Annotated in this window: 125 protein-coding genes, 3 tRNA genes, 1 other RNA gene and 1 pseudogene (2 of these 130 running past the window's edge); 63 read left to right on the top strand and 67 right to left on the bottom strand. The window is 67.2% G+C overall.

The features are described 5' to 3' along the window. The 10 genes from ACOZ4O_RS12645 to hpt form a co-directional block, all read right to left on the bottom strand. Window positions 1-1,031, bottom strand: partial view of a DUF2298 domain-containing protein gene (locus ACOZ4O_RS12645; RefSeq protein WP_424525770.1) — the start only. The gene continues 1,201 nt to the left of window position 1, outside the view; only the first 1,031 of its 2,232 coding nucleotides appear in the window; it begins with the start codon at window positions 1,029-1,031; the stop codon falls past the left edge of the window. 53 nt (window positions 1,032-1,084) lie between these two features. Then, on the bottom strand, window positions 1,085-1,285 hold the full coding sequence (locus ACOZ4O_RS12640; protein WP_424525768.1) for a hypothetical protein: 201 nt from the start codon (window positions 1,283-1,285) through the stop codon (window positions 1,085-1,087). A gap of 106 nt (window positions 1,286-1,391) precedes the next feature. Next, window positions 1,392-1,466, bottom strand: a tRNA-Met gene (locus ACOZ4O_RS12635). 65 nt (window positions 1,467-1,531) lie between these two features. Continuing rightward, entirely contained in the window at window positions 1,532-2,209 is a 678-nt protein-coding gene (locus ACOZ4O_RS12630) for a DJ-1/PfpI family protein (RefSeq protein WP_424525766.1), read from the bottom strand. A 57-nt stretch (window positions 2,210-2,266) separates the two neighbouring features. Beyond that, entirely contained in the window at window positions 2,267-3,598 is a 1,332-nt protein-coding gene (locus ACOZ4O_RS12625; RefSeq protein ID WP_424525764.1) for an ABC transporter ATP-binding protein, read from the bottom strand. Beyond that, window positions 3,595-4,644, bottom strand: coding sequence for an ABC transporter ATP-binding protein (locus ACOZ4O_RS12620; protein WP_424525762.1), 1,050 nt, complete (start codon window positions 4,642-4,644; stop codon window positions 3,595-3,597). The genes ACOZ4O_RS12625 and ACOZ4O_RS12620 overlap by 4 nt, the downstream gene beginning before the upstream one ends. After that, window positions 4,641-5,804 (bottom strand): ABC transporter permease, encoded by a 1,164-nt coding sequence (locus tag ACOZ4O_RS12615; protein WP_424525760.1) that lies wholly within the window; start codon window positions 5,802-5,804, stop codon window positions 4,641-4,643. The genes ACOZ4O_RS12620 and ACOZ4O_RS12615 overlap by 4 nt, the downstream gene beginning before the upstream one ends. 2 nt (window positions 5,805-5,806) lie before the next feature. Continuing rightward, window positions 5,807-6,787: an ABC transporter permease gene (locus ACOZ4O_RS12610; RefSeq protein WP_424525758.1), complete on the bottom strand. Its 981-nt coding sequence runs from the start codon at window positions 6,785-6,787 to the stop codon at window positions 5,807-5,809. A gap of 32 nt (window positions 6,788-6,819) precedes the next feature. Further along, entirely contained in the window at window positions 6,820-8,772 is a 1,953-nt protein-coding gene (locus tag ACOZ4O_RS12605) for an ABC transporter substrate-binding protein (protein ID WP_424525756.1), read from the bottom strand. Between the two features lie 155 nt (window positions 8,773-8,927). Beyond that, the gene (hpt, locus tag ACOZ4O_RS12600; RefSeq protein ID WP_424525753.1) at window positions 8,928-9,494 is read right to left on the bottom strand and encodes a hypoxanthine/guanine phosphoribosyltransferase; all 567 of its coding nucleotides are present in this window, start codon (window positions 9,492-9,494) and stop codon (window positions 8,928-8,930) included. 83 nt (window positions 9,495-9,577) lie between these two features. Between hpt and mbhE the strand changes: the two genes are divergently transcribed. The 7 genes from mbhE to mnhG are packed head-to-tail and all read left to right on the top strand — an operon-like array spanning window position 9,578 to window position 15,498. Next, window positions 9,578-11,968 (top strand): hydrogen gas-evolving membrane-bound hydrogenase subunit E, encoded by a 2,391-nt coding sequence (mbhE, locus tag ACOZ4O_RS12595; protein WP_424525751.1) that lies wholly within the window; start codon window positions 9,578-9,580, stop codon window positions 11,966-11,968. After that, window positions 11,965-12,426: an MnhB domain-containing protein gene (locus ACOZ4O_RS12590; protein WP_424525749.1), complete on the top strand. Its 462-nt coding sequence runs from the start codon at window positions 11,965-11,967 to the stop codon at window positions 12,424-12,426. Before mbhE ends, ACOZ4O_RS12590 begins: the two co-directional genes overlap by 4 nt. Beyond that, window positions 12,423-12,752, top strand: coding sequence for a sodium:proton antiporter (locus ACOZ4O_RS12585; RefSeq protein WP_424525747.1), 330 nt, complete (start codon window positions 12,423-12,425; stop codon window positions 12,750-12,752). The genes ACOZ4O_RS12590 and ACOZ4O_RS12585 overlap by 4 nt, the downstream gene beginning before the upstream one ends. After that, window positions 12,749-14,311: a complex I subunit 5 family protein gene (locus ACOZ4O_RS12580; protein ID WP_424525745.1), complete on the top strand. Its 1,563-nt coding sequence runs from the start codon at window positions 12,749-12,751 to the stop codon at window positions 14,309-14,311. Before ACOZ4O_RS12585 ends, ACOZ4O_RS12580 begins: the two co-directional genes overlap by 4 nt. 8 nt (window positions 14,312-14,319) lie before the next feature. Then, the gene (locus tag ACOZ4O_RS12575; protein WP_424525743.1) at window positions 14,320-14,889 is read left to right on the top strand and encodes a Na+/H+ antiporter subunit E; all 570 of its coding nucleotides are present in this window, start codon (window positions 14,320-14,322) and stop codon (window positions 14,887-14,889) included. Further along, a complete protein-coding gene (locus ACOZ4O_RS12570; RefSeq protein ID WP_330989573.1) occupies window positions 14,879-15,175 on the top strand; it encodes a monovalent cation/H+ antiporter complex subunit F in 297 nt (98 codons plus the stop codon). Before ACOZ4O_RS12575 ends, ACOZ4O_RS12570 begins: the two co-directional genes overlap by 11 nt. Continuing rightward, window positions 15,172-15,498 carry a monovalent cation/H(+) antiporter subunit G gene (mnhG, locus tag ACOZ4O_RS12565; protein ID WP_424525741.1) on the top strand — a complete coding sequence of 109 codons (327 nt, stop codon included), beginning with the start codon at window positions 15,172-15,174 and terminating at the stop codon, window positions 15,496-15,498. The genes ACOZ4O_RS12570 and mnhG overlap by 4 nt, the downstream gene beginning before the upstream one ends. On the opposite strand, the gene ACOZ4O_RS12560 is transcribed toward mnhG, so the two are convergent. Both ACOZ4O_RS12560 and coaBC read right to left on the bottom strand, forming a co-directional pair. Further along, a complete protein-coding gene (locus tag ACOZ4O_RS12560; RefSeq protein WP_424525739.1) occupies window positions 15,495-15,752 on the bottom strand; it encodes a hypothetical protein in 258 nt (85 codons plus the stop codon). The two genes, mnhG and ACOZ4O_RS12560, sit on opposite strands and share 4 nt — an antisense overlap. Before the next feature lie 24 nt (window positions 15,753-15,776). Continuing rightward, entirely contained in the window at window positions 15,777-16,943 is a 1,167-nt protein-coding gene (gene coaBC, locus ACOZ4O_RS12555; RefSeq protein ID WP_424525737.1) for a bifunctional phosphopantothenoylcysteine decarboxylase/phosphopantothenate--cysteine ligase CoaBC, read from the bottom strand. Window positions 16,944-17,029: 86 nt separating this feature from the next. On the opposite strand from coaBC, the gene ACOZ4O_RS12550 reads away from it, so the two are divergent. Continuing rightward, window positions 17,030-17,527: a hypothetical protein gene (locus ACOZ4O_RS12550; protein ID WP_424525735.1), complete on the top strand. Its 498-nt coding sequence runs from the start codon at window positions 17,030-17,032 to the stop codon at window positions 17,525-17,527. A 224-nt stretch (window positions 17,528-17,751) separates the two neighbouring features. Here ACOZ4O_RS12550 and ACOZ4O_RS12545 read toward each other — a convergent pair whose 3' ends face one another. After that, window positions 17,752-18,474, bottom strand: a complete 723-nt coding sequence (locus tag ACOZ4O_RS12545; protein WP_424525733.1) for an NAD(P)-binding protein — start codon at window positions 18,472-18,474, stop codon at window positions 17,752-17,754. Window positions 18,475-18,555: 81 nt separating this feature from the next. On the opposite strand from ACOZ4O_RS12545, the gene ACOZ4O_RS12540 reads away from it, so the two are divergent. Further along, window positions 18,556-19,059, top strand: coding sequence for an SRPBCC family protein (locus ACOZ4O_RS12540; RefSeq protein WP_424525731.1), 504 nt, complete (start codon window positions 18,556-18,558; stop codon window positions 19,057-19,059). A 24-nt stretch (window positions 19,060-19,083) separates the two neighbouring features. Here the strand turns inward: ACOZ4O_RS12540 and ACOZ4O_RS12535 are convergent, their stop codons facing one another. The 4 genes from ACOZ4O_RS12535 to ACOZ4O_RS12520 all read right to left on the bottom strand — a co-directional run bounded on the left by ACOZ4O_RS12535 (window position 19,084) and on the right by ACOZ4O_RS12520 (window position 21,663). Continuing rightward, window positions 19,084-19,824, bottom strand: coding sequence for an ATP-NAD kinase (locus tag ACOZ4O_RS12535; protein ID WP_424525729.1), 741 nt, complete (start codon window positions 19,822-19,824; stop codon window positions 19,084-19,086). 4 nt (window positions 19,825-19,828) lie between these two features. Next, entirely contained in the window at window positions 19,829-21,136 is a 1,308-nt protein-coding gene (locus ACOZ4O_RS12530) for a M28 family peptidase (RefSeq protein WP_424525727.1), read from the bottom strand. A gap of 61 nt (window positions 21,137-21,197) precedes the next feature. Further along, complete coding sequence (locus tag ACOZ4O_RS12525) at window positions 21,198-21,338, bottom strand: hypothetical protein (protein ID WP_424525725.1); 141 nt, start codon at window positions 21,336-21,338, stop codon at window positions 21,198-21,200. Between the two features lie 58 nt (window positions 21,339-21,396). Beyond that, complete coding sequence (locus tag ACOZ4O_RS12520) at window positions 21,397-21,663, bottom strand: MTH865 family protein (protein WP_424525723.1); 267 nt, start codon at window positions 21,661-21,663, stop codon at window positions 21,397-21,399. A gap of 92 nt (window positions 21,664-21,755) precedes the next feature. Here ACOZ4O_RS12520 and ACOZ4O_RS12515 point away from each other — a divergent pair, with 92 nt between their 5' ends. Next, entirely contained in the window at window positions 21,756-22,820 is a 1,065-nt protein-coding gene (locus tag ACOZ4O_RS12515) for a polyprenyl synthetase family protein (protein WP_424525721.1), read from the top strand. A gap of 45 nt (window positions 22,821-22,865) precedes the next feature. Then, on the top strand, window positions 22,866-23,918 hold the full coding sequence (locus tag ACOZ4O_RS12510; protein WP_424525719.1) for a M42 family metallopeptidase: 1,053 nt from the start codon (window positions 22,866-22,868) through the stop codon (window positions 23,916-23,918). 112 nt (window positions 23,919-24,030) lie between these two features. On the opposite strand, the gene nth is transcribed toward ACOZ4O_RS12510, so the two are convergent. Together nth and ACOZ4O_RS12500 are read right to left on the bottom strand one after the other, a co-directional pair. After that, a complete protein-coding gene (nth, locus tag ACOZ4O_RS12505; RefSeq protein WP_424525717.1) occupies window positions 24,031-24,714 on the bottom strand; it encodes an endonuclease III in 684 nt (227 codons plus the stop codon). A 30-nt stretch (window positions 24,715-24,744) separates the two neighbouring features. Next, window positions 24,745-26,106: an NAD-dependent succinate-semialdehyde dehydrogenase gene (locus ACOZ4O_RS12500; protein ID WP_424525715.1), complete on the bottom strand. Its 1,362-nt coding sequence runs from the start codon at window positions 26,104-26,106 to the stop codon at window positions 24,745-24,747. An 89-nt stretch (window positions 26,107-26,195) separates the two neighbouring features. Here ACOZ4O_RS12500 and mvaD point away from each other — a divergent pair, with 89 nt between their 5' ends. Beyond that, entirely contained in the window at window positions 26,196-27,173 is a 978-nt protein-coding gene (gene mvaD, locus ACOZ4O_RS12495) for a phosphomevalonate decarboxylase MvaD (protein ID WP_424525713.1), read from the top strand. A gap of 38 nt (window positions 27,174-27,211) precedes the next feature. Next, window positions 27,212-28,366: an NAD(P)/FAD-dependent oxidoreductase gene (locus ACOZ4O_RS12490; RefSeq protein WP_424525711.1), complete on the top strand. Its 1,155-nt coding sequence runs from the start codon at window positions 27,212-27,214 to the stop codon at window positions 28,364-28,366. 38 nt (window positions 28,367-28,404) lie between these two features. Here ACOZ4O_RS12490 and ACOZ4O_RS12485 read toward each other — a convergent pair whose 3' ends face one another. Continuing rightward, the gene (locus tag ACOZ4O_RS12485) at window positions 28,405-28,572 is read right to left on the bottom strand and encodes a hypothetical protein (RefSeq protein ID WP_424525709.1); all 168 of its coding nucleotides are present in this window, start codon (window positions 28,570-28,572) and stop codon (window positions 28,405-28,407) included. A gap of 102 nt (window positions 28,573-28,674) precedes the next feature. Here ACOZ4O_RS12485 and ACOZ4O_RS12480 point away from each other — a divergent pair, with 102 nt between their 5' ends. Further along, window positions 28,675-29,079 carry a hypothetical protein gene (locus tag ACOZ4O_RS12480; protein ID WP_424525707.1) on the top strand — a complete coding sequence of 135 codons (405 nt, stop codon included), beginning with the start codon at window positions 28,675-28,677 and terminating at the stop codon, window positions 29,077-29,079. Here ACOZ4O_RS12480 and ACOZ4O_RS12475 read toward each other — a convergent pair. Both ACOZ4O_RS12475 and ACOZ4O_RS12470 read right to left on the bottom strand, forming a co-directional pair. Next, window positions 29,076-30,173, bottom strand: coding sequence for a glycosyltransferase (locus tag ACOZ4O_RS12475; RefSeq protein WP_424525705.1), 1,098 nt, complete (start codon window positions 30,171-30,173; stop codon window positions 29,076-29,078). The genes ACOZ4O_RS12480 and ACOZ4O_RS12475 overlap by 4 nt on opposite strands. Window positions 30,174-30,197: 24 nt before the next feature. After that, complete coding sequence (locus ACOZ4O_RS12470; RefSeq protein ID WP_424525703.1) at window positions 30,198-31,259, bottom strand: glycosyltransferase family 4 protein; 1,062 nt, start codon at window positions 31,257-31,259, stop codon at window positions 30,198-30,200. Window positions 31,260-31,332: 73 nt separating this feature from the next. Here ACOZ4O_RS12470 and ACOZ4O_RS12465 point away from each other — a divergent pair, with 73 nt between their 5' ends. Next, a complete protein-coding gene (locus tag ACOZ4O_RS12465; RefSeq protein WP_424525701.1) occupies window positions 31,333-31,608 on the top strand; it encodes a ribonuclease P protein component 4 in 276 nt (91 codons plus the stop codon). A 96-nt stretch (window positions 31,609-31,704) separates the two neighbouring features. Here the strand turns inward: ACOZ4O_RS12465 and ACOZ4O_RS12460 are convergent, their stop codons facing one another. After that, window positions 31,705-31,869 carry a hypothetical protein gene (locus ACOZ4O_RS12460; RefSeq protein ID WP_424525699.1) on the bottom strand — a complete coding sequence of 55 codons (165 nt, stop codon included), beginning with the start codon at window positions 31,867-31,869 and terminating at the stop codon, window positions 31,705-31,707. A gap of 96 nt (window positions 31,870-31,965) precedes the next feature. On the opposite strand from ACOZ4O_RS12460, the gene ACOZ4O_RS12455 reads away from it, so the two are divergent. The 3 genes from ACOZ4O_RS12455 to ACOZ4O_RS12445 are packed head-to-tail and all read left to right on the top strand — an operon-like array spanning window position 31,966 to window position 33,303. Continuing rightward, window positions 31,966-32,211, top strand: a complete 246-nt coding sequence (locus ACOZ4O_RS12455) for a YhbY family RNA-binding protein (protein WP_424525697.1) — start codon at window positions 31,966-31,968, stop codon at window positions 32,209-32,211. Further along, window positions 32,211-33,086, top strand: coding sequence for a mechanosensitive ion channel family protein (locus ACOZ4O_RS12450; RefSeq protein ID WP_424525695.1), 876 nt, complete (start codon window positions 32,211-32,213; stop codon window positions 33,084-33,086). Before ACOZ4O_RS12455 ends, ACOZ4O_RS12450 begins: the two co-directional genes overlap by 1 nt. 31 nt (window positions 33,087-33,117) lie before the next feature. After that, complete coding sequence (locus ACOZ4O_RS12445; protein WP_424525693.1) at window positions 33,118-33,303, top strand: hypothetical protein; 186 nt, start codon at window positions 33,118-33,120, stop codon at window positions 33,301-33,303. 32 nt (window positions 33,304-33,335) lie between these two features. On the opposite strand, the gene ffs is transcribed toward ACOZ4O_RS12445, so the two are convergent. Continuing rightward, window positions 33,336-33,652, bottom strand: an RNA gene (gene ffs / locus ACOZ4O_RS12440) — signal recognition particle sRNA. Between the two features lie 91 nt (window positions 33,653-33,743). Between ffs and ACOZ4O_RS12435 the strand changes: the two genes are divergently transcribed. Both ACOZ4O_RS12435 and ACOZ4O_RS12430 read left to right on the top strand, forming a co-directional pair. Further along, window positions 33,744-33,983, top strand: coding sequence for a DUF5798 family protein (locus tag ACOZ4O_RS12435; RefSeq protein WP_424525691.1), 240 nt, complete (start codon window positions 33,744-33,746; stop codon window positions 33,981-33,983). Between the two features lie 27 nt (window positions 33,984-34,010). After that, window positions 34,011-34,991 (top strand): PLP-dependent cysteine synthase family protein, encoded by a 981-nt coding sequence (locus tag ACOZ4O_RS12430; protein ID WP_424525689.1) that lies wholly within the window; start codon window positions 34,011-34,013, stop codon window positions 34,989-34,991. 22 nt (window positions 34,992-35,013) lie between these two features. Here ACOZ4O_RS12430 and ACOZ4O_RS12425 read toward each other — a convergent pair whose 3' ends face one another. The 3 genes from ACOZ4O_RS12425 to ACOZ4O_RS12415 form a co-directional block, all read right to left on the bottom strand. Further along, window positions 35,014-35,424: a CoA-binding protein gene (locus ACOZ4O_RS12425; RefSeq protein ID WP_424525687.1), complete on the bottom strand. Its 411-nt coding sequence runs from the start codon at window positions 35,422-35,424 to the stop codon at window positions 35,014-35,016. Between the two features lie 31 nt (window positions 35,425-35,455). Continuing rightward, on the bottom strand, window positions 35,456-36,286 hold the full coding sequence (locus tag ACOZ4O_RS12420; RefSeq protein ID WP_424525685.1) for a geranylgeranylglycerol-phosphate geranylgeranyltransferase: 831 nt from the start codon (window positions 36,284-36,286) through the stop codon (window positions 35,456-35,458). 117 nt (window positions 36,287-36,403) lie between these two features. Further along, the gene (locus ACOZ4O_RS12415) at window positions 36,404-36,598 is read right to left on the bottom strand and encodes a cold-shock protein (RefSeq protein ID WP_145848151.1); all 195 of its coding nucleotides are present in this window, start codon (window positions 36,596-36,598) and stop codon (window positions 36,404-36,406) included. A 129-nt stretch (window positions 36,599-36,727) separates the two neighbouring features. On the opposite strand from ACOZ4O_RS12415, the gene ACOZ4O_RS12410 reads away from it, so the two are divergent. From ACOZ4O_RS12410 to ACOZ4O_RS12395, 4 genes are all read left to right on the top strand, one after another. Further along, window positions 36,728-37,408, top strand: a complete 681-nt coding sequence (locus tag ACOZ4O_RS12410; RefSeq protein ID WP_424525682.1) for a carbonic anhydrase — start codon at window positions 36,728-36,730, stop codon at window positions 37,406-37,408. A 77-nt stretch (window positions 37,409-37,485) separates the two neighbouring features. Then, window positions 37,486-37,968: an Lrp/AsnC family transcriptional regulator gene (locus tag ACOZ4O_RS12405; protein ID WP_424525680.1), complete on the top strand. Its 483-nt coding sequence runs from the start codon at window positions 37,486-37,488 to the stop codon at window positions 37,966-37,968. Window positions 37,969-38,154: 186 nt separating this feature from the next. Further along, window positions 38,155-39,639, top strand: coding sequence for a proton-conducting transporter membrane subunit (locus ACOZ4O_RS12400; RefSeq protein WP_424525678.1), 1,485 nt, complete (start codon window positions 38,155-38,157; stop codon window positions 39,637-39,639). Further along, the gene (locus ACOZ4O_RS12395; protein ID WP_424525676.1) at window positions 39,629-42,040 is read left to right on the top strand and encodes a DUF2309 domain-containing protein; all 2,412 of its coding nucleotides are present in this window, start codon (window positions 39,629-39,631) and stop codon (window positions 42,038-42,040) included. The genes ACOZ4O_RS12400 and ACOZ4O_RS12395 overlap by 11 nt, the downstream gene beginning before the upstream one ends. Window positions 42,041-42,078: 38 nt before the next feature. On the opposite strand, the gene ACOZ4O_RS12390 is transcribed toward ACOZ4O_RS12395, so the two are convergent. Further along, a complete protein-coding gene (locus tag ACOZ4O_RS12390) occupies window positions 42,079-42,414 on the bottom strand; it encodes a chorismate mutase (RefSeq protein ID WP_424525674.1) in 336 nt (111 codons plus the stop codon). Further along, window positions 42,342-43,211 (bottom strand): shikimate kinase, encoded by an 870-nt coding sequence (locus ACOZ4O_RS12385; RefSeq protein ID WP_424525672.1) that lies wholly within the window; start codon window positions 43,209-43,211, stop codon window positions 42,342-42,344. Before ACOZ4O_RS12385 ends, ACOZ4O_RS12390 begins: the two co-directional genes overlap by 73 nt. Before the next feature lie 92 nt (window positions 43,212-43,303). Here ACOZ4O_RS12385 and ACOZ4O_RS12380 point away from each other — a divergent pair, with 92 nt between their 5' ends. Then, window positions 43,304-43,723 (top strand): DUF5796 family protein, encoded by a 420-nt coding sequence (locus tag ACOZ4O_RS12380; protein WP_424525670.1) that lies wholly within the window; start codon window positions 43,304-43,306, stop codon window positions 43,721-43,723. On the opposite strand, the gene ACOZ4O_RS12375 is transcribed toward ACOZ4O_RS12380, so the two are convergent. From ACOZ4O_RS12375 to ACOZ4O_RS12360, 4 genes are read right to left on the bottom strand one after another with little or no spacing between them, the layout of a single operon-like run. Continuing rightward, complete coding sequence (locus ACOZ4O_RS12375) at window positions 43,724-43,858, bottom strand: DUF7128 family protein (protein WP_424525668.1); 135 nt, start codon at window positions 43,856-43,858, stop codon at window positions 43,724-43,726. It lies immediately after the preceding gene. 32 nt (window positions 43,859-43,890) lie between these two features. After that, window positions 43,891-44,547, bottom strand: a complete 657-nt coding sequence (locus ACOZ4O_RS12370; RefSeq protein WP_424525666.1) for an ATP-binding cassette domain-containing protein — start codon at window positions 44,545-44,547, stop codon at window positions 43,891-43,893. A gap of 1 nt (window position 44,548) precedes the next feature. Further along, window positions 44,549-45,616 carry an ABC transporter gene (locus ACOZ4O_RS12365; protein ID WP_424525664.1) on the bottom strand — a complete coding sequence of 356 codons (1,068 nt, stop codon included), beginning with the start codon at window positions 45,614-45,616 and terminating at the stop codon, window positions 44,549-44,551. After that, complete coding sequence (locus ACOZ4O_RS12360) at window positions 45,617-46,744, bottom strand: hypothetical protein (RefSeq protein WP_424525662.1); 1,128 nt, start codon at window positions 46,742-46,744, stop codon at window positions 45,617-45,619. It abuts the gene before it with no gap. 102 nt (window positions 46,745-46,846) lie between these two features. On the opposite strand from ACOZ4O_RS12360, the gene ACOZ4O_RS12355 reads away from it, so the two are divergent. Genes ACOZ4O_RS12355 through ACOZ4O_RS12345 form a run of 3 tightly spaced genes read left to right on the top strand, consistent with a single transcriptional unit; the run spans window position 46,847 to window position 49,230 of the window. Beyond that, on the top strand, window positions 46,847-47,530 hold the full coding sequence (locus ACOZ4O_RS12355) for an HAD family hydrolase (protein WP_424525660.1): 684 nt from the start codon (window positions 46,847-46,849) through the stop codon (window positions 47,528-47,530). A gap of 39 nt (window positions 47,531-47,569) precedes the next feature. Beyond that, a complete protein-coding gene (locus ACOZ4O_RS12350) occupies window positions 47,570-48,667 on the top strand; it encodes a PAS domain-containing sensor histidine kinase (RefSeq protein WP_424525658.1) in 1,098 nt (365 codons plus the stop codon). Further along, on the top strand, window positions 48,664-49,230 hold the full coding sequence (locus ACOZ4O_RS12345; protein WP_424525656.1) for a response regulator: 567 nt from the start codon (window positions 48,664-48,666) through the stop codon (window positions 49,228-49,230). Before ACOZ4O_RS12350 ends, ACOZ4O_RS12345 begins: the two co-directional genes overlap by 4 nt. Here the strand turns inward: ACOZ4O_RS12345 and ACOZ4O_RS12340 are convergent. Further along, a complete protein-coding gene (locus tag ACOZ4O_RS12340) occupies window positions 49,227-52,058 on the bottom strand; it encodes a DEAD/DEAH box helicase (protein WP_424525654.1) in 2,832 nt (943 codons plus the stop codon). The genes ACOZ4O_RS12345 and ACOZ4O_RS12340 overlap by 4 nt on opposite strands. 95 nt (window positions 52,059-52,153) lie before the next feature. On the opposite strand from ACOZ4O_RS12340, the gene ACOZ4O_RS12335 reads away from it, so the two are divergent. Next, entirely contained in the window at window positions 52,154-52,921 is a 768-nt protein-coding gene (locus ACOZ4O_RS12335; protein ID WP_424525652.1) for a creatininase family protein, read from the top strand. A 139-nt stretch (window positions 52,922-53,060) separates the two neighbouring features. On the opposite strand, the gene ACOZ4O_RS12330 is transcribed toward ACOZ4O_RS12335, so the two are convergent. Genes ACOZ4O_RS12330 through ACOZ4O_RS12320 form a run of 3 tightly spaced genes read right to left on the bottom strand, consistent with a single transcriptional unit; the run spans window position 53,061 to window position 56,655 of the window. After that, window positions 53,061-53,798 (bottom strand): metallophosphoesterase, encoded by a 738-nt coding sequence (locus tag ACOZ4O_RS12330; protein ID WP_424525650.1) that lies wholly within the window; start codon window positions 53,796-53,798, stop codon window positions 53,061-53,063. Continuing rightward, window positions 53,798-55,387: an RPA family protein gene (locus ACOZ4O_RS12325; protein ID WP_424525648.1), complete on the bottom strand. Its 1,590-nt coding sequence runs from the start codon at window positions 55,385-55,387 to the stop codon at window positions 53,798-53,800. The genes ACOZ4O_RS12330 and ACOZ4O_RS12325 overlap by 1 nt, the downstream gene beginning before the upstream one ends. Further along, on the bottom strand, window positions 55,384-56,655 hold the full coding sequence (locus tag ACOZ4O_RS12320) for a Single-stranded DNA binding protein (RefSeq protein WP_424525646.1): 1,272 nt from the start codon (window positions 56,653-56,655) through the stop codon (window positions 55,384-55,386). The genes ACOZ4O_RS12325 and ACOZ4O_RS12320 overlap by 4 nt, the downstream gene beginning before the upstream one ends. An 80-nt stretch (window positions 56,656-56,735) precedes the next feature. On the opposite strand from ACOZ4O_RS12320, the gene ACOZ4O_RS12315 reads away from it, so the two are divergent. Together ACOZ4O_RS12315 and ACOZ4O_RS12310 are read left to right on the top strand one after the other, a co-directional pair. Further along, window positions 56,736-57,416, top strand: coding sequence for a 2,5-diamino-6-(ribosylamino)-4(3H)-pyrimidinone 5'-phosphate reductase (locus ACOZ4O_RS12315; RefSeq protein ID WP_424525644.1), 681 nt, complete (start codon window positions 56,736-56,738; stop codon window positions 57,414-57,416). Window positions 57,417-57,509: 93 nt separating this feature from the next. After that, window positions 57,510-58,259: a CehA/McbA family metallohydrolase gene (locus ACOZ4O_RS12310; protein WP_424525642.1), complete on the top strand. Its 750-nt coding sequence runs from the start codon at window positions 57,510-57,512 to the stop codon at window positions 58,257-58,259. Here the strand turns inward: ACOZ4O_RS12310 and ACOZ4O_RS12305 are convergent. Genes ACOZ4O_RS12305 through ACOZ4O_RS12295 form a run of 3 tightly spaced genes read right to left on the bottom strand, consistent with a single transcriptional unit; the run spans window position 58,256 to window position 60,149 of the window. Continuing rightward, window positions 58,256-58,537 (bottom strand): DUF7545 family protein, encoded by a 282-nt coding sequence (locus ACOZ4O_RS12305; protein WP_424525640.1) that lies wholly within the window; start codon window positions 58,535-58,537, stop codon window positions 58,256-58,258. The two genes, ACOZ4O_RS12310 and ACOZ4O_RS12305, sit on opposite strands and share 4 nt — an antisense overlap. A 22-nt stretch (window positions 58,538-58,559) precedes the next feature. Continuing rightward, window positions 58,560-58,778: a hypothetical protein gene (locus ACOZ4O_RS12300; RefSeq protein WP_424525638.1), complete on the bottom strand. Its 219-nt coding sequence runs from the start codon at window positions 58,776-58,778 to the stop codon at window positions 58,560-58,562. A gap of 45 nt (window positions 58,779-58,823) precedes the next feature. Further along, complete coding sequence (locus ACOZ4O_RS12295) at window positions 58,824-60,149, bottom strand: FAD-dependent oxidoreductase (protein WP_424525636.1); 1,326 nt, start codon at window positions 60,147-60,149, stop codon at window positions 58,824-58,826. A gap of 98 nt (window positions 60,150-60,247) precedes the next feature. Here ACOZ4O_RS12295 and ACOZ4O_RS12290 point away from each other — a divergent pair, with 98 nt between their 5' ends. The 3 genes from ACOZ4O_RS12290 to ACOZ4O_RS12280 are packed head-to-tail and all read left to right on the top strand — an operon-like array spanning window position 60,248 to window position 61,201. After that, window positions 60,248-60,532: a DUF357 domain-containing protein gene (locus ACOZ4O_RS12290; RefSeq protein WP_424525634.1), complete on the top strand. Its 285-nt coding sequence runs from the start codon at window positions 60,248-60,250 to the stop codon at window positions 60,530-60,532. Between the two features lie 46 nt (window positions 60,533-60,578). Beyond that, window positions 60,579-60,971 (top strand): DUF2267 domain-containing protein, encoded by a 393-nt coding sequence (locus tag ACOZ4O_RS12285; protein ID WP_424525632.1) that lies wholly within the window; start codon window positions 60,579-60,581, stop codon window positions 60,969-60,971. A gap of 44 nt (window positions 60,972-61,015) precedes the next feature. After that, complete coding sequence (locus ACOZ4O_RS12280; RefSeq protein ID WP_424525630.1) at window positions 61,016-61,201, top strand: hypothetical protein; 186 nt, start codon at window positions 61,016-61,018, stop codon at window positions 61,199-61,201. On the opposite strand, the gene ACOZ4O_RS12275 is transcribed toward ACOZ4O_RS12280, so the two are convergent. Then, complete coding sequence (locus tag ACOZ4O_RS12275; RefSeq protein WP_424525628.1) at window positions 61,198-61,596, bottom strand: translation initiation factor IF-2 subunit beta; 399 nt, start codon at window positions 61,594-61,596, stop codon at window positions 61,198-61,200. The two genes, ACOZ4O_RS12280 and ACOZ4O_RS12275, sit on opposite strands and share 4 nt — an antisense overlap. A gap of 126 nt (window positions 61,597-61,722) precedes the next feature. Between ACOZ4O_RS12275 and ACOZ4O_RS12270 the strand changes: the two genes are divergently transcribed. Further along, entirely contained in the window at window positions 61,723-61,956 is a 234-nt protein-coding gene (locus tag ACOZ4O_RS12270) for a UPF0058 family protein (RefSeq protein WP_424525626.1), read from the top strand. Between the two features lie 38 nt (window positions 61,957-61,994). On the opposite strand, the gene ACOZ4O_RS12265 is transcribed toward ACOZ4O_RS12270, so the two are convergent. Further along, the gene (locus ACOZ4O_RS12265; RefSeq protein WP_424525624.1) at window positions 61,995-62,330 is read right to left on the bottom strand and encodes a DUF555 domain-containing protein; all 336 of its coding nucleotides are present in this window, start codon (window positions 62,328-62,330) and stop codon (window positions 61,995-61,997) included. Window positions 62,331-62,424: 94 nt separating this feature from the next. On the opposite strand from ACOZ4O_RS12265, the gene ACOZ4O_RS12260 reads away from it, so the two are divergent. The 6 genes and pseudogenes from ACOZ4O_RS12260 to ACOZ4O_RS12235 all read left to right on the top strand — a co-directional run bounded on the left by ACOZ4O_RS12260 (window position 62,425) and on the right by ACOZ4O_RS12235 (window position 67,131). Then, a complete protein-coding gene (locus ACOZ4O_RS12260) occupies window positions 62,425-63,315 on the top strand; it encodes a DNA-3-methyladenine glycosylase family protein (RefSeq protein WP_424525622.1) in 891 nt (296 codons plus the stop codon). Between the two features lie 25 nt (window positions 63,316-63,340). Further along, window positions 63,341-63,619, top strand: coding sequence for an acylphosphatase (locus tag ACOZ4O_RS12255; RefSeq protein ID WP_424525620.1), 279 nt, complete (start codon window positions 63,341-63,343; stop codon window positions 63,617-63,619). A 39-nt stretch (window positions 63,620-63,658) separates the two neighbouring features. Beyond that, the gene (locus ACOZ4O_RS12250) at window positions 63,659-65,086 is read left to right on the top strand and encodes an NAD(P)H-hydrate dehydratase (protein WP_424525618.1); all 1,428 of its coding nucleotides are present in this window, start codon (window positions 63,659-63,661) and stop codon (window positions 65,084-65,086) included. Further along, a complete protein-coding gene (moaC, locus tag ACOZ4O_RS12245) occupies window positions 65,079-65,561 on the top strand; it encodes a cyclic pyranopterin monophosphate synthase MoaC (protein ID WP_424525616.1) in 483 nt (160 codons plus the stop codon). The genes ACOZ4O_RS12250 and moaC overlap by 8 nt, the downstream gene beginning before the upstream one ends. A 52-nt stretch (window positions 65,562-65,613) precedes the next feature. Next, window positions 65,614-66,621, top strand: a pseudogene (locus ACOZ4O_RS12240) (NAD(P)H-dependent flavin oxidoreductase). A 66-nt stretch (window positions 66,622-66,687) separates the two neighbouring features. Next, a complete protein-coding gene (locus tag ACOZ4O_RS12235) occupies window positions 66,688-67,131 on the top strand; it encodes an acyl-CoA thioesterase (RefSeq protein ID WP_424525614.1) in 444 nt (147 codons plus the stop codon). On the opposite strand, the gene hflX is transcribed toward ACOZ4O_RS12235, so the two are convergent. Next, the gene (gene hflX / locus ACOZ4O_RS12230; RefSeq protein ID WP_424525612.1) at window positions 67,128-68,444 is read right to left on the bottom strand and encodes a GTPase HflX; all 1,317 of its coding nucleotides are present in this window, start codon (window positions 68,442-68,444) and stop codon (window positions 67,128-67,130) included. The two genes, ACOZ4O_RS12235 and hflX, sit on opposite strands and share 4 nt — an antisense overlap. 81 nt (window positions 68,445-68,525) lie before the next feature. Here hflX and ACOZ4O_RS12225 point away from each other — a divergent pair, with 81 nt between their 5' ends. The 4 genes from ACOZ4O_RS12225 to ACOZ4O_RS12210 all read left to right on the top strand — a co-directional run bounded on the left by ACOZ4O_RS12225 (window position 68,526) and on the right by ACOZ4O_RS12210 (window position 70,914). After that, a complete protein-coding gene (locus ACOZ4O_RS12225; protein WP_424525610.1) occupies window positions 68,526-68,846 on the top strand; it encodes an FUN14 domain-containing protein in 321 nt (106 codons plus the stop codon). A gap of 138 nt (window positions 68,847-68,984) precedes the next feature. Then, window positions 68,985-69,737 (top strand): hypothetical protein, encoded by a 753-nt coding sequence (locus ACOZ4O_RS12220; RefSeq protein ID WP_424525608.1) that lies wholly within the window; start codon window positions 68,985-68,987, stop codon window positions 69,735-69,737. Between the two features lie 121 nt (window positions 69,738-69,858). Beyond that, window positions 69,859-70,245: a group I truncated hemoglobin gene (locus ACOZ4O_RS12215; RefSeq protein WP_424525606.1), complete on the top strand. Its 387-nt coding sequence runs from the start codon at window positions 69,859-69,861 to the stop codon at window positions 70,243-70,245. A gap of 45 nt (window positions 70,246-70,290) precedes the next feature. After that, entirely contained in the window at window positions 70,291-70,914 is a 624-nt protein-coding gene (locus ACOZ4O_RS12210; protein WP_424525604.1) for a helix-turn-helix domain-containing protein, read from the top strand. 50 nt (window positions 70,915-70,964) lie between these two features. On the opposite strand, the gene ACOZ4O_RS12205 is transcribed toward ACOZ4O_RS12210, so the two are convergent. The 7 genes from ACOZ4O_RS12205 to ACOZ4O_RS12175 form a co-directional block, all read right to left on the bottom strand. After that, the gene (locus tag ACOZ4O_RS12205) at window positions 70,965-71,690 is read right to left on the bottom strand and encodes a ribosome assembly factor SBDS (protein WP_424525602.1); all 726 of its coding nucleotides are present in this window, start codon (window positions 71,688-71,690) and stop codon (window positions 70,965-70,967) included. Window positions 71,691-71,768: 78 nt separating this feature from the next. Further along, the gene (gene psmA, locus ACOZ4O_RS12200; RefSeq protein WP_424525600.1) at window positions 71,769-72,548 is read right to left on the bottom strand and encodes an archaeal proteasome endopeptidase complex subunit alpha; all 780 of its coding nucleotides are present in this window, start codon (window positions 72,546-72,548) and stop codon (window positions 71,769-71,771) included. 3 nt (window positions 72,549-72,551) lie between these two features. Further along, window positions 72,552-73,031 (bottom strand): Rpp14/Pop5 family protein, encoded by a 480-nt coding sequence (locus ACOZ4O_RS12195; protein WP_424525598.1) that lies wholly within the window; start codon window positions 73,029-73,031, stop codon window positions 72,552-72,554. Further along, window positions 73,028-73,636 carry a class I SAM-dependent methyltransferase gene (locus ACOZ4O_RS12190; protein WP_424525596.1) on the bottom strand — a complete coding sequence of 203 codons (609 nt, stop codon included), beginning with the start codon at window positions 73,634-73,636 and terminating at the stop codon, window positions 73,028-73,030. Before ACOZ4O_RS12190 ends, ACOZ4O_RS12195 begins: the two co-directional genes overlap by 4 nt. Next, window positions 73,620-74,315, bottom strand: coding sequence for an RNase P subunit p30 family protein (locus ACOZ4O_RS12185; RefSeq protein ID WP_424525594.1), 696 nt, complete (start codon window positions 74,313-74,315; stop codon window positions 73,620-73,622). Before ACOZ4O_RS12185 ends, ACOZ4O_RS12190 begins: the two co-directional genes overlap by 17 nt. Next, the gene (locus ACOZ4O_RS12180) at window positions 74,315-74,731 is read right to left on the bottom strand and encodes an RNA-binding protein (protein WP_424525592.1); all 417 of its coding nucleotides are present in this window, start codon (window positions 74,729-74,731) and stop codon (window positions 74,315-74,317) included. The genes ACOZ4O_RS12185 and ACOZ4O_RS12180 overlap by 1 nt, the downstream gene beginning before the upstream one ends. Before the next feature lie 60 nt (window positions 74,732-74,791). Then, window positions 74,792-74,983 (bottom strand): DUF1918 domain-containing protein, encoded by a 192-nt coding sequence (locus tag ACOZ4O_RS12175; RefSeq protein ID WP_424525590.1) that lies wholly within the window; start codon window positions 74,981-74,983, stop codon window positions 74,792-74,794. Window positions 74,984-75,138: 155 nt separating this feature from the next. Between ACOZ4O_RS12175 and ACOZ4O_RS12170 the strand changes: the two genes are divergently transcribed. Continuing rightward, on the top strand, window positions 75,139-75,699 hold the full coding sequence (locus tag ACOZ4O_RS12170) for an NUDIX hydrolase (RefSeq protein WP_424525588.1): 561 nt from the start codon (window positions 75,139-75,141) through the stop codon (window positions 75,697-75,699). Here ACOZ4O_RS12170 and ACOZ4O_RS12165 read toward each other — a convergent pair whose 3' ends face one another. The 3 genes from ACOZ4O_RS12165 to pyrB form a co-directional block, all read right to left on the bottom strand. Continuing rightward, window positions 75,700-76,584: a hypothetical protein gene (locus tag ACOZ4O_RS12165; protein WP_424525586.1), complete on the bottom strand. Its 885-nt coding sequence runs from the start codon at window positions 76,582-76,584 to the stop codon at window positions 75,700-75,702. Between the two features lie 186 nt (window positions 76,585-76,770). Further along, a complete protein-coding gene (pyrI, locus tag ACOZ4O_RS12160; protein WP_424525584.1) occupies window positions 76,771-77,229 on the bottom strand; it encodes an aspartate carbamoyltransferase regulatory subunit in 459 nt (152 codons plus the stop codon). Further along, window positions 77,226-78,128 (bottom strand): aspartate carbamoyltransferase, encoded by a 903-nt coding sequence (gene pyrB / locus ACOZ4O_RS12155; RefSeq protein ID WP_424525582.1) that lies wholly within the window; start codon window positions 78,126-78,128, stop codon window positions 77,226-77,228. Before pyrB ends, pyrI begins: the two co-directional genes overlap by 4 nt. A 46-nt stretch (window positions 78,129-78,174) precedes the next feature. Between pyrB and ACOZ4O_RS12150 the strand changes: the two genes are divergently transcribed. Then, window positions 78,175-78,765, top strand: coding sequence for a MinD/ParA family ATP-binding protein (locus ACOZ4O_RS12150; protein WP_424525580.1), 591 nt, complete (start codon window positions 78,175-78,177; stop codon window positions 78,763-78,765). 51 nt (window positions 78,766-78,816) lie between these two features. Here ACOZ4O_RS12150 and ACOZ4O_RS12145 read toward each other — a convergent pair whose 3' ends face one another. Both ACOZ4O_RS12145 and ACOZ4O_RS12140 read right to left on the bottom strand, forming a co-directional pair. Continuing rightward, window positions 78,817-79,716 (bottom strand): FKBP-type peptidyl-prolyl cis-trans isomerase, encoded by a 900-nt coding sequence (locus tag ACOZ4O_RS12145; protein ID WP_424525578.1) that lies wholly within the window; start codon window positions 79,714-79,716, stop codon window positions 78,817-78,819. 48 nt (window positions 79,717-79,764) lie between these two features. After that, a complete protein-coding gene (locus tag ACOZ4O_RS12140) occupies window positions 79,765-79,953 on the bottom strand; it encodes a DUF7511 domain-containing protein (RefSeq protein WP_424525576.1) in 189 nt (62 codons plus the stop codon). A 112-nt stretch (window positions 79,954-80,065) separates the two neighbouring features. Here ACOZ4O_RS12140 and cyaB point away from each other — a divergent pair, with 112 nt between their 5' ends. Beyond that, window positions 80,066-80,632 (top strand): class IV adenylate cyclase, encoded by a 567-nt coding sequence (gene cyaB / locus ACOZ4O_RS12135; protein WP_424525574.1) that lies wholly within the window; start codon window positions 80,066-80,068, stop codon window positions 80,630-80,632. A 69-nt stretch (window positions 80,633-80,701) separates the two neighbouring features. Then, window positions 80,702-81,907, top strand: coding sequence for a methionine adenosyltransferase (locus ACOZ4O_RS12130; RefSeq protein ID WP_424525572.1), 1,206 nt, complete (start codon window positions 80,702-80,704; stop codon window positions 81,905-81,907). Here ACOZ4O_RS12130 and ACOZ4O_RS12125 read toward each other — a convergent pair. Genes ACOZ4O_RS12125 through ACOZ4O_RS12115 form a run of 3 tightly spaced genes read right to left on the bottom strand, consistent with a single transcriptional unit; the run spans window position 81,904 to window position 84,403 of the window. Next, window positions 81,904-82,710, bottom strand: a complete 807-nt coding sequence (locus tag ACOZ4O_RS12125) for a hypothetical protein (protein ID WP_424525570.1) — start codon at window positions 82,708-82,710, stop codon at window positions 81,904-81,906. The two genes, ACOZ4O_RS12130 and ACOZ4O_RS12125, sit on opposite strands and share 4 nt — an antisense overlap. Then, the gene (gene priS / locus ACOZ4O_RS12120; RefSeq protein WP_424525568.1) at window positions 82,707-83,882 is read right to left on the bottom strand and encodes a DNA primase small subunit PriS; all 1,176 of its coding nucleotides are present in this window, start codon (window positions 83,880-83,882) and stop codon (window positions 82,707-82,709) included. The genes ACOZ4O_RS12125 and priS overlap by 4 nt, the downstream gene beginning before the upstream one ends. A 41-nt stretch (window positions 83,883-83,923) precedes the next feature. Continuing rightward, the gene (locus ACOZ4O_RS12115) at window positions 83,924-84,403 is read right to left on the bottom strand and encodes a GNAT family N-acetyltransferase (protein ID WP_424525566.1); all 480 of its coding nucleotides are present in this window, start codon (window positions 84,401-84,403) and stop codon (window positions 83,924-83,926) included. 102 nt (window positions 84,404-84,505) lie between these two features. Between ACOZ4O_RS12115 and ACOZ4O_RS12110 the strand changes: the two genes are divergently transcribed. The 3 genes from ACOZ4O_RS12110 to ACOZ4O_RS12100 are packed head-to-tail and all read left to right on the top strand — an operon-like array spanning window position 84,506 to window position 87,165. Continuing rightward, entirely contained in the window at window positions 84,506-85,258 is a 753-nt protein-coding gene (locus tag ACOZ4O_RS12110; protein ID WP_424525564.1) for a DUF502 domain-containing protein, read from the top strand. Then, on the top strand, window positions 85,259-85,666 hold the full coding sequence (locus tag ACOZ4O_RS12105; RefSeq protein ID WP_424525563.1) for an archease: 408 nt from the start codon (window positions 85,259-85,261) through the stop codon (window positions 85,664-85,666). It abuts the gene before it with no gap. A 38-nt stretch (window positions 85,667-85,704) separates the two neighbouring features. Continuing rightward, window positions 85,705-87,165: an RtcB family protein gene (locus ACOZ4O_RS12100; protein WP_424525562.1), complete on the top strand. Its 1,461-nt coding sequence runs from the start codon at window positions 85,705-85,707 to the stop codon at window positions 87,163-87,165. Here ACOZ4O_RS12100 and ACOZ4O_RS12095 read toward each other — a convergent pair. Further along, window positions 87,155-87,502 (bottom strand): hypothetical protein, encoded by a 348-nt coding sequence (locus ACOZ4O_RS12095; RefSeq protein ID WP_424525561.1) that lies wholly within the window; start codon window positions 87,500-87,502, stop codon window positions 87,155-87,157. The two genes, ACOZ4O_RS12100 and ACOZ4O_RS12095, sit on opposite strands and share 11 nt — an antisense overlap. Window positions 87,503-87,561: 59 nt before the next feature. Here ACOZ4O_RS12095 and ACOZ4O_RS12090 point away from each other — a divergent pair, with 59 nt between their 5' ends. Beyond that, entirely contained in the window at window positions 87,562-88,416 is an 855-nt protein-coding gene (locus ACOZ4O_RS12090; protein WP_424525560.1) for a translation initiation factor eIF-2B, read from the top strand. 254 nt (window positions 88,417-88,670) lie between these two features. Here ACOZ4O_RS12090 and ACOZ4O_RS12085 read toward each other — a convergent pair whose 3' ends face one another. Genes ACOZ4O_RS12085 through ACOZ4O_RS12065 form a run of 5 tightly spaced genes read right to left on the bottom strand, consistent with a single transcriptional unit; the run spans window position 88,671 to window position 93,215 of the window. Beyond that, window positions 88,671-90,500 carry an FAD-binding protein gene (locus tag ACOZ4O_RS12085; RefSeq protein ID WP_424525559.1) on the bottom strand — a complete coding sequence of 610 codons (1,830 nt, stop codon included), beginning with the start codon at window positions 90,498-90,500 and terminating at the stop codon, window positions 88,671-88,673. A 3-nt stretch (window positions 90,501-90,503) separates the two neighbouring features. Then, window positions 90,504-91,346, bottom strand: a complete 843-nt coding sequence (locus ACOZ4O_RS12080; protein WP_424525558.1) for a succinate dehydrogenase/fumarate reductase iron-sulfur subunit — start codon at window positions 91,344-91,346, stop codon at window positions 90,504-90,506. Further along, entirely contained in the window at window positions 91,343-91,714 is a 372-nt protein-coding gene (locus ACOZ4O_RS12075) for a succinate dehydrogenase hydrophobic membrane anchor subunit (RefSeq protein WP_424525557.1), read from the bottom strand. Before ACOZ4O_RS12075 ends, ACOZ4O_RS12080 begins: the two co-directional genes overlap by 4 nt. 1 nt (window position 91,715) lies before the next feature. After that, window positions 91,716-92,141 (bottom strand): succinate dehydrogenase, cytochrome b556 subunit, encoded by a 426-nt coding sequence (sdhC, locus tag ACOZ4O_RS12070; RefSeq protein ID WP_424525556.1) that lies wholly within the window; start codon window positions 92,139-92,141, stop codon window positions 91,716-91,718. Window positions 92,142-92,192: 51 nt separating this feature from the next. After that, window positions 92,193-93,215, bottom strand: coding sequence for a succinylglutamate desuccinylase/aspartoacylase family protein (locus ACOZ4O_RS12065; RefSeq protein ID WP_424525555.1), 1,023 nt, complete (start codon window positions 93,213-93,215; stop codon window positions 92,193-92,195). A gap of 92 nt (window positions 93,216-93,307) precedes the next feature. On the opposite strand from ACOZ4O_RS12065, the gene ACOZ4O_RS12060 reads away from it, so the two are divergent. Beyond that, window positions 93,308-94,642, top strand: coding sequence for a RimK/LysX family protein (locus ACOZ4O_RS12060; protein ID WP_424525554.1), 1,335 nt, complete (start codon window positions 93,308-93,310; stop codon window positions 94,640-94,642). Between the two features lie 21 nt (window positions 94,643-94,663). On the opposite strand, the gene ACOZ4O_RS12055 is transcribed toward ACOZ4O_RS12060, so the two are convergent. Further along, window positions 94,664-95,239, bottom strand: a complete 576-nt coding sequence (locus ACOZ4O_RS12055; protein ID WP_424525553.1) for a DNA-3-methyladenine glycosylase family protein — start codon at window positions 95,237-95,239, stop codon at window positions 94,664-94,666. A 124-nt stretch (window positions 95,240-95,363) separates the two neighbouring features. Between ACOZ4O_RS12055 and ACOZ4O_RS12050 the strand changes: the two genes are divergently transcribed. The 4 genes from ACOZ4O_RS12050 (at window position 95,364) to ACOZ4O_RS12035 (ending at window position 98,641) form a co-directional block, all read left to right on the top strand. Then, entirely contained in the window at window positions 95,364-97,334 is a 1,971-nt protein-coding gene (locus ACOZ4O_RS12050) for a 3-hydroxyacyl-CoA dehydrogenase NAD-binding domain-containing protein (RefSeq protein ID WP_424525552.1), read from the top strand. A 61-nt stretch (window positions 97,335-97,395) separates the two neighbouring features. Then, window positions 97,396-97,857 carry a hypothetical protein gene (locus ACOZ4O_RS12045; RefSeq protein WP_424525551.1) on the top strand — a complete coding sequence of 154 codons (462 nt, stop codon included), beginning with the start codon at window positions 97,396-97,398 and terminating at the stop codon, window positions 97,855-97,857. Window positions 97,858-97,969: 112 nt separating this feature from the next. Next, a tRNA-Glu gene (locus tag ACOZ4O_RS12040) sits at window positions 97,970-98,044 on the top strand. Between the two features lie 213 nt (window positions 98,045-98,257). Next, a complete protein-coding gene (locus tag ACOZ4O_RS12035; RefSeq protein ID WP_424525550.1) occupies window positions 98,258-98,641 on the top strand; it encodes a DUF5820 family protein in 384 nt (127 codons plus the stop codon). Here the strand turns inward: ACOZ4O_RS12035 and ACOZ4O_RS12030 are convergent. Then, window positions 98,631-99,083, bottom strand: coding sequence for an AAA family ATPase (locus ACOZ4O_RS12030; RefSeq protein WP_424525549.1), 453 nt, complete (start codon window positions 99,081-99,083; stop codon window positions 98,631-98,633). The genes ACOZ4O_RS12035 and ACOZ4O_RS12030 overlap by 11 nt on opposite strands. Before the next feature lie 44 nt (window positions 99,084-99,127). On the opposite strand from ACOZ4O_RS12030, the gene ACOZ4O_RS12025 reads away from it, so the two are divergent. Next, the gene (locus ACOZ4O_RS12025) at window positions 99,128-99,568 is read left to right on the top strand and encodes a UPF0179 family protein (RefSeq protein ID WP_424525548.1); all 441 of its coding nucleotides are present in this window, start codon (window positions 99,128-99,130) and stop codon (window positions 99,566-99,568) included. Here ACOZ4O_RS12025 and ACOZ4O_RS12020 read toward each other — a convergent pair. Then, window positions 99,514-100,347, bottom strand: a complete 834-nt coding sequence (locus ACOZ4O_RS12020) for a succinylglutamate desuccinylase (RefSeq protein WP_424525547.1) — start codon at window positions 100,345-100,347, stop codon at window positions 99,514-99,516. The genes ACOZ4O_RS12025 and ACOZ4O_RS12020 overlap by 55 nt on opposite strands. Before the next feature lie 158 nt (window positions 100,348-100,505). Here ACOZ4O_RS12020 and ACOZ4O_RS12015 point away from each other — a divergent pair. From ACOZ4O_RS12015 to ACOZ4O_RS12000, 4 genes are all read left to right on the top strand, one after another. Beyond that, window positions 100,506-100,590 (top strand) — tRNA-Leu (locus tag ACOZ4O_RS12015). 124 nt (window positions 100,591-100,714) lie between these two features. Further along, window positions 100,715-101,506, top strand: a complete 792-nt coding sequence (locus tag ACOZ4O_RS12010) for an inositol monophosphatase family protein (RefSeq protein ID WP_424525546.1) — start codon at window positions 100,715-100,717, stop codon at window positions 101,504-101,506. A 34-nt stretch (window positions 101,507-101,540) separates the two neighbouring features. After that, window positions 101,541-101,990 carry an Lrp/AsnC family transcriptional regulator gene (locus ACOZ4O_RS12005; RefSeq protein ID WP_424525545.1) on the top strand — a complete coding sequence of 150 codons (450 nt, stop codon included), beginning with the start codon at window positions 101,541-101,543 and terminating at the stop codon, window positions 101,988-101,990. 41 nt (window positions 101,991-102,031) lie between these two features. After that, window positions 102,032-102,436, top strand: partial view of a DUF63 family protein gene (locus ACOZ4O_RS12000; RefSeq protein WP_424525544.1) — the 5' end (the start) only. The gene runs 717 nt beyond the window's last position; 405 of the gene's 1,122 nt are visible here — the first part of the coding sequence; it begins with the start codon at window positions 102,032-102,034; the stop codon falls past the right edge of the window.

Genomic DNA, 102,436 nt, shown 5'->3' with positions numbered 1-102,436 from the left:
CACGCCAGCCCAACACCTGTCGGGAAGCTCCAGGTGTTCGTCGCGAGGAGCAATCCGAGGACGGGCGGGAACGCGCCGTAGACGAGGAGGCGGCGACGCCACGCGCGCTCGGCGCGCCAGTACGCGTAGAGCACGGCGAGCGCGGCGACGAGCACCGTGACGCTCATCATGTGCGCGTGCAGGTCGCCGTTCAGGTACGCGAACAGCGGGAACTCGTTGATAGTGCCCGGAATGACGCGGCTCGCCGGCCAGTACGAGAACGTCCCCGGGTCGATGACCGCCTTCGAGTACGGGACGCCGACGAGGTCGGCGAGCCAGTGACCAACGCCGTCCGGGAGGAGCGTGACGACGACACGGACCGGCGGGCGGAGGTTACTCGCGAGGCCGAACAGGAGCGCGGCGAGCACGCCGCCCGCGAGCGGTCGGTAGCCACGATGGCGCGCGAGTTCGCGTCCGAACCCGAAGACCGCGGTGACGGCCATCGCGTAGAACGACGCGAGCGCTGGCCCGTACGCGAACCGGGGGTCGGTTCCGGCGAGCGTCGTGAATATCGCGGCGACGAGGTGGCCGCCGTAGTAGTAGACGACGTGCTCGCCCGCGAACCAGAAGTCCTCGGGCGGCAGCGCGTCACCGCGGAGGAGCGACCGCAGGAGACCGTAGTCGAGGAACTTCTCGCCGCCGCCCGCGTACACGCCGGGGTCCGCCGCGCGAACCGCTATCAGGAACAGGAACGCGACCGAGAAGACGCCCAGCGTCGCCGCGAGCGCGCGCCGCTCGACGTCGAGGCCGTTCCGCGCGAGCCACAGCGACACGCCCGCGAACACGACGAGCACGCCGAGAACCATCGGCAGACCGAACGAGACGCGTCCGAGCCAGAGAACGGGCACCGTCACGCACACGACAACGAGCGGGAGCGCGACGAACGCCCCGCCGTCGCGCGCGTCCGGCAGCAACCGCGACGCCACCGGCACGCCCAAGCCGAGCAGCGCCACCAGCAACACCCACCACACAAGCACGACCGCGTACTCCATCACCACGAACACCCGCGGCCGACGGCATACGCTTTGGGATATTCCCCACCGGCCTACGTACGCCGCTTGCGAAGCCCCGCGAGCGCCCACGCCACCAACACCACGCCTTCGAGCCGCGCCGCGACGTACACCCACGACTCCAGCTCGACCGTCCGCCCGTCCTTCGCCGCCAGTTCCATCCAGAAATCCACGAACTGCCGCGGAACCACCAACTCAAGCACGCCTACCGCCAGCGCGAGCACGCGAACCAACATACTCCCGACTACGCACACGACGCCCATAGCCATTGAGGAGTCCGACAACAACCCGAAAACTACGCGACCACGAAATAGACAACACGACGAAAATTCGTTCGGAGAATAGCGGGAGGTAGATTTGAACTACCGATCTCCGGGTTATGAGCCCGGCGGAATCTCCTGGCTATCCCATCCCGCTACCAGTTTGTAGTCGAGTCCGACGAATAAGGGTTGTGATTCGGTCGCCGTGTGGGAGTTACACCCTCAGTCGAGTTCGTCGAGCAGGGCGTCAGCGGCGGCCGCGGATGACTCGGGGCCACGGGCAGTGACGAGGTCGCCGTCGACGGTCACGGAGGTGTCGGCGTCGAGTTCGGCGTCCCAGTCGCCGCCCGCTGCTTCGACTTCCTCCTCGACCCAGTAGGGGAGTTTCCGGCCGTCGGGCATCCGGCCGTGGTCGTCGACGATACCCTCCTCCCAAGCGTTCGGGAAGCCGGTGACCGCGCGACCGTCGACGAGGAACCCGCCGTCGTCGTCGCGGGTGAACGCGAGGATGCCGACCGCGTGACAGACGACGAGCGCCTTTCCGTCGTCGCCCGCGACCGCGTTCCGGAGGAGGCGGCGGGCGTCCCGGTCCTGATTCACGTCCCACGCGGTGCCGTGGCCGCCCGGGAACACGACCGCGTCGTACCCCTCGGCGTCGACCGCCGCGAGCGGTTCGGGGTCGTTCAATCGGTCGTCGTTCTCGTGCACGTCGCGCACGAACGTCGCCGTCTCCTTGCCGACCTCGTCGGGGTCGGCGGAGCGCTCGTCCAGCACGGGCGGCGACCCGGACGGCGTCGCGACCGTGATATCGAACCCCTCGCTATCGAGCGTCGTCAGTGGTTCCGCGCACTCTTCGCCCCAGTAGCCTTCCTCACTCACAACAAACAACGCGCGAGACATACATAGAGGAACAAACGGCGCGAGGAAAAGACGTGTGGCGGCGGTGGCGAGTGCCGGTTAGTCGTCGGCCGGTTCGACCGTCTGCGACACGTCGTCCGAGTGGAGGTAACAGGCCGCCGGATGGCCGGTTTCCGTGTCCAGAAGTTCGGGCTCGGCGGTCTCACACACCGTCTCGAACTCCTCGGAGAGCAGCGAGCGAGCGGCGTCGAGGTTCCGTTGCACGATGTCGTCGAGCGCCTCGTCGAGCACGGATTCGGCCGCGCTACTCGTGAGTTGCTTCGGGATGTCGTGCTCGCGGCGCAGTTCGTCCTTCATGCGCTCGCGCTCGGACTCGGTCGCGGACTCGTCGTCGTCGACGCCGACGAACTCGCGCAGTCCGTCGACGTCGACGCCGTGTTCGTCCATCGCGACGCGGAGATTCATCACGCCACGCCAGTTCTCCTGTTCGAACTCGTAGCCCTCGGGCTGAATGACTTCCGGACACCGCGAGTGGAAGTTACAGCCGGACGGCGGGTCGGAGGGGTTCGGCACCTCTCCGTGGAGCCCCGCGTCGATACCGCGCGAGTCAAGGTCGACGGTCGGAATGGACCGGAGGAGCGCGCGCGTGTACGGATGCTGGGGGTTCTCGAAGAGGTCTTCCGTCGAACCGATCTCCACAATCTTCCCGAGGTACATCACCGCGACGCGGTCGCAGACTTCGCGCACGACGCTCATGTCGTGACTGATGAAGAGGATGGAGAGGTCGAACTCGTCCTGGATATCCTGCAGCAGCGAGAGAACTTCCGCCTGCACGGACACGTCGAGCGCGCTCACCGGCTCGTCGGCGACGATGAGCCGAGGATTCACGACGAGCGCGCGGGCGAGCGCGACTCGCTGCTTCTGGCCGCCCGAGAGTTCGTGCGGGTACCGGTCGGCGTCGTCGGCGTTCAGGCCGACGCGCTCCAGGAGGTTTCGCGCGATTTCGAGACGGCGCTGGCGCGGCCCGACGTTGTGAATCCGGAGCGGCTCCGAGATGGATTCCCCCATCGTCATCCGGGGGTCGAAGCTCGAATCCGGGTTCTGGAAGATCATCTGCGCCTCGCGGCGGAACCGCTTCAGTTCGGTGTCGTCGTACGTCGTGATGTCCTCGCCGTCGAAGTTCACGCTCCCCTCTGTCGGGTCCTCCAGGCGGAGGATGCTCTCCGCCGCCGTGGACTTCCCACAGCCGGATTCGCCGACGAGCCCGACGGTTTCGCCGGGCGCGATGTCGAACGAGATGCCGTCGACCGCGCGCACGCGGCCGACCTCCGTGTTCAACAACCCCTGCGTTATCGGGTAGTGCTTCTTGAGGTTCCGGACTTCGAGGAGCGGTTCGCCGCGGTCCGTGGATCTGGATAGCTGCTGGCTCATCGTTCACCTCCGTCGGTGGTTACGTCCTGCTGGTTCGCGCTCTGCGCGTTGTCGAACGAGAGGTCGGACGCGTCGTACCCCGGCCCGTAGTAGACACACGAGGCGTCGTGCGACCCCTCGATAGTGTGTAGGGGCGGCTGGTCGCCCGTCCGACAGTCCTCGGTCGCGAACTCACACCGGGGGTGGAACCGACAGCCGTCCGGTGGGTTCGTGACGCTGGGAAGCGATCCCGGGATGCGGTTCATCGACCGGCCGCGGCCCGGGAGGCACTCGATGAGCGCGTTCGTGTACGGATGCGAGGGGTTCTGGAACACGTCCTCGACCGTTCCGGTCTCCATGACCTTCCCGGAGTACATCACCACGACGCGGTCCGCGATCTCGGAGACGACGCCGAGGTCGTGCGTGACGAAGATGATGCTCATCCCCATCTCCTCCTGGATGTCCTCGAGGAGGCGGAGGATTTGCGCCTGAATCGTCACGTCGAGCGCGGTCGTCGGCTCGTCCGCGATGAGGAGGTCGGGGTCGCAGGCGAGCGCCATCGCGATGAGCACGCGCTGTTTCATCCCGCCCGAGAACTCGTGCGGGTAGTCGTCGACGCGCGCGCTCGCTTCCGGAATCCCGGTCTCGTCGAGCAGTTCGATGACGCGCCGCCGCACCTCCTTCTTCGAGAGGTCGTCGCGGTGGATGCGGAGCGTCTCCCCGATCTGTCGGCCGACCTTGTACACGGGGTTCAGTCCGTTCTGCGGGTTCTGGAAGATGTGACTGATGCGGTTTCCGCGGATTTCCTGGAGTTCCTTGTCGGTCATCGACGTGAGGTCCATCCCGTCGAACGTGACGGACCCCTGCACGATTTCGCCGGGCGGCATGTCCAGGATCTTCGTGATTGACTCGCTCGTCACCGTCTTCCCGCTGCCGGACTCGCCGACGATGGCGACGGTCTCGCCCGGTTCGACGTCGAACGAGACGCCGTCGACGGCGTACGCGGTGCCGTCCTCGGTGTGGAAGTGCGTCTTCAGGTCTTCGACCGAGAGGAGCGGCTCACTCATAGGCCGCCACCTCCGCCGACCTCCTGACGCGGGTCCATCGCGTCACGCATCGCCTCACCGACGTAGTAGAACGCGAGCACGGTGAGGAACAGGAAGATACCCGGAATCGTGGATATCCACCAGGCCTGCTCGATGTTCGCCTGACCGGCCGCGATGGTCCGACCCCACGAGAACGTGTTCGGGTCGCTGAACCCGAGGAACGCGAGCGACGCCTCGCCGAGAATGAACCCGGGGACGGCGACGGTCGCGCTGATGATGATGCTGTTCGCGGAGTTCGGAATCAAGTGTTGGCGGACGACGTACAGCATGTTCGCGCCGGACGCCTGTGCGGCCATGATGTACTCCTCCGCGGAGCGCTGGAGCGCCTCGCCACGCACCGTCCGGGCGACGCCCTCCCAGCTGAAGAACCCGAAGAGGAGTATGATCATCCAGAGCTTACTGCCGAAGAGGTACGTCAGCAGGAGCAGGAGCATGAACGTCGGGAAGACGGACTGGATGTCCGTGTACCGCATGAGGACTTCGTCCATCCAGCCGATGTCCATCGCGGTCGCGAGCGCGGCGACCGCGCCGACGAGGGAGCCGATGAGGACCGTGAACACGGTCGCGATGAAACCGACTTCCATGCTGACGCGCATCCCGTACACGACGAGCGCGAGGACGCCGCGTCCCTCAGCGGACGTCCCGAACGGGTACTGCATCGTTCCCGTCTTTTCGACGCCGTTGATGGTTGCGGTGACGCCGGCGGGCGGGAGGATTCGGTTGTCGAACCGGATCTGTGGCGGGTCGACGAAGACCGGCCCGAGGATGCCGACGACGAAGATGAAGCCGAGCCAGGCGAGCGCGATGACGGCCATCTTGTTCTTCTTGAACCGCTTCCAGTAGAACTGCCGCATCCGTGTGTTCTTGTAGAGCGGGTAGAACCCGTGGAAGAACATCGCCACGATCGTCACGAGGAACATCCACTCGACACTGAGAACGTCCCAGCCGAAGATGAGCGGATGTGCGTTCTCAATGACGTAGTGGTCGTACACGAAGAGCGCGGCGATTGTGAGGTACGACAGCAGCTCCACGAGTCCGGCTCGAGTGAGGGCGAACGTCGAGACATCTTGGGAGTCCCACTCGATGTCCTCGAACGAGATGTCGTTGTAATCTGATGACATAGTTATCTGTTACCGTAGTCGATTCGCGGGTCAAGCACGACGTACGCGATGTCCTCGAGGAGGTTCCCGAGGATCGCGAGGAACACCGTGAGCAGGGTGGTCGCCAGGATGAGCGCCGTGTCCTGCTCGACGATTGCGGTGTACGTCATGTACCCGAGTCCGGGAATCGCGAATATCTGTTCGATGATCACGGAGCCCGACCAGAAGATCGCGAGGAGGCTCCCGACGAAACTCGTCGAGAGCGGCACCGCCGCCATCCGGAGGACGTGGTGAATCATGAGGCGGTACTGGCTCGCGCCCTTCGCTTTCGCGACCTTGACGAACTCTTGGTTCATCTGCTCAAGCGCCTGCGCTCGCGAGTACCGCATCTGCCACGCGAGCGACGCCGTGAGCAGCACCGTGATGGGGAGTACGAGTTGGAGGAAGTTCTTCACCGATATCCACCCGTACTCCAGTGGTATGCCGCTCTGGTAGTACACCGGAAGGGCGTTTATATTCACCCCGAATAACATTATCAGGACGATGGCGAACCAGAAGTTCGGGATGCTGATGCCGAAGAACGCCACGAACGACCCGGCGTAGTCAGTGACCGTGTACGGTTTGTACGCCGAGTACAGGCCGATACCGTAGCCTATCAGGGTCGATAGTATGAGGACCGGTATGGCGTACTGCGCGGTGAACTTCCATGCGTCAAGTATCGCTGGAATCACCGCCTGTGACCGTGAGTCGGACCACCCCCAGTTCAGGGTCGCCATGTTCACCATGTAGTTCACGTACCGCTCCGTGACGGGCGTGTCGAGGCCTTGCCGTTCACGGTACTGCTCTCTACACTCAGCGGGGTCGTCACCGGATGTGGCGCAGCTCATCATCGCCTGCATCTCGCCCTGGTTCGGGGACGCAGTGACGAGCGCGAACGTGAACGTGAGCGCGATCCATACCGCGACGAACGTCCACAGAACGCGCTTTGCTATATACCATTTCATAAATACGAGGTGTCGATAGGGTGGTGGAGGTTCTAGCGGCCGCTCGAACCGTTCGAGAAGAACATCCGCGTGGATGAACGATCCTGGAGCATCTTCCAGTAACTGTCCGGCGGGCTCTCGCCGATGTTCTGCACCTGGTTGCGGTACGCGTAGTAGTTGTACGGGTTGTACTCGAAGATGACCGGACGCTCTTCGGAGAGGTAGAGCAGCATCTCCTGAATCGTGCTCTGTGCGGCTTCACGGCTCTCCGCGGTCTGTGCCTCGTCGCGCATCGCGGCGAGGTTCTCGTCCGGCGTGTACCCGTACGCGTTGAAGTTACCCTTCTCGCTGAACAGGCTCGCGATGGTACCCGCGGGCGTGAGCGGACCGTACCCGAACCCGAGCGTCAGCATGAAGTCCCAAGAGTTCCCGGAGACGACCTCGTCCCACGGACCGGGGTTGTAGGGACCGCCGGAGGTGTTGTCCTCGCCGTACCCGATGGTACCGGAGAATCCGGACGCCTTCTGCCCCGGCGCGAAGTAGTTGCTGAGGAGGCTCGTCCAGGAGGTGGTTTCCTGGTTGAGCGCGATACCGACCTGGCTCAGCCGCTGCTTGAGGTAGGCGGCGCGCAGGTCGTCCGTTTCGCCGGACTGGTAGACGACCGTAAGTTCGACCTGGTTGCCGTCCGGGCCGACGAACGTGTCGCCGCTGTAGCCGTAGTCGCTCGACGTCCCCTCCTTGAGGAGCTCCTTCGCCTTGTCGATCGACCCGTCGAACGTCACGGGGTCGTCGGGCGCGTACGGACCCCAGGACGGGTGGAGCGTGTTCTGGGTCGCAGCGCGACCCTCGGAGATGTTCTCGACGACGAAGTCGTTGTTGTAGATGTGCGCCATCGCGTGCCGGACTTTCTTGTTCCGGAGCTGACTCCAGCCGTTCGCGCGGTGGTTGATGCCGAGGTAGCCCGACCAGGACCGGTACGGGTTCTGGTAGAGCTGGAGGTTGTCGGAGTCGTTCCCCTCGTACGACCCGACCTGCGTGGACGGGATGAACGTCGCGTCGATCTCGCCGGCCTGTAGCGCCTGCCGTGCGGTCTGGGCCTTGTCGAAGTACTGGAAGTGGTACTCGTCGAAGTACGGCGCTTCGGTGAAGATTTCGGGGACGCGGTCGTCGTTCGCGGCCGCCTCACGGAGGTAGTAGTCCTCCCCGCGTTCGAACTCCATGACGGACTGCTGGGACCACCGCTTGAGGTCCCACGGCCCGAGGTTTCCGTTGAAGGTTGCGCGCATGATGGCGTTGTCCTGCGCGAGCCCCTCCGCGTTCTGGTCCTCGACGTAGGACTGCGCGATCGCCTTCGGAATCGGGAACATGTACGAGAGCGGCTCGTTGTACGGGAAGAACGGCCGCGAGTTCGGGATGGTCTCCCGAATCGTGTACTTGTCCACTTTCTCGAACTGGATCGGTTCTTCGTTGCTACCGACGGTGAACTCGGAGGCGTACGTGAAGTTCGCCCAGTCGGCCGTCCAGATGTTGTCGATACACCAGAGGTAGTCGTCCGCGGTGAGTTCTCCGTGCCCTTCGCCGAACTGGAGGTTCTCGCGGAGTTTGATGTCGATCTGGTTGACCGGCTGCTCGACGGTCATGTCTTCGAACCAAAGCGGGAGGAAGTCCGAGTATGCGGGGCTCTCGCGGACGTACCCCAGGTCCATGACCATCTCTGCTCGCGCGGAGGTCTCACCGTCACCGACGCGGAAGACGTTCAGACCGTTCGTGTTTCCGGTAGTCCCGTAGATGAACGTCCCGCCGGACGGGATCTCGTCCTGCGACACCGTGGTACCCGAGGTCGTGGTACCCGAGGTCGTCGTGTCGCCCCCGCCGCTGTTACAGCCCGCGAGGCTCGCGGCCACACCGGTCGCGGCCATGTACTGCATGACGCGACGACGGTCGAGACCACCCTCACCGCCGTCTTCGTCGCTCTGTTGCTTCCGTCTCTTGTTGCCGGATGGCATGCTATGGAAAAACAAACATGTGCATAAATATCCTTCGATACCAGCGGGTGTGTTCGAGACGAGCGTGGTTCGCTACGATTCCTAAGACGCTGAAAGAAGTTGGCTAAAATCCTAAACCATCACGAAAGTACGTTACCGGCCGCGTGTTCGCCCCGTCAGTAGTCGCCGTCCGCGTCCGTAATGACGACTTCGCCGTCGACCACGTCGACGTTGATGAGCGTCTTCACGTTGATGTCGGACTCGTCGAGTTCGTTCGGCCCTTCCTTCTTGATGACCGCGACCACGTCACTGACGTCCGCGCCGATGTGGTCGAGCGCGTCGGTGATGGCGCGCAGCGTCCCGCCCGTGCTGAGCACGTCGTCGAGCACGAGCACGCGGTCGCCCTCGTGTACGTCGTTGATGTACATCTCGGACTCCGAGTATCCCGTCTGCTGAGTGAGCGAGACCTCGTCCTCGAGGCCGTAGGAGCGCTTGCGAATGACGACCAGCGGGATGTCCGTCATCAGGCTGACTGCGGTGGAGATGTGGATACCCATCGCCGCGGGCGTGACGATTTTGTCCACACCCTCGATTTCGGCCTTGCGAATGATCTTGATCACGATTTCGCGAAGGAGTCCGGGTTCGAGGACGGGGACGCCGTCGCTGATCGGGTGCACGAAGTACTGGTAGCCGTCTTTCTCGATAATCGGCGCGTCGAGGAGAGACCGCTTGAGCCTATCCATGTTGACGCTACGTGCCCCTGGAGTAAAAACTGACGAATCGCCAAGAGCGAACGATTAAGTTACGAGTGCCCCATCGTTCTGCCGTGCAACCAACCCCCGACCTACCGGTAGTGCTCGCGCTCCTCGCACTGCCGTTCGTCGCCGCCGCGGTTACGCCGCTCGTCCATCGGCTCTTGGGCGAACGCACGGCGTACTTCGCGGCGGTCGTGGCGCTCGCCTGTTTCGGGCTCGCCGCGTCCCAGTACGGAACGGAGGGTGTCGTCGCCGTGCAGTGGATTCCCGCACTCGACGTTTCGCTCAGCCTCTACGTGGACGGGCTCTCGCTGCTCGTCGCGTTCCTCGCGTCCGGCGTGGGCGTGCTCGTGTTCACGTACTCCGCGGGCTACATGCACGGCGAACCCGGCCTCGCGAAGTACTACGCGACCCTGCTCGCGTTCATGGGGTCGATGCTCGGCGTCGCGCTCGCCGCGGACCTCGTCGCGCTCTTCGTGTTCTGGGAGCTCACCAGCATCGCGTCGTTCGTCCTCATCGGTCACTACTCCAGTCAGGACTCGGCGCTGTACGCCGCCCGGAAGTCAATGTTCGTCACCGTCGGCGGCGGCCTCTTCATGCTCGTCGGGTTCGTTCTGCTCGCGAACGCCACCGGGACGTTCAGCATCGCGACGATGCTCGACCAACCCGAACTCGTCCGGGAGGCGCTGCGCTCGCAGGGCGTTCTCCTCCCCGTCGTCGTTCTCGTCGGTATCGGTGCGGCCGCGAAGTCCGCGCAGGTCCCGCTCCACATCTGGCTGCCGGACGCGATGGAAGCACCGACGCCGGTGTCGGCGTTCCTCCACTCCGCGACGATGGTGAAAGCCGGCGTCTACCTCGTCGGCCGCCTCCGCCCCGTCCTCGTCACCGACGAGTGGACGCTGCTGTTCGCGACGCTCGGACTCGTCACGATGACCGTCGCCGCCGTACTCGCCATCGCCGCGACCGACATCAAGCAACTGCTCGCGTACTCCACCGCCAGCCACCTCGGCCTCATCGTCGCCGGATTCGGGTTCGCCTCCGTGCTGGGCGCGGAGACGGGCGCGTTCCACATCCTGAACCACGCGATGTTCAAAGCGCCGCTGTTCCTCGTCGCCGGCATCGTCGCGCACGAGGCCGGAACTAGGAAGCTCAGCGAACTCGGCGGCCTCAGACGCGACCTCCCGATAACGGCCGCCGTCACGGTCGTCGCGGCGCTCGGGATGGCGGGCGTCCCGCCGTTCAACGGATTCTACTCGAAGGAGTTCCTCTTCGAGACCACGTACGAATTTGCCGCGCACGCGGGCGGCCTCGCGTGGGTCGTCCCCGCGGTCGCCGTGCTCGGGAGCGTGTTCACGTTCCTCTACTCGGTTCGCTTCCTCATGCTGTTCTTCGGGAAGAAACCGAGCGCGCTCGGGCACGTCCACCGCCCGCCGCTCACGATGCTCGCACCGCCCGTCCTGCTCGCTTTCGTCGCGGGCGCCATCGGACTCAACGGACTGCTCGCGTCCTTCCACGTCGGCTTCGCGCCCATCACGGAGTTCGTCGCCCGCATCGTCGAGAGCACGGCCGCGGGCGGGCACGGCGGCCACGAGTTCGCCTACTACGTCCCGACCTACGTCAGCCCTGCGCTCGCGATGAGCGCCACGACCATCGCGCTCGGTCTCGCTGCCTACCCGGCCTACGGCCGCATCCATCGTGCGCTCCACACGCTCTTCCGCGCCGTCCCGCCGATTCGCGCCGACTGGTGGTACGACACGGCCGTCGGCGGTCTCGGCGGCGTCTCCCGCGGCACCGCGCGCGTCGTCCAGACGGGCCGGCTTCGGACGTACGCCGCGTGGACGCTCGCCGCCACGGCGTCCCTCGCGCTCGCCGGGTACGCGGCCGTCGGCGCGACCCTCCCGCCGCTCACGTACTCGCTCTCGATTCCACTCTTGCTCGTCCTCCTCACCGCCGTCGTCGCCGCGGCCGCGGTGACGGTCGCGCCCTCGCACACGACGGGTGTGCTCACGCTCTCCATCCTCGGATTCATGCTCGCCATCTTCTACATCCTGGCGAGCGCGCCCGACCTCGCGCTCACCCAGCTCGTCGTCGAGACGCTCGTGCTCGTCATCTTCCTGCTCGTGCTCGACCGCCTGCCGTCCTACTACGGCGAAACCCGGCTCTCCCGGAAGCTCCGGGACGCCGGCCTCTCACTCCTCGTCGGCGCGACGGTCACCGTGACCGTCCTGTTCGCTACCGCGGGCAGCGACCCCGCCACGAGCCTGAACCCCGTTTCCGGCATCGACACCGAACGCATCGTCGAACTCGCGGTGAAGGAGGGCGGCGGGACGAACGTCGTGAACGTCATCCTCGTCGACCTGCGCGCGTTCGACACGCTCGGCGAAATCGGCGTCGTCGCAATCGCCGCGCTCTCCGTCGTGACGCTCATCGCGATGCGGGAACGCGGAGGTGAAGCGGAATGAGCACGATAATTCTCCGGACGGTCACTCGACTCGCCGTCCCCATCGTGTTCATCACGTCGTTCGCGCTGTTCCTCCAGGGCCACAACCTCCCCGGCGGCGGGTTCATTGCTGGCGTCCTCACCGCCACCGGCCTCGCGCTCGTCTACATCGCGTACGGGCTCGACTTCCTCGAGGAAACCGTCTTCCGGCGGTCCATCGGCGGGAGCGTCGAACACATCCAGCACGGACTGGTCTCCGACTACCGCCGACTGTTCGCGGTCGGCCTCGCCGTCGCCGCCGCGAGCGGTCTCGTGTTCATCGCGCTCGGCATGCCGTTCATGTCGTACGGTTACACGTACGGGTCGTTCCCGCTCTACGACCACATCGAACTCGCGTCCGCGGTGGTGTTCGACTTCGGCGTCTACTGCGTCGTCGTCGGCAGCCTCCTCACGATACTCTCGGTGGTGGGACAAGAATGACAGAAACAACGCTCGCCGTCGTGCTCGGCGCACTGTTTGCGTTCGGAACCTACCTCGTCCTCCGCCGGGACGTGGTGCGCGTCGTCTGGGGTGTCACCATCATCAGTCAGGCCGCAAACGCCTACCTCATCACGATGGGCGACATCGCCGGGTCGGTGCCCGTCCTCAGCCACCACGGCCCGCCGTTCTCCGGGACGACCGACCCGCTCGTGCAGGCGCTCGTCCTCACCGCCATCGTCATCGGATTCGGGACGACCGCGTTCGCGCTCGTCCTGACGTACCGCGTCTACGAAGAACACGGCACCATCGACCTGGAGGAACTATGAATCAGTTCGTCATCGCGCCGTTACTCGTCGCTCTCTGCACAGCAATCGTCACGCTCCTCACCCGCCGATTCGGCCGCGCTCAGCGCGCGCTCAGCGTGCTCGGCGCCGTCGGGTACGTCGCCGCAGTCGCGTGGCTCATCACCGCCGTCTATCCCGCGGGCGACCCCGCCGTCTACCACCTCGGTGACTGGGTCGCGCCGTACGGCATCGTGCTCGTCGCGGACTCGCTGTCCGCGTTCATGCTCGCTATCTCGGCCGTCGTCACGCTCCCCGCGCTCGTGTACGCGACCCGGCACGTCTCCGCGTTCGGCCAGAAGGTGTCCTTCCACCCGCTCTTCCACCTGATGGTGGTCGGCGTCACCGGCTCCTTCCTCACCGGCGACATCTTCAACCTCTTCGTGTGGTTCGAGGTGATGTTGCTCTCCAGTTACGTCCTCGTCGTCTTCTACGCGGGGCCGGAGCAGACGACGGCGACCCTGCGGTACGTCGTCCTCAACCTCGTTGGGAGCGCCGTCATGCTGCTCGCCATCGGCGGCCTGTACGCCGCGACGGGCACGCTCAACATGGCGGACATGGCGCACCGCCTCGCGAACGCCCAGCAGTACGGCGTCCACGTCACGCCCGTGCTCGGCCTCACCGCCCTCCTGTTCGCGGTGTTCATGGTGAAAGCCGGCGCGGTTCCGTTCCACTGGTGGGTGCCGGACGCGTACGCCGCCGCACCCGCACCCGTCTCCGCCGTGCTCGCGGGCGTCGTGAAGAAGGTCGGCGTCTACGCGGTCATCCGCCTCTACTTCACCGTGTTCGCCGCCGCGCCGCTCACCGACCTCGCCGTGCCCGGCGACACCGTTCTCGGGTTCTTCGGCATCGTCCTGCTCGCGATGGCCGTGCTGAGCATGCTGTTCGGCGGGCTGGCGGCCGTCGGCCAGCGCGACCTCGACCGCCTGCTCGCGTATTCGAGCATCGGCCAGGTCGGCTTCATCCTCGTCGCGCTCGCCGCGGCCGCGCTCCGCCCCGAATTCGCCGCCGTCGGCATCACTGCCGCGCTCGTCTACTCGCTCACGCACGGCCTCGCGAAGGGCCTGCTCTTCCTCCTCGCCGGCGTCGTCGAGGACGCCACCGGTACCATTCGACTCGACGAACTCGGCGGCCTCGCCCGAACGTCACCGGTCGTCGCCGGCGCGTTCCTCCTCGGCGGCCTCGGCCTCGTCGGCATCCCACCATTGGTCGGATTCTTCGGGAAGTTCCTCGTGTTCGACGCGCTCGCCCGGGCCGACGTGGTCGTCGGCCTCGCGGCGGCGCTCGTCGGCGCGATACTCACCGTCGCCTACGTCTCCAGCGCGTGGAACCGCGGGTTCTGGGGTGAACCCTCGGCCGCGGTCGAGGGCTGGGACGCCGACTCCGTGCAGGTCGCGTGCGTCGTCGTCCTCGCGCTCGGCGTCGTCGCCGCGGGCGTCGGCTTCAGCCCGATTCTGGAGTTCGCTCGCGCGGGCGCTGACGCCGCAATCGACCGCAGCGCGTACATCAACGCCGTCCTCGAACGCGGGGGTGGTGCGGCGTGAAACTCCCGATGAAACGCTGGCAAGCAACTGGCGTCGCGCTCGCCGTCCTCTGGCTGTTCGTCCGCGGCGTCCGGTTCACGCTCCGGAACCTCGCGCAGGAGGCAGTCATCGGACTCGCGCTCGGCCTCCCGACCGCGTACGTGTTCCGCGAGTTCTTCACCGGTCGCGTCGACCTCGTGCGTCTCGCGCGCACCATCCCGTACTCCGTCCTATACATCGCGGTGTTCCTCTGGGAGCTCCTCACCGCGAACGTCGACGTGGCGCGCCGCGTCGTCGACCCCCGCCTCCCCATCGAACCGCGCGTCGTGACGGTGCCGCTGCGGGTCGAACGCGACATCGCCATCACGACCATCGCGAACAGCATCACGCTCACACCCGGCACGCTCACCATGGACTACGACGACGACCAGAACGCGCTCTACGTGCACGCAATGGCCGCCACGACGGACGAAGAGGTCATCGACCCCATCCGAACGTGGGAGGACTACGCGCTCGTCATCTTCGACGAGGAACTGAAACCCGGCGACCCCGTGTCCGCCCGAGCCGAGGAGAACGGGGGTGAGTCCGATGGCGAGTGAGGCCGCCGTTCCCGCGTTCCTCGACTACGCGGTGCACGCGGCGCTCGTCGTCGCCGCGCTCCTCACGCTCGCCTGCAGTTATCGCGTGATTCAGGGGCCGACGGTCCCGGACCGCGTGGTCGCGCTGGACACCATCGGCACGAACGTCGTCGCCATCGGCGTCCTGTTCGCGCTCGCGACCGGCCGCGGCCTGTTCGTCCTCATCGGACTCGTTCTGGCTATCGTCGGGTTCGTCAGCACCGTCACCGTCGCGAAGTACGTCATCGAGGGGGACATCATCCAATGAACACGCTCACCGCCGTCATCGTCACCGCGCTGCTCGTCGTCGGGAGCGCGTTCCTCACCATCGGCACGCTCGGCCTCCTCCGGCTCCCCGACGTGTACAACCGCATGCACGCCACCTCGAAGGCGACCACGCTCGGCGCGGCGTCCATCTTCCTCGCCGGGTTCGTCTACTTCGGACCGTCGGGTGAGGGGCTCACGTCGCTCGTCGGCATCGTCTTCCTCTTCCTCACCACGCCGACCGGCGCGCACATGATTTCGCGCTCCGCGCAGAAGATGGGTGTCGAGTTCTTCGGCGACACGGAGTGGCCCGAGGACGAGAGCTAGCGGGCGTACGCGTTTTCGAGGACGCGAGTCGTGCCGTAGCAGACGACCGCGTAACAGCACACGAAGACGGATAGCGTCGTGGCAACACCGATGAGGGACGAGTAGGGAACGGCGCGTTCGACGATGGAGAGTGCGCCGAACGAGAGCAGGAACGTGAGCGCACCCGTGAGAACGGCGACGACGATTCCGACGCGTGTCGACTCGAACGATGTCAGGTCGCGCCAGCGCGCTCGTACGTCGTCAAGCGAGGGCATACCGGAACTGGCGAACCCGAGATGTTAGTCGTTTTGACGGCCGAGGGCGCGCGCGAGTTCGTCCGCGATTCGCAGCCCGAGTCCGCTTTTGGTGCCCGTGAACTCGGTGTGTTCGTCCGCGTCCACGAGCAACGCGCGGGTCTCCGTCTCGCCCATCACGCTCGCGTCGTTCGCCACGACGAAGGAGAGGCGGGCGCGCTCTAGGGTCTTGCGGGCGTGTTCGAGCATTTCGTCGTCGTCGCCCGAGGTCTCAGCCTTGAACCCGACGATGGCGATGTCGGGATACGTTTCCCGGACTTCGTCGATGAGTTTCGGCGTGGGTTCGAGCGAGAGCGTGAGGTCCTGGCCGCTCCGAATCTTCTCGGGACTGGGGTCGACGGTGTAGTCGCTGATGGCGGCCGCGGACACGAGCGCGTCGGCGTCGTGGCAGGCGTCGAGCGCGGCGTCCAGCATCTCCGCGGCGCTCTCCACGCGCTCGACGGTCGCGTACGGCACGTCCGCACCGTCGTGGAGCAATGTCACGTCGGCGCCGCGGACGTAGCACGCGCGGGCGACGGCGCGACCGGTCCTGCCGGACGCGCGGTTCGTGAGCACGCGCACGGGGTCGATGCGCTCGCTCGTCGCGCCGGACGTGACGACCACGTGGCGGTCTTCGAGGGTGCGGTCGCCGGCGGCGCGCGCAACGTCGAGGCAGATGGCGTCCTCGGTCGCTATCTTCGCCTTTCCCTCCTCGACGCGCGGGTCGACGAAGGAGACGCCCCACGAGCGAACGCGGTCGATGGCGTCGAGGACGCCAGGGTGGTCGTACATCGGTTCGTGCATCGCGGGCGCGACGACCACGGGCACGTCCGCGCCGAGCGCGGTGGTCGCGCACGTCGTGACGGGCGTATCGTCCACGGCGCTCGCGATCTTCCCGACGGTGTTCGCGGTGGCGGGCGCGAGCAGGAGGACGTCCGCCCAGCCGTCGCGGCCGCAGAGTTCGACGTGCTCCACGCCGCCCGTGATTTCGGTGACGACCTCGTTGTCGGTCGCGAACTCGACCGCCCACGGGTGGACGATGGACTGCGCGCTCTCGGTCATCACCGCGCGGACGGTCGCGCCGCGACGGCGGAGTTCGTGCGCTAACTCGACTACCTTCACCGCCGCGATGCTCCCGGAGACGCCGAGCGCGACGTTCACTCCCTCCAGCATTCGTTCGTGGGGAGGGCGAGCACCGCTAAAGTAGTTTGGAGACCACCGTCCCCAATCTATACTTTATCCTGTGACAAGTCCCGGATGTGAGACGGAGGGGGTTCGTGTCGGCGGTGGCGCTCGCGGCGCTCGGCGGGTGTAGCGCACGCTCGGCGACGCCGACGCTCCGCTCGCGGACGAGTCAGTCGTTCCCCGAGGCGTGCGCGAACGCGTCGGTGGGCGGCGAGGTCAGGGAGGTGACGTTCGAGAACGCGAGCGCGGTCGTCGGGGACGGAGGGGCGCGCGGCATGGGCGTCTATCGGTCGCTCCCGGCGTGGCACGACGACCTCCCGGAGTACGCGGCGAGCTTCGTCGAGGGGACGGCGTACGCGGAGCGCGCGCTCGTCGTGGTGTTCGTGCGGAACGAGGCGCGGCCGCGCGGGGCCTGTCTCACCGGTCTCGACCGCTACGACGGCACGCTTCGCGCGCGAGTCGCGGTGGACACGAGTATTCGGGGCGCGGAGACGACGAAGGTCTGGCTCGTTCGGCGACCCGAACCCGGATTCGACGGACAGTACGCGGTGCACGTCGTCGACCACGCGTGACGCCGCGGTTATACCAGCCGGTGGACAATTTTTATGTATCGGTGTTTCAATGGGGCGAATGGTGGTCGGTCGCTGACAGCGTCTGTCATCCAACCACTTCCAACGCCGTCGTGCCGACCACCGCTCCACCGAGGAGCACGCGAGGATACCGGTTCTGTCCTTTTGAATTTTATTATCCAAAGAGTCCCGTACAAAATACTGTGTCGTGGTACCGCGCGACGGGGTTACTCCTCGACGGACGGATGCATCGTCGGCTCGGCCGGGTGCCGCTCGCTGAAGGCCTCCCGCATCCGCTGCATCGACGCGCGCTCGCGCCGCTCGCGCTCCGCTTCGTCGATCTCCTCGCAGCCAGGCGGCACCTCGCGGCCGCGGCCCGTGAAGTAGCCCTCGGGCGCGACCCAGTCGTGGTAGAACGGCACGTCCGAGTCCTCAAGGAGGGTGAGCGCGGCTTCCGCGCCGCTCCCCGCGGAGACGACCGCCTGGTGGTAGCGCCCCGCGACCCGGCCCGCCGCGTACAGGCCGGGGACGCCGGTTCGGCCCTGGCCGTCCGTGTCGAGGTACGTCTTCGTGCCCTGTTCGATGAAGTCGAGGCCGAGGTCGTCGAGGAAGGACGCGTCCGACCACGAGGAGACGACGACGAAGTCGAACTCGTACGCGTCGTCCGCGGTGACCTCGAAGCCCGCCGCGGCCGCGTCCACATCCACGACTTCGGCGTCCACGACGGTCGCGCCCGCGTCGGTCGCCTGTTCGCGCGTGAGGTCGAGGAACAGTCGGGGGTTGACGCCCGCGGGGAACCCGGGGAGGTTCTCGACGTGTGCGTTCCGCGCGAAGATGGATTCGCCCGCGTCGAACACGGTCGTGTCGAGGTCGGCGCGTGCGGTGAACGTCGCCGCGGTGAGGCCGGCGACGCCGCCGCCGACGATACCAACAGTCGGTGTCTCGGACATACGGAAGAAAACGCGGCGGGGGGTGAGAAGCGTCCCGGTTCCGGCGAGCGAACTAAGCCCCGGGCGGACGCAGGTCGGGGTGTGAACCGGCTCTCGGTCAGCACTGTCGTTCGCGTCCCGCCGAGCGAGGCCTACGAGTTCCTCCTGGACTTCCCCGGGTACGCGGACTACTCGAAGCACCTCACGGGCGTCGACCAGTTCGGGGACGGCGGCCCGGAAACCCGGTATCGCCTCCACTTCTCGTGGTGGAAGCTCACCTACACCGTTCACTCGGAAGTGACGGCGGTGGAGCCACCGCACCGCATCGAGTGGACCGTGACGAAAGACCTCGACGCGAGCGGCCGCTGGCGTGTCGAACCCACGGAGACCGAGGACGGCGCGGGGTCGCGCGTCACGCTCGACGTCGAGTACGACCCGTCGTCGGCGGACAACGCGGTGTCGCTCCCGCCGCTCGTCAGCCTCGACTGGGTCGTGGAGAAGGCGGCGGCGCGCGTCGTGGAGGAGGGCGAGCGCGTCGTCGAACGCATCGTCGCCGACCTCGAAGGCGAGCGCCGCCCGGTCGACCTCCGCGTGTCGACCGACTGAGTTCGAACAGTCGAACGCGACCGCTCAGTCGAAGAATCCGGTGGTTTCGGGCGTGGTGACCACGGGGAGCGTGCCGCCGTGGTCGACGCGCACCGTCGTGTCGTGGTCGAGCGTTGCGACCTCGCGGTCGTCCACGAGCAGGACCACGTCGGCGGTCTCGCGTTCGACGGTGAGGTCGGTGGGGAGCGGGAGCACCCAGTTCGACTGGTCGACGCGGAACGGCGCGACGGGGACGACGGAGACGGCGTCCACGCCGGGCGCGACGACGGGGCCGTCAGCGGCGCTCCCGTACCCTCTGCTGCCGGTGGACGTGGCGGCGACGATGCCGTCCGCGCGAACGGTGTCCACGGTCTCGTTCGCGGCGTGCACGCCGTACTCGGAGATACGCGCTGGTTCGTCGGTGACGAGCATCGTGTCCGCGAGCGCGCGGTACGACTCACCGTCCGCGCGCACGGACAGCAGCGGCGCGGAGTGGACGCCGGCGCTCCCGTCGAGCGCGTGCGTCATCGCGTTCGCGCGGCGGCCCCAGTCGACTGACGGCACGCCGGGCACGTCCCCGAGCACGAGCGCGGGCGCGTTCGCGTCGGCGCGCACGAGGTCGTAGAGCGCGGACTCCCCGTCCACAACCACGAGGTCCGTGTCCGACGCCACGGTGGTCGGGTCGCCCGTCACGGCGTCGCGGTCGTGCTCCTTGACGAACGCGGCGAGCGTGTCCGCGCGCTCACCGAGCACGCCCACCGATTCCACGTCGGAGAGTCCCGTCATCGGCTCACTCGTCGTACGGCCAGTCGCCCGTTATCTTCATTCCCTTCGCCTTGTCCTCGTCCTCGAGCTGGCTCGCGATGTCGGCCGGCGCGGCGTGCGCGACCGCGAACTCGTCGCTTGCGAGGTCCACTGCGAGGTCGGTGAGGAGAATCGCCTGCTCGCGGAAGTCCCGGACTTCGAGTTTGTCGAGCGTGTCCGCGAACGTGTGCCCCCAGCCGCGGCCCTCGTCGCCCGTCTCGCTCATCACGTGGTAGCCGGGGACGCCCCACTGCGTGTACGGCCAGTGGTCCGAGTGCGGGCCGAGTTCGGGCGTCGTCGTCACCGGATGGTCGAAGCGGTCACCGACGGCCTCCGCGGCGTCCGCGAGAGCGTCGAAGCCGTGCGTCGTGAAGGTGAGCGTGCGGCCGCGGACGACGCCGTCGAAGTTCAACACGGCCTCGATGGCGTCGTGGTCGCGCTTCTCCGCGTCGTACTCCGACCCCACCAATCCGACTTCCTCCGCGCCGAACGCGACGAAGTGTATCTTCGTGCTGAGTTCGTCCTCGCGCTCGGCGAGCGTGCGCGCGAGTTCGACGACCATCGCCGTGCCCGCGCCGTTGTCCATCGCGCCCTCCGCGATGTCGTGCGCGTCGACGTGGCTCGTGACGAGCAGTTCCTCCTCGGTGTCCGGGCCGAGCGTCGCGTGCACGTTCTGACTCGTCGCGTCCGGCGTCGCCGCGTCCACCGAGACGGACACGTCGCTCCCGGTGAAGCGCCGGGAGAGCCGGGAGCCGACCTCCTTCGACACGCCGACCGCGGGGATGTCGCCGATGGGGGCGTCCGCGTTTCCGACGCTTCCCGTCGGCGGAAGACAGCCCTCGACGTGGTTCCTGAACACGAACGCGGCCGCGCCGCCCTCGACCGCGTAGTAGTACTTCTCGCGGCGGTGGATGAAGCGATCGAAGTAGTCGGGGACGTTCGACGCGACCATCACGACCTTCCCCTCGATATCGTGTTCCTCGAAGTCCGCCGGGAGGCCGTACCCGAGGTCGACGAACTCGCCCGACACGTCGCCCGCGGGCGAGCGCGGGAGCGCGATGCAGTCCTGTTCGGTGTCGCCGGCGTCGATGCGCGAACTTCCGCGCTCCCAGCCCTGGATGTCGAACTCGTCCAGCCAGGCGTCGTCGGTGTGCTCGGCGAGCGCGTCGCGGGTCGCCTCCGCGGCCGCGCGCTCCCCGTCGCTGCCCGCCATTCGGTTCCCGATGTCCACGAGTCGTTCGAGGTGGGTCCAGCCAGCGTCAGAAGTGAAGGTGTCGCCGATCCACTCGGTCATACCCGAAGTCCACGCAGGACGCACCTAACGGTTACGGGAGGCCGAGCGGGTTGCCGCTACACTACTCGCCGACCGTTATCGTGCTGTCACTCCCGAACAGCGCGAACAGTGCGAACAGGCCGAACAACGCCGGCTCGTTCGTCAGCACGCCCAGTACGCCCAGCACGCCGAGGACGCCGAGTCGCTCGACTCGTACTTCCATGTGTGACTGTTCGATTCGAACACACGAAAAACGCCGCGGTGGTTCTCAGCTACTCGAATTACAGCGTGCCGTCGTCCTTGAGGCCCTCGATGATGTCGTCGACGAGGCTGTCGACGTCGGCGTAGGGGAAGTCGGCGTTCCCGCTGAGTTTCGACGCGAGCTCCATCGCGGTGAAGGAGACCTCGCCGTCGCCGGCCTCGAACTTCGTCGCGGGGCCGTTCGGGAGCGCGGGCACGAGCCCCATCTGGTTCTTCACGGGGTAGTCGGCGTTCTCGAACGCGTCCTTGAGCTCCGCACGGAGTTCGGCTTCGAGTTCGTCACTCATGGACACACCTGTGTGTGGTTCGACGTTAAGGATTGTGGAACGGTGCGCGGGAGAACTGAAGTTTTTTGCGCGATGACATCCTCCGCTCGGGTATGCGCGAGACGTTGGCCGAGTGGCGGCCCGCTGTCGACGACGCCATCGCGCGCGTCCTCCCCCGCGACCCGGACGAGGAGTACGTCGCGGAGTTCTTCGGTGACGCGCGGTACGAGTACGACGCGGACGCCATCGCGGCGGGTCTGCACGACCCCGTCTGGGACCTCCTCGACCGCGGCGGGAAGCGCTGGCGCGCGGTCGCCTTCCTCCGTATCGTCGAAGGATTGGGTAGCGACCCGGAGCGGTTCCTGCCGTACGCGACCGTGCCCGAAATCCTCCACAACGGCACCATCATCGTGGACGACGTGGAGGACGGCGCGACCCTCCGCCGGGGCGAGGACGCCCTCCACCACCGCTACGGCGAGGACGTGGCGCTGAACGCGGGGAACGCGCTCTACTTCATCCCGCTCAAGGTTGTGTCGCGGAACCCCGCGGGGTTGGACGACGCGACCAAGCTCGCGGTCTACGAGATGCTGACGGAGGAACTCAACCGCACCCACCTCGGGCAGGGGATGGACATCCACTGGCACAACGAGGACGGAATCGACATCACCGAAACCGAGTACATGGAGATGTGCGCGTGCAAGACGGGCTGTCTCGGCCGCATCGTCGGACGGCTCGCCGCCATCGTCACCCACCAGCCGCCCGCGATAGAGAACGCGCTCGCGGACTACATGGAAACGCTCTGTATCGCGTTCCAGATCGGTGACGACATCCTCGACATTGAGCACTCGCTCGACCGCGCGGGCGACTTCGGGAAGGCGTTCGGGAACGACATCCACGAGGGGAAGAAGACGCTGATGACCGTGCACGCCGTCGAGAACGCCGACCCCGCCGCGGCCGAACGCCTCGAAACGATTCTCGCGAGCGACGACACCACCGACGAGATGGTGCTCGAAGCCATCGATATACTCCAGGAGACGGGCAGCCTCTCGTACGCCCGGGAGCGCGCGCTCGACCTCGCGGCGGACGCCCGCGACCACCTCGCGGATGTGCCGCTGACGCCGGACGCACAGGCCGACCTAGAGGAGTTCACACGGTTCGTCGTGGAACGGGACGTATAGTCCGGAACGCGTCGTTTTATACGGCCAGTCGGCCGATATCTCGGTATGTCGTTCGACTTCGACCTGCTGAAGGAACTCACGGAAGCCAGAGGCGTCCCCGGCTACGAGGACCGCATTCGAACCATCGTCCGCCGCGAACTCGACGACCACGCGGACGAGATTCGAACTGACTCGATGGGGAACGTCGTCGCGACCGTCGAGGGCTCCGAGAACCCCGACTACGAGGTCGCGGTGGCGGCGCACATGGACGAAATCGGGTTCATGGTTCGCCACGTCACCGACAACGGCTTCCTCCAGTTGGACGCGCTCGGCGGCTGGGACGCCCGCATCCTCCGCGCGCAACGCGTCACCGTCCACACCGACGACGAGGACATCCCGGGAATCATCGGGTCGCTCGCGCCGCACACCCAAGACGAGGAGGACCAGAAGAAGAAAGACGAGGTACACGACGTGTACGTCGACCTCGGAATCGACGGCGACGACGCCGACGACCTCGTCTCCGTCGGCGACCAGGTGACCATCGACCAGCGCACCGAGTACGTCGGTGAGAACGTCACCGGGAAGAGCCTCGACGACCGCGTCTGCCTGTTCGCGATGATCGAGGCCGCGAAGCGCATCGACCCCGACGTGACGGTGCACTTCGCCGCGACCGTGCAGGAGGAGGTCGGTCTGCGGGGCGCGCGAGCGCTCGGCGTCGACCTCGACCCGGACCTCGCGCTCGCGCTCGACGTGACGGTCGCGAACGACGTGCCGCAGGTGAGTAACGAGGCGGACTACGTCACCACGCTCGGCGAGGGCGCGGGAATCAAACTCAAGGACGGCAGCGTCATCACGAACCCGAGCGTCCACAAGCGCCTCCGCACCGTCGCCGAAACCGAGGACATCGACCACCAGCTCGAAGTGCTGCCCGCGGGCGGCACGGACACCGCCGGCTTCCAGAACACGAACGGCGCGAAACCCGTCGGCGCGGTGTCGATTCCGACCCGCTACCTCCACACGCCCGTCGAAGCCGCGAACGCCGACGACATCGACGCCACCATCGACCTCGTCACCGCCTTCCTCGACAGCGAAGACGGCGAGCACGACTACCGACTGTAAGCGGCCGCGGTTTTTTCGTGGAGGGTTTTCGCGGCCGGGCGGTGCGTGTGCGTCCGGCCGCAGAAAACGGTCCGCGCAGGACAGCGAGCACGACTACCGACTCTAAGCCGCGCTACCACTCCTCGCCGCTGGCGAGGTCGACGCCGTTGTCGAGTTTGCTGGACGGACAGATGTCGTCGAGGAGGCAGTCCGCGCAGTCGGGGTTGCGGGCGGTGCAGGTGTCGCGGCCGTGCGCGATGAGCCAGTGCGTGTAGTTCTTCCAGTGCTCTCGGGGTACGACGTCCATCAGGTCGTCTTCGATGGCTTCGGGGCGTTCCTCCTCGGTGATGCCGAGACGACGGCTGATGCGCTGAACGTGCGTGTCCACGACGATTCCCTCGGTGATGTCGTGGCCGTGCTGGAGGACAACGTTCGCGGTCTTCCGGCCGACGCCGGGAAGGTCGGTGAGCGCGGACATCGAATCGGGGACTTCCCCGTCGTGTTCCTTGACGATTTTCGTGCAGGCGTTCTTGATGTAGCCGGCTTTCGAGTTGTAGTACGTGATCGAGTTGATAGCCTCCGCGAGTTCCTCTTCGTCGGCGTTCGCGTAGTCCTCGGCGGAGTCGTACGTCTCGAACAACTCGGCGGTGACCTTGTTCACGCGCTCGTCCGTGCACTGCGCGGACAGCACGACAGCGATGAGGAGTTCGAGGCGGTTCGAGAAGTTCAGCGAGATTTCCGGTTCCGGGTACTCGTCGCTGAGTCGGTCGATGACCTCCTCGACTTGCGCGCTCCGAGAAGCGAGTCGTTCGCCCATACCGGAGGCGGGAACGCCGGGCGCTTAGACCTATTCAATCCAGACAGTCTTCCGGTTCACGAACTCGCGGATGCCGTCGCTCGCGAGTTCGCGGCCGTACCCGGAGATACCGATGCCGCCGAACGGAACGCGGGGGTCGGACTTCGTGAGTTGGTTCACGTACGTACAGCCGGCCTCGATTTGTCGGGCGACGCGCTCGCCGCGGTCGCGGTCCTCGGTCCAGACGCTCGCGCCGAGACCGAAGTCGGTGTCGTTCGCCTTCTCTACAGCCGCTTCTTCGCTCTCGACTTCGAAGACGGACGCGACCGGGCCGAACAGCTCCTGTTCGTCCGCGGGACAGCCCTTCGGCACGTCCGTGAGCACGGTCGGCGGATAGAACGCACCCTCCCTGTCGAGGGGGTCGCCGCCGCGTTCGACGGTCGCGCCCGCGTCGATCGATTCCTCAACCTGCTCGTGGAGTTCCTCCATCAGGCCCTCGCTCGCCATCGACCCCACGTCGGTGTCGTCGCTCTCGGGGTCGCCGACGGTGTACCCGTCCACTTCGTCGAGGAAGGCGTCGAGGAACTCGTCGTACACGTCCGCGTGGACGATGAACCGCTTGCCGGCGATGCAGGACTGGCCGGTGTTCTGGTAGCGCGCCTGCGCCATCGTCTCAATGTGCTCGTCGATGTCCGCGTCGTCAAGCACCACCACGGGGTCACTCCCGCCGAGTTCGAGGACGGTTTTCTTGAGGTGGCGGCCGGCGGTTTCGGCGACGGCGCGGCCCGCGGGCCCGCTTCCCGTGAGCGTCGCGGCCTTCACGCGGTCGTCCGCGATGATGTCGTCCACCTTCCCCGACCCGACCAGGAGCGTCTGGAAGACGTCCTCGGGATACCCGGCCTCGACGAACACCTCCTCGATGGCTTTCGCGCACCCGGGGACATTCGACGCGTGCTTCAGGATACCGGTGTTGCCCGCTGTGAGGTAGGGAGCGGCGAACCGGAACACCTGCCAGAACGGATAGTTCCACGGCATCACCGCGAGCACCGTCCCCAGCGGCTCATAGGACGTGAACACTTCCGTGCCGGCGGGGCTGGCGCGCGACTCGTCCGCGAGGTGTTGGCTCGCGTGCTGGCTGTAGTACTCACAGCCCCACGCGCACTTCTCCACCTCGGCGCGCGCCTGCTCGATGGGTTTGCCCATCTCGCGCGTGATGAGTTTCGCGTACCGCTCGCTGTTCTCTCGGAGCACGTCCGCCGCGTTCGCGAGCAGTTTCTCTCGCTCCCGAATCGGCACCTCACGCCACTCCTCGAATGCGTCGTCAGCGGCGGCGAGCGCGTCCTCAACGTCCCCGTCGTCGTGTTCGTCGTACGTGTCGACTCGCGCTCCCGTCGCTGGATTCACGCTCTCCATACCCGTGTGACGTGATGCCACGACAAAGGCTTTTGCGCCGTCCGGGGGCTTCCGGGGTGTTTATGCCGGCGACGCGACGCCTACGACGTATGAAGGCCACCGCGAAAGCCCACCCGATTCAGGGGCTTGTGAAGTATCACGGGATGCGCGACCACGACGCGCGCTACCCCTACCACGACAGCATCAGCGTCTGCACCGCGCCCGCGAACACCACGACGACCGTCGCGTTCGACGACGACCTGGACGAAGACGAGTACGTCATTGGCGGCGAACGCGTGACCGGCAGCGGCGCCGACCGAATCGAGAGCGTGCTCGACGAAGTGCGCGAGCGCGCCGGCATCGACACCCGCGCGAAGCTCGTGAGCGAGAACGACTTCCCGACGAACATCGGCCTCGGCTCCTCCGCCTCGGGGTTCGCGGCGGCCGCCGTCGCCGCCTGCGAGGCCGCCGGGCTCGACCTCTCGCACCCCGAGATGTCCACCATCGCCCGCCGCGGGTCCGCCTCGGCGGCGCGCGCCGTCACGGGCGGCTACTCCGACCTCGGCGGCGGCCTGAGCGACGAGGAGTGCCGGAGCCACCGCCTCGACGCCGCCGACGAACTGGAGGACGACATTCGCATCGTCATCGCCGAAGTCCCCGCGTACAAGGAGACGCAGGCCGCCCACGACGAGGCCGAGGACAGCCACATGTTCGACGCGCGCCGCGTCCACGTCGAGGACCAGCTCGCGGAGATGCGGGACGCCGTCCGCGCGGGCGACACCGAACGCGTCTTCGAGACCGCAGAACACGACTCGCTGTCCCTCGCGGCGACCACGATGACCGGCCCCGCCGGCTGGGTGTACTGGAAGCCCGACACGCTCGAAGTGTTCGAGACGGTGCGCGACCTGCGCGAGGACGGGACGCCCGCGTGGTTCTCCACGGACACGGGCGCGACCGTCTACGTGAACACCACCGACGAACACGCCGACGAGGTCGAGGACGCCATCGCGGCGACGGGCGTCGACACCCGCGTCTGGGAGGTCGGCGGGCCTGCGCGCGTCCTCGACGAGTCCGACGCGCTGTTCTAGGCCGGTGGCTTTTCGGTGGCGGCAACCGACTGAATAGTATGCGAGTTGTCGTGCTCGGCGGCGGATACGCGGGACTGTTGCTCACGCGGAAACTGGAGGACCGCCTCCCCGCGGACGCGGACCTCGTGGTGGTGGACGACACGGGCGACCACCTCGTCCAGCACGAACTCCACCGCGTCATCCGGAAACCCAGCCTCACGGACGCCATCACCATCCCGTTGACCGAACTCACGGACCGGGCGGAGGTCCGCGAGGACACCGTCACGGGTATCGACACGGACGCGAAGACCGTCAGTCTCGGCGCCGGCGGCGAACTGGACTACGACGCGGCGGCGGTGTGTCTCGGCGCGCAGACCGCGTTCTACGACCTGCCCGGCGTGGAGGAGCACGCGACGCCGATGAAACGCCTCGAACACGCCGCGCGCGCACGCCGCGACTTCGAAGGAGTCCTGGAGACCGGCGGCGGAACGGTGGTCGTGGGCGGCGCGGGTCTCTCCGGCGTGCAGGTCGCCGGCGAGTTCGCGGCGCTCGCGCGAGAGGAGGGCGTCGCGGACGACGTAGACGTCGTGCTCGTCGACCGCTCGGCTGACGTGACCCCGGGGTTCCCGGAGAACTTCCGGCAGGCCGTGCGCGGCGAACTCGACCGCCTCGACGTCACCGTCCACACCGACACCGCGGTGACGGCCGCGACAGCGGACGCCGTGGAGTTCGCGGACCGCGACCCGCTGGGCTACGACCAGTTCGTCTGGACGGGCGGCATCCGCGGGCCGGACGCGCTCGACGGCGACCGCCCGGACGTTCGGGGGACGCTCGAACTCGCGGAGAACACGTTCGCGGTCGGGGACGCCGCGCGCGTCGTGGACGCCGACGGCGCGGTCGTGCCGGCGAGCGCGCAGGCCGCCGTGCGCGCCACCGAGGTCGCCGCGCGAAACCTCCTCGCGTCGCTCGAAGAGACGGACGGGTTCGACCCGCGGCTGGAGCAGTGGCGGTTCGAGAGCCCGGGCTGGCTGGTGAGCGTCGGGAACGGCGCGGTCGCACAGCTCGGCGCGGACATCCTCACCGGGAAAGCCGCGGAAGTCGTGAAATCGAGCGTCGGCGTCGCCTACCTCGCCGAACACGGCTCCCTCCGGAACGCCATCGAGGTCGTTCGCGAGGACGTCGAGGGCGCGCCCGACCTCCCCACGCTAGACTAGCCGGGCTCGACCAACTGCGCTCGACTAGCCTCGTTCGACTACCGTTTCTGCGCCTCCACGACCACCACCTCGAAGTCCGAGCACTCGTCGAACCGGCAATCCCAGCCACCACGGACGTCAACACCCTGCTCGTGAGCCGTCGCGAGCAACGTACGCAGTTCGTCGTGGAACTCCTCCTCACTCATCGAATCGCTGTCTGACTTCATGGACTTCGTCGCGTTACCCCGAGAATTATCGAGGACCGTAATAGGTCTATTCGCCGCCACGACGTGGAAGGGCTTTTCCCGCCGGCAGTCGAACGCCCGCGTATGCCGGAAGACGAACCCGAAGACGACGGAGAAGAGTCCTCGTTCCGCGAGCGAATCGAGGAGATTCGAGAGAAACGAGCGGAAGAACGCGAGGAAGGCGACGAGTCCGCCGAGGACCGCCGCGAGAAGATGGAGGAAATGATGGGGGGCGGTGGCGGCCCCGGCGGCATGGGCGGCGGCGGGAACCCGTTCGCGCAGATGATGGGCGGCATGATGGGGGGCGGTGGCGGCCCCGGCGGCATGGGCGGCGGTCCCGGTGGCGCGGGCCCGGGCGGCCCCGGCGGTCGCGGTGAGGGCGGCAGCGAGTCGAGCGAGAAGCTCGCGCGCGAGGTCGAACAGCTCCGGAAGGAAGTCGAGCGCACGAACAACAAACTCGACCGCATCGCGAACGCGCTCGAAGACTAGAGTCGCTCGTAGACCGCTTCGAGGCGGTCGACCGCTTTCTCGACGCCGAAGCGTTCTCTGTGTTCGAGACACGTCTCCGCGAGTCGGTCGCGGTCGGCGAGCGCGCGGTCGATTGCGTCCGCGAACGCGGCGGTGTCGCCGGGCGGGTAGTGGTATCCGGTCGCGCCGTCGACGACGGTTTCGGCGAGCGCGCCGGCGTCCGCGGCGACGACGGGCGTGCCGCAGGCGTTCGCTTCGAGCGCGACCAAGCCCTGCGTCTCGACGGGGCTCGGGAACGCGAACACGTCGAGGACGGAGTAGAACGCGGGGAGGTCCTCCCGGTCGAGGAACCCGAGGAAGCGCGCGTCGACGCCGCGTTCGCGGGCGCGGGCTTCGAGGTCGCCCCGGGCGGGGCCGTCCCCGCCGAAGACTAACGTTGCATCCACTTCGGCGGCGGCGTCCACGAGGTCGCGGAGGCGTTTCTCGTAGCCGTGCCGGCCGGTGTACCCGACGAGCGGGCCGTCCGGGAGGTCGAAGCGCTCGCGGAACCCCGCGGCGTCGGTGGGCTGGAACTGCTGGAGGTCGATGCCGTTCGGGAGTGCTTCGACAGACGTGGTGACGCCGATTTCAGTCTCGACGTGGCGTTTCGTCTCCTCGCTCGGCGTGAGGACGAGGTCGGCGCGGTCGAGGAACGCGCGCTCCCAGCGCTCGCTCGCGCGCTCCGTGAACCCCGTGACTGCGTCGGGGACGATGTACTCGGCGTACTCGCTCGTCGGCGTGTGGTAGTGCGCGACGAACGGGAGGTCGTTGCGGCGGGCGAGCCGGTAGCCCGCGACGCCGAGCGCGAACGGCGTGTGCGCGTGCACCACGTCCACGTCGTCGAGCGCGTCCGGAATCGTCGGCGTTCCCAGCCGAAAGCCGTCGTAGAACGGGAACGGGAGGCTTCGAACCGGGTGTTCGTCGTCCTCGGGCGTGTACTCCTCGGACCCGGGGTAGACGACGGGCATCCGGCCGCCGCGCTGCCGCCAGTGCTCGTGCCACGTCTGAATCGTGTACGTGACGCCGTTGACCGTCGGCAGGTAGGTGTCCGTGAAGGCGGCGACCCGTGGGGCCATTGTCCGGCGGTACTCACCCCCGCCTTATAGGGCGTCTCCTTTCTCCGCGACCTCCCGGTAGATGTCGGTGAGGCGCTCGCCGACCACGTCGAGGCTGTGTTCGGCCGCGGTCTCGCGCGCTCCCTCGCCGAGGCGTTCGCGGAGGTCGGGGTCGTCGCGGAGGCGGGCGAGCGCGTCCGCGAACTCGGCGTCGGTGCTGGCTTTCAGGCAGTCCTCGCCGTCGGTGAAGAACTCGTCGAACACGTCGATGTCCCGGAGAACGACCGGCTTCCCGCACGCCATCGCTTCGAGGACGGCGATGCCCTGATTCTCGACCTTCGCGGGGAACATGTAGATGTCGCCCGCGCCGAACGCCGCGCGCTTGTCGTCCATGTAGCCCGTGAACGTCACGTTCTCGGGCGGGTTCTCCACCCAGCGCGTCGTCGTCTTCGACGCCTGCGGGCCGGACTCGTAGGGGCCGAACCACGCGAAGTCGAAGTCCGTCTCCTGCGCGACCCGGCAGAAGGTGGTGAGGCCCTTGCGTTCGATGACTTCGCCCACGGAGAACACGACGAGTCCATCGAGGTCGAAGCTCTCCCGGGTTTCCTCGCGGAACGACTCGTAGCCGTCGAGGCTCGCGGCGTCCACGCCGTTCGTGACGGCCTCGATTGGGGCGCTGATGGGATAGGAGTCGAGGAGGTCCTTCGTGTACTGACTCGGGACGAGCACGCGGTCGGCCTGCGAGTAGAACCACCGCAGATACCGCTTGAGCGCGGGCGCGGCCTGCGTCGAGAACCGGAAGGAGTCCGCGAAGTCCTCAGCGGTCGTGTGCGCGTGCAGAATCAGCGGGATGTCGTTTCGCTTCGCGTGGCGCGCGACCGCGAGCGACCCCGGACCGATGGTGTTGCAGTGCGCCACGTCGTACTCGTGGAAGAACGGCGCACCCGTGAGGCGGGCTTTCCCGGCCGAAAACGGCGTGCCGCCCTGCCAGGGCGTCGTGACGACCTCGACGTCCGTGTCCGCGAGCGCCGCGCGCTGCTGGCGGGTCGCGGTGACGATACCGCCGCGGAGGCGGTCTTCCAGTTCGAGGTAGTTGAGGACGCGCATACCACGAGAACGCGGGCGCGGGCGAAAAATCCCACCGGAACCGTTTTCGGCGGCCGTCCCGGAGCATCGGGCGATGAAGATAGCGGCGGAGCGAATCGAACGCCTCGGCGCGCTCGCGAAGGAGGCGGCCGCGGAGGGCGACGGGGAGCGCGCGCGGACGTACGTTCGGCGGGCGCGCCGCATCGCGGAACGCCATCGACTCTCGCTTCCCCGGAAGCTCAAGCGCTTTTCGTGCAAGTCGTGTGATTCCTACCTGTTACCGGGGCGGAACGCGCGGGTTCGCACGCAGGACGGGCACGTCGTCGTGACGTGCGACTGCGGGGAACACGCGCGGTATCCGTACGACTGATAAGGTACGATTGACGAGCGTACGACTGAGGAGTGGAGCGGGGAGAAAAGCGCACCGTGGCATGCACGAGGCGGTGCGTTCGTCGGGAGACGGAAGTTATCGGAGGGGCGTGACGGTGATGTCGGTGGCTATCCAGCCGTCGGTGTTGCCGTCTTCGGTGAACACCGTGCGGTCGTCGGTGACGGTTCGCGCGGTGACGAGCGGGGAGTCGGGTTCCTCGGTGTCCCGCTGTGGACCGGCAGTTCCCTGTGACGTGTCCATCAACTGGGTTTAGGCAGACCTAAACGAAAAAGGTTCGGGTCTGTGCCGCGGGAGCCGCACCATTCTTTTAACACGCGCACGAACGGGAGCGTAGACATGCCCACAGAGGAACTCAAATCGAAAGCCCACAACGCCGACGTGACGGTGTGGGTCGGGAAAGCCGGCGTCGAGTCGGTCGTCGACGAACTCGGAGACCAGCTCGACACGCGTGACGTGGTGAAAGTGAAGTTCCTCCGTTCATCCCGCGGCGGAACGGACACGGAAGAGCTGGCCGCCGACCTCGCGGACCGCGTCGGCGCCAGCCTCGTCGAGACCCGCGGGAACACCGCGGTGTACCACTGATGGTCGAACCGCTCCCGTTCATCGACGACGCCATCCCCCAGTACGCGCTCGCGGTCACCCAACTCCTCTACTTCGTGGTGGCGTTCGTTGCCGTCTACGTCGTCGGCCGCCTCACCGTCGTCCCGCTCGTGGACCGCGCGCTCAAAGCCCGCGACCTCGACGCGCACTCCCGGAAGCCGCTGAAGCGACTGGTCAGCATCGTCATCGTGTTCGTCGGGTTCGGCGTCGCGTTCGGATTCGCGGGCTACGGGAACTTCCTCACCAGCCTCGCGACCATCGCCGCCGCCGCGACGCTCGCAATCGGTCTCGCGATGCAGGACGTCATCAAGAACTTCGTCGCCGGCGTCTTCATCTACACAGACAAGCCGTTCCGCATCGACGACTGGATCGAGTGGGAGAACGGCACGTACTCGGGCATCGTCGAGGATATCAGCCTCCGCGTCACCCGCGTGCGCACCTTCGACAACGAACTCCTCACCGTCCCGAACAGCCAGCTCACCGACGGCGTCATCAAGAACCCCGTCGCGAAGGACAAACTCCGCCTCCAGTTCCTGTTCGGCATCGGATACGACGACGACATCGACAAAGCGACCGACATCATCGTCGAGGAAGCCGAGAAGCACGACGGCATCTTGGACGAGCCCGGCGTGAGCGTCCGCCTGACGGAACTCGGCGACTCCTCCGTCGGCCTCAAGAGCCGGTTCTGGATCGAAAACCCCTCGCGTGCCGACTTCGTGAAAACCCGCGGCGAGTACGTCACCGCCGTGAAGGAGCGCTTCGACGAGGAAGGCATCAACATCCCCTACCCGACCCGGACGCTGGAGGGCGACCTCCACGTGCAGGGCGACGAAATCGCCGGGTTCGGCGACGAGTAAGGCTTTTCTCTCGCTCTTTCTACGTTCAACTGTGAAAGAGTCGCAGCGGTTCGTCGTCGTCGCGTGCGCGATATTCATCGTCCTGGTCGGTGCCGCAGCCCTCCTCCTTCCACCCGACCCGTACGGCACGCTCCCCGCGAACCTCGTCGCGATGCTCGTCTGCTGGCCGGTCGCCTACTGGGTCGTCTACTATCGACGCGGGAAACATCCGCTCTAACGACTCGACGTGACGAGAATGCCGCGTATGAATGGTGGACGTGCCGGGGTCGCCCGAGCCGTCCCGCTCGGGTAGTCCCGGTCGCCTCCTCCGCCCCGCGACCCTTCGAGCGGCGAACGTCCGATGGTCCGCTGCTCACTTCCGTGCCTGACGGGGTCCCATCGGCGAACCGCGACGACGACGCCCCTGCAGGCGCGCGTCGCGAACCGCCGTCCCCGAAGGACGAGGCTTCTCTGTCGGCTTCCGGGGCCCGGGCGGGTTAGCCCGGACTCGCCCGGCGTTCGGCCCCCGCTGATGACCGTAGTGCGGGTGGGTGGGGCGGGGCCAAACCGCCCGGCCTAGTCCAGTTCACGCTAACCGATTCCACCATAAGGGCCTTTCGTATTCCCGGGGTCTCGGGCGTCGGAACTTCCTTCAACGTCCCGCTCCCTTGAGAGAGTATGGGACTCGGAGGAACCGCGAAGAAGGTCCAGAAGCTCGCGGACGTGGCTGACTCGCTCCAGGCGCGCGTGAAGTCCATCCGCGAGGACGTCGAACAGACACAGGAGACCGTCATCGACACGCACGAGCGCGTGGAAGCGCTCGAACACGAAGTGGCGCGGCAGGGAGAACTCCTCGACGCCATCGCCACCGAACTCGACGTCGATACGGGCGAATCGGCGGACGATGACAACGCCTAAAGAACGCGCGGCGATAGAAGTAGGTAGATGACGACGCACCGCGAGCCGCTCGATTCGGTTCTCGACACGGTGGGGGAGACGCCGCTGGTGCGCGTGCACGAGTCGCCCGACGAGGCGCCCGTCTACGCGAAACTAGAGTCGTTCAACCCCGGCGCGAGCGTGAAGGACCGCATCGGGAAGTACATGCTCGAACGGATGCTCGAACGCGACGACCTCGCGCCCGGCGGCACGGTCATCGAGCCCACGGCCGGGAACACCGGCATCGGGTTCGCCGTCGCCGCCCGCCAGCTCGACCTGGACGCGGTGTTCGTCGTGCCCGAGCGCTTCAGCGTGGAGAAACAGACGTTGATGCGCGCGCTCGGCGCGGAAGTAATCAACACGCCGACCGAGGACGGGATGGAGCGCGCCATCGAGCGCGCGCACGAACTCGCCGGCGAACTGGAGAACGCCGCTGTTCCCCAACAGTTCTCGAACCCGTTGAACGCGGAAGCGCACTACGAGACGACCGGCCCCGAAATCCACGACGCGCTCGACGGCGAAGTCGGCGCTATCGTCGCCGGCTGCGGCACCGCCGGCACGCTCATGGGGACCGCGCGCTACCTCCGCGACCAGAACCCCGACACGCACGTCGTCGCCGTCGAACCCGAGGGCTCGCTCTACGCGCGCCTCGAAGGCGACCACGTCGAGGAAGGTGAGTACAAGACCGAAGGCATCGGCACCCACAACCCCGCGACGAACGAACTGTTCGACCCCGAGTTCGTGGACGACGTGATTCAGGTCTCGGACGAGGCCGCCCACCACGAACTCAAACGCCTCGCCAGCGAGGAAGGCCACCTCGTCGCGTCGAGCGCCGGCGCAGCGAGCGTCGCCGCCTGCCAGGTCGCGGACGACATCGCCGACGGCGTCATCGACGCCCCCCACGACACCGTCGCCACCATCTTCCCCGACTCCAGCGAACGCTACCTCTCCAAGGACATCTACGGAAGCTACGCCGAGTGGGAAGGCTAAAAACCGTTTTCGCGCGAATCCGCTACCCGAGCAACCGTCGGTGTTCGACTTTGATGCATTTGTCTTGGACGAAGCGGAGGCCGGCGTGTTCGGCCGTCGCAGCGGCCTCGTCGTTGGTGATGTCGAGTTGGAGCCAGACGGCTTTCACGTCGTCGCGGGCGATGGCTCGCTCGACGATTCCGGGGGCTTCGTCGCCGGGCCGGAACACGTCCACGATGTCGATTTCTTCCTCGACGTCGTCGAGCGAGTCGTAGGCCTGTTTTCCGAATATTTCGTCGGCGTAGGGGTTGACGGGAATGACCTCGTAGCCGTGGTCGATGAGGTACTTCGGGACGTCGTGGGCGGCCTTCCCGGGCGTGCTCGAACACCCGACGACGGCGATTGTGTCGTACTGGAGTATCTCGCGGAGTTCGTCGTCGCTCTCGACGGGCATACCAAGTGAGTGGGGCGCGAGCGGGATAAGTTCAGAGGGCGGCGGCGCGGCCGACGAGGAACGCGACGACGGCGAGGAACATCCCGTACTTGAGGAGTGACTGGCCGCGGGTCGGGTCGTTGAATGACTCGGAGGTGGCGTACAGCATCACGAGGTCGGCGAGGGCGACGACGGCGAGGTAGGGCGCGCCGAACACGTTCCAGAGGTATGGGAGGGGGCTGGCGAGAACGGCGACGACGAGTGCGAGCGCGGCGACGACGAGCGCGCGGCGCTCGCCGACGGCGATGGGGAGCGTGTTCAGGCCTTCCTCGCGGTCGCCCGCGATGTCTTCTACGTCCTTCACGACCTCGCGCGTGAACGTCGAGAGCGCGGCGAGCACGCAGAGCACGGCCCCGGCGGCCACGTCGCCGACCGCGGCCGCGCCGAAGAGGAACGTGCTGCCGACGAGGTAGGCGACGACGAAGTTCCCCGCGCCCGGCAACCCCTTCAGGTACTCCGTGTAGACGAGGAGCGCGACGAGGTTCACGGCCGCGATGGCGACGGCGAGAACGGGGAGGACGAGCGCGCAGACGACCGCGCCGCCGAACAGCGCGAGGCTGAACGCGAGCGCGCCCCGCGGCGACACCGCGCCGCGCGGAATCGGCCGGTCGGGCTGATTGATGGCGTCGATGTCGCGGTCGAAGTAGTCGTTAATGGCGTTCCCCGCCGCGATGGCGAGCATCGTCGCCACGACCGCCGCGCCCGTGTGGACGGGGTAGTCGGCCGCGCCGCCCGCGACGAACGCGCCGACGAACGTCAGCACGCCCGCGGCGACGACGTTCCCGGGTCGCGTTAGCTCGACGGCACCGCGAACCGTGGACATACAACGTCGTCACTCGCCGGTGAGTATAAAACAGTCGTCTCGACCCGGAGGCCGAGACGCGAACGCGTCGCTCGCGTTCGTGAAAATCGGTTAGTAGAAGTCCGGAAGAACTACGCCTTACAGACGCGTGACGTTCTTCGCGCGGGGGCCCTTCGGGGCGTCCTCGATCTCGAACTCGACCTCAGTACCTTCCTCGAGGTCCGGGCCGCCGACGTCTTCCATGTGGAAGAACACGTCCTCGTCCTCGTCCTCAGTCTCGATGAATCCGTAGCCGCCAGTGTCGTTGAAGAAGTCAACTTTTCCGCTTGCCATTACAAACACACCTATGCCCCGTTTACGTATAACACTTCCGAGTGTCGGCGTACCACGGCCCACGGAACGGGAGCGCTCGGTTCGCTGAAGGGCGGGGTTTCTAACCCGCGCGTCCCGTTCCCGTCACGCATGGACACGCTCGCCGCGCTGCTCGCCGGGAACGACGCGCACGTCGCCGCGTTCCGCGACCGGTTCGACGACGTGCAGGACGTGCAGCGTCCCGCGGCGGTGACGGTCTGCTGTTCGGACTCCCGCGTCCTCCAGGACCACATGTGGGGGAACGACCAGCCGGGCCGAGTGTTCACGTGCTCGAACATCGGGAACCGAGTCGTCCAGCGCACCGACGCGGGAACGGTCGTCTCCGGGGACGTGCTCTACCCGCTCGAACACACTGGCACCGACCTCGCTGTCGTCGTCGGGCACTCCGGGTGCGGCGCGGTCACCGCCACCTACGACGCCGTCACGACAGACATCCTCGACGAACCCGCGGGCATCGAACATTGTATCAGCCTCCTGCGACCCGAACTCGAACCTTGCATCGAGCGCCTCCCCGCCGACCGCGGGCGCGCGGACGCGGTGAACGACCTCGTGGAGTGCAACGTCGACCGGCAGGTGCGCGCGCTCAGGGAGAGCGACGATGTCCCGGACGACACGACCGTCGCGGGCGTCGTCTACGACTTCCAGGACGCCTACGACGGCGAGCGCGGCGAGGTGCACGTCGTCAACGTGAACGGCGAACGCGACCCCGCCGCGCTCCGCGAGAAACACCCCGCGGTCGCCGACCGCGTCCAGCGCCGCACCACCTACTGAGGCGAGCGAACGGCCGGAACACGGGGAACGGGCGTAGCAGGCGAAGCGCCTTATGCGAGCGGGAGTAAACGGAGCGCATGACCGAGTACGAGCTCGACGATATCGACCGCGAGATTATTTACGCGCTCCAGGAGGACGCTCGAAATCTCTCGTCGGGCGAAATCGCCGACCGTACTGACGCGTCGTCGAGCACGGTTCGAAAGCGCATCCAGCGCCTCGAATCGGAGGGCGTCATCAAGGGCTACAGCGCGAGCGTCGACTACCAGAAGTCGGGGTATCCGCTCCGGATGCTCCTGTTCTGCACGGCCCCGATTCCGGAGCGCGGCGAGCGCCTCCAAGACATTCTCGACATTCCCGGGGTGGTGTCGGTGCAGGAGTTGGTCACGGGCGAGCAGAACCTTCTCGTGACGGCTGTCGGCGAGACCGACGAGGACATCACAGCGGTCGCCAACGCGCTTCTCGACATGGAGTTGACCGTCGCCGACGAAGTGCTCGTGCGCAGCCACGAGACGACGCCGTTCGACGACCTCAGCCCGGAGCGGGCGGAAGACGAGGAGTGACTCGACGCCACCCCGAATCCTTCATCATCGAACACCCTGTTACTGACTGCCATACTGTGGAACGATTTGGTCGTACCAAAGACTATAATTACCAGTCTGTTCGTATTCTTGGGTAAGACGGGTCAGTTCGGTCGTGGCGAGGCCCCCGGTGTGGGTCGCTGGCCCGCGTGACGGACACTCCGAACGATGACTGGACACTCACACGCGAACGACGCGGTACAGCTCCCGGAGACGACGCCGACGTCCTCGGGGGTGTCGCGAGCGACGACCGCCGCCGTCTGGGCGCTGTTCGCGCTCAGCGTCGCGACGGCCGTCGTCTCGGCCGCCGGTGGTTCCGCGTGGCGGGTTCCGGGCTCCGTCGTCGTCGACGGCCTGACCGCGGTCGTGTGGGTCGCCGTCACGTTCTTCAGCGGAATCGTACACTCCTACTCGCGGCGCTACATGGCCGGGAACGCCAACATCGACCGCTTCTTCGCGCTGACGTTCGGCTTCACGCTCGCGGTGATGGTCGTGGCGGCCGCCGACCACGTCGCGCTGTTCGCCGCGGCGTGGCTGGCGATGGGGCTGACGATGGCCGCCCTCATCGGGCACGCCAGAGAGTGGACGCAGGCGCGCGCCGCGGGCGCGCTCACCCGCCGCTACTTCCTCGCGAGCGGCGGCGTGCTCGCCGGAACGCTCGCCCTCCTCGCGTGGGCGACGGGAACGACCACGGTCTCCGGCATCCTGTCGCGGGCCGACAGCCTTCCGCCCGAACTCACCTGGCTCGCCATCGCGGGGCTCTTCCTCGCGGCGATGATCCAGTCCGCGCTGTTCCCGTTCCACGACTGGCTGCTGTCCTCGATGACCGCGCCGACGCCGGCGTCCGCGCTGATGCACGCCGGGTTCGTCAACGCCGGCGGCATCCTGCTCGCGCGCTTCGCGCCGGTGTTCGCGGACGTACAACTGGCGATGGCGGCGCTCGTCGTCGTCGGCGCGGCGAGCGCCCTCCTCGGGCAAGCCATCCTGCTCGTCCGCCCCGACGTCAAGCGCCGGCTCGGCGGCTCGACCGTCGCCCAGATGGGGTTCATGATACTCCAGTGCGGCCTCGGGTTCTTCGCCGCCGCCATCACCCACCTCATCCTGCACGGGTTCTACAAGGCCTACCTGTTCCTCTCCTCCGGCGGCGCCGTCGAGCGGACTGCGCCCGCCGCGGGCGGTCGCGACGGCGTGACGCTACCGTCGCTCGTCGTCGGCCTGGCGGCCGCGGTCGGCGGCGGCGCAGTGTTTGTCGCGCTCACCGGGAAGGGCGCGGAACTGGACTCCGGCGCGCTCCTCGCGTTCCTCGTCGCCCTGACGGCGCTGCACGCGGCCCGCGACGCCCTGGCGCGCGCGAACCTCTCACCAGGTGCGACGCTCGTCGCGCTCCCGGTCCTCGTCGTCGTTCCCATTGCCGTCTACGGCGTCCTGTTCAACGCCGTCGCGGCCATGCTGACGGGCGTTCCGATGACGCACGCACCGACCGAGCTATCCGCCGTGCACGTCGCCGTCGCCGCCGCGTTCCTCGCCGCGTATCTCGCGGTGGAACTCGGCTGGCACCGCTCCAGTAAGCGGCTGTACGCAGTAATACTGAACATCTCACAGCCGGCTCCGGAAACCGAACTCACCACCGCGGAGGACTACAATGACGCGTGAAGACCACTACCTCGCGAGCAGTATCGAGCGCGCGGCGGAGCACGTCGGCGCGGTCTGGCCGCTCCACTCGTTCGTCACCGCGAACCCCCTCTCCGGGTTCGAAGACCAACCGTTCCACCGGGCGGTCGCGGACGCCGAACGGCTGTTCGGCGGACGCGGCTATCCCGCCACGGAGGTCTTCCGGCGTGCCTGGGAGAACGGACAGATAGACCCGGACGTGCTGGCGAGCGTGCTGGACGCCTACGGCATCGAGCGCGACCCGGACGCGCTGCTCGACGATATGGCGACGGACGCCGATGAGCCGGGCACGAACGACGGTGACGACGCGACGGCGGCGGTCGACCGCGTGCTCTCGAAGTGGCTGACCGCCTTTCTCGACCAGGGGCAGGCCAAGTGGTCGATGCCCGACCGCGACGACGGGTTCTACGCGGCGTGGCGCGAGATTGCGCCCCACGACAGCGAGATACCGGACTGCGACCGTCCGTCCGACCTCCCGGAAACACCGATAGACGCCCTTGAGGAGGTGCTTTCCTCACGCCCGCAGGGCGAGTGGGAGACGATATTCGAGCAGCAGCTCGCCGCGCTCCCCGGCTGGACGGGCTTCATCAAGCAACGCGCGAGCGAGGACGTCGACCCCTGGCAGTCCGCGCACCCTATCTCGCTGACCGAGTACCTCGCGGTTCGCCTCCTGGTCGCGGAGCGCCTCGACGCCCCGCTACTCCCGGACGACCACGCCACGGAAGCCGACGACTCCGAGGAAACACCGATTCCGGAACTCTGGCTGTCCGCGTGGGAACAGAGCCACCGCGACCGCCTCCTCGACGCGGTGACCGAACCCGACCCGAAGGACGAGCGCGCGGACGAAACGCGGCCGGACGCCCAGTTCGTGTTCTGCATCGACACGCGCTCCGAAATCATCCGCCGGCACGTCGAGGGCGTCGGCGACTACGAAACCGACGGGTACGCCGGGTTCTTCGGCGTGCCGATGCGGCACGAGGCCTACGGCGCGGACGCCGCCGGCGACGCCTGCCCGCCCATCGTCGACGCCCAGCACCGCATCACGGACCGGCCCGTCGCTGACGCCGCGGACGCGCGCGAGCGCTACGACCGCCGGCAGGGCCTCTTGGACGCGGGGCGGAGCGTGCTCAAATCCCTGAAGTCGAACGCGGCGACGGCGTTCAGTTTCGTCGAGAACGCCGGCCCGTGGTACTGCGCGGCGCTCGCGGCGCGCACGCTCCTCCCGGGCCGCGTCTACGACGCGCTCCACGACACGGACTACGCGCCCGACGAACGCGAGTTCTGCGAGCCCTCCATCGACTACAACCCGGACGCGGTGCACGCGCTCCGCGCGGGCTTGTCGTTCGAGGAGAAAGTCGCGTACGCGGAGAGCGCGTTCGACCTGATGGGCTGGGATGCGTTCGCGCGCCTCGTCGTGTTCACGGGACACGCGAGCCAGACGACGAACAATCCGTTCGGTTCGAGCCTCGACTGCGGCGCGTGCGCGGGGAACCCCGGCGGCCCGAACGCCCGCGTCCTCGCCGCCATCTGCAACGACGCGGCCGTCCAGGACGAACTCCGCGAGCGCGGGTTCGACATCCCGGCGGACACCGTCTTCCTCGCCGCGGAACACGACACGACCACCGACGACATCACGCTGTTCGACGACGGCGTGCCGGAGAGTCACGCGGACGACCTCGAACAGCTGCGCCGCGACCTCGCGGACGCCCGGGAGCGCGCGGCGGCCGAGCGGACGGACGCGATGACGGACGCCGACGACCCCGTGCGGGAGACCGAGCGGCGGGCCGCCGACTGGGCGGAGACCCGCCCCGAGTGGGGGTTGGCCGGGAACGCCTCGTTCGTCGTCGGTCCCCGCGAACTAACCGCGGACGCCGACCTCGACGGCCGCACGTTCCTCCACTCCTACGACTGGCGCACGGACCCGGAGGGTGACGCGCTCGAAGAAATCCTGACCGGCCCGCTCGTCGTCACGCAGTGGATAAACACCCAGTACTACTTCTCCACCGTGGACAACGCCGTGTACGGCAGCGGGTCGAAAATAACTCAAAACCCCGTCGGGAACGTCGGCGTCTTCCAGGGGAACGGTGGCGACCTCATGACCGGCCTCCCGCTCCAGTCGCTATACGCCGACGCCGACCAGCCCTACCACCAGCCGCTCCGCCTCACCGCCGTCGTTCACGCGCCCGTCGACCGCGTCACCGACGTCCTCCGCGACCACGACGACCTCGCACAGCTCCTCGACAACGGCTGGCTCCAGCTAACCGTTCTCGACCCGGAACAGGACAACGCGGCGCTTCACTACCAGGGCGAGCTGGAGTGGGGCGCCCAGGACGAAGCCGCGGTCGCTCCACCCCGGCAGACGATGCCGGCCGACGCGGACTGATTTCGGAAAATCGAGCGATTCAGGCCCGCAGTGACATCCTAGCGTTTCTCGCGCTGTTCTATCTTGTTCAGTTCGATGAGGAGTCGGAAGATGGCTTTCACCATGTTCTCGTCGACGTCGTAGGTGTCGGCGTAGCGGCCGGCGCGTTCCATGACGGCGTCCTCTTGCTCTTCGTCGGTGGTGGCGAGGCCTTGGTCTTCTTTGACTTGGGCGACGCTGTCCGCGACGTAGGTGCGGCGCGCGATGAGTTCGACGAGGTCGTGGTCGATGTCCTCGATTTCCTCGCGGAGTTCGTCGAGGGTCATGTCGTCAGTACGCGGCCGCCGGTCGTTCGTGTCGTCGTCAGGAGTGTCGTTCCGGGTCTCTCGTTCCATAGTTCTTGTACTTCGGTGAGTGCGTCGTGTGTGCCGACTGCGACGTGGCTGGGGCCGGTGCCGGAGAGGCCGACGCCGTCCGCGAGCGGGAGGGCGTCGACGGCGGGCCCGGTGGGTTGGTCGAGCGCGGCGCAAAAGGCGAAGCCGTTGACGGTCATCGCGGTCTCGTAGCGGCCGGCGAGCGCGAGTTCCTCCACGAGTTCGGCGACGGGCGCGATGCGCGTGCAGCGGTCGGCGTCGGCGTCCGCGCTGTACGCGCGCTCCGGGGGCGTCCAGACGAGCACGTCCCAGTCCACGTCGTCGCGCGCGAGCAGGGCGTCGCGTTCGTTGTTCGTGACGGTGAGGCCGCCGAGCATGCTCGCGCTCGCGTCGTCGAACGCGCCCGTCACCGTCACGCCCGTCTCGCGGGCCGCCCGGACGCCGAGCAACGCGGCGTCTTTGAGCGGCACGTCGTCGGCGACGCTGAGCGCGGAGAGCGTCGCGAGCACGGTGGCGTTCGCGGCGGCGCTCGAACTCTTCAGTCCGGACGCCATCGGTATCTCGCTCGTCGTCTCCACGACGCCGCCGTAGTCCGCGTCGGCGTCCCCATACGTCTCGCAGGCGAGTTCGACGCAGCGCTCGACGAGTGCGGTATCGGCGTCTGCGTCCTCCGCGACCGAGCCGGCCACGGTATCGCGGTCGGGGTCGAGCGCGACCTCGGCGGTGACGGTGAGGTCGATGGCGAACGCGGACCCGCGGCCGGTGGCGAGCGCGTTGAGTACGGTGCCCGCGGCGGGCGCTTCGGCGCAGCCGTCCATACCTGAGAGTGGGCGAGTCGACGCTTCAAGGTGGCGGTGGCGTCAAACCCTCGACCCGCGGGCCTTTTCCCGGCGCGGCGTCCAGCACACCTATGAGCGGACGCAGCGACGTGGCTCCCGACACGCTGGACGTGGAGCTCGCGGAGGACGGTATCGCGGTGGAGTACGCGGACGGCCGCCGCACGTTCTACCACGGGGTTCCCGAGAAAGTCGAAGGTACGTTGCGCGCGCAGCCAGGGCGGTCAGTCCACGTCCTCGTCACCGAGCCGGACGGGACGGAGGGCGCACTGACGTACGTGAATGACCGGATGACGAGCGACGAGATTCTCGAAGAGACCGGGGTCGGGCGCGTCCTCCTCGACGCGGACGAGGAGGCCACGGTGTTCCCGGGCGTGACGGTGCGTCGGGACGGGTACGCCATCGAAGTTGACGCGGACCCGGAGGCGGCGGGCGGGCGCGTGTTCGTGTTCGAAGAGGACGAGCTGAGCGAGTACAGCTACGAGTTCGCCTGACTACTGGAGGTAGGAGGGGTCCTCCGCGTCGCAGTTCTCCTCGTGCTGTGCGGCGTCGTCCGGGTCGTCGAACATCAGCCCGCATTTCTCGCAGGCGTACCACGTCATGTCGTCGCGCATCGTCTCTTCGACCATACTCGTGGTTCCGCCCGCTACCCTCAAAACCGTTACCCCGACCGGTGCGCGCGGAGCGCTCGCTCGTACGCCGCCTCGGGGTCCTCCCACTCCCCGCGGGGTTCGTCAGCGATTACGCGGCCGAGCGACATGACGGTGAGGCGGTCCGCGAGGCCGGCGAACCGGTCGAGGTTGTGCGTGGACACGAGCACGTACCGGTCGTCGCCCGCGTACGATTCGACGGTGTTGACGATGGCGTCCCGGGTCGCGGGGTCGAGGTCCGCGAGCGGTTCGTCGAGCACGAGTACGTCGGGGCGGTCGAGGAGCGCGAGCGCGAGGTCGAGGCGCTTGCGGTAGCCGTCCGAGAGCGCGCTCGCCGGTCGGTCCCACATCGGTTCGAGGCCGAGGCGGTCCGCCAGTTTTGCGCGCCACGCGGGCGGTTCGGACGCGAACCCTGAGAAGACGGCGAGGTTGTCCGCGACGATGAGGTCGTGATAGACGCTCGGCGTCTGGAACGCGTAATTCACGTCGCCCACGTCCTCGACGACGCCCGACGTGGGGCGAGTGAGGCCCGCGAGACATCGTAGTAGAGTAGTCTTCCCGCTGCCGTTCGGACCGGCGAAGCAGTGGACGCCCGGCGTGAAGTCGAGCGTCACGTCGTCCACGGCGACCACGTCCCCGTAGCGTTTGGTGAGGTTCCGGACGCGCATCTCAGGCACCTCGTTCGTAGTACCGGACGCTTCCCGCGAACAGGGCGCAACAGACGGCGAGCGTCCCGCAGAGCAAGAGGAGCGTGTCCGCGTAGGCGGTGAGCGGTTGGCCTCGGAGCGTGAATCCGCGCGCGGCGACCATCGCGTGATAGGTCGGAAGGGCGGTGATGAAGTCGCGGCGCGCGACGGAGAAGAACCCGCGGGGGTACGCCAGACCGGAGAACGCGAGGCAGAAGAGGAGGACGGCGAGGTTCGCGAGCCGGCCCCACGCGGAGAAGCGGAGCGCGACCGTGACGGCGGCGGCGAGCGTGCCCGCGGCGAGGAAGCAGAGCGCGTACACGGCGAGGACGCTCGGCCGCAGGAACGCGACGGGCGTGCCGAGGTAGCCGCTCGCGAGGTCGAACACCGCGATGGGGAGAACGAGCAGGGCGGTGAACGCGCCGAGTTTCGCCGCGACGACCCGATAGAGCGAGGATTCGAGGCGGAGGCGGTCGATAGCGGCCTCCTCGGACGCGAGGTTGTACGGGAGGTAGGCGAACGCGACGAGCAACACGAGCACGAAGAGGAACGTCGGCAGGAGGTACGCCGAGAGCGTCCATTCGCGCCCGACGACGGTGTACGTCGTGGAGACGGGGCGGTCGAGGAGCGAGGAGAGCCCGCGGTCCGCGACGCTCGCGAGAACCGTCGCGGGTTCCTGGTAGGGGACGATGCTCCCGGAGACGAAGATATCGACGGTCGCCGCCCCTGCGCCGGCGGTGAGGTTCGCGGGCGCGGTGATGACCGCGTACACGCGCTCCCGGGAGAGCGCGTGCATCGCCGCGTCGCGGGACTCGTAGAGTATCGGGTCGCTGAACAGCGCCACCGCCGCGCGAACTACCGAGAGGTCGTCCTGCGTCGCGCCCGGTCCCGCGGGCGCGACCGCGACCTGCACGGACTTCGGGAGGACGTGTTCGAACGCGAGCGTGCCGTACACGAAGAGCGCGGGGACGAGAACGAACAGAACGAGAAGCGGGAGTTTCTTCCGCCAGCCCCAGCGGAGTTCCTTCCGGAGGAGCGGCGGGAGAGCCATCTACGCGGTCGCGGTCGTAGACTCGGACGAGTCGCTCGTTGTCGTGGCCTCGGCCGAGCTGGTCGCGGTCGTGGACTCGGACGAACCGCCCGACTCGTTGTACGCGCTCGCTATCGCGTCCTCGATGTTGGACGCGGCGTTCTCGTAGGAGACGGTGACGGTCGTTCCCTCGCTCGTCACCTCGATCTTGTCGACGGTCTCCGCGGCGGCCTCCTCGGACGCGAGTTCGTACGCCGATATCGCGCCCTGCATGACCTGCATGATGTTCGTCGCGGAACTGCTCGTGTTCGTCACGACGTTGGTGACGCCACCGATGTCCGTTTCCTCGGTGTAGAGCGCGCCGGAGACGGCCTGCACGGCGTTCAGGGTCTCGGTGGCGAACTGCGTCTCGGAGGCGTACGGGCCGGTGTCGAGGTTCTGCTGGGGGACGTTCATCGCGAACTTCACGTAGCCCGAGCGGGTGTCGGCGAACGTCTCCCGGAGGTCGCCGCTCAGAGCGGGCGCGTCGCCGGCGCGAACGTCGACGACTGCTTTCACGGCGGATTCGGTGCCGGTGACGAACGTGCCGTCACCGAGCCAGCCGACGACGTTCCCGCTCGCGAACTCGGACTCGGGCACCCAGAGCGTCGCGTTCCCGTACGTCTCGGTCGCGAACGTCATGCCGGTCTGGTTCGTGAGCGCGGACTCAAGTTCGGTCTTCGAGAGTGATGACGTGACGAGCGCGCCGTTGAACGACCCGGACTCCGCGTCGACCTGCTCGCTCGCGTTCGAGAACGACGTCACGGTCTCGAACTGGGTCGCCGACAGGCCCGTGTCGTTCTCGGCGTCAGCGATAGCCTCCGAAATGGACGCCGGCCCGGAGTAGTACGGCGACGACGCGTTCAGTTCCGCGAAGTACGTGTCCGCGATGCCGCGCAGCGCGTCGTCCTCGAGCATCCCTCCGATGTCGACGAACGCGACCGAGTCGACGTTCGCGGGGACGCTATCCAGCTTCGCGGCGTCGCTCGCACTCCCACCGTCGTCCGAGAGGAGTCCGGCGCAGCCAGCGGTCGAGACGAGCATCGCAACGGCAAGGACTGCGGCGACCGTTCGAACGGTCCCGCCAGTCCCGGGGGAGGGCAGCCTCATGCCCCGATTTCGTCACTGCTATCGCTTAACGGTTTTCACACGTCGCCAGCCCGCATGGCAGGCGCCGTGCGTGTTTTCCGCCGGCCGGCCGTACCCCGAGACATGGCCGCGGTCATCTTCGACATGGACGGCGTCATCGTGGACACCGAGCGCTACTGGAAGGGCGTCATCGAACAGGTGCTCGACGAACTCGTCGTGGACGGCGACGACCTCGAACCGACGGACCTCATCGGCATCAACGTCCACGACCAGTACGAGCTGCTGCGCGAGGAGGGATACGAACTCACCGTGGACTCCGCGGACGAATACTTCGACTTCTACGACGACCACGCGGAAGCCGTCTACAGCGACCACGCCGACCTAATGGCCGGCTTCCACGACCTCCTCGACGACCTCGACGAGTACGGAGTTCCGCTCGCCGTCTGCACGTCCTCCTACCCGAACTGGGTGGAGCTGGCGTTCGACCGCTTCGACCTCCACGGGCGGTTCGACGTGGTGGTGTCCGCGGCCGACCTCGACATCCCGGGGAAGCCCGAACCCGACATTTACGAGGTGACGATGGACCGCCTCGGCGTCACCGCCGCCGAGTCCGTCGTCGTGGAGGACTCCGAGAACGGCATCCGCGCCGCCGCCCGCGCTGGTGCGCACGTCATCGCGTACGCGGCCGACGAAGCCGGCGAGATGGACACGTCCGACGCGGACGAAGTCGCGACTTCCGCGAACGACCTCCGCGAGCGCCTGTTCGCCGAGCTGGACGCGCTCGACCGGAGGCCGTCACGTTCATAGGGCCGAGTCGAGTGTCTGTATGCAACGGACAGCCCGCTCATGGACGCATCAGACCATTCAAGCGCGGACGGCGGTGAGGCCGCCGTGAACGCGGGAGACGACACCGACTACGACCACATGATTTACGGCGAGGACTTCTTCGAGACGCTCGTCGAGAACGGCTCGGACGCCATCATCACCATCGACGAGTCCTCGACCATCCTGTACACGAACCAGAGCGTCGAGCGGGTGTTCGGCTACGAACCCGGCGAACTCATCGGGAGCGACCTGACGAAAGTGATGCCGGACCGCCTCCAGCAAGCCCACTACAACGCGCTCGGCGAGTACGTCGAGTCCGGCGACCGGACGATGAACTGGAACGACATCGAGATTCCCGGCCAGCACAAGGACGGCCACGAGGTCCATCTCTCGGTGACGTTCGAGGAACACCCCTACGAGGACCGCCGCGTGTTCTCCGGTATCATCCGCGACATCTCCGAGCGCATCGAGCGCGAACGCCGGCTCGAACGGAAGAACGAGCAACTGGAGAAGTTCGCGAGCATCGTCAGCCACGACCTCCGCGACCCGCTGAACGCCGCGCAGGCCCGGTTGTCGCTCGCGAAAGCGCACGGCGAGGGCGACGCGGAGTACTTGGAGGAAGTCGAGGAGGTTCACGAGCGGATGGGCGCGCTCATCGACGACGTGCTCACGCTCACGAAGGAAGGGCGGTCCATCGGCGCGACCGAACACCTCGCGCTCGAACCGGTCGCGCGTGACGCGTGGCGGACCGCGGGGACGGACGCGGCGACGCTCGAGGTCGACGACCCGAACCACGTCGACGCCGACCCCGAGCGCATGCGGACGGTGTTCGAGAACCTCTTCGGGAACGCCGTGCGGCACGCCGGCGAGGACGTGTACGTCCGCGTCGGCGAACTCCCCGACGGAAACGGCTTCTTCGTCGCGGACGACGGCCCCGGGATTCCCGCGGAGAAACGCGAGGACGTCTTCGAGTACGGCTACACGGACTCGGAGGACGGCACCGGGTTCGGCCTGAACATCGTGAAGTCGATCGCGGACGCGCACGGCTGGACCGTCGAGATAACCGACAGCGAGGAGGGAGGCGCTCGCTTCGAATTCCGCGCCCCCGCGCTCGAATGACCGACGCCGACGGCGACCCGGTCGTGCTCGCGGTGGACGACGAGGAGCGCGTCACCGAGGCGTACTCGCTCTGGCTCCCCGACGAATACACCGTGCTCACCGCGGTGGACGGCGAGGAAGCGCTCGCGATGATGGACTCGTCGGTGGACGTGGTGTTGCTCGACCGCGAGATGCCGAACATGCGCGGCGACGAGGCGCTCGAACGAATGCGGGCGGAAGGCTACGACTGCCGGGTCGCGATGGTGACCGGCGTCGAACCCGACGTGGACATCATCGAGATGGGGTTCGACACCTACCTCACGAAACCCGTCACGGGCGAAGACCTCCGTGAGGTCGTCGAAGACCTGTTGTCGCGCGCGACGTTCGACTCGCGCTCCCAGCGGTTCTTCGCGCTCGTGGAGAAACAGTCCACGCTCGAAACCGAACTCTCCCGGGGCGAACTCGACGAGAACGAGGAGTACCAGGAACTCACGCGCGAAGTCGAGGCGCTCCGCGAGGAACTGGACGAGACGTTCGAGTCGATGGGTTCGGAGGGCGTGGAAGCGAGCTACCGCGACCTCTAGTCCCAGAACGCCTTCGTCCGGGCGTACTCGCGTTCGCGTTCGAGGATGTCCCGATAGAACTCCGCCTCGTTCTCCCGGTGGTTGTTGATGATGCGTGCGGCGTTCTGCGGGCCGACCCCGCGCGCGACGAGCGCCTTCACCGCCTTCGTGCCGTGACCCTGCACGAGGCTCGCGTTCCGATACACGCGCTCGGTTCGTTTTTCCTGTTCTGCGTCCTTCTCCTCGGCTCGCACGGCTTTCACGGCGTCGTCCGCCCACGGACTCAGCGCGGCTATCATCGTCGACCCGCAGCGCGGACACTCCGGCTGGTTCTGGACGCGGGAGACTTTCGTCTCGTGCTCCCAGTCCTGGCAGTGCACGCAGAACAGGCGGACGCGGTCGTCCTCGATTCGGTCCTTCACGGTGTTGATGACGCTCGTGTCCGCGTTCTCCGGCGTGAGGAGTTCCTGGCCCGACGACCGCCCGCCGACGCCGATGGCGGTGCGGCGGCCGTGCACGACGAGGTCGAGGTCGCCCGACTGAAGCCGCGAGAGCACGGCCCGCGCGCGCTCCACGTCGAGGTCGGTGTGGAACACCTCGCGCATCGACTCGTCGTACACCGGCGTGTCCTCCAAGGCGGCCATCACGCGGTTCAATCCGACGCCATCCCGTCCTTTCCAGCGTTTGAGCGCGCCGAACTTCGCCGCGACGTGACTCAGCGTGAATTTGAGCGCGTCCGACTTCTTGAGGGAGAGTTCGAGCAGCGTCCGGATGTGGTCGGGGTCGGTCTCCTCCAGCACGTCGAGCACGTCGCTCGCGCGGATTCCCTGCGGCACTTCGAGCGAAATACGGTACGGACCGACATCGAGGCCGACTGAGGACCCGGTTCGCTGGCCGAGCAGCGCGGAGAGCAGTCGGCCGAGCGTCTCGTTCGTCCGGTGGCCGAACGCGGCGTTCACCACGATGTCGCGGCCCTGTGACTCCACGACCACGCGGTCGTCGGTCGGCACCGGCGCGTCCGCGTCCACCGTGCGTTCGATTGGGTCGAGTGCCTGTTCGGCCGTGTAGGCGTCCGTCGGGTAGCGCTCCGTGAGCGTGCGAGCCACGGACTCCACGCTCGCACCGGATTCGAACTGCGGACCGACGACGCCCCGAATCTCCCCGACCTCCTGGGCCACGTCGTACGGTACCGGAATCTCCGAACCCGTCCACGACGGCACCTCGCCGGAGGGGTCCTCGATTGGACTGACTTCCACGCGGCCCTCCTCCTCGTCCACCTCCGCGATGCGCCACATCTCGCCGCGCTGGATGAACGACGCGCCGGGTTCCGCGAAGTTCACGACGAACCGCTCGTCGAGCGTCCCGACCTGCCTCCCCGAGGCCACGTCGTACACGTCGTACGTCTCCTCGTCGGGTATCATCGAGAGGTTCGCGTAGTAGTACTGCCACGTCCCCCCGGACTTCTCGATGGTGTCCGCGTCCTCGTCCAACCACAGCACGCGGTTCCGGCTGAGTTCCTCTATCACGTCCGTGAACGTCTCCTCGTCGAGGTGGCGGAACGGGTACGCGCGGGTGACGATTTGGTACGCGCGGTAGGCTTTGAGTTCGCCGAAATCCATCAGCAGCCCCACAATCTGGTTCGCGACGGTGTCGAGGCTGCCGTGGTGGATGGGGGTTTCCTCCACGTCGCCCTCCGCGGCGCGGCGGGCGATGGCGAGCGCTTCGAGCGTGTCGTCCGGATGTCCGGTGATGATGGTGCCGTGCGAGACCTCGTCGCGGCGGTGGCCGGCGCGGCCGACGCGCTGGAGGAGGCGCGCGACCTCGCGCGGACTGGAGTACTGGACGACGTGGTCGATGCGGCCCACGTCGATACCGAGTTCCATCGAACTCGTGCAGAGGAGGCCGTCCAGCTCTCCGGCCTTGAACTGGTCTTCGACCTCGATACGGGCTTCCTTCGAGAGGCTGCCGTGGTGGACGCCGATGTTCGCGCCGAGTTCCTTGAACCGCGACCCGAGCGCCTCCGCCGTCTGACGCGTGTTCACGAACACCAACGTCGAGTCGTGCTCGTCCACGATTTCGCGGATGGCGCGCACGTGACTCGCGATGTCGGGACTCGTCAGGAGTTCGTTCGACAGCCGCTCGTCCGACTCCCGAACGCGAGGTTCGCGCACCGAGAACTCCACCTTCGACGCCACGTCCACCTCCACGATGTCGCACTCGCGACCCCCCGTGAGGAAGTTCGCGACCTCCCGCGGGTCGCCGACCGTCGCCGACAGCCCGATTCGCTGGAAGTCGCCCGCGAGCTCGCGGAGGCGCTCGAGGCCGATGGTGAGCTGTGCGCCGCGCTTCGCGCCCGCGAGTTCGTGCACCTCGTCCACGACGACGTGATGCACGTCGGAGAGCGCGCGCCGCAGTTTCTCGCCCGTCAGCATCGCCTGCAGCGTCTCCGGCGTCGTCACCAGCACGTCCGGCGGGTCGTTCGCCTGCTGCGTGCGCTGATACTGTGTCGTGTCCCCGTGCCGAACGTCCACCTCGATGCCCAACTCCTCGCCCCACCAGTCGAGTCGTTCGCGCATGTCCCGGTTCAGCGCGCGCAGCGGCGTGACGTACAGCGCGCTGATGCCGAACCGTGGGTCGGAGTCGGCGATAGCCGACAGCACCGGCAACATTGCGGTCTCCGTCTTTCCCGTGCCCGTCGGCGCGATGACGAGACCGTCGTGTCCCGCGACGAGCGGTGGAATCGCACGCTGCTGTGGCTCCGTCGGCGTACTGAACCCGCGTTCGGAGAGCGCGTCCCGAACCGGCGCGGAGAGCCGGCTGAACGCATCGACGACGCCCGCATCGCTCATACACGTACTGGGGTCGGCGGCCGGATAAGCACACCGTGAGCGTGCTATCATCCCGCACCCGCTGGCTACTTGGGGCGGGCGGCCGAGGAACCGGTATGTACCTCGCAGACGAAGCCTGGCCGGACCTCCAGGGCGAACTCGACGGCGCGGTCGCGTTCGTCCCGCTCGGCTCCACGGAACAACACGGCCCCCACCTGCCGGAGGGCACCGACCACCTCATCGCGGAGGCGTTCGCGCGCCGCGCCGCCGACCGAACCGGATTCCTCTGCACGCCCACGGTAAACATCGGGGTCAGCCCCCACCACCGCCAGTTCCCCGGGACGATGTGGGTGGACGCGCCCGCGTTCCGCCAGTACGTCGAATCGTTCACGCGAAACCTCTCCTACCACGGCATCCGGAAGGTCGTGTTCGTGAACGCGCACGGCGGGAACGTCCAGCACCTCCGCGAGGTCGGGCGGCGCGTCCGGGATTCGGAGGACGCGTACGCGGTCGAGTGGATGTGGGACAACTCCATCCCCGACCTCGTCGACGACGCCTTCGAGCAGAACGGCCCGCACGGCGGTCCGAAGGAGACCGCGCTCATCCAGTACCTCCACGAAGACCTCGTGCACGACGACCGACTCGCGGACGCCCACGAAGGCGGCGTCGAATCGCTCGCCGACCTCGACACCGTCAAGCACGGTGCGCGAACGTTCTACGACGCCGTCGAGAACAGCGAGAACGGCGTGTTCGGCGACCAGACCGACGCCACCGCCGAGAAGGGCGAAGAACTGTTCGACGCGGCGCTCGACGAACTCTGTCAGCTCGCCACGTGGCTCGACGACCAACCCTTCGAAGACCTGCTGCCGCCGGAGAGAGTGTAAATACGAAGCCGCGGCCAGACTCGGCGTGTTCTAGGAATCGCCGTGGGCCACCGGCTCGGCGCCGTCCCGGCGCGGGACGACACCCACTCGGGTACTGGCGACGCACGGTCCGCGGACGCGGACGCGTCGGCCGCACGCCCTACAGGTAGCGATAGTCACCGAGACGCGTGCCGTCGAGGAGATAGGCGTCCGCGGACGGCAACGCCTCGGGGAGGAATGGCGCGAGAAACCCCTGGCCCTCCACGTTCACCCACGTCCCACCACAGAGGTCGTTGAACGCCGGACACACCACGAGCTCCGCGTCCGTCGCCACGCGCTCGCCGAAGTGCTCGCGGAACGCGCCGGCGTCGAGCGCGCCGCGAAGCCACGCGCGCTCCACCCGCGACCCGCCGACCTCGTCCTCCAGCCGAACGGCTGGATGCTCGTGTCCCATGCAGACCACGTCCGCGTCCAGCACGTTCCGGGACGGCCACGTATGGCCGTGAACGAACCCAACGTCGCCGAACCGCGCTCCCTCGCCCGGCGTCACGTCGACATCGAGCACGTCGTCGATATTGCCGTCGTGGTTTCCGCGGACGAGCGTCACCGGCACCGGGCATTCCCGAACGAGCGTTTCGAGTTCCTCGCGCTCCGCGCCCTCCGGCGTCCCGATCTGGTGGCCGAGGTCGCCGAGGAACACCACGCGGTCGACGCCCGTCCGCACGACGAGCGACAGCACGCGCTCGCGGCGCGTACTCGCCTGCGAATCGACTTCGAGGCCCTCGCGGCGGAGCGCCCGCTCGATGCCCGCGTGGTAGTCCGCGACCACGAGCGCCGACTCCCCGTCGAGGTTCGCGACCGCCGCGGGCGCGTCCGGGACGGGTTCGACGCGCGCCATCAGATGGCCTTGAGCGTGTCCTCCCCGGACTCGTAGCACCGCCCGCTCATCAGCGCGCTCTGGATGGCGTCCTCGACATCACCGGAGTCCGCGTCCGTGGCTTCGACGACCGTCCGAATCACCTCGTCGCGGTCGACGCCGTCCCCGCCGTCGAGGTCGTCCATCGTGTCGACGACGAAGTCCTCCAAGTCGCCCTCGAAGACGTTCTCGTCCTCGGCAGTCTCTTCCTCCCACTCGTCGTCGGCGTCGAGCGACTCGTCGTCGGCGTCGAGCGACTCGTCGTCGGCGTCGTCCAGCTCCTCGTCCGTCTCGGGTTCGATACCGGCTTCACCGGCTTCGGGGATGTCGTCGCCGCTAGAGAAGTCCATATCGAACTCTTCCTCGATCTCCTCGCGCTCCTCCTCGTCGAACTCGTACATCTCGTCCGTCGACTCGAAGTCCCCGAGACTCTCCGACTCCGCGGATTCGGGTTCGACGGCCTCGGGCTCGGGCGCGGTGGACTCCGCGAGTTCCTCTGTTGTTCCCACGTCGCCGGCGTCCGCGGCGTCCGGCTCCGCCTCGACCGCGGACAGCTCTTCGGAGTCGGGCTCCGGCTCGGACTCCGTTTCGGGTTCGGAAGCCGGCTCGGAGTCGACAGCCGACTCCGCGTCGGATTCCGGTTCGCTGCCAGCTTCCGGTTCTGCTTCGGGTTCGGTGGTTTCCGATTCTGTGGTCGGTTCGCTCTCAGATTCGCTCTCCGACTTGCTCTCTGGTTCCTCAGCCGGTTCGCTCTCAGATTCGCTCTCCGACTTGCTCTCTGGTTCCTCAGCCGGTTCGCTCTCCGCGCCGGTTTCGTCCGTCTGCTCCGCCTCGATGTCGAGGTCGGCGGACAGGTCGGCGTCGACCGCGCCGCCAGCGTCGGGAGCGGGCGTGGTGGCGTCCACTTCGTCGCGGTCGCCGGCGACGACTTCAGCGGCCTGCCGGGCGACCGTGCGGAGGTCGTCGAGGTAGGTTTCGGTGGTGCCGTAGTGGTCGATAGCGAGCGGAACGCCCGCGGCGAGGTCGGGGCGGACGCCGGTGTCCGCGAGCGCGTCTCGGAGGTCGCTTCCGCGTTCCTCGCGGCCGAGCGCGTCCGCCAGCACGCCGACGCGTTCGGTGGTCTGTTCGGCGGTGCGGACGACCCAGCGGTCGCGCGTGTCCGCATCCACCTCGCTGATGGATTCGGGGCGGACGGACGTGTAGACGGTGTCCGCGTCGTCCGGTTCGAACGTCCGCGCCTTCCCCGTGATGGCGACGAACGCGGGCGCGTCGAGGCGTTCGAGGGACGCGAGCGCGTCCGGTTGGTACTGCCCGGCGTACACGACGAACGCGCCCGTTGGGTCGACGATGCGCGCACGAAGTACATCGTCACTCACCTGCTCCACTTCGGTGAGCACGCCGACAACGAACAGCCGGTTCACGCGCGCTCCCGTCGGCGTGACGACGTAGTTCGGCGCGCGCTCCTCGTCGGACTCCGCGTAGCTGTAGTCCGCGTCGTCGAACTCCGCCGCGAACACCCGCCACGCGACCTCGCGGCTCGGGCGGTCGTCGGGGCTCGAATTCGAACTCATGCGTCCACCTCCGCGAGGAAAGCTTCGGCACGCTCGGCCGGGTCGTCGTCAGCGGGGCGGAACGCGGTCGCTTCGAGGTTCGCGCCGTACTCGTCCACGGAGAGGTGGCCGCGCACGACGTACTCGCCGCCGACCAGTTCCTCCCGGATGGTGTCCGCGACGACTTCCTGGTCCATCGCGTCCCGCGCCTGCTGGCGGGCGTCTTCGAGGCCGCCGCCGTACACCTGTTCGGTGATGTCGCGGCCGAGAATCGCCGTGACCGTTGCGGTGCCGTCGTCGAGGATGGCCTTCACGCGGAGGTCGTCCTCGCCGTCGACCTCGCCGTGCTGGCGGCACTGGCCCTTCTGGGTGACGCGCCCGCACTCGGGACAGCGCTGGATGAGGCCGCTGCCGTCCCGGACTTCGAGGACGTTCCCCTGGAGTTCCACGTCGTACGCGCCGCCGCGTCCGACGGCGTCCCGGAGTTCCATCCGGGTCGGGCCGCCGAGTTCGATCGGTTCCGCGAGTTCGGTGACCGTGGAGAACTCGGAGACGTTCACGGACGGGACGCCCCGGAACTCGCGGACGTACACGTCCTCGATGCGGACGGACGCGCCCTCCGCGAGTTCGTCGTGGGGGTTCCAGTCCGTGAACGGGAGGCGCGCGGACTCGTCGCCGAGCACGCCGGAGAGGATTTCTGTCTCGCCGTCGCGGCCGTCGATGGTTCGCGTCTCGACGTCCACGACCTGCACTTCGACGGTCCGTCCGCGGTCGCCCGCGCGCAGTTCCGCGAGGTCGCGGTCGCCGCCGACCTCGTACGGCACGTCGAGGTCCTCGTCGGCCTGTTCGACGGTGGAGGACTCCCCGAAGTTGAGTTCGGGGCGGCCCTCGTACTCGCGGACGCTCGCGTTCCCGATGGTGACAGTGTGTCCGGGTTCAAGGTCGAACTCCTCCCACGCGGTGTAGGATATCGTCCCGGATTCGTCGGCGAGTTCGCCCTCCAGAATCGTGTGGTCGTCGCCCTGGTAGCGAATCGAGCGCGTGCCGACGGTGAGGACGACGGCGGTCACGGTGACGCTCCCGCTGTCCGTGTCGACGTCGGCGATGTCCGCCGCGGACGGCCCGGTGTTCTCGCTGCCGCCACCGCCGCCGTACTTGCGTCGGAGGCTCTGCTTCGCCTCCTCGACGGGAACGCTGTACTCGACTAAGTTTTCGAGTCCTTGCTTGACCTCCTGTTTGTCAACACCGAGGTCGGAGGCGAGATCCTCGGCATGGTCGTCGAGAGTCATCACTCGACGGTTCGAACGGCGCGGATAAAAAGCGTTCGCGGACCGAAATCCGTTTCTCCCGTCCGTCGCAATCCCGGCGTATGCACGTCCGCGTGAACGCCGCGACGAGCGCCGACGGAAAACTCTCCACGCGGGAGCGCACGCAGTTCGCGATAAGCGGCGCGGAGGACTTCGAGCGCGTGGACGAACTGCGCGCTGACTTCGACGCGGTGATGGTCGGCGTCGGCACGGTGCTCGCGGACGACCCCTCGCTCACGCTGAAGAGCGGCGACCTCGTCGCCGACCGCGAGGACCGCGGTGAGTCCGGGCAGCCGGCGCGCGTCGTCGCGGACTCGCAGGCCCGCACGCCGACCGACGCGAGCGTCCTCGGTCCGGACGCCGACACCTACGTGCTCGTCTCGGAGAACGCGCCCCAATCCCGGGTTCGCGAACTGGAGCGCGCGGGCGCGCAGTGCGTCGTCGCAGGGGAGGACCGCGTCGACCTCCCGAGCGCGTTCGCGAAACTCGAATCAGAGGGCGTCTCGCGCGTGATGGTCGAGGGCGGCGGCGAACTCCTCTTCTCCCTGTTCGCGGACGACCTCGTGGACGCGCTCTCCGTCTTCGTCGGGTCCCTCGTTATCGGCGGCCGCGACGCCCCAACGCTCGTCGACGGCGAGGGATTCACCGAGAACGTCCCCCGCCTCGACCTCGAAGAGGTAGAACGACTGGACGACGGCGTCCTCCTCACCTACGACGTGCTCGGACGGGACGCCACGGAGTAGTTGGGTGGCACGCACGCGAGCGCCGTGCGAGCGGTGGGCACGGACATTGGCTAGCCTGTACGCATTTCAATGAGCGGAACGTACGAGAGGAAAATGGACGACCGCGTCACGCTCCGCGTCGACCCGCACGTGCACTCAGACGGGTCGTACGACGGCCACGAGCCCGTGGAACTCCTGCTCGAACACGCGAGCGACATCGGCCTGGACGCCATCGTCGTCACCGACCACGACACCATCGAGGAGTCCCTGCGCGCCGCGCGCCTCGCGTCCGACTACGGGCTCGTCGGGATTCCGGGCGTGGAGGTGTCGACGCGGCACGGCCACCTGCTCGCCATCGGCGTCACCGAGCGCCCGCCGAAGGGCGAGTCCTTCGTCGACACCGCCGAAGCAATCCGCGAGCTGGGGGGTGCGGCCGTCGTCCCGCATCCGTTCCAGCGAAGCCGACACGGCGTCCGCAAGCGCTATCTCGAGGACACCGCGGTGGACGCCGTCGAAGTGTACAACTCGATGCTGTTCACGGGCTATCGGAACCGCCGCGCACGCCGGTACGCCCGCAACCGCGAGTATCCGCGTATCGGGTCGAGCGACGCGCACCACGTGATGAACGTCGGGCGCGCGTACACCGAGCTCGACGTGGACGCGTCCGCGAAGCGCGAGGTGGCGGCGAGCGACGTGGTCGACGCCATCCGAACGGGGTCGACGGGCGTCCGCGGCCGCCGTACTCCCATTCATCGGAGCGTTCGCCAGTACGCGATGGGTGCCGTGAAGAAAGGACTGTTCGAGGTCACGTCGCGCACGCCGATCGTGCCGACGGTGCCGTCGTCGTACGCTCAGCAGTTCTAGTGCTGGTGGCCGGTCGCGTCGCCGTACGTCATGCCGAAGCGATCCTCGAAGGCGTCGAGCATCTCGGATTCGAGCGCTTCGATTTCCTCGCTCGGTTCGCCGTCGGAGTGGTGGGCGATGGCGTGCGCGCGGGACGTGAACGCCATCACGGCGATGTCGCCGACGACCTGCGCCGACGACTCGTCTTCTTCCTCGCTCAGGAGGTCGATGAGACCGGCGGGGAGTTCTACGTCGTCGCTACCGTCAGGACCCTCGATGGTGAAGGAAACGGAATCCATACTCGGACGAGTACGTCCAGTACTACGAGTCCTGCGGTTCGCGGAAGCGTTTCACGGGGCCGCGGTCGAACTCGTCGTACCGGCCGCACGCTTTCAGGAGGCGGATGGTGCGCACGCGGTCGATGCGCGCGGTCTGCTGGAGTTCGAGAATCGTCTCCGCGTCGTCCACCATCTCGTGGAACTCCGCGAGCGTGAACGTGTCACTCCGCCGAATCAGATCCTGAGGGTCGGCGGGAGCCATTAATCAACCGTTGCGGACTGCGGGAAAATAAACAGTTCGGTGGTCTCAGTCGTCCGCGGGCGCTTCCCCGCTCGCCGGCTCGGACTCCGCGAGGTCGCCCTGGGTTTCGAGCCACGCGTCGCAGTCGAGCGCGGCCTTACAGCCCATTCCGGCCGCCGTCACCGCCTGCTGGTAGTGGTAGTCCACCACGTCGCCCGCGCCGAACAGGCCGGGGACGCCGGTCGCGGTCTGCCCGCCCCCGGACCCGTCCTGCGTGCGAATGTAGCCCTCGTCGTCCAGGTCTACGCCGGTGCCTTCGAGGTAGTCCGTGTTCGGCGTGTGGCCGATGGCGACGAAGAACGCGCCGACGTCGAGGTCGAACGCCTCCGTCTCGGGGTCGTCCAGTTTCTCCGAGGGATGGCCGTCGGGGTTGCGGACGAGACTCACAGACTCGACGCCGTCCTCGGGCGTGCCGTGGACTTCGGTGGCTTCCGTGTTCCAGAGGACTTCCATGTCGCCGTTCTCGACGTGTTCCTCGATGCGTTCCTCCCAGTAGTCCTCCGCGCGGAGTTCGTCGCGGCGGTGCACGAGGTACACGGTGTCCGCGAACTTCGTGAGGAACGCGGCTTCCTCCGCGGCCGCGTCGCCGCCGCCGACGACGACCATGTCCTCGCCGCGGAAGAACGCGCCGTCGCAGGTCGCACAGGTGGAGACGCCGTACCCCATCAGTTCGTCCTCGCCCGGGATGCCGAGCGTTCGCGCGCTCGCGCCCGACGCCGCGATGACGGAGTCAGCGGTGTACGCGTCGCCGTTCGCGAGTTCGATGCGGAACGGCCGCTCGGAGTCGTCCACGTCCTCGACGACGCCGTGTTCCAGGTCAGCGCCGAAGCGCTGCGCCTGCTCCTTCATGTTGTTGATGAGGTCCGGCCCCGAGATGCCCTCGGGGAATCCGGGATAGTTCTCGACCTCGGTGGTGAGGGTGAGCTGACCGCCCGGCTCGTCGCCCTCGAACAGGAGCGGGTCGTTGTTCGAGCGCGCCGCGTAAATCGCCGCGGTCAGCGCCGCGATACCCGTGCCCGTGATGATGAGCTTCCGGTGTTCCTCCACGTCGTCGCCGGCGTCGTCCGCGATGCCGAGTTTCTCGTCGAGTTCCCCGGTCTGGTCGAGTGCGTGCGTGTCGTCCCAGCCACCGATGAGTTCGTCGTCGATGAACACCTCGGGAGCGGTCTCCCGGCCGTTCGCGCGCTCCGTCATCTCCGCGAACCGCTCGGGGTCGTCGGTGACGTTGTACGTCACGTACTCCACGCCCTTCGCGTCGAAGAGATCCATCGCCTTCTCGCAGTAGGGACAGTCCGTCTTCGTGTATATCTCCACGTGCGGCTGCTCGCTCATGTCCGGATTTCGGGACCGTGGAAGTATGTAGGTTGCGCTGGCGCGGAGTCCCGCCGCCAGTCGAAGCGCTTACCCGCCGCACTCGCGGCGTATCCGGTATGGCCGCAGACCTCGAAGAGAAGACCGAGCGATACGAACGACTGCTCTCGGAGGCATTGGACGCGGCGGAGGTCGCGCCGCCCGCAGACACGCCGCTCGGGGAGGCCGCGCTGGAGTTCGAGGAGATGGCGCAGTCCTACCTGAAGGACGGCCGGCACTTCCGCGAGCAGGACGACCTCGTGAACGCGCTCGCGTCCTTCTCGTACGGCCACGGCTGGATGGACGCCGGCGCGCGAATCGGCGTGTTCGACGTCCCCACCGACGGCCACCTGTTCACGCAGTAGTCCGGCCATCACTCATTTTTGTGGGCGGCAGAAACGCACGGATGTCATGAAGCACGACGAGTTCGTGGGAGAAGTCCAGCATCGGGCGGAACTCCCGTCGCGCGGTCGCGCCATCCGGGCGACCCGCGCGGTCCTGACGACGCTCGGCGAGCGCCTCCAGCCGAACGAGGCGAGCGACCTCGCCGCCGAGCTCCCGCTCGAAATCGACTACTTCCTCCACAATGCTGACTCGGGACAGCTGTTCGACTACGAGGAGTTCACGCAGCGCGTCGCCGAGCGCGCGAACGCCGACCCCGCGGACGCGCACTTCTACGCGCAGGTCGTGACGGACGTGGTGGGCGAGACCGTGCAGTCCACCGAACTCCTCGACGTGACGAGCCAACTCCCCGGGGAGTACGACGACCTCTTCGACCTCGTCGGGGAGGACTACTACGACTGAATACGGCGGCAATCTTTTTCAGAACACCTCCCCCACACCGAACTATGGCACACGAAGCGTACGTGCAGTTAGTCTGCCCCGAGTGCAGTAAGGACTGGGAGATGACGCCGAGCGAACTCCCGAAGCACAACGAGAACTACAGTTGTCCCGACTGTCACGCGACCCGCCGAACGGCCGAATTCATGCGGACGGACCGCGACCTCGAGAACCTCAAAGAACTCCAGAGTTAGACCGCAGACCGCGCACCGCACGCCTCGCAGTGGAGGCGTTCCGACCCGTTCTCGGTTTCGAGGTTCGTGTCCGGCAGCCCGCACTCGGGACACAGAACGTAGGTGTCGACGTAGTCGTCGAGCGTGGCTTTGACGCGGCGCGTACCGAACTCGCCCGTGAAGCGCGCGCGGCCGCTCTCGTCTATCTGGGCGCTCGTCGCGAGTTCGTCCTGAATGAACTTGAGGACGTGGTCCTCGTCGCGGCCGAGTTGGTCGATAGTCTCCTGGAAGTTCTCGTAGACGGTGACGTTCCCCTCCTTGCGGACCGTGGGTTCGGGAACGTCGAATCGGCTCTCGCTCCCGGCGACGTCGGGCTTCTCGCTCATCGCTCGGTCGAGTTGGTCCTCGTAATCCATACCCCGATTTGGGGCGACAGGACGTAAAAGCAGTTCGGCACGAGACGCGCTGAGAAACCCATAGAGAAGTGTGTTAACCTCTCTCAAGATACTACTAAGTCCCCGTAGCCGTTAGAATGTGCTGTCATGAAGAAGCAGGAGCTCATCCACCTGCACGGACTGCTCGCCGAAGTAAGTAACTTCTACGAGGGCGTGAACGACGACGGCGTCACGCTCGACGAATACCAGGACCTCGGGGTGCGACCCACATCCATCCACAAATCGAAAACCGAACACAAAGCGGCCGTGTTCGCACTGGCGTCCGGCATCACGACGTCTGTGGAATCGGAGACCGAGAAGGTCGCTGCGCAGGCTGACTAACCCATCGAGAGTTCTCGCGGTACACGCACGCCACGTAGCTACGCGTCTACCACGTCCACGACGGAAAGCGGGATGTCCGTGAGGTGGCTACCGAGCTCCGAGCGCGCGATGCGGGCGGCGTGTTCGTCGCGCTCAGTATTGTACACGGTGAGTTCGAGTTCGAGCGCGACCAACGCCTCGTCCGCGGCGACGAACGCGGCGTCCTCCTGTTCGCCGCAGTTCGGACACTCGCGGGTCGCCGGTCCGATTTCGACGTAGTTCAGGTCGGGATTGAGCAGGTTCCCAGTCTTGGAGATGGCGATGCGAACGGCTTCGTCGGCGGTCTCGACATCGTAGACGGGGACGGCGGCCTCCAGGACGACGCGGCGGTCCATGGCGGGCCGTCTCTCCCCCGCCGCTATAGTTCTTTGCCCCACGTTACCACGCGAGACCGACGGACACTTGGCCGGGACGCGACCGAGAAGGAGTATGGAATCCGGGTCGATACCCCTCGACTCCCTCGCGTCCGCGTTCGACCTCCAATCCACGCTGGAGTCCGGCCAGTCCTACCTCTGGACGCGCGAGGACGGCGCGACGTACGAGACGGACGGCGCGCACGGCGGCGACGCGTGGTACGCGACCGTCGCGGACGGCGAAGTCGTTCGGGTGCGTCAGACCGACGGCGAACTCGTCTGGGAGGCCACGACGGACGCCGACCGCCTCCTCTTCGACCTCCTCCGCCTGGACGACGACCTCGCCGCGATACGCGCCGCCGCGAACACCGACGCCCTCATCGACGACGCCTACGACCGCTACTGGGGGATGCGCATCGTCTCCGACCCCTTCTTCGGCTGCCTCGTCTCCTTCATCTGCTCGGCGCAGATGCGGGTCGAACGCATCTTCGCCATGCAGGAATCCCTCCGGGAGGCGTACGGCGAGCGTATCGCGTTCGACGGCCGCACCTATCACGCGTTCCCGACGCCGGACGCGCTCGCGGACGCCACAGAGGACGAACTGCGCGACCTCGGTCTCGGCTACCGCGCGCCGTACGTCCAGCGCACCGCCGAACTCGTCGCGTCGGGCGAACTCACCCGTGACGACATCCTCGGGAATGACTACGAGGACGCCCGGGACGCGATGACGGGGTTCGTCGGCGTCGGCGAGAAGGTCGCCGACTGCGTCCTCCTCTTCTCGCTCGACTACCTCGACGCCGTCCCGCTCGACACGTGGATTCGGACCGCCATCGAGGACTACTACCCCGACTGCGCTCGCGGGAACTACGCCGACACGTCGCGCGCGCTCCGCGAGCAGTTCGGGCCGTACGCGGGCTACACCCAAACGTATCTCTTCCACCACCTGCGCAACGGCGGCGGGAACTAAGGCCGACGAACCATCAGAAACGGATATGACCGACCGCGTGCGAGCGCACGTCTTCGTCTCCGGAACCGTGCAGGGCGTCTACTATCGGGCGAACACCCGCGAGGAAGCCAAGTCTCTCGGGGTGACCGGCTGGGTGAAGAACCTCGCAGACGGCCGCGTCGAAGCCGTCTTCGAGGGCGACGAAGACGACGTGGAAGCGATGATAGAGTGGTGTCACACGGGCAGTCCCGCGGCCGACGTGACGGACGTGAGCGTCGAATACGAAACGCCGGAGAATCACGAGTCGTTCGAGATTCGACGGTAGGCCCGCGGATTTACGGCGCGCGAGCGGGTACGCACAGACATGATTTCGAGCAGGCGGATGGCCGCCGTGGACGAGAACGCGGAGGCGCTCGGCGTCTCCCGCAAGCAGTTGATGGAGTCGAGCGGGAACGCGGTCGCGCGCGAGGTTCGGACGGTCGCCGACCCCGGCGCGTCCGTCGCGGTCGTCGCCGGCCGCGGGAACAACGGCGGGGACGCGTTCGTCGCCGCGCGCTTCCTCGCCGACTACGATGTGTCCGTCTCGCTCCTCGGCCGCCCCGAGACCATCAGCACCGACATCAGTCGGGAGAACTGGGACGCGCTCGTCGAGAGCGAAATCCCCGCGGAGGCGGTGTCGGACTCGAAGAACCTCGACCTCGGGCGGCCCGACGTGGTCGTGGACGCGCTGCTCGGGACGGGCGTGTCGGGCGCGCCCCGCGAACCGGAAGCGTCCGCCGTCGACGCCATCAACGCGACCGACGCGACCGTCGTCTCCGTGGACGTGCCGTCCGGGATGGACGCCGACACGGGCGAGACGCCGGGCGCGGTCGTGGACGCCGACCGCGTCGTGACCTTCCACGACGCGAAACCCGGCCTCGACGAGGAGACGGTGACCGTCGCGGACATCGGCATTCCCGAGGCCGCAGAGCTGTTCGTCGGACCGGGCGACCGGAACGTCCTCGGGCGCGACCCGCAGGCGCACAAGGGCGACTTCGGGAAAGTCACCGTCATCGGCGGCGGGCCGTACACGGGCGCGCCGGCGCTGTCGGCGCAGGCGGCGCTCCGCGCGGGCGCGGACCTCGCGTACGTCGCCTGCCCCGAACCGGTCGCGGACGAGGTCCAGGGGTACAGCGAGGACCTCATCGTCGAACCGTTCGTCGGCACGCGCCTCCAGCCGACCCACGTCGATGACCTCCTCGACCGCGCGAGCGAGCGCGACGTGGTCGTTCTGGGCCCGGGTCTCGGCGACGCGGACGACACCCGCCGCGCCGTCCGGAAGTTCCTCGCCGGCTACGAGGGGCGCGCGGTCGTGGACGCCGACGCCCTCTCTGTCGTCCCTGAAGTCGAAACGGACGCGACGCTCGTTTGCACGCCTCATCAGGGCGAGCTAGCGAAGATGGGCGGCCCGCGCGAGTCGGCGTGGCGCGACCGCATGACCGCGGTCGAGGCGTTCGCTTCGGACCTCGACCAGACGATACTCGTGAAGGGCGCGTACGACATCGTCACCGACGGCGAGACGACGCGCGCGAACCGCACGGGCAACCCCGGAATGACCGTCGGCGGAACCGGGGACGTGCTCGCGGGCGCGACCGGCGCGCTCCTCTCCGTCACCGACTCCGTGAACGCCGGTGCGCTCGCCGCGTACGCGAACGGCCGCGCGGGCGACGCCGCCGTCGACGAGAACGGCTACGGCCTGCTCGCGAGCGACCTGCTTACGAGGCTTCCCCACGCACTCTACGACGATGACTGACGACGACCTGACGCACACCACCGAGGACGGCGACGTGCAGATGGTGGACGTGGGCGAGAAACCGGACAGCAAGCGCCGCGCCGTCGCGCGCGGCACGATTCACCTAACGGAGTCGACCGTGGGCGCGATTCGCGACGACGACGTGGGGAAGGGCGACGTGCTCGCCACCGCCCGCGTCGGCACGATACAGGCGGTGAAGCACACGTGGGAGACGATTCCGATGTGTCACCAGATACCCATCACGAACGTCGACACCGACTTCGACGTGCGCGAGGACCGCGTGGTGCTGGAGGTCGCCGTCGAGACCACCGGGAAAACGGGCTGCGAGATGGAAGCCCTGGAGGGCGTGACGACCGGTCTGAACGTCGTCTGGGACATGGTGAAAGCCGCCGAGAAGGACGCCGGCGGGGAGTACCCCGAGACCGGAATCAGCGACGTACGCGTCGTCGAGAAGACGAAGCAGCGGCTAGAGTAAGGACAAGGCGACGCGGGCGAACCTTTTCCGCGGCGGGAATTCTGGAGAGCGTATGGAGACGCCCCTCACCGATTTGGTCGACACCGACCATCCCGTCGTACAGGCTCCCGTCGGGAGCGCGACCTGTCCGGAGTTGGCCGCTGCGGTGTCGAACGCGGGCGGGCTGGGCCACCTCGCGGTCACGTGGCGCGACCCGAGCGACACCCGGGACGCGATAGCGCGGACGCGGGACCTGACCGACCGGCCCTTCGCGGTCAATCTCGTGCTCGACGAGGCGACGACGCAACGTCCGATGTCGGACCACCTCGCGGCCTGCCTCGACGCGGGGGCGGAGGTCGTCTCGCTGTCCTTCGGCGACGCCGCGCCGTACGTCAAGCGCGTCCACGACGCCGGCGGAGTCGTGTTACAGACCGTCGGGAGCGCCGCCGAGGCCCGGGACGCCGCGGCCGCGGGTGTCGACGCGGTCGTCGCGCAGGGCTGGGAGGCCGGCGGTCACGTCCAGAGCGAAGTGGCGACGATGCCGCTGGTGCCTCGCGTCACCGACGCCGTCGACGTTCCGGTGGTGGCGGCCGGCGGCATCGCGGACGGACGAGGAGTCGCGGCGGCGCTGGCGCTCGGTGCCGACGCGGCGTGGCTCGGGACGCGATTCGTGGCGACCGAGGAGGCGAACGTCCATCGGGCGTACCGCGAGCGGGTGGCCGACGCCGACGAGACGGCGACGGTGCACACGGACCTGTTCGACAAGGGCTGGCCGGGCACCCCGCACCGCGTCGTCGAGAACTAGACGGTCGAACTGTGGCGCGAGGCGGCCGAACCGTCCCCGGGCGACCGGCCCGGAGAGGACGAGGTAGTCGCGACGACGGGCGCCGGCGACCCGATCGAACGCTACTCCGAGGCGCTCGCGACGCCGGACGTAGACGGTGACGTCGACGCGATGGCGTTGTTCGCGGGCCAGAGCGCGGGTCTGACCGGCGAGGTGTCGCCCGCGGCGGACGTGGTCGGCGACCTGATGGGCGAAGCCGAGGCGGCGATAGACCGCATCTCGGGTCTTCGGAGCTGAGCGGTCGCCGCGGGTCCCCGACCGGGCCGGACCAACACTCTTCCGCGGTCCCGGTGAACGTCCGGTATGCCGAACCTGATGGAGACGTACATCGAGAACCGGAGCCGCGTCCAGCCGAACCACGCCAACAACCTCGGGGCGGTCCACGGCGGGAACGTGATGAAGTGGATGGACGAGGTGGGCGCGATGGCGGCGATCCGGTTCGCCGGTCAGCCGTGTGTCACGGCCAGTATCGACCACATGGACTTCCAGCGGCCGGTGCCGACCGGCGACACGGTCGTCGTCGAGGCGTACGTCTACGGCGCGGGGAAAACGAGCATCAGGACACGGATTCGGGCGTTCCACGAGAAGCCAGAGACGGGCGAGCGCCAGCAGACCACGGAGTCACGGTTCGTCTTCGTCGCCGTCGACGAGGACGGGGCGCCGTCGCAGGTGCCGGCGCTCTCGATCGACTCGGAACGCGGCGAGGAGTTACTGGCGGCGGCCGAGGAGATGGAAGAGACGGACTAGGCCGACTCCGGGACCGACAGGTCGGACGCTTTCGAGCGCGTCTTCTCGACGACGCTCGGGCGCGCTTCGAAGTCAACCACGACTTCGTCGTCGCCGTAGGAGACGTCGCGGACGTGCGCGTTGTCGTGCACCCAAGAGACGACGCTCATCGTGTCGTCCGTGAGCGGCATCACGAGGCGTTCGCGCTCGCGGTCGGGGAGTTCGTCGTGGATGCGTTCGCGGAGCGCGTCGAGGTTCAGTTCCTCCTTGCCCGACACCGCGACCGGGTCGGGGGCGAGCGCGGACAGCGCCTCCGTCTTCTCCGCGAGTTCGTCCGCGGGAACTTCGTCGACCTTGTTGAGGACGGTGACGATGGGTGCTTCGTTGCGCTCGTAGAGCGTGTCGTGGCTCGTCACGAGTTTCTCCCGGATGTCCTCCACGGGCTCCGTGGCGTCCACCACGAGGAGGACGAGGTCGGACTGGTAGACGGATTCGAGGGTGGATTTGAAGGACTCGACGAGCCAGTGCGGGAGGTCGCTGATGAACCCGACCGTGTCCGTGAGGAGGACGTCACGGTGGTCCATATCGAGCCGGCGCGTCGTCGTGCCGAGCGTCGTGAACAGCATGTCCTGTGACTCCGCGGTGGTGTCGAGGTCGGGGTGGCGCTCCTCGTTCTCGTCCACGTCGAGGTCGGCAGCGAGCGACCGCATCAGCGTGGACTTCCCGGCGTTCGTGTAGCCCGCGAGCGCCACGAGGTCGAACCCGGACTCGCGGCGCTGGTCGCGGCGGTGTTCCTCCGTCTTCTCGATGTTCGCGAGTTCGTCCCGGATGCGGCTGATGCGGTCCTTGATGTCCCGCTCCCGGGACTCGTCGTACTCGCCGAGCCCCATGAATCCGGGTTTCTCGTCGCGCTTCGCGAGGCTGGTCTTCGCCTCGGCGCGCGGGAGTTCGTACCGGAGTTCCGCGAGTTCGACCTGCAACTGGGCCTTCCGGGTCTGCGCGCGCTGACCGAAGATATCGAGAATGAGCGTGAACCGGTCCACGACCTCCACGCCGTCGGGAAGTTTTTGTCCGAGGTTAAAAATCTGGTAGGGGCCGAGGCGGTTGTCGAACACGACTGTGTCCGCGCCGGTGTCCCGTACTACCGTCGCGAGCTCCTCGACCTTCCCCTCGCCGAGTTGGAGCGCGGCGTCGGCTGTCCGTGCCTGCGTGACCTCGCCGACGACGTCGTAGCCCGCCGCGCGAACCAGATCGCGAATCTCGTCGGTGTTCGCGGTGCCCGAGTCGACGCGCTTCGCGACGACCGCCGTGTCGGGTGTACGTGCGCCTGTCACTCACACGAGGGTAGGGGCCGAGAATACTTAAGCACCGGGCGCGGCACAAGAGCCTTAAAAGCGGCCGGCGACGGGTAGGGTATGGCTATAGACATCGACCCGACATCCCTCGGCATCGAGTTCGGGAGCGGCGCCGTCATCGGCGGCATCATCGGGTTCGCGGCGAAGAAAGTCGCGAAGCTCATCGCCGTCCTCGTCGGCCTCGAACTCGCGCTGTTCAAGTTCCTCGAATCCCGCGGCATCCTCACCGTCGACTGGGAACGCCTCACTGCCGGCGCAGTGAAGGCCGGCGAGGCGGCGCAGGGCGGCACCCCGCCCGAGTGGATAAACACCATCCTCTCCACGCTCTCCGTCTCCGCCGGCTTCACGGGCGGTTTCTTCCTCGGGTTCCGGCGCGGATAACTCGGCTTCGACGTTCCGCGGTTCTGCACTCGTTTTGTGTCCGTTCGTCCGATTGTGTGAGGCATTTCCGTGGTATGTGTATCCGTGCCATTATTGTAAGCGAAATTACTTATTCTGCCGGGGCTTCGATTCGAAGGCATGCGAAGGACTGCCCTCCTCGCGGTGACGCTCGCAGCCATGCTCGCACTCGCAGGCTGTGCCGGCACCAGCGGGACCACGACAGCACCGACAACGAACGCGACCACGACGCAGGCGTCCGTCGACTACCCGCCGGGCGTCACCGCTGACGGCGTCGAGAGCGGGTTCGACCTCACCGACGCGCACGCCGAAGCCCTCCGGAGTTCCGACTACGAGGTCACCGAAATCACGACCATCCGCGTGAACGGCTCGGGCTACAAGACGTACATGCAGACCACGAAAGCCGACGGCGACACGATGTCGGCGTCCCGAAGCTACAGCGCGACCCCGCCCGGAACCGACCACAGCAGCGCCCAGTTCTGGGCGAACGCCACCACCGGCGCCATCCAGTACACGCACGACGACGGTAACACCACCACGGCCACCGTCGGCGGCGCCGGCGATACCGACCTCGTCCGCACGCCCGACCAGTGGAGCGAGTACCTCTACACGCTCCTCGCCGCCGGCCAGCTCGAGGTCTCCGAGACCGACGACGGCAACGTCGCGCTCCGCGCGGCCGGTCCCCGCAACGTCACCACGGACTACGGCGAGGGCACGACCGAGAGCCTGAGCGCGACTGTCACGCCCGACGGCTTCGTCACCGACCTCTCCGTGACCTACACGACCACCATCGACGGCGAAACCGCCACCGTCTCGAAGCAGTTCACGTTCGAGCAGGGCGACGTGACCGTCACGAAACCCACCTGGGCGTAACTCCGCCACACGCTCTCTTCTTTCGCGCACCACCGGCCAGTCACGGGTCTTGGTAGCGCCCCACATCGCGAACACGTTCGGGAGTAACTACACCGACCGCGCGCCCCGAGTACCGAGTGCAATGCCTCAAACTATCTACGCCGACATCGGCGGCCGGGACGCCGTCGAGGCCGTCGTCTCCGACTTCTACGACCGCATGTTCGCCGACGACGAACTCACGCCGTACTTCGAGGGCGTCGACAAACAGGCGTTGTTCGCCCACCAAGTCCAGTTCATCAGCGCCGTCGCGGGCGGCCCAATCGAGTACGACGGCGAGGACATGGACGCCGCGCACACCGACATGGGCATCACGCACGAGGCGTTCGACCGGACCGCCGAGAACCTCGAAGCCGCGCTCCGCGAGAACGACGTGCCAGACGAACACATCGAGGCGATTCTGGACGAAGTCGAGGCCCTCCGCGACCCCGTCGTCGAAGAAGACGTCGAACCGCCCGCCGGCGCGGTGTAAGCGACTATCGCCGGCGTTTTTTCGACGCCCGTTCTATCTGGGCGCGTGCCGCGCGCGACACTCGCCATCACGCTCCCCGACGAGATGTGGCTTGCCCCAGTCACCCGCGAGAACCCCGACGCGACGTTCCGCGTGCTCTCCGCACTCCCCGCCGAGGACGGCGCCGGCGTCGGCCTCGTCGAAGCCCGGGGCGTTTCACCGGACGAGATGCGGTCAGTCGTCGCGTCGAGCGACGCCCTCCGCGACGGCGACGTGCTCCCCGCCGAGAACGGCGTGCTCGTGCAGTTCGAGACGCGCACGCCGACGCTCCTCTCCGCGACCCGCTCCGCGAAACTCCCGCTCGACTTCCCGTTCGAGGTCGAGGCGGGCGTGGCGCGCTGGACGCTCACCGCCACCCACGAACGCCTCGCGCGACTCGGCGACGAACTCGACGCACGCGGCGTCGACTACCGACTCGAACGCGTCGACACCGGCGCCCGAGAAGAAACCGACCCGCTCACCGACCGGCAGCGCGACGTGCTGGACGCCGCGGCCGACGCCGGCTACTACGACGAACCGCGCGCGTGCTCGCTTACCGACGTGGCCGACGACGTGGGGCTCGCGAAATCGACCGTGAGCGGCATCCTCCACCGCGCCGAACGCGCGCTCGTCCACGACCACCTCGACTAACAGAAACGCGTAAGAGGAAGCCGAAGAAGGAAATTCGGAGAAATCAGCGGTTAGCGCGTCGAGAGTTCGTCCTTTTCCTTGATGATTTGGGTCTCCGCCTCGCCGCTCGTGTGCTCGTTCACGAGGTCGTAGAACTCGTTCTGCATCCCGGCCGGGAACGTGAGCACGCCAACCCAGGAGCCGTCGGCCTGCCACTCCTCGCGGTCGAGGTCGCCGAACTGCCGAATCTGGGACTGCGCGCTCCCCGCGTAATCCGCGGGCACCTGCACCGCCACCGTCACCTCGTCGAACCGGATCGGAATCACCGGCCGCAGCGCGTCCAGCGCGTCGTCCACCTGCGTATCCACGGGTTCCATCGGATCCACCGTGAATCCCGCCTGCTCCAAGGCGTTCTCGATGCGGTCCGGCGGATGCGGCGCGTTGTCCATCTGGGGGTTCACCGCGTTCCGCGCGATGGTGTTGATGAGCTGTTTGCGCTTCTGTTCCTGCATCTCCTTGCGTTGCTCCGCCGTTATCTGGATCTCTCCGCGTTCGACGACCTCGGGGATGATTTCGAGCGGGTCGGTCGTCCCGAAGACGGTTTCGAGGTCCTCCTCGGCGGGTCGGTCGCCGCGGGAGGCGTTCTCGAACACGTCACGGGCGGCGATGACGTCCTCCAGGTCGCCGTCGAACTCGCCGCGTTTCATCGCGAGCGCCGCGTCCGGGTCGATGAGTACCTCGAAGCGCTCACCGTGCGACTCGAGGCGTGCGGTAACGGCTTCGTCGAGCGAAATCATACCGAGGACTACGCCCCCGGAGGGGAAAAAGGTGGTAGCCGTCGCTCCGCGGGTGCGAAACGAGAGAAGGCGACGGGGTTACTCGTCCGCGCCGTCCGCGTCCTCCGCGGACTCGGCGTCGGAGTCGGCCTGCAGGTCGAAGTCGTCGAGGTACTCGTCGATCTCGTCGTTCGTCAGTTCGACGAAACTCCGGGACTCGGCGTCCACGGTCGCGACGCCGATACCGGACGCGGTGAGGCCCTCCTCGTGCGTCTCCGCGAGCGAGCGGAGCGCGAGCCCGACGGCCTCGTCGAGTTCGAGGTCGGTCTGGTAGTTCTCCTCGAGGTAGCTCTGGATGTCGTCGCGGCCGGAGCCGATGGCGAGCGCCTTCCACTCGTTCGGCGTGCCGGACGGGTCCGTCTCGAAGAGCCGGGGGCTGCCGTCCTCGTCGACGCCGCCGATGAGGAGCGCGACGCCGAACGGGCGCGCGCCACCGACCTGCGTGTACTGCTGGATGTGGTCGGTGATGTCCTTCGTCAGCGTCTCCACGCCGATGGCCTCGTCGTAGCGGAGGCGGTTGACCTGGGCGTTCCGGCGCGCGAAGTCGATGAGCTGGCGCGCGTCAGCGACGTGACCGGCGGACGCGATGCCGATGTGGTTGTCTGCCTTGTGAATCTTCTCGACGCTCGTCTCCTCCATCAGGGAGGAGCGGATGCGCTTGTCCACGAGGAGGACGACGCCGTCCTCGGCGCGCACCCCGATGGACGCGGAACCTCGTTTGACGGCTTCCCGGGCGTACTCCACCTGGTAGAGCCGACCGTCCGGGGAGAAGATCGTGATACCTCGGTCGTATGCTTGCTGTTGGTTTTGACCCTGCATAGTTTAGTCCAAATCAGAGCGGGTCGCGCCCACGTACGCACCCTCGACGTCGATGTCGATGCGGCCGTCGCGAGCGACGGCGCGCCGGGTGGCGTTTCTGAACACGACTTCTTCCTCGCCCGTACTTAAACTCGCGCGTCCTAAATAGTTTTCTTCCGCGGCACGCACCGTCCCCGAAACCCCGCGGACGGCGACGCGAACCGCCTCGCCGTCGACCTCGCTGACGCACGCGAGCGCCGCTCGTGCTTCGCTCACGTGGCCGCGGCGCGCCCGCACGATGGCCTCGCCCGTCCCGTCGTCGAACGAGAACGAGAACACGCGCAGGTCTGCGTCCGCGCTCCCCGGGTCCCCGAGGAGGTTGCCCGCGGCGTACCAGAGCGCACGCTGGAACTCACCTCGAAAGACGTCGGCGTCAGGCCAGGCTTCGAGTTCGACGGCGAGGTAGCGCCAGCGCGGCCGCAGGTGCTTCGGGAGGTGTTTCATGCGCGTTCGGCGACCAGCACGCCGACGTGGTCGTGCACCATCTCGACCGCCGTGAGCGCGTAGCCCGCGTCCGTGAACGCGTCCGCGAGCACGCCGACGGTCGCCGGGTCGTCCACGTCGGGGCTGAAGAACGGTTCGTCCGGGTTCGGCTCCCCGAACAACATCACGTCACCGAGCACGATTTTTCGCGGGCCGAGGGCGGCGATGACGTCGATGGCCTCGCGCTTCTCGTCGTCCGAGAGGTGGTGCATCGCGAAGTTCGAGGTCACCACGTCCACGGGGCCGTCGTAGTTCGGACTACGGAAGCGACCCTCGCCGAACTCGACGTTCGAGATGCCGCGCTCTTTGGCTTTCTCGCGGGCCTGTTCGAGCATTCCCTCGCTGATGTCGCGGCCGACCACGCGACCCGCGGAATCAGCGAGTGCGAGCGCGATAGCGCCCGTGCCCGTCGCCAAGTCGAGCACCGTCTCGTCGCCTGACAGTCCGCGAGTGGCGTGTTCGACGACGAGGCGGACGCACTCGTTGTACTCCTCGCTCTTGTTCTCGTCGTACTCCGCCGCTATCTCGTCGAAGCGCGCGGCGTGCTCGTCAAGCGTCTTCTTCATACCGTCCCCTACGCACGCCGGGCGCTATGAAGTCGGCGGACATCCGCTCGCGGTTCCGCGCCGCGAGCACGCCCCACTCCCGGAGACCGGCGCGAATCTGGTCCTCGCTGAACCCCGCCTGTTCGCCGACAGCGACGAGTTCGCGGACCGCGCGAGCGTCGAGGTGGGTTCGGGGCGTGGCGCTCACCACGAACGGCGCGTCGTAGTGCTCGACGATCTCCCGGAGCTTCCGGAGGCCGCGCAGCGCCTGCACGCGCCGACCACCCGACTCGCGGAGCACCGGCCCGAAGTCGAACTCCAGGCGGACCGCGTTGCGCTTCGCCGCCTTCACGACCACGTGATTCACCTCGCTTCCGGGCCGCGAGAGCACGTCCACCTTCTCCTCCTCGGCCGCGTACCGGTTCATCGTCGCGTTCCCGCCGTGCACGCAGAGAACGGTCACGTCCGAGCGGAGGTTCGTCACCGCGCCGCTCGCGCCGGTCGGGTCCTCGGCATCCACCGTCACTCCATCGACGACGTCAATGTCGTGTTCCTCGCGAACGCGCTCCGCGTCGTACTCGGGGCGGTTACCCGCTCGGCTCCGGACGACGACGCCGTCGTACTCCACACCCGCGAGCGTCTCCGCGAGGCGGGCGACCGTGCTCGCGCCGTCCGGGTACGCGAACGCGGCCTCGTACATCACAGCGCCTCGCGAGCGTTCTCCAGCGCGGCCTCGCGCTTCGCTGGATACGCTTCGACCTTCCCGCGCAGCGAGATTCCGTCGCCCAGTTCGGCCTCACCTTCGAACGCCGCCTGCTTGTCGAGGTGCGCGAAGAACTCGCAGTTCTCCGTCACGCGGTCGTCCAGTTCGTCGCGCAATCGCTCGATGTCCGCGCCGTCTCGCAGTCGTTCGAGCACGTAGCGCACGTCGTCCGCGAGTTCGACACGCGCCGAGAACACCACGATTCGGTCGCCGTTGTGGCCGCGGTTCTCCGCGCGCTGTACGTCCGCGTCCTCCGGCAGGAAGTACCGGAGCGCGGACTCGACGCGCTCGTCCGCCTCCGTCTCGTAACAGAACGCTCGGAGGTCGAGGTAGTGGAACGGAACAGAACTCATTACTCCGAATACGGGGTCGCAGGATAAAAACGCCGTCCTCCGCGACGGCGCGCGTCGTCTCTACTCTTCTGTCTCTTCGGCAGCTTCGAGGCTGTCCTCGGGAACGCCGGCCTCCTGGCCGTCGTCGAAGGACACCGTGTAGTTCGCGTCGCCGAACATCGTCTCGACCTTCTGCGTGATTTCGCCCGTCTCGCCGTCGTAGTCGCTGTGCTCGTCGTGCAGAACGACCGCGTCACCTTCTTCGAAGCTCATATTCCTGGATTCCCGCGGCCCGGCCAAAAGCCCCCCGGTTCGCCCCGACAGAAACGTTATGCCGCATTGTCGTCAATATAATCGCATGATACTCCCCACTCACGCCACGCGCACGCCGCATCGCCATCGGAGACAGACGCACGAACCGCCGCGCAATGCCGATTGACGACACGTGGTTCCTCGCGCAGCGCGCGGAACAGACCGCCGAACGCGCCTACCATCGCATCAGCGACACGCACGACGACTTCGTAGAGTTCTCCCGCACCCGCCACGTCGGCCGCAACCGCTTTCGAACACTCGCGGAACGCATCGAGGAGACGGGTGCGCCGTTCGGCGCGCACACCATCGTCTACCGGCCGTCCGGCGAACTCCTGCTCGTCCGCCACGACGGCGTCGACCTCTGGGTGCTCCCCGGCGGCGGCGTCGAAACCGACGAGACCTACCGGGAAGCCGCCGAACGCGAACTCGACGAGGAAGCCGGCGTCGACGCAGACTACTGCGGCCTCGCAATGGTTACCCGAATCACCGTCCGCTCCGGCCCCTACGAGACCCGGGGCGTCCTCCCCGTTTTCGCCGCCGACGCCACCGACTGCACGGAACCCGAAATCAGCGACCCCGACGACGAAATCAGCGCCGCCCAGTGGTTCCACGACCTCCCCGACGACACCCGAGACAGAGACGACCTCGAACAGTGGCGCAACCGCGTACTCGCCTGACTACTCCGCGCCGAACTCGACGCCGTCCCGGGTTTCGGCGTCGATGCGGCGGAGCGCCGCTCTCGCGTTCCCCGCCTGGTACCCGAAGAACACGTCTTTTGCGTACTCCTCGGCGACTTCGGTGGCGTGGAGGAGGTTGTCGATATCGATGTCGACGGCGTAGAGTTCGACGCTGAACGGCGTGTCAAGGAGGGTCTGGAAGCCGGAGGCGATGGTTTCGAGCCAGTACGTGGTGCCGTAGTTCGTGTCGTAGAGCGGGACGACGAACTCGTCCACGTACTCGCTGAGGGCGTCGATGTCGAGGCCGGCGCGCTCGTAGAGGTGTCCGGGGTAGGGGTCGGGGTAGAGCGTGAAGTAGAGGTCGCCGGGGACGCGGTCGCGGACTTCGGCGACGAACTCCGTGATGACGGACGCACGCCAGTCGTACCAGTTCTCGTGGTCACTGTCTCTCGGTTCCGTTCCGTCACCGCTCGACTGTTCGGTGGAGCGTTGCTCCACCCACTCATCAAACGCCTCTTCACAGCGCTCGCAGTGACAGTAGCCGTCGCGGGGGAATCCCACGTCGTCGAGGCGCACGTCGTCGTTAGCGTTGGTACAGGCCTCGATGACCTCTATGAGGCCGTTCTTGTAGTGACCGGCGCTCGGGCAGACGTACCCCCAGTCGAAGTACGTGCGCTCCTTCGTCGCCTCGTTGCCGTCGGCGTCCACGGGGACGAGGTCGGGGTCGGTCTCGGCGGTGGCGGTGTCGCCGAAACACGACACCATGTTCACGCCGTTCTCCACGGGGTCGGTGTGGCGGCCGGTGACGTCCTTCACCTCGTAGAACCCGCGGTCGAACTCCGGCCAGTCCAGTTCCTCGGCGTTCCGCGTGACGACGCCGTACATAAAGAGAGGGAGGGCGGCAGGAGGGGTAAGTGGTTCGTTAGTCGATGCGGTCGACGGCTTCCTCGCCGTCGTCGCTCCCCGTGAGGAACTTCACGGCGACGTAGAGCAGGATGAGGGCAATACCGGCCTTCAGGAGTTTGCGTGCCATACCTGACAGTAGACGGCCATCCCTCTTAGTGTTGGGGCTTACGCGACCAGGTGGTCCGTCAGGTCGTCGCGGACGATGGTCTCGCAGTACGCACAGCGCACGCCCTCCGAGAGCACGTCGAAGCGCGGCCGGACGGGCTCGCCCGCGTTCGTGATGCAGTCCGGGTTCGGGCACGCGAGCACGCCGTCGACGGTCTCCGGGGGTTCGACGCGCTTCTTCTCCGCGACCTCGTACTCCCGGATGATGTTGATGGTCGCGTCCGGCGCGATGAGCGACAGCACGTCGAGTTCGTTCTGACTCAACTCCCTTCCTTCGACCTTCACAACGTCCTTCTTCCCCATCGTCTGACTCGGGACGTTCATCCCGAGGCTCACGGCTTCGCCGCCGGAGCCGTCGATGTCGAGGAGCGCGAGGACGTGCAGGGCTTCGCCCGCGTTCACGTGGTCGATAACGGTGCCGTTTCGGATCTTGCTGACGCGGAGTTCGGTGTCTGTCATAGCAGGGAGTCGAGGAGGGCCATTCGGACGGGAACGCCGTTGTGCGCCTGACTGAAGTAGGTCGCGTGCTCAGTGTCGTCGAGTTCGGGCGCAATCTCGTCCACGCGCGGGAGCGGATGCATGATGGAGAGGTCGTCCCGGGCGCGCGCGAGCGTCTCGGCGTCGATACTGTACTTTCCGGCGACTTTCCGGTACTCTTCCTCGTCGGGAAAACGCTCGCGCTGGATGCGCGTGACGTACAGCACGTCGAGGTTCGGCAGCACGTCGTCCAGGCTCTCGTGTTCGCGGACGTTCGCGCCGGCCTCGTGGAGGTCGTAGCGGACGCTCCGCGGGAGTTTGAGGGACTCGGGGCTGATGAAGTGCTGGCGGGCGTCGAACTTCGTCAGCGCGTGCGCGAGCGAGTGCACCGTCCGGCCGTACTTCAGGTCGCCGAGGATGCCGATGGAGAGGTCGTCCAGTCCGGCTTTCTCCCGGATGGTGTAGAGGTCGAGGAGCGTCTGGCTCGGGTGGTGGCCCGCGCCGTCCCCCGCGTTCACCACGGGCACGTCCACGTACTCGCTCGCGAGCTGGGCCGCGCCCTGTTTCGGGTGGCGGAGGACGATGGCGTCCGCGTATCCCTCGATGACGCGCACCGTGTCCGCGAGCGATTCGCCCTTCTTCACCGACGACGACTCCACGCTCCCCATGTCGACGATGTCGCCGCCGAGGCGCTTCGCCGCGGTCTCGAAACTCATCTTCGTGCGCGTGCTCGGCTCGAAGAAGCATAGGGCGAGCAACAACTCTGGATGTCGCTCCCGGAACGCCGCGGGGTCGGCCGCGAACTCGCTCGCGCGGTCGAGCACGGCCTCGATGTCGGCGCGCGAGAGTTGTTTCGCGGTCAGCAAGTGGTCGTGACGCATCACCGAGTAGGGGGTGCGCCGCTACCTTGAATCTCCCGACCCGGAGTTGAAATGCGAAGCCGACACACTCCGGGACGTGCTCGCCGTCACCGGCGGAAAGGGCGGAACGGGAAAGACCACGACGACGCTCGGCCTCTCGGCCGCGTACGCCCGCCAGCGCCGCCGCCCAACCGTCGTCGACGGAGACCGCGATATGCCGAACCTCGCCATCACCGCCGACGCCGCGGGACTCACGGGTATCGACGTGGTGGCGAACCGCGACGGCCGACCCATCGGCGACGTGCTCCCCGCTCGACGGCGCGGCCCCGTGCTCGTCGACTGCCCCGCCGGCGCAGGCCCCGACGCCGTCGACCCGCTCCGCCGCGCCGACAGCGCCATCCTCGTCACCACCCACGACCGCGAATCAATCGAGGACGCCCTCAAAACCGCCGAACTGGCGCGCGCCGTCGGTGCACGAATAGCCGGCCTCGCCGTCACCCGACACGGAACCGTCCCCGACGGACTCACCGACACGCTCGACACCGACCACGCCGTCGCGATTCCACCCGTCGAACACCCGCTCACGCACCCGGACGCAACCGCCGCCTACGACCACCTCGCCGCCACACTCCAGCCGCACCGCTCACCGAGAAAATAAACGGAAAATCGCGGCCGCGGAATCGCTCGTTCGTGCAGCCGGGGGCTTCGCTTACTCTTCTAGTTCTTCGGCTTCGAGCTCTTCCGCGATTTCGTCGGCGTCGACGTCGGCGTCTTCGAGCGCGTCCTCGATGTCGCCGAGGTCCTCGCCGCCAGCGCCGCCGCCCATCATGCCGCCCATGCCGCCCATCATGCCGCCCATGCCGGAGCCGTCGATGACTTCCTGAACGATGACGCGGTCGATGTCGAGCTGGTCGATGACCTGCTGGAGGATCTGCTGCTTCCCCATCATCCACTGCTGATTGAACTGGAGCTGGGGGTTCTGGTCGATGTAGAGCGTCTCCTTCTCGACCGTCTCCGTTTCGGTCTCGACTTCTTCCTCGACCTCGTCCGTTTCGAGGTGCATGTCGAGTTCGACGTCGAAGTACATCGAGAGGAGGCCCTGGGCCTTCTCCAGGCGGTCCGTGACCTCGCCGAGTATTTCGTACTCGTACTCGACGTCTTGGCCGGCGAGCGCGTGGTTGAAGTCGACGCGGGCGCGGCCGCCGACGATGGTTTCGACGTGACCGTGCTCGCCGTCGATGTCGACGTGCGCGCCGGGGTACCGGGAGTCCTCGGGGATCTTGTCGGACTTCACGGTGCGGACCTGGTCCTCGTCGTACTCGCCGAACGGCGACTCGACGACGATGCTGCCCTCGTCACCGACGTTCTTGCCGATGATGTCGTCCTCGACGGGTTCGAAGATGTGACCCTCGCCGAGGATGATGGTGCGGGGCGCGAACTCCTGTTCGTCGGTGTCGACGCCTTCCTCCTCCGCGATCTCCTCGTCAGTCGTGTCGACGAGTTCCCCGCCTTCGACGGTGCGGGCGGTGTAGGCGAGCTTGATGAAGTCGCCGTCCTGCAGTCCTTCCGCGGATTCGTCGGCCGTGTCGGCCTCAGGTTCGTCGCTCATACCCCAATGGACTGCCGTTCCATCCTTAAGAAGCACGGTTCCGGTGCGTTACCGGAACTCGTCGAGCGAGAGGATGACCGACTCGTTCACCGTCAGCCAGGCGGTGGTGCGCTCCTCCTCGCTCGCGTCGACGGGGGAGACCGTGCAGCGCGCGGGTTCGCCCGTGGAACGCACCGTCTGTGCGCGCAGCGGGGGAATCGCGTCACCGGTGCCGGCGGGGCGCGTGGTGTGAGTCACGACACGCGTGGAAGGCCGCGGAATCAGGAAGAACCCTGCTATGTGGCGCGTATAGCCCTCCGGAGCCGTCCGGAGTCGGCAGGCTTTCGGCGGCCCGGCCGCGAGCACGAGTATGTACGAGGTCGAAGCGAAGGTGGCGGCGGACCACGAGCGCGTGCGGCGCGAACTCGACGCCCGGGACGCGACTGCGGGGGAGACGGTGGTGCAGGAGGACACGTACTTCGACGCGCCCCACCGCGACTTCGCGGAGACGGACGAGGCGCTGCGCGTGCGCGAGCAGGCGACGGTTCGCGAGGGAGAGGCCCCCGGGGAGGCGCTCAACGGCGCGGACTCCCGCGTGACGTACAAGGGCCCGCTCGTGGACGACGAGTCGAAGACGCGCGAGGAACACGAAACCGGCGTCGAGTCGGGCGACGAGCTGCGGGCGGTGCTCGACGGAGTCGGGTTCACGGAGGCCGCGCGCGTCCGGAAGGTCCGGTCGTACTACGCGCTCGACGGCGTGACAGTGACGCTTGACGACGTGACGAATCTTGGTGAGTACGTCGAGGTCGAACTCGAAGTCGAGTCGGAGGCGGACATTCCCGACGCCAGAGAACGCGCGTACGGCGTGCTCCGCGACCTCGGTCTCGACCCGGACGACCAACTCCGAACGTCCTACCTCGGCCTCCTCCTCGAATAACCACGAGGAATATTCGGAGGGTCGGTCGTTTCCGCAAGTTATAGGAACGGCTGTCGGGTATCTCGGGTAATGACGAAGCGCAATATTCGCGTCCGCCCCATCGACAGGGACGCGGTCGAAGACGAGGAAGTCGAAATCGTGGAGCGAAAGGGCCTCGGCCACCCCGACTCCATCTGTGACGGCATCGCCGAGCGCGTCTCTCAGGCGCTCGCGCAAGCCTACCTCGACCGCGTCGGCAAAGTCCTCCACTACAACACGGACGAGACGCAGCTCGTCGCCGGCAGCGCCGCGCCCGCGTTCGGCGGCGGCGAAGTCATCGAACCAATCTACGTCCTCATCGTCGGCCGCGCCACGAAAAAGTACGAGGGCAAACACATCCCCGTGGACGCCATCGCGCTCGACGCCGCCCGCGACTACCTCCGCGAAACCCTGCCCGCGTTGGACCTCGAAACCGACGTCATCGTCGACGTAAAACTCGGCGAAGGCAGCGGCGACCTTCAGACCGTCTTCGGCGAGGAAGGGAAGGCCGTACCGATGGCGAACGACACCAGCTTCGGCGTCGGCCACGCCCCGCTCACCGAGACCGAGACGCTCGTCCACCAGACCGAGTACCGCCTCAACACCGAGTACCACGACGAAAACCCCGCGCTCGGCCAGGACGTGAAAGTCATGGGGAAACGCGAGGGCGACCAGATAGACCTCACCGTCGCCGCCGCGCTCGTGGACGAACACGTCCCCGACATGGACGCCTACAAGAGCGAAGTCGAGTCCATCCGCGAGTACGTCACCGACCTCGCCGCCGAACACACCGACCGCGACGTGACCGTGCACGTCAACACCGCCGACGACTACGAAGACGGCTCCATCTACCTCACCACCACCGGCACCAGCGCCGAACAGGGCGACGACGGCAGCGTGGGTCGCGGGAACCGCGCGAACGGCCTCATCACGCCGAACCGGTCGATGAGCATGGAAGCCACCTCCGGCAAGAACCCCGTGAACCACATCGGGAAGATCTACAACCTCCTCTCCACCGAAATCGCGCACGACGTGGTGCACAAGGTCGACGGCATCCGCGACCTCCGCATCCGCCTCCTCAGTCAGATCGGTCGCCCCATCGACGAACCGCACGTCGCCGACGCGCACCTCGTCACCACCGAGGACACCGACATCGAAGAGATCGAGGGCGAAGTCCGCGAGCGCATCGACCACCACCTCGAACACGTCACGGACATCACCGAGCGCGTCATCGAGGGCGAACTGACGACGTTCTAGAGTTCTTCCGCCGCGTCCTTCTCCACGAGCGGTTTCGCGTTCTCCGACGGCAACACGACGACGTCCTCCGCTTCGAGCGAGTACTGGCGCTCGTCCACGCCGAACACGTCCCCCACGTCCCGCGTGATGCGGACTGTCGTCCGCTCCGCTTCGTCCTCGATGCTATCGTTCTCGGCCGTACCGTCGTCCGCGGCCGCGTCGTCGCCTGCGGCCGTCGATGGCGCGGCGTCCGGGGACTCGTCGGGCGTGTCGAGGTCGCTTCCCATCGCCGCCGCGGCGCTCGACTCGTCCGGTTCGTCCGGTGTGAGCGCCTCGTCACTCGAGTCCGACACAGTGTCCGGTTCGGGGTTCGCGTGAGCCGCGTCGATCGGGTCGGGACTAGCGCCGCCGCCCGCCGATTCATCGTGAGCGTCGGCTTCGCCGGCGAGCACGTCGAGGACGTGGGACTTGTTCTCCTCGATGCGGGCGACGAGGTCCTCGTACAGCCGGCGCTCCTCGTTCGTCAAACCCTCCGTGTTACCGGTCATCCCGGCGGCCGCGAGGCTCGCCTGCTTCACGAGCTTTCCCATCCGGCGCTCGTAGATGGCTTCAGACACCTGCTCCGCCGTCTCAATCTCGTCGGTGAGCGTCTGCACCTCCGACGACGCGAACGGGTCGTCGGCCTCAGCGGCCGCGCGCTCGCGCTCGTCCTTTCGCTCCTGGATGTAATCGGCGACCTCCTCGTAGAAGGAGTCGCGGAGGTCCTGGAGGCTGTCCGAGGAACGTTCGCGCGAGCGCACCGCGCGCAGGTCTTCTAAGTTCATTCTTGGCCTTTCTCCGCCCACCCGCGGGCCATCAGGAAGACGCCCGCGTACTCCGGTAGCGACACCACGCCCGGCTCCACACTAAACGTTTCGCCGAGCAAGGAGAACTCGTACTCTCTCGTCGGTTCCACGGTGATGTCGTGGCCGACGAACGTCTCCGGAACCGCGTCCTTGAGCGGGTCGAAGTCGTCCAGTTCGTCCCGGGAGAGCCGCTGAACGACGAGGCCGCTGCCGCCGTGGAGCGTGCCCGGGAACCGAATCAGGCGGTGCGTGTCCGTCGTCACGGGCTCGTCGATAGCGGCCTGCTGCTCGGCCACCGTCTCAGCGACGAGCTTCCGCGCGAGCGTCAGGAACGCCGGGTGGACGTCCACGTTCCCGCGCTTGACTTCCGCGGTGTTGTTCTCGACGACGTTGTAGATGGCCTGCGCGGACTTCTCGCCGATACCGTCGAACGTCTGCAACCGATAGATAGCCTCCTCCTCGTCGAGGTCGAGGAGGTCGTCCACGAACGAACCGATGTGGTCGACTGCTCGCCGCCCCCAGCCGCCGTCGGTCGGGAGCGTGCGCTTCGTCGTCGGGTTCTTCAGCCCGACGCCGCTCACCGTTTCCTCCCGAACGAGCGAGTCGAGTTCGAGGCCGTTCCCAAGCACGTAGTCCACGACCTCGCGGCGCTGCTCGCGCTCCAACCCTCGAATACTGGGGTCGCGGACGTGGACGTGGTACCCGCGGCCGCCGGAGAATACGAGTTCGAGGTCGTCGAATCCGAAATCGTTGTCAAGGAAGTCGAGGAGGCGGTAGAGCGCGTCCTTGCACTTCGCGAGCATCTCGCCGTAGGAGTCCTCCCCGAGTGTTACGTTCGGCAAATGGTCGGCGTCTAAATCGAAGATGAGGTCGGACTCCCGCCAGGTCTTCTCGTCCATCGAGCTCGCGGACGGTTCGTCGTAGTAGCCCGCGGAGAAGTAGACGTGGCGCGGGCGCTCCCGGCGCACGAACTCCTCGAGGTCGCCGAGGTCGAGCAGGGACTTGTGCCGGACCATCGTCGTGTCCGGCCCCGACGTCCACGGGATGTAGCCCCACTCGCGGTCGTCCGCGCCCGGCGGCGGCGACAGGCTCGCGTTCCGGTAGTAGTCCCGGAACCGCCCCCGCAAGTAGGCTCGCGTCCGCTCCTCCATGCTTCTCGAACCCTACCGCGGCCGCGGTAAAAGACGTGTCGTTACCGCCGCAGGAACTCGCTGAGTTTATCCCGGAACTTCCCGCGCTCCCCGAGTCGGAGGTAGTACGCCGTGCCGCCGTCCTCGTAGTAGTTGTCGATGCGGCGCTCCACTTCGAACCCGAGGTGTTTGTAGAACGCGAGCGCGTTCTCGTTCGACGCGCGGGCGTGACAGGACACGGTCTCCGCGTCCTCCGCGACCGCCGCGACGAGACGCTCGCCGAACCCCTCGCCGCGATACTCGGGGGACACCGCGAGGAAGAGAATGTAGCCGTCCCGGCGGGCCGCCGCGAACCCGACGAGCGTGTCGTCGCCCGCGACGTACGCGTACACGGTCGCGCGCTCGTAGGCGTCCGCGAAGAACCGCCACCGCTGCTTCAGGAGCGACTCGTCCTCCCGAATCGCCTCCTTCAACTCCCACGCTTCCTGAAGGTAGTCGTCGTCGCCCCGCGGAACGACGCGCTTCTCGACGGTGACGCTCACTACCCCCGCGTACGCCGCACGCGAATATAATTCCACCGTCCCCCTGCCGCAATCGTCCCCGCCCGCAATCCTTTCATCGGCGCCCGGCGTTGACGGGGACGTATGTCCGCCGATTCAATGCCGCCGCCGGACCGCGTGCAAGAAGCCGGGGAGAACGCGTACTCGAAGGTCCGGGAAGCCGCGCTCACCGGCGTCGCCGTCATCATCCCGCTCCTCATCACGCTCTACGTGCTCACCGCCGCCATCGGCGTGTTCAAGGACATGCTTCGGCCGGTCCGTGAGGCGATGATTCAGGCGGACTTCGCGCCGTTCGCGTCCTCACTCCTCATCGAACTCACCGCCGTCGTCCTGCTCGTCGCCGTCATCTTCGCCGTCGGATTCACCGCCTCGTTCTCGTACGGGAAGACAGCCATCGCGTACTTCGACAAACTCGTCGAACGCGTCCCCGGTATCGGCGCGGTGTACAAGAGCTTCCGACAGATGAGCGACGTGATGCTCGAATCCGACGCGAACAACTTCCAGGACGTGAAAATCGTCGAGTACCCCCACGAGGGCACGTACACGCTCGGGTTCGAGACCACGCGCACCCCGAAACCGCTGCGGAACGCCGTCGGCGACGACACCCTCCGCACGCTCTTCCTCCCGCTCGCCCCGAACCCCGTGATGGGCGGATTCCTCGCGCACATCCCCGAAGACCGCGTGATGGACGTCGACATGACCGTCGAGGAAGGGATGCGCGCCGTCGTCACCACGGGCGTCGCCGTCGCCGGCGACGAGACCGACGGCCTCTCCCAAGAGGAGCTCTCTCGGCTCACCGGAAGCGACATGTCGGATGCGCTCTCAGACGACGAGTAGATGTACGAACTCCGCGAACACACCGCCGACATCGCCGTCGAAGCCACCGGGGAGACGCTCGGCGACGCGTTCGCCGCCGCCGCGGACGGCATGGCGGCCGCGATGTGCGAGGACGTCCCCGCGAACGGCGAGCGCTTCGAGCTCGCGGAGACCGCAACGTCTCGGGATAGACTGCTCTACGACTACCTCGACACGCTCATCTACGAACGCGACGTGCGCGGCGTTCTCCCCGTCGACAACACCGCCACCGTCACCGAAACCGCCGACGGCTACCAGCTCACCGCGAGCGCTCGCGGCGTCCCCCTGCGGGACGTGCACGCCCGCGACCTGAAAGCCGTCACATACTCCGAGATGGAGATAGCGGAGACCCGCGACGGCTGGCGGGCGTACGTCGTCTTCGACGTATAGACGAAACGTATTCTTCCGTCCCGGCCCCATCGAACGATATGACCACGTTCGACGCCGACGGCGTCACTCTCGAACGCGTCCGCGAACACGTCTGGGAACTCCCCCAAGAGGACGGAATGACCGTCCCCGCCCGCGTCCTCGCCAGCGAAGCACTCCTCGAACACATCAAGGACGACGACACGCTCGACCAGATAGCGAACGTCACCCACCTCCCCGGCGTCGTCAAACACGCGCTCTGCATGCCGGACGGCCACCAAGGCTACGGCTTCCCCGTCGGCGGCGTCGCCGCCATGGACGCCGAAAGCGGCTGCATCAGTCCCGGAGGAGTCGGTTTCGACATCAACTGCGGCGTCCGCATGGTGAAGACGAACCTCACCTACGACGACGTGCAGGGCCGCGAGGAAGAACTGGTGGACGCGCTGTTCGACGCCGTTCCGACGGGCCTCGGCGGCGGTGGCGTCGTGGAGTCCAGTCACAGCGCCGTCGAAGGGATTCTAGAGGACGGCATGGAGTGGGCGCTCCGCGAGGGGTACGCGGTGCCCGACGACCTCGAGCACTGCGAGGACGAGGGCCGGCGGCTGGACGCCGACCCGAGCGCGGTGAGCCAGAAGGCGAAGGACCGCGGCGCGAACCAGATCGGAAGCCTCGGCTCCGGAAACCACTTCCTCGAAGTCCAGCGCGTCACCGACATCTTCCGCGCGGACGTAGCGGACGCCTACGGCCTCGAAGCGGACCAGATCGTCGTTCTCATTCACTGCGGGTCGCGCGGCCTCGGCCACCAAGTCTGTTCGGACTACCTGCGGCGCATCGAGGACGAACACCCGGACTTCCTCGACAGCCTCCCCGACAAGAACCTCGCCGCCGCGCCCGCCGGCAGCGCGCTCGCGGACGAGTACTACGGCGCGATGTGCGCCGCCATCAACTTCGCGTGGGTGAACCGCCAACTCATCATGCACCAGACCCGCGAGGTGTTCGCCGACGTGTTCGACACCACGTGGGAGGACCTCGAAATGGACCTGCTCTACGACGTGGCGCACAACATTGCGAAACGCGAGACACACACCGTGAACGGCGAGGAACGCGACCTCTACGTCCACCGGAAGGGCGCGACGCGCGCGTTCCCCGCCGGCCGCGAGGAAGTCCCGCCCGCGTACCGCGACGTCGGACAGCCAGTCATCATCCCCGGAAGCATGGGCGCGGGAAGCTACGTCCTCCGCGGCGGCGCGGACTCCCTCGACGTGACGTTCGGCTCCACCGCACACGGCGCGGGCCGCTTGATGAGTCGCACGCGGGCGAAACAGCAGTTCGACGCCGACGACGTTCAGACGGGACTGGAAGAACACGACCGCATCTACGTGAAAGCGCAGAGCGGCGAGACCATCGCGGAGGAAGCGCCCGGCGTCTACAAGGACGTGGACGAAGTCATCCGCGTCTCGGACGAACTCGGCATCGGCGACAAGGTCGCGCGGACGTTCCCCGTCTGCAACATCAAGGGGTAGGGCCGCCCGGGCCCTGCGGGCCGCGTGGCTCGCTCGGCCGGACGTTGAGTTCGACGTACTCCGACGCGGGTTCGGAGTCGATTTCTCGACCCTCGTCGTGCCGGACGAAGTTCAGGTAGAACGGCTCCCCACAGCCGTCCTCGCTCCAGTCGACGCCGTCGCTCTCCCCGCAGACGAACCGAACGCCGTCGGCGTCCGCGTGCGGGAGCGCACTCGGTGGGTCGTACGACCAACCCTCCAGTGGATACGGCGTCACCGACTTGTCGGCGAGGTAGGCGTCTCGTTCGACGGTCGCGAGCGTCTCGCAGCGCGGACAGTAGTACGTCACGTCGGCCATACGCAAGGGACGAGCCGTGGGGCGAAACGCATTTCCCCCGCGGCGGCGACGCCCCGAGTATGATAGACGAGACCGCCGAGGAGATTCGGGAGATGCGAACGCACTCCTCCTCGGTCGTCGCCGTGAAGGCCGCGCGAGCGCTCTGCGAGCTCGACGAGCAAGAGTTCCCGACCGTGGAGGAGTACGTGCGGGCGCTGGAGCGGAACAGCCGCGCGCTCCGGCGCGCCAGTCCCTCGCACGCGAGTCTCGTCACGACACAGCGAGAAATCGTGAACGCGGTTCGAGACGCCGACCTCGAGTCGGTCGCGGACGCGAAGCAGGTGACCGGCGAGGCAGTCGACCGCGTGGTCGAACGCGTCGAGTCCGCGAAACACGCGGCCGCCGAGCACGTCGCGGAGACGCTCGACGACGGCGCGACCATCCTGACCCACGACTACTCGACCACCGTCTTGGAAGCAATCGAACTCGCGGCGGAAGACGGCGCGTACCTCGACGTGTACGTCACCGAAGCCCGTCCGCGCCACCTCGGGCGGAAAGCGGCGCGCGTGCTCGCCGAAATCGACCGCGTCAGCCCGACGCTCATCGTGGACGGTGCCGCAGGCTACTATCTCGACGACTGCGACCAGGTGGTCGTCGGGATGGACTGCATCGTGGACGACACGCTCTACAACCGCGTCGGCACGTACCCGCTCTGCGCGACCGCGAGCGACACGGACACGCCCGTGACCGTCGCGGGGTCGAGCGCGAAAATCGTGGACGGAGGCGGGTTCCGGTTCGAGAACGAGTTCCGCACTGAGAGCGAGGTTATCCGCGAACCCCCCGAAGGGTTCGAGGTCGCCAACCCGTCGTACGACGAGACGCCGATGCGTCTCCTCAACCGCGTGGTCACTGAGGACGGCGCGCAGACGTTCTAGGGCGAACACGGAGACTCCCACGAGCGCGTCGGCCGTCCCCGAATTTCGCGGCCCGACACGCCCCACCACTCAGGACATACCGACCGCTGGCCGCGGCTTCCTACTTGAATGCTCGGAGTACGAATAATGGAGTCGGAAGAGCGTTCGCGGCGCGTCGCGCCGCGATTCACTCGCTCGCGGAGCGAGCGAGCATTTTTAGTGGAGGTTTTTACTCAAGCGGTCGCCTCCGGCGACCCGCTGAGTAAAAAAGTCCGTTAGTAGGACCGTTCTTTCGGCTCGTAGGTCTTGTTTTCGCCGTCGAGGATGACGGGACGGTACCAGAGTTCGGGCTGGCCGTCGTTCCAGGAGACCATCGTGTGTTTGAGCCACTCGTCGTCCTTGCGCTCCTGATGTTCCTTGCGCCAGTGTGCGCCGCGGAATTCGTCGCGGGCGAGCGCGCCCATGGTGAGGGCTTCGGCGATATCGAGGATGTTCCGGGTTTCGAGGGTGTGCTGGAGGTCGGTGTTGAACGTCCTGGATTTGTCGGCGACGTACACGTCCTCGTAGCGTTCGCGGGCGTCCCGGATGTCGTGGAGCGTTTCTTTGAGAGCGCCTTCCTCCCGGAAGACGTTGACGTTCGCGGTCATCGTCTTCTGGATGTCGGCGCGGATTTCGGCGTGCTGGGTGCCTTCGTCCTTTTCGAGGAGGCGCGTGATGCGTTCGTCCTCGCGTTCGACGGTGGCGCCCACGACGGTTTCGGGGTCTTCGGCGGCGAGTCCGCCGTCCGCGGCGGCTTCGTCGTCGTTCACGGTTCCGAGGGAAGCCGTGGTGTCGAGGTCTTCGAGCTCGGGGTTCGTGGGTTTCCCGGTCTGAATCTTGGGTTCGCCGAAGTCGCGGCCGGCGGCGTGCGAGCCGGCGCGCTTCCCGAACACGATGAGTTCGGGGAGGGCGTTCCCGCCGAGGCGGTTCCCGCCGTGCACGCTCACGCACGCACATTCGCCGACGGCGTACAGGCCGTCGATGCAGGTCTGGCCGTGTTCGTCCGTTTCGATGCCGCCCATCGCGTAGTGGTGGCCGGGCTTGACCGGCATCGGTTCTTCGAGACCGTCGACGCCCTCGAAGTCCTCCGCGAGGTGGAGGATGTTTTCGAGGCGGTCGAGGATGCGTTCCTCGCCGAGGTGACGCATGTCGAGCATCACGTACTCGTCCTCGAACCCGCGTCCCTCGTTCACTTCGGTGAGTTCGGCGCGTGCGACGACGTCGCGGCTGGCGAGTTCGCCGTCGTTGGTCGCGTACCCGTACTCGAACATGAACCGTTCACCCTCTGAGTTGTAGAGGATGCCGCCCTCGCCGCGCACACCCTCGCTGATGAGGACGCCCGTGGAGGGGAGCGTGGTCGGGTGGAACTGAATGAACTCCATGTCCTCCATCGGGACGCCGGCGCGGTACGCCATCGCGACGCCGTCGCCGGTGTTCGCGACCGCGTTCGTGGTGTGGTCGAACACCTGCCCCATCCCGCCAGTCGCGAGGATGACGCCGTCGTTCGCGCGGAAGCCAGCGAGTTCGCCGGTCTGCACGTCGTAGCCGACGATGCCGTGGCAGTCCCGTTCGTTCGGGTCGTCCTCGTCGGTGACGGCGAGGTTCGTGACGTACCACTCGTCGTACACCTCGATGCCGCGCTTGACGACCTGTTCGTAGAGCGTGTGAAGGAGGTGGTGGCCGGTCTCCGCGCCCGCGTACGTGGTGCGGGGGAAGGAGAGGCCGCCGAACGGCCGCTGGCTGACGCGACCGTCGTCCTCTCGGCTGAACGGCATCCCCCAGTTTTCGAGTTCGATGACGTTCTCGGGCGCGTCCTGCGCGAGCGTCTCCACCGCGGGGGCGTCACCGAGGTAGTCCGACCCCTTCATCGTGTCGTACGCGTGGTCCTGCCACGAGTCGCCGTTCCGCAATGCGGCGTTGATTCCGCCCTCGGCCGCGCCCGTGTGGGAGCGAACCGGGTGGAGTTTCGTGACGAGCGCCACGTCCGCGCCTTCCTCGTGGGCCGCGATGGCCGCACGGAGTCCGGCGCCGCCTGCACCGACTACGAGTACGTCGTGTTCGTACATGATTTACCAGAATTTGAGATTGCTCTTCACGGCCTCCCGCTTGAGCTCCTGAATGTGTTCCGTGAGCGGGATGTCCTTCGGACAGACCGTGGTACAGGAGAACTGGGTCTGGCAGCGCCAGACGCCGTGTTCCTGTTCGATGATTTCGAGGCGTTCCTGCTGGCGTTCCTCGCCTTCGCGGTCGTCGAAGTAGAACCGGTAGGCCTTGTTGATGGCCGCGGGACCGAGGTATTCGTTGTCGCCAGCGGCGATGTTACAGGAGGACATGCACGCACCGCACCAGATGCAGCGCGTGCTCATCTTGATCTTCTCCCGGTTCTCGCGGGACTGGAGCTGTTCGCCCTCGGGTTCCTCCGCTGGGCTGAAGTAGGGTTCGACCGACTCCATCTGGTCGTAGAAGTGCTCCATCTCCACGACGAGGTCCTTCACAACGTCCGCGTGCGGGAGCGGTTCGACCCGCACCGTGTCCGAGTTGTTGAGGTCCTGAATCTGGGTCTGACAGCCGAGGCGCTGGCTGCCGTTGATGAACAGCGCGTCCGACCCACAGACGGCCTGCCGGCAGGAGTGCCGGAAGGTGAGACTGGAGTCGAAGTGGTCGCGCGCGTGCATCAGCGCGTCCAGCACCGTCATCCCCTGTTTCCGCGGGACGTGGAACGTGTCGAAGCGCGGTTCCTGTTTGTCCGCGATTTCGGGGTCGTACCGGAATACCTTCAGTTCGACCGTGTCCTCCGCGGTCTCGGTGGCCGCGGATGCGGCTTCTTCGGCGCGCTCTTCCTTGCGTTCGAGACGTTCGGCCTGCGGGTCCGTCTCCGACTCCGTCTGCGTGTCCGGTGATTGCGTGCTCATAGTAGACTACCTCCGGCGAGTGCGAACGAGACGCGGAGTCCCTGCACGAACAGGGCGACGCCCGCGACGACCAGCACCCACTTCGCGACGCGCTTCGGCGTGCCGCTGATTCCCTGATTGACGAGTGCGTTGTAGACGCCGTTGACGCCGTGGAACGTCGCCGTTCCGAGGAACAACACCATCGTCAGCCAGTACGCCGGTACCTCCATCCGACCCATGCTGCCCGCGAACGTGATTTCGGGCGCGTGGTTGTAGAAGTGCAGGAGGAAGAAGTGGAACGCGAGCGTCACCACGAGGAACGCCGCGGTGATTCGCTGCAGGAACCACGCCAGACCGCCGCGACTGAATGAGGAGTATCGTTCTGCCATGCTAGAATGCCCCCGAGAGGAACGTCGGCACGCTCGCCACGACGATTGCGCCGGTGAGGACGAGCGAGGCGTAGAAGCTCTTGTCTTGCTGTTCGAGTCCGAGTCCGAGATCCACGAGAAGCAGGCGAACGCCGTTCAGGATGTGGAAAACGGCGACCGCGAGCAGTCCGACTTCGAGGAACCGGACGATGACGATGCTTTCGAGGCCGTGAAGCGTCTGGGTGTAGATGTCCTCGCCGTTGGCGATGACCGCGGCGGAGGCGTCCGCCGCCGGAAGCGCCGTGCTGAGAACCGAAATATGCGTGAACAGGTACGCGATGAGTACCCATCCCGTGAACTTATGGAACACCCAGGCCCACATGCCGGCCGAGAACTCCCGCCATCGGCCGAAGTCCTCGATGAGGCCCCGGTCGTACGACTGACTCATACCACGTGAATCTCTGACCCCGCTCCACATAGAAGTTACTAACCCCGCATCCTACGCGGGGCGCTCCGGCATCGTTCCGTTGCGGTCGCGTTCGTACGCGCGCCGCGTCGGTTCGTCGAGTTCGACGAGGTGACAGAGCGGGTTCCCGGGATAGACAACCGGATTCTCCAGCAGGCCGACGAGAAGGCCGGTGAACGGCGCGGACACCTCGTCTCGCGTGGATTTGAAGGGGTTGGTGATGGTGCAGACGGTGTCGCCCTCGTGAACGAGGTCGCCGTGGGCGTAGTGGGTTTCGACGATGCCGCCGGCGTCCGCGCGCAGCCACGTCTTCTCGCCGGACTCGATGGTGGTGCGCCAGCCCGGCCAGTCCACGGGGTCGGCGGGGTGGAGGCCGTACTGGGCGAGCACGCTCGCGACGCCGTCGAGCGCTTCGTCGATGAACCGCCGCTGGAACCGGTGGGCTTCCCCCATTTCGACCGTGATGGTGGGCGCGCCGGCGTCGCTCGCTTCCCGGCGGAGCGTTCCCTCGGGGCCGGTGCTGTCGATGATGACGTTCGACCCGAACGCGCGTGCGAGCGCCGCCACGTCCTCGTCGTCCATGTTGGCGCGGACGTGGAGCATGTTCGACCGGCCGCGCGTCGACGTGTGGAAGTCGACGCCGTAGTCGCAGGGTTCGATGAAGTTCGTGAACAGCTGGTGCGCCATCCGTTTCGCGCTCGTCGAGGTGTCGCTCCCGGGAAACGAGCGGTTGAGGTCGCGGTCGTAGACGGGGAGGTAGCGCTCTTGGGCGATGAACCCGGGGACGTTCACGACGGGTATGCAGACGAGCGTGCCGTGGAGGTTGTCGTGCGGCCAGTCCTGCGCGACCTCCCGCACGACCTCGATGCCGTTGAGTTCGTCGCCGTGCACGGCCGCGGAGAGGAACACCGTGGGGCCGTCGTAGGGGCCGTTGACGATGGTGATGGGGACGCGGACGGGGTCGCCGAGGTAGGTCTCGCTGATGCTGTACCGGATGTCGGCGGTCTCCCCCGGGTCGACCCGGCCGCCGTTGTACGTGAACGCCCCGTCTGTCATTGTCGAGTCTGGGTGCCGGATGCGTAAAAACGTGTGCTGGCGACCCAGCAGGATGCGGCACGCCTTTAGCCCGGCCGCGAGTCAGTTCGTGTATGACCGAATCGGTGCACGTGGGGGTACTGAGCCTGCACACTTCGAAGGAGACGAAGGCTATCCTGAACGCGATAGAGGCGCTCGGCCACGAGGGGACGTGGCTTCGGGAGGAGACGCTGTCCGTGAACGTGCGGGACGGCGAGGTGACGCTGGAGCCGGACGTGGACGTGGTCGTGAACCGCCTCCTGCTCTCGAACACGGAGCAGCCGGCGGAACTGCTCGGGCTCGCGCACACGCTGGAGGGCGTGACGCCGATGCTGAACGAACCGTCGAACGTGCTGACGGCGTTCCACAAGTACGCGACCGCCACGCACCTCACGGCCGCGGGGCTGTCCGTGCCGGATGCCTTCCTCTCGCTGTCAGCGGACCGCTTGAACGCGGAGCGCCCGCGGTTCGGCGAGGAGGCCGTGTTCAAGACCGCCATCGGAACGCACGGCGGCGGCACGTGGAAGGTCGGCGCGGACGAGGACGTGAACCCCCGCGTCGGCGAGCGGTACGCGTTCCTTCAGGAGCTCATCGACCGGGACGAGGACCGCCACCGTGACCTCCGCGTGTACGTGATAGACGGCGAGGTCATCGCGTCGATGCGGCGGTTCGCGCCCGCGAACGACTGGCGGACGAACGTCGCGCTCGGCGGGGACGTGGAGGGCGTCGCCGACCTCCCCGCGGACGCCGAGGCGCTCGCGCGGGACGCGGCGACGACGCTCGGCCTGGACATGGCGGGCGTGGACCTCGTGGAAGGCGAGGACGGCTGGTACGTCCTCGAAGTCAACCCCACCGCGGGCTTCAAAGGCCTGTTCAAGGCGACGGGCACGAGTCCCGCGCCGGACATCGCGCGGCTCGCGGTCGAGCGGGCGGGCGGCAGCGTGAACAGTGACGAGGTCGAACGGCTCCGCGGCCAGTTCGACACGTCCACGCCGTCGAGCGCGCCGCGCACGCCGAGCGAGCCGACCGAGCAGCGCGTCATCGGGTACACGGAGGAAGTCCTCGTCTCGGGGACGAGCGGGACGGAGCGCACGCTCGCGAAGTCCGACACGGGCGCGTCACGCACGAGCCTCGACACGTCGTTCGCCGCGAAAATCGGTGCCGGCCCCATCAAGCGCATGACGAAGGTGAAGTCTGGGAGCGTGAAGCAGGGAAAGGCGCGGCCCGTTGTGGACATCGTCGTGAGCGTGAACGGCGACCGCCACACCGTCGCGGCGAGCCTTGAGGACCGCGGTCACATGGAGTACCCGCTGCTGCTCGGCCGGGACATCCTCAAGCACTACCAGGTCGACGTGACGCGGACGACGGGCGACGAGGAAGCCGAGGAAGAGGAACTGGACGAGGAGTAGGACAGCAGTCAGTTCTCCGTTTCAGTCGTCGACGGCGCGCCAGAGGTAGAGGCTCGCGTAACTCCGATACGGCGACCAGCGTTCGGCGCGGTCGCGCATCTCCGCGCGGGTGAGTTCCTCGTCGAACACCGCCTGCACGCCCTTCCTGATTCCGAGGTCGCCGACGGGGAACACGTTCTCGCGGCCGAGCGCGAAGAGGAGTTGCATGTCCGCGGTCCACTCGCCGACGCCCGTGATGGACGTGAGTTCGTCGCGCACGTCGTCGTCGCTCATGCCCGCGAAGAACTCCGTACTGTAGTCGTTCTCGACGAACGCGTCCGCGATGTTGTTCACGTACCGCGTCTTCTGCCGGGAGAGACCTGCGTCCCGCAGGACGGCGTCGTCGGCCGCACGGATGCCCTCGGGTGTTACGTCGACGGCGTCGAAGAGGCGTTCGCGGGTGGCGGCCGCGGACGCCATCGACACCTGCTGGCGGATGATTGAGGTGACGAATCGCGCGAAGAAGTCCTCGGCGGGGTCGAGCGTGAGTTCGCCGTGTGTCTCGACCAGCGGACCGAGATGAGGGTCGTCTCGAAGGGCGTCATGGGGGTCGCTCATACCCGTGGAAGGACGGCGACGAGAATAGGCGTTACGTCCCCCGTGAAAACCCGTGTAAACGGGTCTTGCGTTCACGTCGGGCGGGAGGGAAACCTTCAATCGGCGTCCGTGTGAGTCGTCGCATATGGACATCGAAGACATCGACACCATCGCGGTGCTCGGCGCTGGAAGCATGGGCCACGGCATCGCGGAGGTCGCCGCGCTCGCGGGGTACGACGTGAACCTGCGGGACATCAAGGAGGAGTTCGTGCAGAACGGCTACGAGCAGATCGAGTGGAGTCTCGACAAGCTCGCGGAGAACGGCCAGATTACGCAGGACGAGGCCGACAGCGCGCTCGACCGCGTGGACGCCGTCGTGGACATGGCGGACGCGACCGGCGAGGCTGACTTCGTCGTGGAGGCCGTCCCGGAGAAAATGGACATCAAGAAGAACGTCTACCGGGAGCTGGAGGACCACGCCGCGGAGGACGCGGTGTTCGCGACGAACACGTCCAGTCTCTCCATCACGGAGCTCTCCGAGGTGACGGAGCGCCCCGAGCGCTTCTGCGGGATGCACTTCTTCAACCCCCCAATTCGGATGCAGTTGGTGGAAGTCATCTCGGGCGCGCACACCGACGACGAAGTGCTCGACGTGACCGAGGACCTCGCGCGCCAGTTCGGGAAGACGCCGGTGCGCGTCCGGAAGGACAGCCCCGGGTTCATCGTGAACCGCGTGCTCGTCCCGCTCCTCAACGAGGCCGCGTGGACAGTCCACGAGGAGGACGCGACCATCGCCGAGGTCGACTCCACGACGAAGTACGAGATGGGGCTTCCGATGGGGTCGTTCGAACTCGCGGACCAGGTCGGCATCGACGTGGCGCTCGACGTGCTCGAGTACATGAACGACGTGCTCGGGGCGGCGTACGAACCGTGTCCGCTCCTCGTGGAGAAGGTCGAGGCGGACGCGCTCGGAAAGAAGTCCGGAGAGGGATTCTACGACTACGAGGACGGCGGTCCCGACATCCCGACCGACGAGTCCTCGGAGGACGTTCGCCTCCGCCTCACCGCCGTGATGGCGAACGAGGTCGCGAAGCTCGTCGGGAACGACGTGGCCGACCCCGGCGAAATCGACGAGGCCGTGATGCTCGGCGCTGGCTTCCCGGACGGCCCCGCCCGCCTCGCCGACGAAACCGGGCTCGCGACGCTCCGCGACACGCTCGACGACCTCCACGAGGAGACCGGCGCGGAGCGCTACGCGCCCGCCGACTACCTCGTCGAACTCGCCGACGGCGAGGAGAGCTTCCACCCCGAACACGGCGGCGATGAGACCGAGCAGGACTTCGACACCATCAGCATCGAGGTGACGGAGAACGTCGGGCACATCACGCTCGACCGCCCGCACCGCATGAACACGGTGAACGAGACGCTGCTGGACGAACTCGGCACCGCGGTCGACGTGCTCGAGGACGACAAGGACGCGCGCGCCATCCTCATCACGGGCGCGGGCGACCAGGCGTTCAGCGCCGGCGCGGACGTCCAGTCCATGGCCGGCAGCGCGGACCCGCTCGACGCCGTCGAACTCTCCCGCCTCGGCCAGTCCACGTTCGGCAAACTCGAAGAAGCCGACCTCCCGGTCGTCGCCGGCATCGACGGCTACTGCCTCGGCGGCGGCATGGAGATGGCGACCTGCGCCGACCTCCGCGTCGCCAGCCAGCGCAGCGAGTTCGGCCAGCCCGAACACAACCTCGGATTGCTCCCCGGCTGGGGCGGCACCCAGCGCCTGAAGAACATCGTCGGCGAGGGCCGCGCGAAGGAGATCATCTTCACCGCCGACCGCTACGAAGCCGACGAGATGGAGTCCTACGGCTTCGTGAACGAGGTCACGCAGAACGACAGCCTCGAAGACGAGGCGTTCGACCTCGCGCGCGACCTCGCGCAGGGCCCGCCGCTCGCCCAGAAGTACACGAAGCGCGCGATGCGCGCCGGCCGCGACAGCACGGAAGCCGGCCTCGAAGCCGAAGCGCAGGCGTTCGGCCAACTCATGAACACCGACGACCTCATGGAGGGCGTCACCGCGTTCATGGGCGACCGCGACCCCGACTTCCAGGGCAAGTAACTTCTCCCGAACGGTTCGGCCGACAGAAGACACTTACCGCCCGTTCGCGGGCTTTTGTTCAATGGTAGACAGTCGCCGGGCGGTCATCGTCGTTCTCGTGGCGCTCGCCGCCGTCAGCCTCGTCGCCGTCTCCACGACGGGCAACGGCGGCGTCGCGTTCGCTCGGCAGGCGGACGACCCGCCCGCGAACCGCACCACGAACGTTTCCACGCTCGCGCCGGACGCCCGCACCAGCGTCCACACCGTCATCGACCGCGGTCCCGTCGATGTGCAGGGATGGACGGTTTCCGTCGCAGGGGTCGAGCGCATCTCGGTCGTCCGAATCGACGGCGACTACCGCCGCGGCTCCCTCGACACCCACCTCGGGGAGACGATGTTCGTTCGCACCGAGAGCGGCGCTACGTACCAGATATTCCGGCAATTCGAGGGACAGTCGACAGCGGGCGGTGGGTTCCTGCTGGCAACCGTCTTTCTCGCGGCCGCCGGACTCGCCTGGTACACCGGACGGGACTCCACCGACTAAGCCGACCTCGGGATACTCCACGGATGCTGGGGGCGGAGCGTGGTGCCGTCTTCCATACTCGACGCGATTAGAGAGATTTAAGAGTGCGGGTGCACTCACTCGGAATGCGAACGCTCGATTGGTGTAGTCCGGCCAATCATGAGGGCCTTTCGAGCCCCCGACAGGGGTTCAAATCCCCTATCGAGCATTCTCAGGAAACAATTTCGTGTAGTGACCTCTCTCGTTCGGACGTTCTGACCACCGAGCGAGTCTGCGGAGATTTGAACCAGGGAACGGAGCGAAGCGGAGTGACCGAGGTTCAGAATCCCCTATCGAGCATTCTCAGGAAACAATTTCGTGCAGTGACCTCTCTCCGTACTTCCCGAACGGCTTATCGGGAGTCCGCGTGAAGCGAGGGGTGATGACGGAGTGGGCGCTGCCCGAGGGCTGGACGGTGTGGAGCGACGAGGACGGCGGGCGCGCGGTTCTCGTGTTCCGGCCGGACGTGTTCGACGGCGCGGACTTCCCCGCGCCCTGCATGCCGACCATCTACGTGAGTCGTCGCAGTCCGGACACGCGGCTTCGGCAGCGCGACCGGACGACGGGGCCGTGGCACGTCTCGCTCACTCTCGAACCCGAAGTGCGGGTGGAGGAGGCGGACGAGACGGTGGACACGCGCGCGGAGGCCGTCGCGGCCGCGACGCGGCTCGCGGAGCGGTTCGCGGACGGAGACGTGGCGTACCGGGACGCCTACCAGGTTCCTCGGGAGGAGTATCTGGACGAACTCGACCGGCTCACGAACTGAGCCAGTCCGCGACGCGCTCGGCTGCGAGCTCGAACGCCGTTCCTTCGCGCAGGAGTCTCGTATCCACGGTGAAATCGGCGTCCGCGGTCGCGTCCTGCTCGCGGAACGCGCGGTGGATGGTTCTGACGCCGGATTCGCCAATGGAGTGCTCGCGCTCCCAGTCGCGGCGGAGGCAGGTGTCGAGGTCCGCGGTCGCGTACAGGAAGTAGGTGTCGTCGAAGGCGCGCGCCCACGATCGCCATTCTGGGTCGTGGAACGTCCCGTCGAGGACGACGAGGTCGTGCGAGCGAAGTCGGATACGGGCGTCGTCGAGCAGGCGCTCGTAGGTTCGGGTGTTGTAGTCGTCGGAGTGAACGACGGGCGCGTCGAAGCGGTCGGCGAGACGGGTGGCGAGCGTGGTCTTCCCGGCGGCCGGCGGACCGAAGACGACGAGCACGCTCATGCGGTGACGGGAGGCTTATGCGTGTTCGCCGGCAATCCCGGAGCATGTTGACGCTCGTCGGGACGCGGCTCGCCGACCCGGGGACGGAGTTCGTCTACCGGGGCGAAGCGAGCGCTTGCGAGGGCTGTCCGTACCGCAAGCAGTGCCTGAACCTCACCGAGGGCGTCCGGTACGAAGTCACGTCGGTTCGGGAGAACGGCCAGGAACTCGACTGCGGCGTGCACGACGGCGGCGTGGTCGCCGTGGACGTCGAACCGGCGAACGTCCGTGCGAACGTCCCGTCTAAGGGCGCGTACGCCGGGAGTAAGGGCCGGTTGCTGGGGCCGTGTCCGCACACCGAGTGCCCGAGCCACGAGTACTGCGAGCCGATGGGCGTGGACTTCGACGAGAACCGGAAGATAGACGAAATCGTCGGCGACCCGCCGCACGACTACTGCGCGCTCGGCCGGGAGTTGACGCTGGTGGAGTTCGCGCCCGAGGACTGACCGAGCGACCGCTGTTTCTGGCCGTGGTAGCCGAACTGGTTCGCGTACCCGTACGGCGACAAGAGGACGGGATAGAAGTCGCGGTCGGCGCGGATGACCTCGCCGTCCGCCGCGGCGATGGGGTCGCCGGACTCGACGAACTCGAAGTTCTCCGCGAACACCTCGTACTCCTCCGCCGCGGGCTTGGGAATCGGGTCGCCCATCGTGAACACGGGGAGTTCGCGCTCGACGGTGTCTCCGGGGAGCGCGCCCTCCGCAGTGAGGAACTCGCGGGCGAGCGTGTAGGCGTTCTCCGCCGCGGTCTCCGAGCCCTGGAGGCCGGCTTCGACCTCCACGATGTCGGCGTCCGTGGCGAAGATGCGGCCCTCGCCGAAGTCCTGGGTGTCCACCAGCGCGACGACCGAGAGCCGGGGGACGATCCGCTGGACGTGCTCGGCGCGACCGTCACTCACTGCGAACGGGTCCGCGTGCGACTGCGTCGAGTGGATGGAGAACACGGTCATTCCCTGGAGTTCGGCCGCGAGCTTCTGCGCGAGCCGTCGCTCGTGGGCGTCCGCGGGCGTGTCCGGCGTGAACGACCGGTTCAGGTCGGCGTCCACGTACCGGACGCCGCGTTCGAGGGCTTTCTCGTTGACGACGATGCACTTCACGGGGCGTTCGACGTCGGGGTCGTCGTCGAGGAGGCGTTCGACCGCGCGAACCCCACAGGGTTCGTCGCCGTGCACTCCGCCGACGACGGCCAACTCCGGGTCGCCGTCGCCCAACTGTTCGACGCGCATTCACTCGCTAGGAGGGGCGCGCTCGGGAAGTGCGTTGCGCTCCCCCACACGCCCTGCAGCGTCCGCGGAATCGTGTGACCGCTCGGTCTGTCCGCGAGCGGGCCGAGTAGCGTAATCCGCAGTCCTTAAGCGCGCGACACACGGATTCAGGGACGCGTGCGGGGGTCGCCAAGCCTGGTCAACGGCGGCGGGTTCAAGCCCCGCTCTCGTAGGAGTTCAAGGGTTCGAATCCCTTCCCCCGCATGTGTGCGCGAGAGCGCGAACATGCACGAGGGAGTCCGCGAGGCGGACTTCCCCCGCAAACTCAGTTACTCGGGAGCGGTTGCTTCATCGACGTTTTCTTGCCGGTCCCGTCGCTCCATCGAGTATGAGCGAACGCGAGCGGGCGGCGGTGGTGGAGTCGGCGGCGCGTGCCGGTGCGCGCGTGGCGGACGAGTTCTTCCGGACGGACATCGAGGTGGAGACGAAGAACGGGAAGACGGACGTGGTGACGCACGCGGACCGGGACGCTCAGCGCGAGGTCATCGAGGTCGTCCGGGAGTCGTTCCCGGAGGACGCCATCGTGGGCGAGGAGGAGGACGAACTGAAGGCGGTTCCCGACCGGGGGCCGGTGTGGGTCATCGACCCGATCGACGGGACGAACAACTACGTGCGGGACATCCCGGTGTGGGCGACGAGCGTCGCGGCGGTCGAGGACGGCGCGGCGGTGGCGGCGGCGAACGTGCTGCCCGCGCTCGGCGACGTGTACGTCTCGAACGAGGACGGCGTCTGGCTGAACGACGAGCCGATATCAGTGAGCGACGAGGACGACCCGGAGGGGTTCACGGTGTCTCCCACTGTTTGGTGGTCGTTCGCGGACCGCGACGAGTACGCGGGCATCTGTGAGGGGCTGGTGGAGCGCTTCGGGGACCTGCGGCGGTTCGGGAGCGCGCAGGCGACGCTGTCGATGGTCGCCGCGGGCCAGTTGGAGGCGACAGTGACGAACGTCGAAACCAACCCATGGGACACGGTCGCTGGCGTGCACATGGTTCGGCAGGCCGGCGGGCGCGTGACCGACATTGAGGGCGAGCCGTGGACGCCGGAGAGCACGGGATTGGTGGCGTCGAACGACACGCGACACGAGGACGTGCTCGCCGCCGCGCGGCGTGCAATCGAGTAGCAAACGTATTGGGCTCCCAAGACCCACGGGCACTATGGACCTCGACGACACGGACCGCGCCATCCTCAGGGCGCTCCAGGAGGACGCGCGCATGCCGTTCAGCGAGATAGCGAGGCGCATCGACATGTCGAGCGCGACCGTTCACGACCGCGTGAAACGCATGGAGGAGGAGGGTGTCATCCGCGGCTATCACGCGGACGTGGACCCGGAAGCCCTCGGATACGGCATCTCGGCCATCGTCGGCCTCCGCGTGGAACAGGGCCGGGAGGACGCGACCCTCGACCTCCTCAAGGGCATCGACGGCGTGCAGGAGATCACGCTCACGACGGGCGAGTGGGACATCGTGATGCGAGTGTACGCGCCCGATACGGCGAAACTCCGCGAACTCATGTTCGACCGCATCGCGCAAGTAGAGGGGTTCGCGCGCTCCCAGACGATGGTCGTGCTCGACACCGAGTACCAGACGCACGAACTCCCGGTCTGAGACCGGAAGCGTAAAGCGGCCCCTGAGACGATTTCTCGCACATGACTTTCCCGGAGACCGACCGCGAGCGAGCGTGGACGGCGGGCGTCGGCGCCGCCCTGCTCGCGCTCCTCGGTGGGTCCGTCCTCTTCTACGACACGGTGTACGGTGGGTTCGTCTGGCACTACTTCTGGGGGCCGGTGTACGCCGACGCCCACGGCGCGGCGTGCGCCGCGTGGAACGGCGGTAGTCCCGTCCTCATCGACAGCGCCGTGCAGTGCGCGCAGGCCGCGGAACCCGTGGCGTATCCGGGGTACACGCTCGTGAGCGAGGTCGGGTACATGGTGACGCTCATCGTGATGCTCACCGGCGTCGTCTTCCTCCTCGACCGCCTGCAGGTCGGCGAGGACCGCCGCCTGCTGTTCGCGCTGTTGCCGTTCGTGTTCTTCGGCGGCGCGCTCCGCGTC

The organism is Salarchaeum japonicum, assembly GCF_049705945.1.
Lineage (GTDB): Archaea > Halobacteriota > Halobacteria > Halobacteriales > Halobacteriaceae > Salarchaeum > Salarchaeum japonicum_A.
This window is presented reverse-complemented; position numbering and strand designations above follow the sequence as displayed.

What these genes read in the sequence shown, in the direction of transcription:
- ACOZ4O_RS12640 (WP_424525768.1), bottom strand. Translation starts at nt 1,285, where the DNA reads ATGTTGGTTCGCGTGCTCGCGCTGGCGGTAGGCGTGCTTGAGTTGGTG.
- ACOZ4O_RS12630 (WP_424525766.1), bottom strand. Translation starts at nt 2,209, where the DNA reads ATGTCTCGCGCGTTGTTTGTTGTGAGTGAGGAAGGCTACTGGGGCGAA.
- ACOZ4O_RS12625 (WP_424525764.1), bottom strand. Translation starts at nt 3,598, where the DNA reads ATGAGCCAGCAGCTATCCAGATCCACGGACCGCGGCGAACCGCTCCTC.
- ACOZ4O_RS12620 (WP_424525762.1), bottom strand. Translation starts at nt 4,644, where the DNA reads ATGAGTGAGCCGCTCCTCTCGGTCGAAGACCTGAAGACGCACTTCCAC.
- ACOZ4O_RS12615 (WP_424525760.1), bottom strand. Translation starts at nt 5,804, where the DNA reads ATGTCATCAGATTACAACGACATCTCGTTCGAGGACATCGAGTGGGAC.
- ACOZ4O_RS12610 (WP_424525758.1), bottom strand. Translation starts at nt 6,787, where the DNA reads ATGAAATGGTATATAGCAAAGCGCGTTCTGTGGACGTTCGTCGCGGTA.
- ACOZ4O_RS12605 (WP_424525756.1), bottom strand. Translation starts at nt 8,772, where the DNA reads ATGCCATCCGGCAACAAGAGACGGAAGCAACAGAGCGACGAAGACGGC.
- hpt (WP_424525753.1), bottom strand. Translation starts at nt 9,494, where the DNA reads ATGGATAGGCTCAAGCGGTCTCTCCTCGACGCGCCGATTATCGAGAAA.
- ACOZ4O_RS12590 (WP_424525749.1), top strand. Translation starts at nt 11,965, where the DNA reads ATGAGCACGATAATTCTCCGGACGGTCACTCGACTCGCCGTCCCCATC.
- ACOZ4O_RS12585 (WP_424525747.1), top strand. Translation starts at nt 12,423, where the DNA reads ATGACAGAAACAACGCTCGCCGTCGTGCTCGGCGCACTGTTTGCGTTC.
- ACOZ4O_RS12580 (WP_424525745.1), top strand. Translation starts at nt 12,749, where the DNA reads ATGAATCAGTTCGTCATCGCGCCGTTACTCGTCGCTCTCTGCACAGCA.
- ACOZ4O_RS12575 (WP_424525743.1), top strand. Translation starts at nt 14,320, where the DNA reads ATGAAACGCTGGCAAGCAACTGGCGTCGCGCTCGCCGTCCTCTGGCTG.
- ACOZ4O_RS12570 (WP_330989573.1), top strand. Translation starts at nt 14,879, where the DNA reads ATGGCGAGTGAGGCCGCCGTTCCCGCGTTCCTCGACTACGCGGTGCAC.
- mnhG (WP_424525741.1), top strand. Translation starts at nt 15,172, where the DNA reads ATGAACACGCTCACCGCCGTCATCGTCACCGCGCTGCTCGTCGTCGGG.
- ACOZ4O_RS12560 (WP_424525739.1), bottom strand. Translation starts at nt 15,752, where the DNA reads ATGCCCTCGCTTGACGACGTACGAGCGCGCTGGCGCGACCTGACATCG.
- coaBC (WP_424525737.1), bottom strand. Translation starts at nt 16,943, where the DNA reads ATGCTGGAGGGAGTGAACGTCGCGCTCGGCGTCTCCGGGAGCATCGCG.
- ACOZ4O_RS12545 (WP_424525733.1), bottom strand. Translation starts at nt 18,474, where the DNA reads ATGTCCGAGACACCGACTGTTGGTATCGTCGGCGGCGGCGTCGCCGGC.
- ACOZ4O_RS12535 (WP_424525729.1), bottom strand. Translation starts at nt 19,824, where the DNA reads ATGACGGGACTCTCCGACGTGGAATCGGTGGGCGTGCTCGGTGAGCGC.
- ACOZ4O_RS12530 (WP_424525727.1), bottom strand. Translation starts at nt 21,136, where the DNA reads ATGACCGAGTGGATCGGCGACACCTTCACTTCTGACGCTGGCTGGACC.
- ACOZ4O_RS12525 (WP_424525725.1), bottom strand. Translation starts at nt 21,338, where the DNA reads ATGGAAGTACGAGTCGAGCGACTCGGCGTCCTCGGCGTGCTGGGCGTA.
- ACOZ4O_RS12520 (WP_424525723.1), bottom strand. Translation starts at nt 21,663, where the DNA reads ATGAGTGACGAACTCGAAGCCGAACTCCGTGCGGAGCTCAAGGACGCG.
- ACOZ4O_RS12515 (WP_424525721.1), top strand. Translation starts at nt 21,756, where the DNA reads ATGCGCGAGACGTTGGCCGAGTGGCGGCCCGCTGTCGACGACGCCATC.
- ACOZ4O_RS12510 (WP_424525719.1), top strand. Translation starts at nt 22,866, where the DNA reads ATGTCGTTCGACTTCGACCTGCTGAAGGAACTCACGGAAGCCAGAGGC.
- nth (WP_424525717.1), bottom strand. Translation starts at nt 24,714, where the DNA reads ATGGGCGAACGACTCGCTTCTCGGAGCGCGCAAGTCGAGGAGGTCATC.
- ACOZ4O_RS12500 (WP_424525715.1), bottom strand. Translation starts at nt 26,106, where the DNA reads ATGGAGAGCGTGAATCCAGCGACGGGAGCGCGAGTCGACACGTACGAC.
- mvaD (WP_424525713.1), top strand. Translation starts at nt 26,196, where the DNA reads ATGAAGGCCACCGCGAAAGCCCACCCGATTCAGGGGCTTGTGAAGTAT.
- ACOZ4O_RS12490 (WP_424525711.1), top strand. Translation starts at nt 27,212, where the DNA reads ATGCGAGTTGTCGTGCTCGGCGGCGGATACGCGGGACTGTTGCTCACG.
- ACOZ4O_RS12485 (WP_424525709.1), bottom strand. Translation starts at nt 28,572, where the DNA reads ATGAAGTCAGACAGCGATTCGATGAGTGAGGAGGAGTTCCACGACGAA.
- ACOZ4O_RS12480 (WP_424525707.1), top strand. Translation starts at nt 28,675, where the DNA reads ATGCCGGAAGACGAACCCGAAGACGACGGAGAAGAGTCCTCGTTCCGC.
- ACOZ4O_RS12475 (WP_424525705.1), bottom strand. Translation starts at nt 30,173, where the DNA reads ATGGCCCCACGGGTCGCCGCCTTCACGGACACCTACCTGCCGACGGTC.
- ACOZ4O_RS12470 (WP_424525703.1), bottom strand. Translation starts at nt 31,259, where the DNA reads ATGCGCGTCCTCAACTACCTCGAACTGGAAGACCGCCTCCGCGGCGGT.
- ACOZ4O_RS12465 (WP_424525701.1), top strand. Translation starts at nt 31,333, where the DNA reads ATGAAGATAGCGGCGGAGCGAATCGAACGCCTCGGCGCGCTCGCGAAG.
- ACOZ4O_RS12460 (WP_424525699.1), bottom strand. Translation starts at nt 31,869, where the DNA reads ATGGACACGTCACAGGGAACTGCCGGTCCACAGCGGGACACCGAGGAA.
- ACOZ4O_RS12455 (WP_424525697.1), top strand. Translation starts at nt 31,966, where the DNA reads ATGCCCACAGAGGAACTCAAATCGAAAGCCCACAACGCCGACGTGACG.
- ACOZ4O_RS12450 (WP_424525695.1), top strand. Translation starts at nt 32,211, where the DNA reads ATGGTCGAACCGCTCCCGTTCATCGACGACGCCATCCCCCAGTACGCG.
- ACOZ4O_RS12435 (WP_424525691.1), top strand. Translation starts at nt 33,744, where the DNA reads ATGGGACTCGGAGGAACCGCGAAGAAGGTCCAGAAGCTCGCGGACGTG.
- ACOZ4O_RS12430 (WP_424525689.1), top strand. Translation starts at nt 34,011, where the DNA reads ATGACGACGCACCGCGAGCCGCTCGATTCGGTTCTCGACACGGTGGGG.
- ACOZ4O_RS12425 (WP_424525687.1), bottom strand. Translation starts at nt 35,424, where the DNA reads ATGCCCGTCGAGAGCGACGACGAACTCCGCGAGATACTCCAGTACGAC.
- ACOZ4O_RS12420 (WP_424525685.1), bottom strand. Translation starts at nt 36,286, where the DNA reads ATGTCCACGGTTCGCGGTGCCGTCGAGCTAACGCGACCCGGGAACGTC.
- ACOZ4O_RS12415 (WP_145848151.1), bottom strand. Translation starts at nt 36,598, where the DNA reads ATGGCAAGCGGAAAAGTTGACTTCTTCAACGACACTGGCGGCTACGGA.
- ACOZ4O_RS12410 (WP_424525682.1), top strand. Translation starts at nt 36,728, where the DNA reads ATGGACACGCTCGCCGCGCTGCTCGCCGGGAACGACGCGCACGTCGCC.
- ACOZ4O_RS12405 (WP_424525680.1), top strand. Translation starts at nt 37,486, where the DNA reads ATGACCGAGTACGAGCTCGACGATATCGACCGCGAGATTATTTACGCG.
- ACOZ4O_RS12400 (WP_424525678.1), top strand. Translation starts at nt 38,155, where the DNA reads ATGACTGGACACTCACACGCGAACGACGCGGTACAGCTCCCGGAGACG.
- ACOZ4O_RS12395 (WP_424525676.1), top strand. Translation starts at nt 39,629, where the DNA reads ATGACGCGTGAAGACCACTACCTCGCGAGCAGTATCGAGCGCGCGGCG.
- ACOZ4O_RS12390 (WP_424525674.1), bottom strand. Translation starts at nt 42,414, where the DNA reads ATGGAACGAGAGACCCGGAACGACACTCCTGACGACGACACGAACGAC.
- ACOZ4O_RS12385 (WP_424525672.1), bottom strand. Translation starts at nt 43,211, where the DNA reads ATGGACGGCTGCGCCGAAGCGCCCGCCGCGGGCACCGTACTCAACGCG.
- ACOZ4O_RS12380 (WP_424525670.1), top strand. Translation starts at nt 43,304, where the DNA reads ATGAGCGGACGCAGCGACGTGGCTCCCGACACGCTGGACGTGGAGCTC.
- ACOZ4O_RS12375 (WP_424525668.1), bottom strand. Translation starts at nt 43,858, where the DNA reads ATGGTCGAAGAGACGATGCGCGACGACATGACGTGGTACGCCTGCGAG.
- ACOZ4O_RS12370 (WP_424525666.1), bottom strand. Translation starts at nt 44,547, where the DNA reads ATGCGCGTCCGGAACCTCACCAAACGCTACGGGGACGTGGTCGCCGTG.
- ACOZ4O_RS12365 (WP_424525664.1), bottom strand. Translation starts at nt 45,616, where the DNA reads ATGGCTCTCCCGCCGCTCCTCCGGAAGGAACTCCGCTGGGGCTGGCGG.
- ACOZ4O_RS12360 (WP_424525662.1), bottom strand. Translation starts at nt 46,744, where the DNA reads ATGAGGCTGCCCTCCCCCGGGACTGGCGGGACCGTTCGAACGGTCGCC.
- ACOZ4O_RS12355 (WP_424525660.1), top strand. Translation starts at nt 46,847, where the DNA reads ATGGCCGCGGTCATCTTCGACATGGACGGCGTCATCGTGGACACCGAG.
- ACOZ4O_RS12350 (WP_424525658.1), top strand. Translation starts at nt 47,570, where the DNA reads ATGGACGCATCAGACCATTCAAGCGCGGACGGCGGTGAGGCCGCCGTG.
- ACOZ4O_RS12345 (WP_424525656.1), top strand. Translation starts at nt 48,664, where the DNA reads ATGACCGACGCCGACGGCGACCCGGTCGTGCTCGCGGTGGACGACGAG.
- ACOZ4O_RS12340 (WP_424525654.1), bottom strand. Translation starts at nt 52,058, where the DNA reads ATGAGCGATGCGGGCGTCGTCGATGCGTTCAGCCGGCTCTCCGCGCCG.
- ACOZ4O_RS12335 (WP_424525652.1), top strand. Translation starts at nt 52,154, where the DNA reads ATGTACCTCGCAGACGAAGCCTGGCCGGACCTCCAGGGCGAACTCGAC.
- ACOZ4O_RS12330 (WP_424525650.1), bottom strand. Translation starts at nt 53,798, where the DNA reads ATGGCGCGCGTCGAACCCGTCCCGGACGCGCCCGCGGCGGTCGCGAAC.
- ACOZ4O_RS12325 (WP_424525648.1), bottom strand. Translation starts at nt 55,387, where the DNA reads ATGAGTTCGAATTCGAGCCCCGACGACCGCCCGAGCCGCGAGGTCGCG.
- ACOZ4O_RS12320 (WP_424525646.1), bottom strand. Translation starts at nt 56,655, where the DNA reads ATGACTCTCGACGACCATGCCGAGGATCTCGCCTCCGACCTCGGTGTT.
- ACOZ4O_RS12315 (WP_424525644.1), top strand. Translation starts at nt 56,736, where the DNA reads ATGCACGTCCGCGTGAACGCCGCGACGAGCGCCGACGGAAAACTCTCC.
- ACOZ4O_RS12310 (WP_424525642.1), top strand. Translation starts at nt 57,510, where the DNA reads ATGGACGACCGCGTCACGCTCCGCGTCGACCCGCACGTGCACTCAGAC.
- ACOZ4O_RS12305 (WP_424525640.1), bottom strand. Translation starts at nt 58,537, where the DNA reads ATGGATTCCGTTTCCTTCACCATCGAGGGTCCTGACGGTAGCGACGAC.
- ACOZ4O_RS12300 (WP_424525638.1), bottom strand. Translation starts at nt 58,778, where the DNA reads ATGGCTCCCGCCGACCCTCAGGATCTGATTCGGCGGAGTGACACGTTC.
- ACOZ4O_RS12295 (WP_424525636.1), bottom strand. Translation starts at nt 60,149, where the DNA reads ATGAGCGAGCAGCCGCACGTGGAGATATACACGAAGACGGACTGTCCC.
- ACOZ4O_RS12290 (WP_424525634.1), top strand. Translation starts at nt 60,248, where the DNA reads ATGGCCGCAGACCTCGAAGAGAAGACCGAGCGATACGAACGACTGCTC.
- ACOZ4O_RS12285 (WP_424525632.1), top strand. Translation starts at nt 60,579, where the DNA reads ATGAAGCACGACGAGTTCGTGGGAGAAGTCCAGCATCGGGCGGAACTC.
- ACOZ4O_RS12280 (WP_424525630.1), top strand. Translation starts at nt 61,016, where the DNA reads ATGGCACACGAAGCGTACGTGCAGTTAGTCTGCCCCGAGTGCAGTAAG.
- ACOZ4O_RS12275 (WP_424525628.1), bottom strand. Translation starts at nt 61,596, where the DNA reads ATGGATTACGAGGACCAACTCGACCGAGCGATGAGCGAGAAGCCCGAC.
- ACOZ4O_RS12270 (WP_424525626.1), top strand. Translation starts at nt 61,723, where the DNA reads ATGAAGAAGCAGGAGCTCATCCACCTGCACGGACTGCTCGCCGAAGTA.
- ACOZ4O_RS12265 (WP_424525624.1), bottom strand. Translation starts at nt 62,330, where the DNA reads ATGGACCGCCGCGTCGTCCTGGAGGCCGCCGTCCCCGTCTACGATGTC.
- ACOZ4O_RS12260 (WP_424525622.1), top strand. Translation starts at nt 62,425, where the DNA reads ATGGAATCCGGGTCGATACCCCTCGACTCCCTCGCGTCCGCGTTCGAC.
- ACOZ4O_RS12255 (WP_424525620.1), top strand. Translation starts at nt 63,341, where the DNA reads ATGACCGACCGCGTGCGAGCGCACGTCTTCGTCTCCGGAACCGTGCAG.
- ACOZ4O_RS12250 (WP_424525618.1), top strand. Translation starts at nt 63,659, where the DNA reads ATGATTTCGAGCAGGCGGATGGCCGCCGTGGACGAGAACGCGGAGGCG.
- moaC (WP_424525616.1), top strand. Translation starts at nt 65,079, where the DNA reads ATGACTGACGACGACCTGACGCACACCACCGAGGACGGCGACGTGCAG.
- ACOZ4O_RS12235 (WP_424525614.1), top strand. Translation starts at nt 66,688, where the DNA reads ATGCCGAACCTGATGGAGACGTACATCGAGAACCGGAGCCGCGTCCAG.
- ACOZ4O_RS12225 (WP_424525610.1), top strand. Translation starts at nt 68,526, where the DNA reads ATGGCTATAGACATCGACCCGACATCCCTCGGCATCGAGTTCGGGAGC.
- ACOZ4O_RS12220 (WP_424525608.1), top strand. Translation starts at nt 68,985, where the DNA reads ATGCGAAGGACTGCCCTCCTCGCGGTGACGCTCGCAGCCATGCTCGCA.
- ACOZ4O_RS12215 (WP_424525606.1), top strand. Translation starts at nt 69,859, where the DNA reads ATGCCTCAAACTATCTACGCCGACATCGGCGGCCGGGACGCCGTCGAG.
- ACOZ4O_RS12205 (WP_424525602.1), bottom strand. Translation starts at nt 71,690, where the DNA reads ATGATTTCGCTCGACGAAGCCGTTACCGCACGCCTCGAGTCGCACGGT.
- psmA (WP_424525600.1), bottom strand. Translation starts at nt 72,548, where the DNA reads ATGCAGGGTCAAAACCAACAGCAAGCATACGACCGAGGTATCACGATC.
- ACOZ4O_RS12195 (WP_424525598.1), bottom strand. Translation starts at nt 73,031, where the DNA reads ATGAAACACCTCCCGAAGCACCTGCGGCCGCGCTGGCGCTACCTCGCC.
- ACOZ4O_RS12190 (WP_424525596.1), bottom strand. Translation starts at nt 73,636, where the DNA reads ATGAAGAAGACGCTTGACGAGCACGCCGCGCGCTTCGACGAGATAGCG.
- ACOZ4O_RS12185 (WP_424525594.1), bottom strand. Translation starts at nt 74,315, where the DNA reads ATGTACGAGGCCGCGTTCGCGTACCCGGACGGCGCGAGCACGGTCGCC.
- ACOZ4O_RS12180 (WP_424525592.1), bottom strand. Translation starts at nt 74,731, where the DNA reads ATGAGTTCTGTTCCGTTCCACTACCTCGACCTCCGAGCGTTCTGTTAC.
- ACOZ4O_RS12175 (WP_424525590.1), bottom strand. Translation starts at nt 74,983, where the DNA reads ATGAGCTTCGAAGAAGGTGACGCGGTCGTTCTGCACGACGAGCACAGC.
- ACOZ4O_RS12170 (WP_424525588.1), top strand. Translation starts at nt 75,139, where the DNA reads ATGCCGATTGACGACACGTGGTTCCTCGCGCAGCGCGCGGAACAGACC.
- ACOZ4O_RS12165 (WP_424525586.1), bottom strand. Translation starts at nt 76,584, where the DNA reads ATGTACGGCGTCGTCACGCGGAACGCCGAGGAACTGGACTGGCCGGAG.
- pyrI (WP_424525584.1), bottom strand. Translation starts at nt 77,229, where the DNA reads ATGACAGACACCGAACTCCGCGTCAGCAAGATCCGAAACGGCACCGTT.
- pyrB (WP_424525582.1), bottom strand. Translation starts at nt 78,128, where the DNA reads ATGCGTCACGACCACTTGCTGACCGCGAAACAACTCTCGCGCGCCGAC.
- ACOZ4O_RS12145 (WP_424525578.1), bottom strand. Translation starts at nt 79,716, where the DNA reads ATGAGCGACGAACCTGAGGCCGACACGGCCGACGAATCCGCGGAAGGA.
- cyaB (WP_424525574.1), top strand. Translation starts at nt 80,066, where the DNA reads ATGTACGAGGTCGAAGCGAAGGTGGCGGCGGACCACGAGCGCGTGCGG.
- ACOZ4O_RS12130 (WP_424525572.1), top strand. Translation starts at nt 80,702, where the DNA reads ATGACGAAGCGCAATATTCGCGTCCGCCCCATCGACAGGGACGCGGTC.
- ACOZ4O_RS12125 (WP_424525570.1), bottom strand. Translation starts at nt 82,710, where the DNA reads ATGAACTTAGAAGACCTGCGCGCGGTGCGCTCGCGCGAACGTTCCTCG.
- priS (WP_424525568.1), bottom strand. Translation starts at nt 83,882, where the DNA reads ATGGAGGAGCGGACGCGAGCCTACTTGCGGGGGCGGTTCCGGGACTAC.
- ACOZ4O_RS12110 (WP_424525564.1), top strand. Translation starts at nt 84,506, where the DNA reads ATGTCCGCCGATTCAATGCCGCCGCCGGACCGCGTGCAAGAAGCCGGG.
- ACOZ4O_RS12105 (WP_424525563.1), top strand. Translation starts at nt 85,259, where the DNA reads ATGTACGAACTCCGCGAACACACCGCCGACATCGCCGTCGAAGCCACC.
- ACOZ4O_RS12100 (WP_424525562.1), top strand. Translation starts at nt 85,705, where the DNA reads ATGACCACGTTCGACGCCGACGGCGTCACTCTCGAACGCGTCCGCGAA.
- ACOZ4O_RS12095 (WP_424525561.1), bottom strand. Translation starts at nt 87,502, where the DNA reads ATGGCCGACGTGACGTACTACTGTCCGCGCTGCGAGACGCTCGCGACC.
- ACOZ4O_RS12090 (WP_424525560.1), top strand. Translation starts at nt 87,562, where the DNA reads ATGATAGACGAGACCGCCGAGGAGATTCGGGAGATGCGAACGCACTCC.
- ACOZ4O_RS12085 (WP_424525559.1), bottom strand. Translation starts at nt 90,500, where the DNA reads ATGTACGAACACGACGTACTCGTAGTCGGTGCAGGCGGCGCCGGACTC.
- ACOZ4O_RS12080 (WP_424525558.1), bottom strand. Translation starts at nt 91,346, where the DNA reads ATGAGCACGCAATCACCGGACACGCAGACGGAGTCGGAGACGGACCCG.
- ACOZ4O_RS12075 (WP_424525557.1), bottom strand. Translation starts at nt 91,714, where the DNA reads ATGGCAGAACGATACTCCTCATTCAGTCGCGGCGGTCTGGCGTGGTTC.
- sdhC (WP_424525556.1), bottom strand. Translation starts at nt 92,141, where the DNA reads ATGAGTCAGTCGTACGACCGGGGCCTCATCGAGGACTTCGGCCGATGG.
- ACOZ4O_RS12065 (WP_424525555.1), bottom strand. Translation starts at nt 93,215, where the DNA reads ATGACAGACGGGGCGTTCACGTACAACGGCGGCCGGGTCGACCCGGGG.
- ACOZ4O_RS12060 (WP_424525554.1), top strand. Translation starts at nt 93,308, where the DNA reads ATGACCGAATCGGTGCACGTGGGGGTACTGAGCCTGCACACTTCGAAG.
- ACOZ4O_RS12055 (WP_424525553.1), bottom strand. Translation starts at nt 95,239, where the DNA reads ATGAGCGACCCCCATGACGCCCTTCGAGACGACCCTCATCTCGGTCCG.
- ACOZ4O_RS12050 (WP_424525552.1), top strand. Translation starts at nt 95,364, where the DNA reads ATGGACATCGAAGACATCGACACCATCGCGGTGCTCGGCGCTGGAAGC.
- ACOZ4O_RS12045 (WP_424525551.1), top strand. Translation starts at nt 97,396, where the DNA reads ATGGTAGACAGTCGCCGGGCGGTCATCGTCGTTCTCGTGGCGCTCGCC.
- ACOZ4O_RS12035 (WP_424525550.1), top strand. Translation starts at nt 98,258, where the DNA reads ATGACGGAGTGGGCGCTGCCCGAGGGCTGGACGGTGTGGAGCGACGAG.
- ACOZ4O_RS12030 (WP_424525549.1), bottom strand. Translation starts at nt 99,083, where the DNA reads ATGAGCGTGCTCGTCGTCTTCGGTCCGCCGGCCGCCGGGAAGACCACG.
- ACOZ4O_RS12025 (WP_424525548.1), top strand. Translation starts at nt 99,128, where the DNA reads ATGTTGACGCTCGTCGGGACGCGGCTCGCCGACCCGGGGACGGAGTTC.
- ACOZ4O_RS12020 (WP_424525547.1), bottom strand. Translation starts at nt 100,347, where the DNA reads ATGCGCGTCGAACAGTTGGGCGACGGCGACCCGGAGTTGGCCGTCGTC.
- ACOZ4O_RS12010 (WP_424525546.1), top strand. Translation starts at nt 100,715, where the DNA reads ATGAGCGAACGCGAGCGGGCGGCGGTGGTGGAGTCGGCGGCGCGTGCC.
- ACOZ4O_RS12005 (WP_424525545.1), top strand. Translation starts at nt 101,541, where the DNA reads ATGGACCTCGACGACACGGACCGCGCCATCCTCAGGGCGCTCCAGGAG.